This window comes from Mycobacterium persicum, assembly GCF_002086915.1.
Classification (GTDB): domain Bacteria; phylum Actinomycetota; class Actinomycetes; order Mycobacteriales; family Mycobacteriaceae; genus Mycobacterium; species Mycobacterium persicum.
This window is the reverse complement of record NZ_MWQA01000001.1, coordinates 5,926,328-6,041,670: the sequence shown is the minus strand read 5'-3', so window position 1 is coordinate 6,041,670 and position 115,343 is coordinate 5,926,328. Positions and strand designations below refer to the sequence as shown.

At 66.9% G+C, this 115,343-nt stretch carries 98 protein-coding genes, 1 tRNA gene and 2 pseudogenes (2 of these 101 running past the window's edge); 44 read left to right on the top strand and 57 right to left on the bottom strand.

The window, feature by feature from the left end:
- From lysX to B4U45_RS27385, 5 genes are all read left to right on the top strand, one after another.
- Positions 1-354: the 3' end of a bifunctional lysylphosphatidylglycerol synthetase/lysine--tRNA ligase LysX gene (lysX, locus tag B4U45_RS27405; RefSeq protein ID WP_183154996.1), read on the top strand. It extends 2,937 nt beyond the left edge of the window; 354 of the gene's 3,291 nt are visible here — the last part of the coding sequence; the start codon falls outside the window, past its left edge; its stop codon occupies positions 352-354.
- An 88-nt stretch (positions 355-442) separates the two neighbouring features.
- Positions 443-1,885 (top strand): alpha/beta hydrolase, encoded by a 1,443-nt coding sequence (locus tag B4U45_RS27400; protein WP_075547247.1) that lies wholly within the window; start codon positions 443-445, stop codon positions 1,883-1,885.
- Positions 1,886-1,891: 6 nt separating this feature from the next.
- Entirely contained in the window at positions 1,892-2,329 is a 438-nt protein-coding gene (locus tag B4U45_RS27395; protein ID WP_310887030.1) for a DUF6653 family protein, read from the top strand.
- Between the two features lie 9 nt (positions 2,330-2,338).
- On the top strand, positions 2,339-2,599 hold the full coding sequence (locus B4U45_RS27390) for a PspA/IM30 family protein (RefSeq protein WP_075510789.1): 261 nt from the start codon (positions 2,339-2,341) through the stop codon (positions 2,597-2,599).
- Positions 2,600-2,747: 148 nt separating this feature from the next.
- Positions 2,748-4,763 carry a PE family protein gene (locus tag B4U45_RS27385; protein WP_219859560.1) on the top strand — a complete coding sequence of 672 codons (2,016 nt, stop codon included), beginning with the start codon at positions 2,748-2,750 and terminating at the stop codon, positions 4,761-4,763.
- Between the two features lie 134 nt (positions 4,764-4,897).
- Here the strand turns inward: B4U45_RS27385 and uvrA are convergent, their stop codons facing one another.
- The gene (gene uvrA / locus B4U45_RS27380) at positions 4,898-7,807 is read right to left on the bottom strand and encodes an excinuclease ABC subunit UvrA (protein WP_075511379.1); all 2,910 of its coding nucleotides are present in this window, start codon (positions 7,805-7,807) and stop codon (positions 4,898-4,900) included.
- 153 nt (positions 7,808-7,960) lie between these two features.
- Between uvrA and B4U45_RS27375 the strand changes: the two genes are divergently transcribed.
- From B4U45_RS27375 to B4U45_RS27365, 3 genes are all read left to right on the top strand, one after another.
- Entirely contained in the window at positions 7,961-8,638 is a 678-nt protein-coding gene (locus B4U45_RS27375) for an MBL fold metallo-hydrolase (RefSeq protein ID WP_075546246.1), read from the top strand.
- Between the two features lie 163 nt (positions 8,639-8,801).
- Positions 8,802-9,710: a 2-oxo acid dehydrogenase subunit E2 gene (locus B4U45_RS27370; protein ID WP_075546214.1), complete on the top strand. Its 909-nt coding sequence runs from the start codon at positions 8,802-8,804 to the stop codon at positions 9,708-9,710.
- Positions 9,711-9,740: 30 nt separating this feature from the next.
- Positions 9,741-10,589 carry an SDR family NAD(P)-dependent oxidoreductase gene (locus tag B4U45_RS27365; protein WP_075546213.1) on the top strand — a complete coding sequence of 283 codons (849 nt, stop codon included), beginning with the start codon at positions 9,741-9,743 and terminating at the stop codon, positions 10,587-10,589.
- Here B4U45_RS27365 and B4U45_RS27360 read toward each other — a convergent pair.
- Positions 10,586-11,026, bottom strand: coding sequence for a universal stress protein (locus B4U45_RS27360; RefSeq protein WP_023373708.1), 441 nt, complete (start codon positions 11,024-11,026; stop codon positions 10,586-10,588). The genes B4U45_RS27365 and B4U45_RS27360 overlap by 4 nt on opposite strands.
- Before the next feature lie 231 nt (positions 11,027-11,257).
- Here B4U45_RS27360 and B4U45_RS27355 point away from each other — a divergent pair, with 231 nt between their 5' ends.
- A complete protein-coding gene (locus B4U45_RS27355) occupies positions 11,258-12,919 on the top strand; it encodes a mannosyltransferase (RefSeq protein WP_089024983.1) in 1,662 nt (553 codons plus the stop codon).
- Here the strand turns inward: B4U45_RS27355 and B4U45_RS27350 are convergent.
- The 3 genes from B4U45_RS27350 to B4U45_RS27340 are packed head-to-tail and all read right to left on the bottom strand — an operon-like array spanning position 12,908 to position 16,744.
- Positions 12,908-14,320 (bottom strand): MFS transporter, encoded by a 1,413-nt coding sequence (locus B4U45_RS27350; protein ID WP_075546211.1) that lies wholly within the window; start codon positions 14,318-14,320, stop codon positions 12,908-12,910. The genes B4U45_RS27355 and B4U45_RS27350 overlap by 12 nt on opposite strands.
- Before the next feature lie 34 nt (positions 14,321-14,354).
- Positions 14,355-16,535: an excinuclease ABC subunit UvrB gene (uvrB, locus tag B4U45_RS27345; protein WP_075546210.1), complete on the bottom strand. Its 2,181-nt coding sequence runs from the start codon at positions 16,533-16,535 to the stop codon at positions 14,355-14,357.
- A 32-nt stretch (positions 16,536-16,567) separates the two neighbouring features.
- Complete coding sequence (locus B4U45_RS27340) at positions 16,568-16,744, bottom strand: hypothetical protein (RefSeq protein WP_158006320.1); 177 nt, start codon at positions 16,742-16,744, stop codon at positions 16,568-16,570.
- A gap of 64 nt (positions 16,745-16,808) precedes the next feature.
- Between B4U45_RS27340 and B4U45_RS27335 the strand changes: the two genes are divergently transcribed.
- From B4U45_RS27335 to B4U45_RS27325, 3 genes are all read left to right on the top strand, one after another.
- Entirely contained in the window at positions 16,809-17,249 is a 441-nt protein-coding gene (locus tag B4U45_RS27335) for a ribonuclease FAU-1 family protein (RefSeq protein WP_075546208.1), read from the top strand.
- A 49-nt stretch (positions 17,250-17,298) separates the two neighbouring features.
- Entirely contained in the window at positions 17,299-17,865 is a 567-nt protein-coding gene (locus B4U45_RS27330) for a DNA polymerase ligase N-terminal domain-containing protein (protein WP_244899402.1), read from the top strand.
- Between the two features lie 61 nt (positions 17,866-17,926).
- Entirely contained in the window at positions 17,927-18,346 is a 420-nt protein-coding gene (locus B4U45_RS27325; RefSeq protein ID WP_075546207.1) for a hypothetical protein, read from the top strand.
- A gap of 26 nt (positions 18,347-18,372) precedes the next feature.
- Here the strand turns inward: B4U45_RS27325 and coaE are convergent, their stop codons facing one another.
- Together coaE and rpsA are read right to left on the bottom strand one after the other, a co-directional pair.
- Positions 18,373-19,596: a dephospho-CoA kinase gene (gene coaE, locus B4U45_RS27320; protein ID WP_075546206.1), complete on the bottom strand. Its 1,224-nt coding sequence runs from the start codon at positions 19,594-19,596 to the stop codon at positions 18,373-18,375.
- Between the two features lie 6 nt (positions 19,597-19,602).
- The gene (rpsA, locus tag B4U45_RS27315; RefSeq protein WP_075546205.1) at positions 19,603-21,048 is read right to left on the bottom strand and encodes a 30S ribosomal protein S1; all 1,446 of its coding nucleotides are present in this window, start codon (positions 21,046-21,048) and stop codon (positions 19,603-19,605) included.
- A 178-nt stretch (positions 21,049-21,226) separates the two neighbouring features.
- Between rpsA and B4U45_RS27310 the strand changes: the two genes are divergently transcribed.
- A complete protein-coding gene (locus B4U45_RS27310) occupies positions 21,227-21,859 on the top strand; it encodes a LysE family translocator (RefSeq protein WP_075546204.1) in 633 nt (210 codons plus the stop codon).
- Here B4U45_RS27310 and polA read toward each other — a convergent pair.
- Entirely contained in the window at positions 21,856-24,519 is a 2,664-nt protein-coding gene (polA, locus tag B4U45_RS27305; RefSeq protein ID WP_116671225.1) for a DNA polymerase I, read from the bottom strand. The genes B4U45_RS27310 and polA overlap by 4 nt on opposite strands.
- A 132-nt stretch (positions 24,520-24,651) precedes the next feature.
- On the opposite strand from polA, the gene B4U45_RS27300 reads away from it, so the two are divergent.
- Together B4U45_RS27300 and B4U45_RS27295 are read left to right on the top strand one after the other, a co-directional pair.
- Positions 24,652-25,098, top strand: a complete 447-nt coding sequence (locus B4U45_RS27300) for a Zn-ribbon domain-containing OB-fold protein (protein ID WP_075546202.1) — start codon at positions 24,652-24,654, stop codon at positions 25,096-25,098.
- The gene (locus B4U45_RS27295) at positions 25,095-26,297 is read left to right on the top strand and encodes a lipid-transfer protein (RefSeq protein ID WP_075546201.1); all 1,203 of its coding nucleotides are present in this window, start codon (positions 25,095-25,097) and stop codon (positions 26,295-26,297) included. The genes B4U45_RS27300 and B4U45_RS27295 overlap by 4 nt, the downstream gene beginning before the upstream one ends.
- Before the next feature lie 70 nt (positions 26,298-26,367).
- Here the strand turns inward: B4U45_RS27295 and B4U45_RS27290 are convergent, their stop codons facing one another.
- Complete coding sequence (locus tag B4U45_RS27290) at positions 26,368-26,979, bottom strand: ANTAR domain-containing response regulator (RefSeq protein WP_063468602.1); 612 nt, start codon at positions 26,977-26,979, stop codon at positions 26,368-26,370.
- Positions 26,980-27,104: 125 nt separating this feature from the next.
- Between B4U45_RS27290 and B4U45_RS27285 the strand changes: the two genes are divergently transcribed.
- The 8 genes from B4U45_RS27285 to cydC all read left to right on the top strand — a co-directional run bounded on the left by B4U45_RS27285 (position 27,105) and on the right by cydC (position 35,675).
- A tRNA-Leu gene (locus B4U45_RS27285) sits at positions 27,105-27,178 on the top strand.
- A gap of 10 nt (positions 27,179-27,188) precedes the next feature.
- A complete protein-coding gene (locus B4U45_RS27280) occupies positions 27,189-27,695 on the top strand; it encodes a DUF488 domain-containing protein (protein ID WP_075546200.1) in 507 nt (168 codons plus the stop codon).
- A 50-nt stretch (positions 27,696-27,745) separates the two neighbouring features.
- Positions 27,746-29,074: an adenylate/guanylate cyclase domain-containing protein gene (locus B4U45_RS27275; RefSeq protein WP_075546199.1), complete on the top strand. Its 1,329-nt coding sequence runs from the start codon at positions 27,746-27,748 to the stop codon at positions 29,072-29,074.
- A gap of 57 nt (positions 29,075-29,131) precedes the next feature.
- Positions 29,132-29,722 (top strand): HdeD family acid-resistance protein, encoded by a 591-nt coding sequence (locus tag B4U45_RS27270; RefSeq protein WP_099222459.1) that lies wholly within the window; start codon positions 29,132-29,134, stop codon positions 29,720-29,722.
- Between the two features lie 98 nt (positions 29,723-29,820).
- On the top strand, positions 29,821-31,278 hold the full coding sequence (locus B4U45_RS27265) for a cytochrome ubiquinol oxidase subunit I (RefSeq protein WP_075546198.1): 1,458 nt from the start codon (positions 29,821-29,823) through the stop codon (positions 31,276-31,278).
- A 29-nt stretch (positions 31,279-31,307) separates the two neighbouring features.
- The gene (gene cydB, locus B4U45_RS27260; RefSeq protein ID WP_075546197.1) at positions 31,308-32,348 is read left to right on the top strand and encodes a cytochrome d ubiquinol oxidase subunit II; all 1,041 of its coding nucleotides are present in this window, start codon (positions 31,308-31,310) and stop codon (positions 32,346-32,348) included.
- Positions 32,349-32,410: 62 nt separating this feature from the next.
- Complete coding sequence (cydD, locus tag B4U45_RS27255) at positions 32,411-34,024, top strand: thiol reductant ABC exporter subunit CydD (RefSeq protein WP_075546196.1); 1,614 nt, start codon at positions 32,411-32,413, stop codon at positions 34,022-34,024.
- Positions 34,011-35,675 (top strand): thiol reductant ABC exporter subunit CydC, encoded by a 1,665-nt coding sequence (gene cydC, locus B4U45_RS27250; RefSeq protein ID WP_075546195.1) that lies wholly within the window; start codon positions 34,011-34,013, stop codon positions 35,673-35,675. Before cydD ends, cydC begins: the two co-directional genes overlap by 14 nt.
- On the opposite strand, the gene B4U45_RS27245 is transcribed toward cydC, so the two are convergent.
- From B4U45_RS27245 to pyk, 3 genes are all read right to left on the bottom strand, one after another.
- Positions 35,652-37,067: a bifunctional lysylphosphatidylglycerol flippase/synthetase MprF gene (locus tag B4U45_RS27245; protein ID WP_075546194.1), complete on the bottom strand. Its 1,416-nt coding sequence runs from the start codon at positions 37,065-37,067 to the stop codon at positions 35,652-35,654. The genes cydC and B4U45_RS27245 overlap by 24 nt on opposite strands.
- A 122-nt stretch (positions 37,068-37,189) precedes the next feature.
- Entirely contained in the window at positions 37,190-38,056 is an 867-nt protein-coding gene (locus B4U45_RS27240; RefSeq protein WP_075546193.1) for an acyl-CoA thioesterase II, read from the bottom strand.
- The gene (gene pyk, locus B4U45_RS27235) at positions 38,057-39,475 is read right to left on the bottom strand and encodes a pyruvate kinase (protein ID WP_075546192.1); all 1,419 of its coding nucleotides are present in this window, start codon (positions 39,473-39,475) and stop codon (positions 38,057-38,059) included.
- A gap of 227 nt (positions 39,476-39,702) precedes the next feature.
- On the opposite strand from pyk, the gene B4U45_RS27230 reads away from it, so the two are divergent.
- Positions 39,703-40,452: a cutinase family protein gene (locus B4U45_RS27230; protein ID WP_075546191.1), complete on the top strand. Its 750-nt coding sequence runs from the start codon at positions 39,703-39,705 to the stop codon at positions 40,450-40,452.
- A gap of 25 nt (positions 40,453-40,477) precedes the next feature.
- On the opposite strand, the gene B4U45_RS27225 is transcribed toward B4U45_RS27230, so the two are convergent.
- The 9 genes and pseudogenes from B4U45_RS27225 to B4U45_RS27185 all read right to left on the bottom strand — a co-directional run bounded on the left by B4U45_RS27225 (position 40,478) and on the right by B4U45_RS27185 (position 49,936).
- Positions 40,478-40,930 (bottom strand): DUF2752 domain-containing protein, encoded by a 453-nt coding sequence (locus B4U45_RS27225; protein ID WP_075546190.1) that lies wholly within the window; start codon positions 40,928-40,930, stop codon positions 40,478-40,480.
- Positions 40,920-41,335, bottom strand: a pseudogene (locus B4U45_RS27220) (TM2 domain-containing protein). Before B4U45_RS27220 ends, B4U45_RS27225 begins: the two are co-directional and overlap by 11 nt.
- A gap of 54 nt (positions 41,336-41,389) precedes the next feature.
- Positions 41,390-43,060 carry a prolipoprotein diacylglyceryl transferase gene (locus B4U45_RS27215; RefSeq protein WP_082275313.1) on the bottom strand — a complete coding sequence of 557 codons (1,671 nt, stop codon included), beginning with the start codon at positions 43,058-43,060 and terminating at the stop codon, positions 41,390-41,392.
- Positions 43,057-43,866, bottom strand: a complete 810-nt coding sequence (trpA, locus tag B4U45_RS27210) for a tryptophan synthase subunit alpha (RefSeq protein ID WP_075546188.1) — start codon at positions 43,864-43,866, stop codon at positions 43,057-43,059. Before trpA ends, B4U45_RS27215 begins: the two co-directional genes overlap by 4 nt.
- 2 nt (positions 43,867-43,868) lie before the next feature.
- Positions 43,869-45,155, bottom strand: coding sequence for a tryptophan synthase subunit beta (gene trpB / locus B4U45_RS27205; RefSeq protein WP_075546187.1), 1,287 nt, complete (start codon positions 45,153-45,155; stop codon positions 43,869-43,871).
- Positions 45,156-45,190: 35 nt separating this feature from the next.
- Positions 45,191-46,009: an indole-3-glycerol phosphate synthase TrpC gene (trpC, locus tag B4U45_RS27200; protein WP_023373644.1), complete on the bottom strand. Its 819-nt coding sequence runs from the start codon at positions 46,007-46,009 to the stop codon at positions 45,191-45,193.
- A gap of 130 nt (positions 46,010-46,139) precedes the next feature.
- On the bottom strand, positions 46,140-46,751 hold the full coding sequence (locus tag B4U45_RS27195) for a TIGR02234 family membrane protein (protein WP_075546242.1): 612 nt from the start codon (positions 46,749-46,751) through the stop codon (positions 46,140-46,142).
- Positions 46,752-46,794: 43 nt separating this feature from the next.
- A complete protein-coding gene (locus tag B4U45_RS27190; protein WP_219859559.1) occupies positions 46,795-48,345 on the bottom strand; it encodes an anthranilate synthase component I in 1,551 nt (516 codons plus the stop codon).
- Between the two features lie 181 nt (positions 48,346-48,526).
- The gene (locus tag B4U45_RS27185) at positions 48,527-49,936 is read right to left on the bottom strand and encodes a PPE family protein (RefSeq protein WP_075546185.1); all 1,410 of its coding nucleotides are present in this window, start codon (positions 49,934-49,936) and stop codon (positions 48,527-48,529) included.
- Positions 49,937-50,266: 330 nt separating this feature from the next.
- Between B4U45_RS27185 and B4U45_RS27180 the strand changes: the two genes are divergently transcribed.
- Positions 50,267-50,725 carry a peroxiredoxin gene (locus B4U45_RS27180; protein WP_075546184.1) on the top strand — a complete coding sequence of 153 codons (459 nt, stop codon included), beginning with the start codon at positions 50,267-50,269 and terminating at the stop codon, positions 50,723-50,725.
- Between the two features lie 7 nt (positions 50,726-50,732).
- Here the strand turns inward: B4U45_RS27180 and B4U45_RS27175 are convergent, their stop codons facing one another.
- Entirely contained in the window at positions 50,733-51,815 is a 1,083-nt protein-coding gene (locus tag B4U45_RS27175) for a calcium:cation antiporter (protein WP_219859558.1), read from the bottom strand.
- 241 nt (positions 51,816-52,056) lie between these two features.
- Here B4U45_RS27175 and B4U45_RS27170 point away from each other — a divergent pair.
- Positions 52,057-52,411, top strand: a pseudogene (locus B4U45_RS27170) (protein kinase domain-containing protein); the annotation flags it as partial.
- 176 nt (positions 52,412-52,587) lie between these two features.
- Here the strand turns inward: B4U45_RS27170 and hisI are convergent.
- The 8 genes from hisI to hisD are packed head-to-tail and all read right to left on the bottom strand — an operon-like array spanning position 52,588 to position 58,986.
- Positions 52,588-52,944 (bottom strand): phosphoribosyl-AMP cyclohydrolase, encoded by a 357-nt coding sequence (hisI, locus tag B4U45_RS27165; RefSeq protein ID WP_075546181.1) that lies wholly within the window; start codon positions 52,942-52,944, stop codon positions 52,588-52,590.
- Entirely contained in the window at positions 52,941-53,726 is a 786-nt protein-coding gene (gene hisF, locus B4U45_RS27160; protein WP_075546180.1) for an imidazole glycerol phosphate synthase subunit HisF, read from the bottom strand. Before hisF ends, hisI begins: the two co-directional genes overlap by 4 nt.
- A 1-nt stretch (position 53,727) precedes the next feature.
- A complete protein-coding gene (locus tag B4U45_RS27155) occupies positions 53,728-54,540 on the bottom strand; it encodes an inositol monophosphatase family protein (protein WP_075546179.1) in 813 nt (270 codons plus the stop codon).
- Between the two features lie 7 nt (positions 54,541-54,547).
- Complete coding sequence (gene priA, locus B4U45_RS27150; RefSeq protein WP_075546178.1) at positions 54,548-55,282, bottom strand: bifunctional 1-(5-phosphoribosyl)-5-((5-phosphoribosylamino)methylideneamino)imidazole-4-carboxamide isomerase/phosphoribosylanthranilate isomerase PriA; 735 nt, start codon at positions 55,280-55,282, stop codon at positions 54,548-54,550.
- A 2-nt stretch (positions 55,283-55,284) separates the two neighbouring features.
- A complete protein-coding gene (hisH, locus tag B4U45_RS27145; RefSeq protein ID WP_083135104.1) occupies positions 55,285-55,905 on the bottom strand; it encodes an imidazole glycerol phosphate synthase subunit HisH in 621 nt (206 codons plus the stop codon).
- Positions 55,902-56,534, bottom strand: a complete 633-nt coding sequence (hisB, locus tag B4U45_RS27140; RefSeq protein WP_075546176.1) for an imidazoleglycerol-phosphate dehydratase HisB — start codon at positions 56,532-56,534, stop codon at positions 55,902-55,904. The genes hisH and hisB overlap by 4 nt, the downstream gene beginning before the upstream one ends.
- Complete coding sequence (locus B4U45_RS27135; protein ID WP_075546175.1) at positions 56,531-57,673, bottom strand: histidinol-phosphate transaminase; 1,143 nt, start codon at positions 57,671-57,673, stop codon at positions 56,531-56,533. The genes hisB and B4U45_RS27135 overlap by 4 nt, the downstream gene beginning before the upstream one ends.
- Complete coding sequence (gene hisD / locus B4U45_RS27130; RefSeq protein WP_089024981.1) at positions 57,670-58,986, bottom strand: histidinol dehydrogenase; 1,317 nt, start codon at positions 58,984-58,986, stop codon at positions 57,670-57,672. The genes B4U45_RS27135 and hisD overlap by 4 nt, the downstream gene beginning before the upstream one ends.
- A 113-nt stretch (positions 58,987-59,099) precedes the next feature.
- On the opposite strand from hisD, the gene B4U45_RS27125 reads away from it, so the two are divergent.
- Positions 59,100-59,510, top strand: a complete 411-nt coding sequence (locus B4U45_RS27125) for a nitroreductase family deazaflavin-dependent oxidoreductase (protein WP_075546173.1) — start codon at positions 59,100-59,102, stop codon at positions 59,508-59,510.
- A 42-nt stretch (positions 59,511-59,552) separates the two neighbouring features.
- Here B4U45_RS27125 and B4U45_RS27120 read toward each other — a convergent pair whose 3' ends face one another.
- On the bottom strand, positions 59,553-60,590 hold the full coding sequence (locus B4U45_RS27120; protein WP_075546172.1) for an alcohol dehydrogenase catalytic domain-containing protein: 1,038 nt from the start codon (positions 60,588-60,590) through the stop codon (positions 59,553-59,555).
- A gap of 49 nt (positions 60,591-60,639) precedes the next feature.
- Here B4U45_RS27120 and B4U45_RS27115 point away from each other — a divergent pair, with 49 nt between their 5' ends.
- Entirely contained in the window at positions 60,640-61,206 is a 567-nt protein-coding gene (locus B4U45_RS27115) for a TetR/AcrR family transcriptional regulator (RefSeq protein ID WP_075546171.1), read from the top strand.
- Between the two features lie 11 nt (positions 61,207-61,217).
- Here B4U45_RS27115 and nadC read toward each other — a convergent pair whose 3' ends face one another.
- The 3 genes from nadC to nadA are packed head-to-tail and all read right to left on the bottom strand — an operon-like array spanning position 61,218 to position 64,704.
- A complete protein-coding gene (gene nadC / locus B4U45_RS27110) occupies positions 61,218-62,075 on the bottom strand; it encodes a carboxylating nicotinate-nucleotide diphosphorylase (protein ID WP_075546170.1) in 858 nt (285 codons plus the stop codon).
- Positions 62,075-63,649 (bottom strand): L-aspartate oxidase, encoded by a 1,575-nt coding sequence (locus B4U45_RS27105; protein WP_075546169.1) that lies wholly within the window; start codon positions 63,647-63,649, stop codon positions 62,075-62,077. Before B4U45_RS27105 ends, nadC begins: the two co-directional genes overlap by 1 nt.
- Positions 63,646-64,704: a quinolinate synthase NadA gene (nadA, locus tag B4U45_RS27100; protein WP_083153280.1), complete on the bottom strand. Its 1,059-nt coding sequence runs from the start codon at positions 64,702-64,704 to the stop codon at positions 63,646-63,648. The genes B4U45_RS27105 and nadA overlap by 4 nt, the downstream gene beginning before the upstream one ends.
- A 46-nt stretch (positions 64,705-64,750) precedes the next feature.
- Between nadA and B4U45_RS27095 the strand changes: the two genes are divergently transcribed.
- The gene (locus B4U45_RS27095) at positions 64,751-65,473 is read left to right on the top strand and encodes an NUDIX hydrolase (RefSeq protein WP_075546167.1); all 723 of its coding nucleotides are present in this window, start codon (positions 64,751-64,753) and stop codon (positions 65,471-65,473) included.
- A gap of 307 nt (positions 65,474-65,780) precedes the next feature.
- Positions 65,781-67,121, top strand: a complete 1,341-nt coding sequence (locus B4U45_RS27090) for a lipase family protein (RefSeq protein WP_075546166.1) — start codon at positions 65,781-65,783, stop codon at positions 67,119-67,121.
- Between the two features lie 6 nt (positions 67,122-67,127).
- Here B4U45_RS27090 and B4U45_RS27085 read toward each other — a convergent pair whose 3' ends face one another.
- From B4U45_RS27085 to B4U45_RS27055, 7 genes are all read right to left on the bottom strand, one after another.
- On the bottom strand, positions 67,128-67,715 hold the full coding sequence (locus B4U45_RS27085; RefSeq protein WP_240316762.1) for a DUF2567 domain-containing protein: 588 nt from the start codon (positions 67,713-67,715) through the stop codon (positions 67,128-67,130).
- A gap of 110 nt (positions 67,716-67,825) precedes the next feature.
- On the bottom strand, positions 67,826-68,053 hold the full coding sequence (gene bsaP, locus B4U45_RS27080; protein ID WP_082275312.1) for a biotin synthase auxiliary protein BsaP: 228 nt from the start codon (positions 68,051-68,053) through the stop codon (positions 67,826-67,828).
- Between the two features lie 13 nt (positions 68,054-68,066).
- Entirely contained in the window at positions 68,067-69,128 is a 1,062-nt protein-coding gene (bioB, locus tag B4U45_RS27075; protein WP_089024979.1) for a biotin synthase BioB, read from the bottom strand.
- 295 nt (positions 69,129-69,423) lie between these two features.
- Positions 69,424-69,933 carry a 2'-5' RNA ligase family protein gene (locus B4U45_RS27070; protein WP_075546164.1) on the bottom strand — a complete coding sequence of 170 codons (510 nt, stop codon included), beginning with the start codon at positions 69,931-69,933 and terminating at the stop codon, positions 69,424-69,426.
- A complete protein-coding gene (gene bioD, locus B4U45_RS27065; RefSeq protein WP_075546163.1) occupies positions 69,933-70,607 on the bottom strand; it encodes a dethiobiotin synthase in 675 nt (224 codons plus the stop codon). Before bioD ends, B4U45_RS27070 begins: the two co-directional genes overlap by 1 nt.
- Positions 70,604-71,764 carry an 8-amino-7-oxononanoate synthase gene (locus tag B4U45_RS27060; RefSeq protein WP_083135100.1) on the bottom strand — a complete coding sequence of 387 codons (1,161 nt, stop codon included), beginning with the start codon at positions 71,762-71,764 and terminating at the stop codon, positions 70,604-70,606. Before B4U45_RS27060 ends, bioD begins: the two co-directional genes overlap by 4 nt.
- A 6-nt stretch (positions 71,765-71,770) precedes the next feature.
- Positions 71,771-73,078, bottom strand: coding sequence for an adenosylmethionine--8-amino-7-oxononanoate transaminase (locus tag B4U45_RS27055; protein WP_075546240.1), 1,308 nt, complete (start codon positions 73,076-73,078; stop codon positions 71,771-71,773).
- A gap of 84 nt (positions 73,079-73,162) precedes the next feature.
- On the opposite strand from B4U45_RS27055, the gene B4U45_RS27050 reads away from it, so the two are divergent.
- The 6 genes from B4U45_RS27050 (at position 73,163) to treZ (ending at position 83,252) form a co-directional block, all read left to right on the top strand.
- On the top strand, positions 73,163-73,582 hold the full coding sequence (locus B4U45_RS27050) for a hypothetical protein (protein ID WP_075546161.1): 420 nt from the start codon (positions 73,163-73,165) through the stop codon (positions 73,580-73,582).
- Positions 73,583-73,916: 334 nt separating this feature from the next.
- Positions 73,917-74,711 carry an NlpC/P60 family peptidoglycan-binding protein RipD gene (gene ripD / locus B4U45_RS27045; RefSeq protein WP_083135099.1) on the top strand — a complete coding sequence of 265 codons (795 nt, stop codon included), beginning with the start codon at positions 73,917-73,919 and terminating at the stop codon, positions 74,709-74,711.
- 85 nt (positions 74,712-74,796) lie between these two features.
- Positions 74,797-76,950 carry an acyltransferase family protein gene (locus tag B4U45_RS27040; RefSeq protein ID WP_219859557.1) on the top strand — a complete coding sequence of 718 codons (2,154 nt, stop codon included), beginning with the start codon at positions 74,797-74,799 and terminating at the stop codon, positions 76,948-76,950.
- 88 nt (positions 76,951-77,038) lie between these two features.
- Complete coding sequence (glgX, locus tag B4U45_RS27035) at positions 77,039-79,222, top strand: glycogen debranching protein GlgX (RefSeq protein ID WP_075546158.1); 2,184 nt, start codon at positions 77,039-77,041, stop codon at positions 79,220-79,222.
- A gap of 3 nt (positions 79,223-79,225) precedes the next feature.
- Positions 79,226-81,535: a malto-oligosyltrehalose synthase gene (treY, locus tag B4U45_RS27030; RefSeq protein WP_075546157.1), complete on the top strand. Its 2,310-nt coding sequence runs from the start codon at positions 79,226-79,228 to the stop codon at positions 81,533-81,535.
- Complete coding sequence (gene treZ, locus B4U45_RS27025; protein ID WP_075546156.1) at positions 81,528-83,252, top strand: malto-oligosyltrehalose trehalohydrolase; 1,725 nt, start codon at positions 81,528-81,530, stop codon at positions 83,250-83,252. Before treY ends, treZ begins: the two co-directional genes overlap by 8 nt.
- Positions 83,253-83,327: 75 nt before the next feature.
- Here the strand turns inward: treZ and B4U45_RS27020 are convergent, their stop codons facing one another.
- Positions 83,328-84,653: an aminotransferase class I/II-fold pyridoxal phosphate-dependent enzyme gene (locus tag B4U45_RS27020; RefSeq protein ID WP_075546239.1), complete on the bottom strand. Its 1,326-nt coding sequence runs from the start codon at positions 84,651-84,653 to the stop codon at positions 83,328-83,330.
- A 40-nt stretch (positions 84,654-84,693) separates the two neighbouring features.
- On the opposite strand from B4U45_RS27020, the gene B4U45_RS27015 reads away from it, so the two are divergent.
- The gene (locus B4U45_RS27015; protein ID WP_075546155.1) at positions 84,694-85,353 is read left to right on the top strand and encodes a pyridoxamine 5'-phosphate oxidase family protein; all 660 of its coding nucleotides are present in this window, start codon (positions 84,694-84,696) and stop codon (positions 85,351-85,353) included.
- A 13-nt stretch (positions 85,354-85,366) separates the two neighbouring features.
- Here B4U45_RS27015 and B4U45_RS27010 read toward each other — a convergent pair whose 3' ends face one another.
- From B4U45_RS27010 to B4U45_RS27000, 3 genes are read right to left on the bottom strand one after another with little or no spacing between them, the layout of a single operon-like run.
- A complete protein-coding gene (locus B4U45_RS27010) occupies positions 85,367-86,287 on the bottom strand; it encodes a phosphatase PAP2 family protein (RefSeq protein ID WP_075546238.1) in 921 nt (306 codons plus the stop codon).
- A 51-nt stretch (positions 86,288-86,338) separates the two neighbouring features.
- Positions 86,339-87,631 (bottom strand): threonine ammonia-lyase, encoded by a 1,293-nt coding sequence (ilvA, locus tag B4U45_RS27005; protein ID WP_099222488.1) that lies wholly within the window; start codon positions 87,629-87,631, stop codon positions 86,339-86,341.
- Positions 87,632-87,664: 33 nt separating this feature from the next.
- Positions 87,665-88,102, bottom strand: coding sequence for a nitroreductase family deazaflavin-dependent oxidoreductase (locus B4U45_RS27000; RefSeq protein ID WP_075546153.1), 438 nt, complete (start codon positions 88,100-88,102; stop codon positions 87,665-87,667).
- A 112-nt stretch (positions 88,103-88,214) separates the two neighbouring features.
- Between B4U45_RS27000 and B4U45_RS26995 the strand changes: the two genes are divergently transcribed.
- Entirely contained in the window at positions 88,215-88,445 is a 231-nt protein-coding gene (locus tag B4U45_RS26995; RefSeq protein ID WP_075546152.1) for a hypothetical protein, read from the top strand.
- Between the two features lie 7 nt (positions 88,446-88,452).
- Here the strand turns inward: B4U45_RS26995 and B4U45_RS26990 are convergent, their stop codons facing one another.
- Both B4U45_RS26990 and fadD11 read right to left on the bottom strand, forming a co-directional pair.
- Positions 88,453-90,336: a lysophospholipid acyltransferase gene (locus B4U45_RS26990; protein ID WP_116671223.1), complete on the bottom strand. Its 1,884-nt coding sequence runs from the start codon at positions 90,334-90,336 to the stop codon at positions 88,453-88,455.
- Entirely contained in the window at positions 90,333-92,177 is a 1,845-nt protein-coding gene (gene fadD11 / locus B4U45_RS26985; RefSeq protein ID WP_075546150.1) for a fatty acid--CoA ligase FadD11, read from the bottom strand. Before fadD11 ends, B4U45_RS26990 begins: the two co-directional genes overlap by 4 nt.
- A 297-nt stretch (positions 92,178-92,474) precedes the next feature.
- On the opposite strand from fadD11, the gene B4U45_RS26980 reads away from it, so the two are divergent.
- On the top strand, positions 92,475-94,889 hold the full coding sequence (locus B4U45_RS26980) for a glycosyltransferase (protein WP_122526437.1): 2,415 nt from the start codon (positions 92,475-92,477) through the stop codon (positions 94,887-94,889).
- A gap of 7 nt (positions 94,890-94,896) precedes the next feature.
- On the opposite strand, the gene dnaE is transcribed toward B4U45_RS26980, so the two are convergent.
- The 4 genes from dnaE to B4U45_RS26960 form a co-directional block, all read right to left on the bottom strand.
- Positions 94,897-98,448, bottom strand: coding sequence for a DNA polymerase III subunit alpha (gene dnaE, locus B4U45_RS26975; RefSeq protein ID WP_075546148.1), 3,552 nt, complete (start codon positions 98,446-98,448; stop codon positions 94,897-94,899).
- A 67-nt stretch (positions 98,449-98,515) separates the two neighbouring features.
- Positions 98,516-98,947 carry a type II toxin-antitoxin system Rv0910 family toxin gene (locus B4U45_RS26970; protein ID WP_075546147.1) on the bottom strand — a complete coding sequence of 144 codons (432 nt, stop codon included), beginning with the start codon at positions 98,945-98,947 and terminating at the stop codon, positions 98,516-98,518.
- Positions 98,948-99,494: 547 nt separating this feature from the next.
- A complete protein-coding gene (locus B4U45_RS26965) occupies positions 99,495-100,298 on the bottom strand; it encodes an SDR family NAD(P)-dependent oxidoreductase (RefSeq protein ID WP_075546146.1) in 804 nt (267 codons plus the stop codon).
- A 4-nt stretch (positions 100,299-100,302) separates the two neighbouring features.
- Entirely contained in the window at positions 100,303-101,319 is a 1,017-nt protein-coding gene (locus tag B4U45_RS26960) for an SDR family NAD(P)-dependent oxidoreductase (protein WP_075546145.1), read from the bottom strand.
- 227 nt (positions 101,320-101,546) lie between these two features.
- Here B4U45_RS26960 and B4U45_RS26955 point away from each other — a divergent pair, with 227 nt between their 5' ends.
- A complete protein-coding gene (locus B4U45_RS26955) occupies positions 101,547-101,957 on the top strand; it encodes a group I truncated hemoglobin (RefSeq protein WP_075546144.1) in 411 nt (136 codons plus the stop codon).
- A gap of 35 nt (positions 101,958-101,992) precedes the next feature.
- Here the strand turns inward: B4U45_RS26955 and B4U45_RS26950 are convergent, their stop codons facing one another.
- The 4 genes from B4U45_RS26950 to lspA form a co-directional block, all read right to left on the bottom strand.
- Entirely contained in the window at positions 101,993-103,210 is a 1,218-nt protein-coding gene (locus tag B4U45_RS26950; protein WP_241780194.1) for an RNA polymerase sigma factor, read from the bottom strand.
- A 1-nt stretch (position 103,211) separates the two neighbouring features.
- On the bottom strand, positions 103,212-103,592 hold the full coding sequence (locus B4U45_RS26945; protein ID WP_075546143.1) for a YciI family protein: 381 nt from the start codon (positions 103,590-103,592) through the stop codon (positions 103,212-103,214).
- A gap of 83 nt (positions 103,593-103,675) precedes the next feature.
- Positions 103,676-104,602, bottom strand: a complete 927-nt coding sequence (locus tag B4U45_RS26940) for an RluA family pseudouridine synthase (RefSeq protein ID WP_075546142.1) — start codon at positions 104,600-104,602, stop codon at positions 103,676-103,678.
- The gene (gene lspA / locus B4U45_RS26935; RefSeq protein ID WP_089024977.1) at positions 104,602-105,234 is read right to left on the bottom strand and encodes a signal peptidase II; all 633 of its coding nucleotides are present in this window, start codon (positions 105,232-105,234) and stop codon (positions 104,602-104,604) included. Before lspA ends, B4U45_RS26940 begins: the two co-directional genes overlap by 1 nt.
- Before the next feature lie 31 nt (positions 105,235-105,265).
- On the opposite strand from lspA, the gene B4U45_RS26930 reads away from it, so the two are divergent.
- A complete protein-coding gene (locus B4U45_RS26930) occupies positions 105,266-106,237 on the top strand; it encodes an asparaginase (RefSeq protein ID WP_183154995.1) in 972 nt (323 codons plus the stop codon).
- On the opposite strand, the gene B4U45_RS26925 is transcribed toward B4U45_RS26930, so the two are convergent.
- Positions 106,202-107,614, bottom strand: coding sequence for a DNA polymerase IV (locus B4U45_RS26925; protein ID WP_442789566.1), 1,413 nt, complete (start codon positions 107,612-107,614; stop codon positions 106,202-106,204). The two genes, B4U45_RS26930 and B4U45_RS26925, sit on opposite strands and share 36 nt — an antisense overlap.
- A 65-nt stretch (positions 107,615-107,679) precedes the next feature.
- Here B4U45_RS26925 and B4U45_RS26920 point away from each other — a divergent pair, with 65 nt between their 5' ends.
- Complete coding sequence (locus B4U45_RS26920; protein WP_075546140.1) at positions 107,680-108,252, top strand: class I SAM-dependent methyltransferase; 573 nt, start codon at positions 107,680-107,682, stop codon at positions 108,250-108,252.
- A 190-nt stretch (positions 108,253-108,442) separates the two neighbouring features.
- Positions 108,443-110,632, top strand: coding sequence for an arylsulfatase (locus tag B4U45_RS26915; RefSeq protein ID WP_241780193.1), 2,190 nt, complete (start codon positions 108,443-108,445; stop codon positions 110,630-110,632).
- 42 nt (positions 110,633-110,674) lie between these two features.
- Here the strand turns inward: B4U45_RS26915 and ileS are convergent, their stop codons facing one another.
- Positions 110,675-113,857, bottom strand: a complete 3,183-nt coding sequence (gene ileS / locus B4U45_RS26910) for an isoleucine--tRNA ligase (RefSeq protein WP_219859556.1) — start codon at positions 113,855-113,857, stop codon at positions 110,675-110,677.
- A 706-nt stretch (positions 113,858-114,563) separates the two neighbouring features.
- Here ileS and B4U45_RS26905 point away from each other — a divergent pair.
- Positions 114,564-115,343, top strand: the 5' portion of a protein-coding gene (locus tag B4U45_RS26905) for a condensation domain-containing protein (protein WP_082275310.1). Its footprint extends 729 nt past the window's final position; the window shows 780 of its 1,509 coding nt (coding positions 1-780); it begins with the start codon at positions 114,564-114,566; its stop codon lies beyond the right edge, outside the window.

Here is a 115,343-nt window from a genome sequence, read left to right as displayed (position 1 = left end):
CCGACGTTTTACATCGACTTCCCCACCTCGGTATCGCCGCTGACCCGGCCGCATCGCAGCAAGCTCGGAGTCGCGGAACGCTGGGACCTGGTGGCCTGGGGCATCGAGCTCGGTACCGCCTACAGCGAACTCACCGACCCGGTGGAGCAACGACGTCGTCTGCACGAACAATCCCTGCTGGCGGCCGGTGGCGATCCCGAGGCGATGCAGCTCGACGAGGACTTTCTACAGGCCTTGGAGTATGCGATGCCGCCCACCGGGGGCCTCGGAATGGGCGTCGACCGGGTGGTCATGCTGATCACCGGACGCAGTATTCGCGAGACGCTGCCGTTTCCGTTGGCGAAGCCGCATTAAGCCAGCATTAAGCCGGTCCGACAGCTCCCAGCGAATACACAGCGAACATTCAATGAACACGTTCCAGGACGGTTAACAAGCGATCACAATGGTTCTTGTGACAGCGTCGACGGCGTATCTTGCGCAACCGCTGGCCAGCGCCCATACCTCGCTGATGTACGGCTGGCTGCCCATCACGGTCCAGCTGGTGACCGCGACGGTGGTGCTGCTGGCGATCGGGTCGCGCTATCGCCGGTGGCGTCGGCTACCGGCCGCGGTGGCCGTCGGCGCTGCGACGGCCTGCGGGACCGGGTGGTATCTCGGCGGGCTCGCCAATGATTCTGCCCCGGCCGCGCTCTGGGTCTGGGCCGGTTTGACGGGCGTAGCCGCGACGGTGCTGGTCCTGGACTGGCGCAGCGCGCGCTGGTGGGGTCGCGGCGCATCGCTGATGGCGGTGCCGCTGTGTGTGCTCAGCGCGGCGTTGGCGCTCAACCTGTGGGTCGGCTATTTTCCGACCGTTCAGGCCGCATGGAACCAGCTCACCTCCGGTCCGCTGCCCGATCAGGCGGATCCGGCCAGCGTTGCCGCGATGGCCGGCAAGGGGACACGGCCGCCGCACGGCAGCGTCGTGCCGGTCACCATCCCGGCCACGGCATCGCACTTCAAACATCGCGGGGAACTGGTGTACCTGCCGCCCGCCTGGTTCTCAAGTGATCCGCCCCCGCGATTGCCTGTCGTGATGATGATCGGCGGCCAGTTCAACACCCCCGCCGACTGGGCGCGAGCCGGCAACGCCGTACAGACGGTCGACGAATTTGCCACCGCCCATGATGGTAATGCGCCGGTGCTGGTCTTCGTCGACTCCGGCGGAGCCTTCAACAACGACACCGAATGCGTCAATGGACGACGCGGCAACGCGGCCGATCATCTAACCAAAGACGTTGTGCCATATATGGTCTCGAAATTCGGCGTCAGCTCGCAGCAGCGCAACTGGGGCATTGTCGGCTGGTCGATGGGCGGGACTTGCGCCGTGGATTTGACGGTCATGCACCCCGATCTGTTCAGCGCATTTGTTGATGTCGCCGGGGACTTCTACCCCAACGCGGGAAACAAGGCGGAAACCATCGCCAGGCTGTTCGGCGGCAACGCCGACGCCTGGGCCGCATTCGATCCGACGACGGTGATCACCCGGCACGGCCCGTATACCGGGGTTTCGGGTTGGTTCGCCATCTCTGTCCCTGGTCAACCGGCGGGGCGTCGGGATTCCCCGATTGTCGACACCGCCGCCATGCGGGCGGCCGGGCGCGATGCCGCCGCAAATCCGAGCAACCAGACGGCGGCCGCCAATGCGCTGTGCGCGCTGGGCCGGACCAACGGCATCGACTGCGCGGTGGTCCCCCAACCGGGCAAGCACGATTGGCCCTTCGCCAACCAGGCGTTCGTGCTGGCGCTGCCGTGGCTGGCCGGGCAGTTGGACACTCCGGAGGCGCCGCGGATTTCGTTACCGGATACCGGCGGGGCGGCAGCGCAGGTCGTCACCGCCGGACGGTAGTTGCCGGTGCGGTCGGTCGCGCGGATTCGCCGGGCGGTATTCGCCCGACACTGCAATCCCTGGAGCGCCTGGACGCGCTGGGCAAGCACACCACTGGCGCTGGTGCCGATATGGACCCGGCGCTGGGGTCACGCCGCGGTGATCGCACTGTGGCTGGCGGTCAATCCGGTTGTCTTCGGCAAGCCGAAACACCATCGAGCATGGGCGACGCGGGCGATGTTGGGCGAGGAACTGTGGATCACCGAGCGTCCGCCCGACACGGCGATGCTGGTCAGCGCGCTGACATCGGCCGTTTCGCTGAGCGCGGTGATCGCCACCCGCCGCCGCCGACTCAAGCCGGCGGTTGTCGCGACCGCGCTGCAAATGACGCTGACCATGGTGTATTGGGAGCTGATGGTGCGTTACCTCCATCGGCGGGGCGGCGGTGATACACAGCAGCAGTAACGTGGCGGCATGCCCGACGAACCAGACGCCCCGGACGCGAAGGCCCCCGATCCCGGATACGACGACGCCGGTGTGCCGACCTTCGAATCGGTCCGCGACAAGATCGAATCCCGTTACGCGACGGCGATGGGTGCGGCCGAACTGGATGCCGAGACGACAGCGGGCCGGGCTATCGAGGACGAGTACGACGAGCGCCAACGCGCGGCTGCCGAGCGCTTGGCCCAGATTCGTGAGTCGATGGGCACCGACGGCTCCTTGCGTAAGTCTTAAAGCGCGGCATGCTTTGTCGGCGGGGTCGACCAAAAGCTGTTCAGCCAAAACCCGGCTCGCCGCTGTTAACGGCGATACACTGTGCGCCTGCCGATTCCGCATGATCCCAGCACGCCGCGGGTTGCCGTGCGGTCGTGGGAGGTGCGCGATGTCGTTTGTTTTTGTGACACCGCCGATGCTGGCGGACGCCGCGAGCAGCTTGGCGACAATCGGCTCGGCAATCACCTCAGCCAATGCGCTGGCGGCGGCCCCAACGACAAGTATGTTGGCGGCCGGCGCAGACGAAGTGTCCGCAGCGATCGCGGGATTATTCGGCGCACACGCTCAGGCATACCAGGTCCTCAGCGCGCAGACGGCAGCCTTCCACGAGCAGTTCGTGCAGACACTGAGGTCGGCGACGGGTGCCTACGCCAGCGCCGAGGCCGCCAATGTCGAGCAGAATCTGCTCAATGCAATTAACGCGCCTGCCCAGGCGTTCTTGGGGCGCCCGCTGATCGGCAACGGGGTCAACGGCGGGCCTGGCCAAGACGGCGGACCGGGTGGTTTGTTGTTCGGCAACGGCGGCAGCGGCGGCGCCAGCACCACCGCTGGGGTGGCCGGCGGAAACGGCGGCGATGCGGGGTGGTTGGGCCACGGTGGGGCGGGTGGAGCCGGTGGAGCCGGCGCATCAGGCGGGCGCGGCGGCACCGGTGGGCTGCTGTTCGGCAACGGCGGGACGGGCGGCATGGGCGGGGCCGGCGGTCACGGCGGCGCCGGCGGTAACGCCGTGCTGTTCGGCAATGGCGGGGCGGGCGGAGTCGGAGGGGCCGGCGCGAACGGCGCGCCGGGCGTCAACCCCGGATTGCTCCCCCCCACCATGCCGGCTGCCGACGGGGCAGACGGCAGCCTCTTGCCTAATGGCGTCGGCGGCGGCGGCCAGCCCGGCGTCAATGGCACCGCCCCCGGGCAGGCCGGCGGCAACGGCGGAGACGGAACGGTCGGGGACTTCGGCGGAAGCGGCGGTGGTGGCGCCGGAGGGGCAGGCGGCCCCGGGGCACGCGGTGGGGACGGCGGGACGGGCGGCATTAGCAGCTTCGGCGCGGGGGGCGGCGGAGGCGGCACCGGTGGCGCTGGCGGTGACGGCGGCATCTTCGGAGGGCCTGGCGGCAACGGTGGCGGCATCGATGGCGGCGCCGGTGGTGCGTCCGAGAACGCCAGCGGAAGCGGCGGGGGGGCCGGTGGCGGCGCAGGTTTGCCTGACGGTCGTGGTGGCGGGGGCGGTGCCGGCGGCCCAGGTGGAGCCGGCGCCCCCGGCGGGAACGGCGGCGACGGAGGCAAAAGCGGGGGTGGTGGCGGCGCCGGTGGCACCGGCGGTACAGGCGCTTTCGGTGGCAACGGCGGCAACGGGGGTGACAGCTTCGGTGGCGGTGGCGGTGTCGGCGGCAAGGGCGGTACCGGGGGCTTTGGCGCTGCTGGTGGTGCTGGCTTCCACGGTGGGGACGGTGGTGCCGGTGGCCGCGCCGGTCTGCTGGTCGGTGACGGTGGAGCCGGTGGTGTCGGCGGTATCGGCGGAGACGGCGGCAACGGTGCATCCGGCGGCAACGGTGGGCGCGGCGGGCTTGGTGGGTTCGCCAACGCCAGTGCCATCGGTGATGCCGGCGGCAATGGCGGCGGCGGCGGCACCGGCGGAGTCGGCGGCGTGGCCGGCTTCGGCGGGAACGGCGGCGCCGGCGGCGCCGGCGGTCAAGGCGGGCTGCTGATCGGCAACGGCGGCGCCGGTGGTGTGGGTGGTATCGGCGGCCTAGGCGGTGTAGGCGGTACCGGCGGCATCGGCGGCGGCGGCGGCTCCGGTACCTCCGGCAGCCCCCCGACACCGCCAAACAATCCGGCAGGTCCGGGAGGCAACGGCGGAGCGGGAGGCGACGGCGGCGTGGGCGGTATCGGCGGAGATGGCGGAAACGGCGGAAACGGCGGAGTAGGTGGCGGCGGCGGACTCATCGGCCGACCCGGCGTGTCCGGCGCCGGCGGCACCGGCGGCCTTCCCGGCGGTGGCGGCACAGGAGGTGTCGGCAATGGCGGCGGGGCGCCTGGCGGCGGCGCACCAGATGGCTCACCGGGCGCAACTGGTAGCCCAGGGGCGCAGGGCGCCACCGGGAAAGCCGGCGCGCCCGGGGCGCCCGGCTGATCAAGGTCACGTCCTCGGCTTCAAACGGGTTGTCGAGTTGACCGGTCTTCGCCGCTGCTACAGACACAAAACGACGCGTCCACCCCTGGACATGATCGCGCCTGGACCGCGGCATGCGCCGCCGCTATTTCGGCTCAGGCGCTGACTTTGCGCCGGCGGTTCGACCGGGGTGGGCCCGCCGGCTTCCCGGTGCCGACGACTTCCGCCAGGAACTTGCCCGTGTAGCTTTCCGGCACGGCGGCGACGTCCTCCGGCGTGCCCTGGGCGACAACTGTTCCACCCCCCGCGCCACCCTCCGGTCCCATATCGACGATCCAGTCCGAGGTCTTGATCACGTCCAGGTTGTGTTCGATGACGATGACCGTATTGCCCTTGTCGACCAGACCGTTGATCACCTTGAGCAGCTTGCGGATGTCCTCGAAATGCAGGCCGGTGGTGGGTTCGTCGAGGATGTAAATGGTGCGCCCGGTCGAGCGTTTCTGTAACTCCGAGGCCAGCTTGACCCGCTGCGCCTCACCGCCGGACAGCGTCGGTGCGGGCTGGCCGAGCCTGACGTAGCCCAGGCCGACGTCGACGAGAGTCTGCAGGTAGCGGTGAATGCCGGTGATCGGCTCGAAGAACTGCGCCGCCTCCTCGATCGACATGTCCAGCACCTCGGAGATGGTCTTGCCCTTGTAATGCACCTCGAGGGTTTCCCGGTTGTAACGGGCGCCCTGGCACACCTCGCAGGGCACGTACACGTCGGGCAGGAAGTTCATCTCGATCTTGATGGTGCCGTCGCCGGTACAGGCCTCGCAGCGGCCGCCCTTGACGTTGAACGAGAACCGGCCCGGTTGGTAGCCGCGGACCTTGGCCTCGGTGGTGGCGGCGAACAGGGTGCGGATCTTGTCGAACACCCCGGTATAGGTGGCCGGGTTGGATCGCGGCGTGCGACCGATCGGCGATTGGTCCACCCGCACCAGCTTGTCCAGATGGTCCAGTCCGGCGACCCGGGTATGGCGGCCGGGAACCTGCCGGGCGCCGTTGAGCCGGTTAGCCAATACCGCCGCCAGGATGTCGTTGACCAGTGTCGACTTGCCCGACCCGGACACCCCGGTCACCGACGTCAGCACACCGAGCGGGAAGGACACGTCGATGCCGCGCAGGTTGTGTTCGCGGGCGCCGACCACGGTGAGCTGTCGCCGCGGGTCGGCAGGTCGACGGATCGCGGGAATATCGATGCTTTCCCGCCCGGACAGATAGGCTCCGGTGATCGAGTTCTTGTCGGCCAGCAGTTCGTCGTACGGTCCGCTGTGCACGATGCGGCCGCCGTGCTCGCCGGCGCCCGGCCCGATGTCGACGATCCAGTCGGCGTGGGCGATGGTGTCCTGGTCATGCTCGACGACGATCAGGGTGTTGCCCAAATCCCTTAGCCGGGTGAGGGTTTCGATGAGACGACGGTTGTCGCGCTGATGTAGGCCGATGGACGGCTCGTCGAGCACATACAGCACCCCCACCAGCCCGGAACCGATCTGGGTGGCCAGCCGGATGCGTTGCGCCTCACCACCGGACAGGGTGGCCGCCGCCCGCGACAGCGACAGGTACTCGAGCCCGACGTCGAGCAGAAACCCGAGCCGCGACTGGATTTCCTTGAGCACCTGCCCCGCGATCGCCTGCTCGCGCGGACCCAGGGCGAGGCGCTGAAGAAAGTCCGCGCACTCGGCGATCGACAGCTCGCAGACCTCGGCGATCGACTTGGGGCCGAGCTCGCGTCCGGCCAGCGTCACCGCCAGAATTTCCGGCTTGAGCCGGGTGCCTTCGCATACCGGGCACGGCACGTCGCGCATGAAGCCTTCGTAGCGTTCCTTCATCTGCTCCGACTCGGTCTGCGACATCTTGCGTTCCAAGAACGCCAGCACGCCCTCGAAATCGGCGTAGTACGACCGGGTGCGTCCATACCGGTTGCGGTAGCGCACGTGCACCTGCTCGTCGCAGCCTTCCAGAATCGCCTTGCGCGCCTTGGCCGGCAGCTTGCGCCAGGGAGTGTCGACATCGAAGCCCATCGCCTCGCCCAGCCCGGCCAGCATCCGGGTGAAGTACTCCGCGGTGTGGCCCGTCGACCATGGGGCGACCGCACCCTCGGCCAGGGTGCGGTCCGGGTCGGGCACCACCAGCTCCGGGTCGACCTCCTTGCGGATGCCCAGACCGCTGCATTCGGGGCAGGCGCCGTAGGGCGAGTTGAACGAGAACGACCGCGGTTCCAGGTCGTCGACGGCCAGGGCATGCCCGTTGGGGCAGGCGAGTTTCTCGGAGAACCGCTGCTCACGGTGCGGCGCGCCGGGTTCGTGGTCGGGGAACTCCAGCACCACGATGCCGTCAGCCAAGTTCAGCGCGGTCTCCACCGAATCGGTGAGCCGCTGCTTGGCGGTGGCTTTGACGGTGAGGCGATCCACCACGACCTCGATGTCATGCTTTTCCTGTTTCTTCAGCTTCGGCGGATCGGTCAAGGAATGCACGACACCGTCGACCCGGACGCGGCTGTAGCCCTGGGCGTTCAGCTTGTCGAACAGGTCGGCGAACTCGCCTTTACGGGTGCGTACCACCGGCGCCAGCACCAGAAAGCGGGTGCCCTCCGCCATGGCCAGCACCTGGTCGACGATTTGCTGGGGCGTCTGGCGCGCGATCCGCTCCCCGCAGACCGGGCAGTGCGGCGTGCCGGCACGGGCATAGAGCAGCCGCAGATAGTCGTACACCTCGGTGATCGTGCCGACCGTCGACCGTGGGTTGCGATTGGTGGACTTCTGGTCGATGGACACCGCCGGAGACAGCCCTTCGATGAAGTCGACGTCGGGCTTGTCCATCTGCCCGAGGAACTGACGTGCATAGGCCGAAAGGGATTCCACGTAGCGCCGCTGACCCTCGGCGAAGATGGTGTCGAAGGCCAGCGACGATTTACCGGATCCGGACAATCCGGTGAAGACGATCATCGCGTCGCGGGGCAGGTCGAGGTCGACACTGCGCAGGTTGTGTTCGCGCGCACCCTTGACGATCAGGCGCTCAGCCACCCAGGCCCTTTCACTGACGGGTTCCTTCTCGAGTCGGAGTTCGTTCCCATGCTATGTGCCCGTACCGACAAGCATTCGGGGACCAGTAAGGTGACGCCTATGACCTGCGCCGATCGTCGCGGGTACCACCGCTTGCTGGGGAGAGTGGCGCACATGACCACCGTCGCTGACGACTACACCGGACACGTCGACCCGGGGACCGCGGCCCGGCGCACGCTACCCGGCGCCACCATCCTCAAGGCGTCGGTGGGGCCCATGGACAACAATGCCTACCTGGTGACGTGTGCTGCGACCGGCGAAACGTTACTGATCGACGCCGCCAATGACGCCGACGTGCTCATCGACCTGATCCAGCGGTACGCGCCTAAAGTGTCGTTGATCGTCACCAGTCATCAGCACTTCGACCACTGGCAGGCGCTGCAGGCGGTGGCCGAAGCCACCGGCGCCCCCACCGCCGCCCACCAAATCGACGCCGAACCGCTGCCGGTCAAGCCTGATCGTTTCCTGGCCAACGGCGACACCGTCCGGATCGGCGAGCTGACATTCGACGTCATCCACTTGCGCGGGCACACACCGGGATCGGTCGCGCTGGCACTCGATGGGCCCGCGACCGGCGGGGTCACGCAGTTGTTCACCGGCGACTGCCTGTTTCCCGGCGGGGTCGGCAAGACCTGGCAGCCCGGCGATTTCACCCAGCTGCTCACCGACGTCACCACCCGGGTATTCGACGTGTACGCCGACTCCACCGTCATCTACCCCGGCCACGGTGACGACACCGTGCTGGGCATCGAACGCCCTCACCTTCAGGAGTGGCGCGACCGTGGTTGGTGAACGACGCATCGCGGTGACGTAGGGCGGAACAAGGCCGGAAGACAGCGGCGGTAAGGACCTTGTTCCCTCGTCGGCGACCCGGCGGCGGCGCACAATCGCACACGAAGCCCGGCGCGAAGTGAGGTAGGCGCCGGTCGTGGCGCGAAGGAATGGAGTTCCGACGATGTGGGCACCGTCATCTATCCCGTTCTCCGTTTGGCGCAAGATCGCCATGGCCACCTGGCGTCCCCGAAAGGACCCGATCATCTGGGCGACGGCCGAAGTCGATGCTTCGCGGCTGCTGGACTACATCGCCCGGGTCCGCGAGGCCACCGGCCAGCATGTCACCCCCGTGGATCTGGTAGGCCGGGCGGCGGGAAAAGTCGTCGAAGCGCTGCCCGGCCTCAACGGCCGGGTGGTGTTCGGCAGCTTCCTGCCATCTCCGACGATCGACTGCTTTTTCGTCGTATCGCTGCGAACAGACGTGGTGACGGGAGTCGAAGCGGCCAGGACCGATCTTTCCGGCGCCGTCGTGCGTCGCATCAATGAGAAGCCGCCCTGGGTCATCGCCAAAGAACTGGCTGACCGTGCCGCACGGATCCGCCACAACGAAGATCCACAGTTCAAGCAAGCCAAGGCCATGGTCAAAGGCCTTCCCCCGTTGCTGCTGCGCCCGGTGATGGATGCGATCGCGTTCGTCACCGAAAGTCTGCAGCTGCCGCTGCCCTTCCTCGGGCTTGAGGCCCGCCCCTACGGTTCGATCCTCGTCAGCAATGTGGGCACCTACGGCCTGGACACGGCCGCCGCTCCCTGGCCGACGTTTTGCCACGTGCCATTCGGGATCCTGATCGGGGCGGTGACCGACAAGGTGCTCGCCGAAGACGGTCAACCGGTGGTCCGCCCGGTGCTGCCGTTGACGATCGGTCTGGACCACCGCTTCGTCGACGGGTACCAGGCGGCGACGATGGCCCACGTATTTCGCCAGTATCTGGACGATCCCGCCGCGTTCGACCCGGTCCCCCGTCCCGCGCCGCCGCGCAAGACGCGCCGGGCGCCCGTCGGGTCGAATGGGAAGCGGCCGGCGATGGCGTAGGCGCACTGTTCGCCGACAGCAGGAAATGCCATGGAGCTAGCGCAAAAACGGGTTCTGATCACCGGGGCTTCGCGAGGCATCGGGGCGGCTCTGGCACGTGCGTTCGCCGGTGCCGGGGCAAGCGTGGCGCTCGTCGCGCGGACCGACGGGCCCCTTCGCACGCTGGCGGGCGAGCTCGGAGGCTCTGCCCACGTTGCCGACCTGTCCGAGCCGGGCCAGGTACGCACACTGATCGCGCGCATCGAGGACGAGGCCGGGCCGATCGACGTCCTGGTCAACAATGCCGGCATCGACAACCAGACGGGTAGCTTCACCGACGCACCCGAGGCCGACTTGCGACGAGTCACCGAGGTCAACTACCTCGCGCCCGCCGAATTGTGCCGCTGCGCGATCCCTCGAATGCTGCACCGCGGCGGCGGGCATATCGTCAATGTCTCCTCGATGGCGGGCTGTGTAGCCCTTCCCGGATTAGTGACCTATTCGGCTTCCAAAGCGGCCCTTTCTCATTTCACCGCGGGCCTGCGAGCCGACCTTCGCGGCTTGCCGATCCGCACCACCCTCGTCGAACTCGGGCCGATTCCCACCGACCTGCTGGCCCATACCGAGGATTACCCGCCGACCGCCGATTCCTTCCGCCGCCTCTACCGGATGCACCTCATGGTCGACGTCACCCGCGAGATGGTTGCCGATCACGTCGTGTCCGCTGTACAGCAGGGCCGCAAACACGTCCGGCTGCCCAGGCGGGCAGCCGCCTTCTCGATGCTTGCCGAGGCTCCCAGGCGTACTGCCGAATTCGTTCTCACCGGCATTCCGCATCAAGCCAAGCGCCCAGCCTGGTCGCCGCAGCCCCCGGCCGGGGACGTCCGCGAGGGAGGCTAGGTGGTGTGCACGATGAGCACGTCGACTTTGGCCCGACGCGAGACGTTGGCCGGCACCGAACCCAGCAACCGCCCGGCGATCGTGCTCAGCCCGACATTGCCGACCACCAGGAGGTCGGCCTTCGCTTCTTCGGCGAGGCTGACCAGCGCGTCGACCGGAGCGCCCACGATGGCGCGTTCCTCGACGTTCTTCGCGCCGGCGTTGTGCGCTCGTTCCTTGGCGTCGTGCAGGATCTCGTAGATCGGGGCGGTGCCCGTCACCTTGTAGCTTTCGTCCTTCAGGACGTCGGCGGCTCGGGCGTCCTCGTGTTGAGGCAGGTACGCCGACGCGATGATCAACGTGGCATCGGCCCCGGCGATCTGCGCGGCCCGGTCCACTGCCCGCATCGACGAGTCCGAGCCGTCGGTTCCTACCACCACGGTCCGATAGGCGCCCATTTACCCTCCCAGTGTCGGTTGCTACGCCAACCCCAGACAGTATCGCTTTGCCTGATCCAGATGGGTCAGATTACCCACACCGCAGCGGCGTGGCGCAATCCGCATTTTGCCGGGCGGGCCAGCCGTAGCACACCGGCGGGTGACGGCCACGGCATCGAGGGGCCCGATTCGCTGTGAAAATAGCTGTGGTTCAACGATTTTCGCCAAATGTGGCGATCATGCGGGGTAGCCCTGGCGGCGGTGCGCCCCGACGCCCGGCCGGGTGGCGAGACGACGGCTGGTGACCGGAATCATCGCCGGCGACCTACAGTGACAGGCATCATGTCTGCACCGACACTCGATCAGGACGCGGCGCCGCTGGGGGGTGAGGCGGCGCGCCCGCAGGCCCGTGGCCGGCGCCTCGACCCCTGGGCTATCGCTTTGCTGGCGACGGTTGTGAGCGGAGCCTGGGCCAGTCGGCCGTCGCTGTGGTTCGACGAGGGGGCGACGATCTCGGCTTCGGCGCGGCGCACCCTGCCGGAGTTGTGGAATCTGCTGGGCCATATCGATGCCGTACACGGCCTGTACTACCTGCTGATGCACGGCTGGTTCGCGATCTTCCCGCCGACCGAGTTCTGGTCGCGGGTTCCCAGCAGCCTGGCCATCGGGGCCGCCGCCGCCGGCGTCGTCGTGTTCGCCAAGCAGTTTTCCGGCCGCGGCATCGCAGTGTGTGCGGGAGCGGTCTTTGCCATCCTGCCGCGGGTGACCTGGGCGGGCATCGAGGCGCGCTCCTCTGCGCTGTCGGTGACGGCCGCGGTCTGGCTGACGGTGCTGCTGGTCACCGCGGTGCGGCGCAACAAGCCATGGCTGTGGCTGCTGTATGCGCTGGGGTTGATGCTGTCGATATTGGTCAGCATCAACTTGGGACTGCTGGTGCCGGTGTACGCCGCGCTGCTGCCACTGCTGGCCCCGGCCCGATCGCGGAAAGCTCCCGCCATCTGGTGGGCGGTCGCCTCGCTGGCCGCGGTCGGCGCCATGACGCCCTTCGTCCTGTTCGCCCACGGACAGGTGTGGCAGGTCGGGTGGATCTCGGGGCTGAACCGAAACCTCTTCCTCGATGTGGTGCATCGCCAGTACTTCGACCACAGTGTTCCGTTTGCGATCCTGTCCGGCGTGGTCGTCGTCGCCGCCGTCGTGCTGCGGTTAACCGGCGCGCCGGGGCCCGGCCAGGGCGCCCGACCGCTGCTGCTTGCCGGCGTGGCCTGGGTCGTCATTCCCGCCGCCGTCGTTCTGATCTACTCGGCGACCGTCGAACCCATCTACTACCCGCGCTACCTGATCCTGACCGCCCCCGGGGCGGCGGTCATCCTGGCCATCTGCATCGTCACCGTCGCCCGCAAGCTCTGGCTCATAGCCGGCGCGGTGGTCGTCTTCGCCGTCGCCGCGTTCCCGAACTACTACTTCACCCAACGCGGGCCCTACGCCAAGGAGGGCTGGGATTACAGCCAGGTGGCCGACGTCATCAGTGCCCATGCCGCGCCCGGTGATTGCCTGCTGGTGGACAACACCGTGCCGTGGCGACCCGGGCCGATCCGGGCGCTGCTGGCCACCCGACCGGCAGCGTTCCGGTCGTTGGTCGACGTGGAACGCGGCGCCTACGGGCCCAAGGTCGGCACGCTGTGGGACGGCCACGTCGCGGTGTGGCTGACGACCGCCAAGATCAACAAATGCACGACGCTGTGGACCATCACCAACCGTGACAAATCATTGCCGGATCATCAAGTGGGACAAGGTTTGTCGCCGGGAACGGCGTTCGGGCGCACGCCGGTGTATCAGTTTCCCGGCTACCTGGGTTTCCACATCGTCGAGCGGTGGCAGTTCCACTACTCGCAGGTCGTCAAATCAACCCGGTGACCGGCGTGCGCGCCGGGTCGCCCGGTAGGAGGCGACGAATCCGACGGCGGCCAGCACGGTGAACACCGCGAACAACCAGCGAGCGGCCGTCACTTCGCCCCCCTCGGCTCTGTTGACCACGACACCGGCCAGGCCGGCGCCGAAGGCCGCCGAGATCAGCTGCACGATGTTGATGGCCGCCGCCGCGGCGCCGCTCTCGGCCGGATCGTCGACGGAATCCATCGCCCACGCCGACAGATGCGGCCAGGCGATCCCGATCCCGGTCCCGGTGATCAGCAGCGCCAGCGCCCACAGCGCGACCACCCTCAGAGGCGCATCGGCACGCTGGGTGACGGCACCCAGCGCCAAGCCCGACGCCATCACCAACGGCGCTGCCGCCACTACATGCCCGATCACCCGGGTGTTGTTCACCGATGCGCTGACGATCTCGCTGACCGTCCAGCCCAGCGCCAGTGACGCACCCAGGAATCCGGCCGCCACCGGTGTCAGATTGCCCAACCGCTGACCGAACAGCGGCACATAGGTGGTCACCATCGCGGCGACCATCTGCACGGACATGGTCAGGTAGATCCATTTCAACGGTCCGGGCCCAAACACGCTGTGCGGCAACACTGCTACGTGCATCCGCCAGTCGACGACCACAAAGATCCCGATCAGCAACACGCTGGCGGCGAGCAGGCCCGCGGTCTGCACCAGGTAGCGCGGGAGTTCGGCGACGCTGACGGCCAGGGCGGCCGCGCCCATCAACAACAACGACCACACCGGCACCTTGTGCGCGGGGGTCACCGGCTGCTCACCGCTTACGCCGGCCCGGCTGCTCAGCACGGCCAGCACCAACAGTGCCATCAGCCCGGACATTACCGCCATCGCGGCGAACGCCCACCGCCACAGCCCGAACTGTGCGAAAAGTCCGCCCATGGCCGGCCCCACCAGCGTCGCCACCCCCCACATCGCCGACACCAGCGCCGAGCCGCGCGTCCACAGCCGATGCGGCAGCGCGGCGTTGATCAGCGCGTAGCCGAGTCCGGCCAGCAGGCCACCGGCCACCCCTTGCAGGGTGCGTCCGGCGACCAGGGTCTCCATATTCGACGCGGCCGCGCACAACAGGCTCGCGACACCGAAGACGGTCAGTCCCATCAGATACGAGGTGCGGGCACCGACCCGCAACAGCATCGGGTTGACCGAGGTCGCCGCCACCACCGAACCGACCAGATACAGGGTCGTCACCCAGGCATACAGCCGGCTGCCACCGATTTCGGCGATGGTGCTCGGAAGGAGGCTGACGGTAAGGAACTCGTTGGTGGCATACAGCGCAACGCCGCCGGACAGCATGGTGGCCGTCCCCAAGTGCCTGCTCAGCAGTTCGCGCCAGCTGCCGGTCTCGCTCGCCGTATCGGTCACAGCTACACCGTAGGCACCGCGTGGTCAGCCCGAGTCACTTGAGCCCGGCAGCGTCCATTCCACGCAATTCCTTTTTCAGGTCGGCAATTTCGTCGCGGAACCGGGCGGCCAGTTCGAACTGCAGGTCGCGCGCGGCGGCCATCATCTGCTCGGTGAGGTCCTTGATCAGGTCGGCCAGCTCAGCGCGGGGCATGTTCGAGGTGTCTCGGCCCTCGACGACGCCGGCGCTGACCGCGCGGCCGGGGGCACCCTGGGCACGTCGGCCGCGGGACGCGTTGCGGCCCGACCCACCGACCGCAACTGCCTCGGTGGCGTCAGTATCCGCGGCCTCGCGGTAGACCTGGTCGAGGATGTCGGCGATCTTCTTGCGCAGCGGCTGCGGATCGATCCCATTGGCCTCGTTGTAGGCGGTCTGCTTTGCCCGACGCCGCTCGGTTTCGTCGATGGCCTCTTTCATCGAGTCGGTGATCTTGTCGGCGTACATGTGCACTTCGCCGGAGACATTGCGCGCGGCGCGGCCGATCGTCTGGATCAGGCTGCGCGACGACCGCAAGAAGCCCTCCTTGTCGGCGTCGAGGATCGACACCAGCGACACCTCGGGGAGGTCCAAGCCCTCACGCAACAGATTGATGCCGACCAGCACGTCGTAGTCGCCCAGGCGCAACTGGCGTAACAGCTCCACCCGCCGCAACGTGTCGACCTCGGAATGCAGGTAGCGCACCCGGATACCCATCTCCAGCAGGTAGTCGGTGAGATCTTCGGCCATCTTCTTGGTCAGCGTGGTCACCAGCACCCGCTGGTCGGCATCGGCGCGTTTGCGGATCTCCCCGATGAGATCGTCGATCTGCCCCTTGGTCGGTTTCACCACCACCTTCGGGTCCACCAAGCCGGTCGGCCGGATCACCTGCTCGACGAACTCGCCGCCGGACTGGCTGAGCTCGTACGGTCCCGGCGTGGCCGACAGATATACCGTCTGCCCGATTCGGGTGGCGAACTCCTCCCAGGTCAGCGGGCGGTTGTCGCACGCCGACGGCAGCCGGAACCCGTATTCGACCAGATTGCGCTTGCGCGACATATCACCCTCGTACATGCCGCCGATCTGCGGCACGGTGACGTGCGACTCGTCGATGACGAGCAGGAAGTCCTCCGGAAAGTAGTCCAGCAACGTCGCGGGTGCGGAGCCGGGCGGCCTCCCGTCTATATGTCGCGAGTAATTTTCGATGCCCGAGCAGAACCCGACCTGCCGCATCATCTCGATGTCGTAGTTGGTGCGCATTCGTAGCCGCTGGGCTTCCAGCAGCTTGCCCTGCCCCTCCAAGTCGGCGAGCCGCTCGGCCAGCTCCTCCTCGATGGTGGAGATCGCGTGCGCCATCCGCTCCGGGCCGGCCACGTAGTGAGTGGCCGGGAAGATCCGCAACGAGTCGACCTGGCGGATCACCTCGCCGGTCAGCGGGTGCAGGTAATACAACGCCTCGATCTCGTCGCCGAAGAACTCGATGCGAACCGCCAGCTCCTCGTAGGAGGGGATGATCTCCACGGTGTCGCCGCGCACCCGGAACGAACCGCGGGTGAAGGACAGGTCGTTGCGGGTGTACTGCACGTCGACCAGCAGCCGCAACAGCCCGTCGCGCGGCACCTCGCCGCCGACCCGCAACTCGACCGAGCGGTCCAGGTAGGACTGCGGGGTGCCCAGACCGTAGATGCAGGACACCGAGGCCACCACCACCACATCACGGCGCGACAGCAGCGCCGACGTGGCGGAATGGCGCAACCGCTCCACGTCGTCGTTGATCGAGCTGTCCTTCTCGATGTAGGTGTCGGTCTGGGCGATGTACGCCTCGGGCTGGTAGTAGTCGTAGTACGACACGAAGTACTCAACGGCGTTGTGCGGCAACATCTCTCGCAGCTCATTCGCCATCTGGGCGGCCAGCGTCTTGTTGGGTTCCATGACCAGGGTGGGGCGCTGCAGGCGCTCGATGAGCCACGCGGTGGTGGCCGACTTTCCGGTGCCGGTGGCGCCCAGGAGCACCACATCACGCTCCCCCGCGTTGATCCGGCGCTCCAGCTCGTCGATGGCGGCCGGCTGGTCGCCGGCGGGCGCGTGCGGGCTGACCACCTCGAAGCGGGCGCCGGAGCGCACCAACCCTTCCACGTCCTCTGCGGCTGGGCGGTATTCGGAATGGGCAACTACTGGGTGTTCGGTGGCAAAAGCCATGTCATCAGAGTAGAACGAGGCACCGACACGTCTTAGCCGTGACGGACCCACATGCGCCTGGTCGGGTCCGATTCGAGCAGGTAGCCGTCGTTGGGGGCGGATACGGCAGACGCGGGGATGACGCGGCGCTGCGACGCCGGATTTGTCTCCCGTAGCACCATCCGGCTGCGCCGATAACGGGCCGTCCCGGCCGGGTAGGGTGGCCTCATCCACCCACCCAAGCACGAGACGTTCGACCTGGCGGCCCGCACCAACACCGACCCCAAAGGCATTGTGCGGGCCGTCGATGAGTACACCGTGCGTCCATGGGGGCTCTATCTGGCCCGGCCCACCCCGGGCCGTGCCCAGTTCCACTACCTCGAGTCCTGGCTGCTGCCATCATTTGGGTTGCGCGCCACCGTCTTTCACTTCAACCCTGGCCATGAACGCGACTACGACCACTACCTCGACGTGGGTGAATACACGCCCGGGGACGCGGTGTGGCGCTCCGAAGATCATTACCTCGACATCGAGGTCCGCACCGGACGCGGGGCCAGATTGGCCGACGTCGATGAGCTGCTGGATGCGGTCCGCCACGGATTGTTGCCCGCCGAGGTCGCCGAGAAGGCACTGCAGCGGGCGGTGACCGCCGTCGACGGCCTGGCCCGCCATGACTACGACTTGGTGCGCTGGTTGGCCGCCTACGGCATGGCCCTCACCTGGCACTCCGGTTGATCGCCGACCGCCGCGGGTCATTTGCGGCCATCGCGGGTATCCGTGTCGTATGCACTTCACCGGATACCGGCGCATGGGGCTGCCCGGCGCCATCACCGTGCGCCGCGGCGCACCAGCAGGACGGCACCGCCCGAAGAAGCTGACGACCGAGCAGGGCCCACGTTTCGTCATCCGCCATCACGTGACACACAGCGACCACTATGACCTGTCCCTCGAGATCGACGGCATGCTCGTCTGCTGGGTGATACCCCGAAGCCCGTCGACCGATCCGAAGGACAAGCGGATGGCCCTGCGCACCGAGGACCGCCCGGTGCAATACGCCACATTCGAGGCGGCGCGTGGCGTCATCGTCTGGGACCACGGCAGCTACGCCAACATGACGGGGCACGCCATGATCAAGGGTCTTGAGCGCGGCCATCTTTGGTTCCACTTGCACGGCCGGACACTGCGCGGCTGCTACGCGCTCACCCGGATCCGCGAGGGCGAGGACGAGACCTGGCTCCTGACCAAACGCAACGACGCCGTTCACCACGGTGACGCCGACGCACGGCCCAAACTTGGGCTGAGCCAACCCGAATCGGTGCTATCCGGTGGCAAATTTGACAACTCGTCGTGACGGATTTCGCCAAACGTGCGATCCGCTGGGTGACCCGCGCACGGCGCGTATCGTCATCGATATGAGCTCCACCACGCAGAAATGGTCTACGATCGCCGCCATCACGGCCGTCGCGGTCGGCTCACAACTAGACCCCGCACTCGCGCTGGCCGATCTCCACAACGTCACCTACATCGCCAGGATCGACGGTGTCGCACCCGGTAGTCAGGCCACCTTCGTGCTCAACGGCGGCCAGACATCCACCGCCCCGCTGAGCCCGATGCCCGGCAGCGTGTTCGAGGCCAACGAGGTACTGGCCGATCCGCAACAGGCAGGGATGCAGGTGTCGCTGCACTGGCCCTACTCGGCGAATGTCCACTGCGAAATCGACGTCGACGACAACGTCGCCACCCAAGTCGACCAGTTCGTCAGACCGAAGCAAGGCAACAGCGATCCCGTGAGCGGGGTACTGCGCTGCGGCGCCCCGCTACCCGGCGCCTGACCGTCACCTCCGGAACGCACCGGGCCTTACGGACGCCAGCCGACGGAATCGGCCCAGTCCCAAGCCCGCCGGTAGGCGTCGAGAAGCCACGGCTCTTTGGCTGCCGCGTAGTGCACGATGTCGCCGGCGGCTGATGCCGCGCTCTCCTCGGCGGCCCGCTTGAGCGACAGGTAGTCGTCGCGTACGCCGGGATTGGCCCGTAGCCAGTCCACGAACAGCAGCGCGAACTGCTGATTGGGCCAACCGTCCACCCGGATATGTACATTCGTCGGCCGTCCGGGATCGGCCGATGCGTGAAAGCGCTTGTGCCACAATGTGGCATCCGAACTGTGGTCAAAGTGGTCCACGGTGCTGCGCGCATCGGCTTTGGCGACGTCCTGGGTGATGTGCTCCAGCCGCGGATAACCGGCGGATAGCAGCGCGTCGGCGAGTTCGTCTGCCATCGCCAGTGATTCGACGGTGATCTGGATGTCGATGACGTCCTTGGCGTCATAGCCCGGAACCGCCGTTGACCCGATATGGTCCACTCGCAGCCCCCGATGGCCGGCTGCCATCTTGAGCCGGTTGACGATGCGGCGGGCCTGGTCCGGCCAACTCGGATCGGCCGGCACCAATCGTGCCGCTGCGTGGGCACGCCGACGCTCACTGAGGTTGTGGGCGAACGGCAGTATCCGGTTGTACCAGACGTCGCGGGCCCGCTCGACCAAAGCGTCCACGCTGCCCGAGTTGTCCAGCCAGACATCGGCGACTTCACGGCGCTGCTCGTCGGTGGCCTGCGCGGCGATCCGGGCGCGGGCGTCGGCTTCGGACATCCCGCGTTGCTCGACCAACCGTCGCACCCGGTGTTCGGCGTCGGCGTGCACGATCACCACCAGCGGGAACAGCGGCGCCATCCCCGATTCGACCAGCAGCGGAATGTCTTCGACGACAACCGCATCCTGCGCTACCGCCGCAATGATCTCGGCGCGGCGGCGGGCCACCAACGGGTGGACGATCCCGTTGAGTTTCGTCCGCGCCTCGTCATCCCGAAAGGCCTTGGCGGCCAACGCCGGTCGATCCAGCGCCCCGCTGGGCAGCAGGATGTCGTCGCCGAACGCGTCGACCAGTGCCGCCAACCCCTCGGTGCCCGGCTCGACCACCTCGCGAGCCAGGACATCCCCGTCGACGATGATTCCACCGCACTGCGCGAACGTGGTGGACAGCACCGACTTGCCGGCGCCGATGCCGCCGGTGAGTCCGATGCGCAGCATCGGCGACTAAGCGTTGCCGGCGAGTTTTTCCCGCAGCGCCGCCAGCTGGGCATCGCTGGCCAGTGACCCACCCGCGGCCTTCTCCGCCGAGGCCGGACTGCCCGAGGGCTGCTCGCCACCGCTGTGTCCGGCCGCCTCGGCCGCGGCAAACTTCTCCATCTGCGCGGTGTGCATCTTGTGGCGCCGCTCGGCCTCGGCGTAGCGGGCTTCCCATTCGGTGCGCTGCGCGTCGAATCCTTCCATCCACTCGTTGGTGTCGGGATCGAAGCCCTCGGGGAAGATGTAGTTGCCCTGCTCGTCGTAGCTGTCGGCCATGCCGTACTTGGCCGGATCGAATTCCTCGGTGTAGTCCTCGTTGGCTTGCTTCAGCGACAACGAGATCCGGCGGCGCTCCAGGTCGATGTCGATAACCTTGACCAACGCATCGTCGCCGACAGCAACCACCTGGTCAGGCACCTCAACGTGGCGCTCGGCCAGCTCGGAGATGTGCACCAGCCCTTCGATGCCCTCCTCGACACGGACGAACGCGCCGAACGGCACCAGCTTGGTGACCTTGCCCGGCACGATCTGCCCGATGGCATGGGTACGGGCGAAGTGGCGCCATGGGTCTTCCTGAGTTGCCTTGAGCGACAATGAAACCCGCTCGCGGTCCATGTCGACGTCCAGCACCTCGACGGTGACCTCGTCGCCAACTTGGACCACCTCGGATGGATGGTCGATGTGCTTCCACGACAGCTCGGAAACGTGCACCAAACCGTCCACCCCGCCCAGGTCGACGAAGGCGCCGAAGTTGACGATGGAGGAGACCACACCCTTGCGGATGGTGCCCTTCTGCAAGTTGTTGAGGAATTCGCTGCGCACCTCAGACTGCGTCTGCTCCAGCCAGGCCCGCCGCGATAGCACGACGTTGTTGCGGTTCTTGTCCAGCTCAATGATCTTGGCTTCGATTTCCTTGCCGATATACGGCTGCAGATCACGAACGCGCCGCATCTCCACCAGCGAGGCGGGCAGGAAGCCGCGCAGCCCGATGTCAAGGATCAGACCGCCCTTGACCACTTCGATGACGGTGCCCTTCACAGCCTCGTCCTTATCCTTGAGCGCCTCGATGGTGCCCCAGGCACGCTCGTACTGTGCGCGCTTCTTGGACAGGATCAGCCGGCCTTCTTTGTCCTCCTTCGTGAGGACCAACGCCTCCACCTCATCGCCGACGGAAACGACCTCATTGGGGTCGACGTCGTGTTTGATGGAGAGTTCGCGGGCGGGGATAACGCCTTCGGTCTTGTAGCCGATATCGAGGAGCACCTCGTCCCGGTCCACTTTGACGATGGTTCCCTCGACGATGTCGCCATCGTTGAAGTACTTGATCGTTTTGTCTATTGCGGCGAGAAAGTCCTCGCTGGTGCCTATGTCGTTGACGGCTACTTGCGGCGAGGTGACGGTGGGACTCGGCATATTGTTGGGTTGCTCCGGACAGGGTTCATCGTAGGGACAATTGGGTTTACCTGATGAGGCTACTCGACGCGGCGCAAGCTGGACAAACTCGCGCCTGCCTCAGCCGAGAATCCGCGCGTGCGGCGGCGTGGTGCACGGCACTGGGTAAACGGCTTGACTCGTCGACGATACTCCGGTCATGCAGCATTTGATCCACGTCCTACCGTCATTCCTGCTGGCATGCGTCGTTCTCGCCGTTCTGCCCGGTCCCGCCACCGCGTTATTCCTGCACCGCTCGGTCCGCGACGGTCGTCCGTCGGGACTGGCGGCCGTTGTCGGCAACGAAATCGGGTTGTTGGGCTGGACCCTGGCCGGCGGCGCCGGGCTGTCGGTATTGCTGATGGCCAACCACGCGCTGTCGGTGGCGCTGCATGTCATCGGGGCGGTGATCCTGATCTGGCTCGGCATCAACGCCTGGCGTCACGCGCAGCACCGAACCGACGTCGAGGTACCCATCGCACCCCGCGGCAGGACACCAGGCGCGGCATTCCGTGCATCGTTGGTGTCGATCGCCGCCAATCCGAAAGCGGCCACGTTCGGGATCGTGGTGTTGCCGCAGTTCCTGCCGTCCAGCGGTTCGGTACTTCCCACACTTTTCGTGCTGGCGGCCATTCAGCTTGCGGTCGACACCGCGTGGTGTGTCGGCGTCGTGCTCGCCGCCGACCGGGCCCGCGAAATCCTTGCCAGAGTGCACGTGCGCCGGCGCATCGAACGGACGCTCGGCGCCGTCCTGCTGGCGTTGGGTGTCGGCGTGGCCGCCGACACCCGCTAGTGCGCAGCGGCGTCCCAGCTGCGGCCGTAGCCGACCGAAACCTCCAGCGGGACGTCGAGCGGGTAGGCGCCACCCATCTTGTCGCGAACCAGCGCCTCGAGTTGTTCGTGCTCGCCGGGCGCGATCTCAAACAGCAATTCGTCGTGCACCTGCAACAACATGCGTGATGCCAGTCCGGCCGCTTTGATTGCGTTGTCCACCTCGATCATCGCTACCTTGATGATGTCAGCAGCGCTGCCCTGGATCGGCGCGTTGAGCGCCGCCCGCTCTGCGGCCTCTCGCACCTGGCGGTTGCTGCTATCAAGCTCCGGAAGGTAGCGCCGGCGCCCCAGCACGGTGGAGGTGTAGCCGTCCCTGCGGGCCTGCTCGACGACGGCCTGCAGGTAGTCGCGGACCCCGCCGAACCGGGCGAAGTACTGGTCCATCTGGACCTTCGCCTCTTCGGTGGAGATCTTCAGCTGGGTGGACAGCCCATAGGCGCTCAACCCGTAGGCCAGGCCGTACGACATCGCCTTGACCCGGCGCCGCAGGTCGGCGGTCACTTCGTCGATAGGCACGCCGAACGCCCGGGACGCCACGAACGAGTGCAGATCCTCCCCGGTATTGAAGGCTTCGATGAGGCCTTCGTCCCGGGACAAATGCGCCATGATCCGCATCTCGATCTGGCTGTAGTCGGCGGTCATCAGCTCGCTGTATCCGGCTCCGACCACGAAAGCATCCCGGATTTGGCGGCCGGCGTCGGTGCGGATCGGGATGTTCTGCAGGTTGGGCTCGGTTGACGACAACCGGCCGGTAGCCGCGATGGTCTGGTTGAACGTGGTGTGAATGCGGCCGTCGGCGGCCACCGCTTGGAGCAGCCCGTCGACGGTCACCTTCAGGCGGGTGACGTCGCGATGCGCCAGCAGATGCTGTAGGAACGGGTGCCCGGTCTTTTCCAAAAGTCCCTGCAGCGCGTCGGCATCGGTGGTGTAGCCGGTCTTGGTCCGCTTGGTCTTCGGCATACCGAGTTCGTCGAACAGCACCACCTGCAGCTGCTTGGGCGAACCGAGGTTGATCTGCTTGCCGATGACGGCGTATGCGGCCTCGGCGGCGTCGCGGATCTGGTCGGCGAATTGGCTTTGCAGTTCGGCCAGCATCGACATGTCGACGGCGATCCCGGCGCGCTCCATATCGGCCAGCACCCGCTGCACCGGCAGCTCCATCTCGGCCAGCAAGGCCGTGGAGTCGATGCGGGCCAGCTCGGCGTCCAGTGCTTCGGCCAAGTCCACCACGGCCCGGGCGCGCAAGATCGTGGTCTGGACGGCCTGGTCGTCCACTCCCTCGATGTCGTCGAGTAGTGAAAGCTGTTGCTGCTCAGGTGTTTCCGCCCGCAATTCGCGGCGCAGGTAGCGCAGCGAGAGATCGTCGAGGGTGAAGCTGCGCTGCCCCGGCCGCACCAGGTAGGCCGCCAGCGCGGTGTCGGAGGTGACACCGTTCAGAGTCCAGCCGCGGCCGGCGAGGTCGTGAATGGCCATCTTGGCTTCATGCAGCGCTTTGGGTTTGGCGGGGTCGGCCAGCCAGGCCGCCAGCGCGGCGTCGTCGTCGGTCGTCACGGTCGCGGTGTCGAGGTAGCCGCCCTCCCCGTCGGCGGCGGCGATCCCCAGTGCGGTGGCGTCCCCGCCGTGGGGCAGATGTGTGCCCACGACCGCCAGGCCGGAGCGGCGCCCGTCGCTGGCGTGCTCGGCCAACCACTTGGCCACCGTGCCGGGCTCCAGCGCGCCGCCGCGGACGTCGAACCCCTCCTCGACCTCGGGTTCGGCGGCGACCAGGGTGTCGAACAGCCGGTCGCGCAGCACCCGGAATTCGAGGTCGTCGAAGAGCCGGTGAATGTGGTCGCGGTCCCAGGCCTGCAGCCGTAACGTGTCCGGGGTTTGTGCCAGCGGCACGTCGCGGACCAGGTCGGTGAGCTCGCGGTTGCGCACCACGCTGGCCAGGTTGGCGCGCAGCGCGTCGCCGACCTTGCCACGCACCGAGTCCACGTTGTCGACCAGCCCTTGCAGGGAGCCGTATTCGGCGATCCACTTGGTCGCGGTCTTTTCCCCCACCCCGGGAATGCCGGGCAGGTTGTCGCTGGGGTCGCCGCGCAGCGCGGCGAAGTCCGGATATTGCGCCGGGGTGAGCCCGTATTTTTCGACGACGGCCTCGGGGGTGAAGCGAGTCAGTTCGCTGACGCCTTTGCGCGGGTAGAGCACCGTCACGTCGTCGCTGACCAGCTGCAAGGAGTCGCGGTCGCCGGTGACGACCAGCACCCGATACCCCTCCTTCTCGGCCTGGGAAGCCAACGTCGCGATGATGTCGTCGGCTTCGAAACCCGGTTCGGCGAGCACCGTGATGCCCAGCGCGCCCAGAACCTCCTTGGTGATGTCGATCTGGCCGTGAAATTCGTCGGGCGTCGATGACCGGTTGGCCTTGTACTCCGGGTAACGCTCGGAGCGGAAGGTCTGCCGGGACACGTCGAAGGCCGCGGCGATGTGCGTCGGGGCTTCGTCGCGAAGAAGGTTGATCAGCATGGCGGTGAAGCCGTAGACCGCATTGGTGGTCAGCCCGCCGCGGGTCTTGAAGTTCTCCGCGGGCAGTGCGTAGAACGCCCTAAAGGCCAGCGAGTTGCCATCCAGCAACATCAACGTCGGCTTGGCCTGATCCTCACTGGCGGTGCTCACGGATCACACTCTATGCACCTGGTCCGACGCATATGCGGACGCCGGAACTGCAACACGTTTCAGTTTTGTGTGTCTGCTCGGTAGGCTGGGCCAGTGCCCGAGGTCACCAGCCAAGCACCGGCCATTGACGGGTGGTTTTCCACCGACGACGCCGGTGTCCCGCATCTAATCGGCAGTAAATGCCCGCACTGCGGCACGTACGTCTTCCCGCCGCGCGAGAACAACTGCCCGAACCCGGCCTGCGACGGCGACTCGCTGGAATCGGTCGCGCTATCGACGCGGGGAAAGTTGTGGAGCTACACCGAGAACCGCTATGCCCCGCCGCCGCCCTATCCCTCCCCCGACCCCTTCGAGCCGTTCGCCGTCGCCGCGGTGGAGCTGGCCGACGAAGGGCTGATCGTGCTGGGCAAGGTGGTCGAGGGCACGCTGGCGGCCGACTTGAAAGTGGGCATGGAGATGGAGCTGACCACCATGCCGCTGTTCACCGACGACGACGGTGTGCAACGCATCGTCTATGCGTGGAGGATTGCCCAGACATGAGCACGCCCGAACCGCTGTACATCCTCGGTGCGGGCATGCACCCGTGGGGCAAGTGGGGCACTGACTTCACCGAGTACGGGGTGGTAGCCGCGCGGGCCGCGCTGCGCGAGGCCGGCCTGGACTGGCGTCAGATCCAATTGGTGGCCGGGGCGGACACCATCCGCAACGGCTACCCGGGATTCGTCGCCGGCGCCACGTTCGCCCAGAAGCTGGGCTGGAACGGCGTGCTGGTCAGCTCCAGCTACGCCGCGTGCGCCAGCGGTTCGCAGGCCCTGCAAAGCGCCCGCGCGCAGATCCTTGCCGGTTTCTGCGATGTGGCGCTGGTGATCGGCGCCGACACCACGCCGAAGGGCTTTTTCGCCCCGGTAGGCGGCGAGCGCAAGAACGACCCCGACTGGCAGCGCTTCCATCTCATCGGCGCGACGAACACGGTGTACTTCGCGCTATTGGCGCGGCGGCGGATGGACCTCTACGGCGCCACGCTCGAAGACTTCGCTCAAGTGAAGGTCAAGAACTCCAAGCACGGGCTGAACAACCCGAATGCCCGCTACCGCAAGGAGAACTCGATCGACGACGTGCTAGCCAGCCCGGTGGTCTCGGATCCGCTGCGGCTGCTGGACATCTGCGCCACCTCCGACGGCGCCGCGGCGCTGATCGTAGCCAGCGCGAAGTTCGCCCGCGAGCATCTCGGCTCGCTGGAGGGGGTGCCGTCGGTGCGCGCGGTCAGCACGGTGACCCCGCGCTACCCTCAGCATTTGCCCGAATTGCCCGATATCGCAACGGATTCCACCGCGGCGGTACCCGCACCGGACCGGGTGTTCAAGGATCAGATCCTGGACGCGGCCTACGCGGAGGCCGGCATCGGGCCCGAGGACCTGAGCCTGGCCGAGGTTTATGACCTGTCTACCGCGCTGGAGCTCGACTGGTACGAGCATCTGGGGCTGTGCGCCAAGGGTGAAGCCGAGGCGCTGCTGCGCAGCGGCGCGACCACCATCGGCGGCAGGGTCCCGGTCAACCCCTCGGGCGGCCTGGCGTGCTTCGGCGAGGCGATCCCCGCGCAGGCCATCGCCCAGGTGTGTGAGCTGACTTGGCAATTGCGCGGTCAGGCCACCGGCCGGCAGGTGGAGAACGCAAAGGTCGGCATTACCGCGAACCAGGGCCTGTTCGGCCACGGCTCGTCGGTGATCGTGGCGCGTTAGACCCTGCCGGGCAGACACAGAATCGCACTCCGCTGCGCGGATCCGTGCGATTCCGCGTCTGCTCGCGCCGTTAGGTGGGCGTGTCCAGGGTCTCCAGGACGACTTCGGCCACCCGCTTCATGGTGGTCCGCCGATCCATGGCGGCGCGCTGGATCCACTTGAACGCCTCCGGCTCGGTCATGCCCTGCTTGGCCTGCAGCAGGCCTTTGGCACGTTCGACGAGCTTGCGCGTTTCCAGACGGTCGGACAGCGCCGCCACTTCTTGTTCCAGCGCGGTGATCTCACTGAACCGGCTGACGGCCAACTCAATGGCCGGGATCAGGTCGCTGGCGGTGAAGGGCTTCACCAGATAGGCCATGGCGCCGGCGTCGCGGGCGCGTTCCACGAGGTCGCGCTGGCTGAACGCGGTCAGCACCACGATCGGCGCGATGCGCTTACTGGCGATCTCCGACGCCGCGTCGATTCCGTCGCGGCGCGGCATCTTCACGTCCATGATCACCAGATCGGGCTTGTGCCGCTCGGCCAGTTCGACGGCTTCTTGGCCGTCGCCGGCCTCTCCGACGATGTCGTACCCCTCCTCTCGCAGCATCTCGGCGAGGTCCATTCGGATGAGCGCTTCGTCTTCCGCGATCAGGACACGGTGTGGCTTCGCGGCATCGGCGTCGTTGGTGGGGCCGGTCATGACGGACATTGTGGCGTGAGCGGCTGCGATGGGAAACCTTGGGGGGCGGCGAGTCGGGATCGGGGTATGAATCCGCTATGGTTGGAGGCTGCTCTGAGGTGGAAAGCCGTAGCGGAACAACCTCAGCCCTCGTATCCCAACTGGCAGAGGAAACGGACTCAAAACCCGTCCAGTGTGGGTTCGAATCCCACCGAGGGCACTCCGGAATCATGCTGTACACCATTGGCCACGGCGCCAAGACGGCCGCGCAACTCACCGATGCGCTGCGACAGCACCACATCAAGCTGCTGGTCGATGTCCGCAGTTTCCCCGGCTCGCGCCGCAACCCCGACGTGTCCAAACAAGTGATGCCCGACTGGCTGGGCGCCGCCGGGATCGGCTACCGGCACGAACCTGATCTCGGTGGGCGCCGCAAACCGCCCGCAAGCCCGGTACCGCGTGACCTCTGGTGGGAAAACCCGGCGTTCGCGAATTACGCGGCGCACACCCGTACACCCGGATTTCAAGCGACATACCAGCGGCTGCTACAGGATGCCGAAACCAGCGACGTGGCGGTGATGTGCGGGGAACCGACATGGTGGCGCTGTCACCGGCGCATGATCGCCGACCTGGCCGTCCGCGACGGACGCCGGGTGCAACACATCATGCCCAACGGCGACCTGTCGCCACATCGCCTCTCGGATTGGCTCACCCATGACGTCGCCGGCCAGTCCTGAGTCTTGGCAGCTGGCCGACAATATCGAGCTCGACGGCTACGCTTTTGATCGTGGCGGCTAAGAAACGCGGCGCCCCACGGAAACTATCCGAGGGCTCATCCCGCCACGACTGCGTCACGGTGGTGCGCGAGCAAACCCGCGAGTTCGACCAGCACTACGCCCGCAGCGCGGCACGCCGGGCCCGGCTGCTCAGTATCGCGGCCTGGCTGGCCGTAGTGGTCAGCGCGAGCTTTGTGCTCGTGCAGGTCCTGACCAATGGCTGGGTCTGGCCGCTGAGTTGGATCAACATCGCCGCGGCCGTGGTCTTCGCGATCGTCCCGATGCTGCACCGCTTCGGTGAGTTGGTGGCACCGCTGACGTTCATCGGAGCCGCGTATGTTGCGGTCTTCGCCAGTTGCTGGATCATCGGCACCGGTTCCGGCGCCCAGTTTTTCTTTCTCGTGGGCGCCTGCCTGGTGGTGCTGGTGCTGGGTATTGAACACATCGTGCTGGCCAGCGTGCTGGCGGCCCTTGCCACCGCGTTGATCATCGCGGTGGAGTTCCTGGTCCCGCGCAACACCGGAATCGAGCCCGCCTGGGCACAGTCGGCGGGTTTCGTCGTCACCACGGTCTCGGCCTGCGTAGTGGTGGTCGTGTCGGTTTGGTTTGCCCTGCGGGACACCGCCCGCGCCGAATCGATCATGGAAGCCCAATACGACCGCTCCGAGGCCCTGCTGGCCAACATGTTGCCGGCCAGCATCGCCGAACGGCTCAAGCATCCCGAACGAGACGTCATCGCCGACAAGTACGACGAGGCCTCGGTGCTGTTCGCCGACATCGTCGGCTTCACCGAGCGGGCCAGCAGCGCCGCGCCGGCCGACCTCGTCCGATTCCTGGACCGGTTGTACAGCGCTTTCGACGCGTTGGTGGACAAGCACGGGCTGGAAAAGATCAAGGTGAGTGGCGACTGCTACATGGTGGTCAGCGGTGTGCCACGGCCGCGGCCCGACCACGTGCAGGCGCTCGCCGACTTTGCACTCGACATGGTCGGCGTCGCAGCCGGATTGACGGACCCACAAGGCGGCCCGGTACCGCTGCGGGTGGGCCTCGCCACCGGTCCGGTGGTCGCCGGCGTGGTGGGTTCGCGCCGCTTTTTCTACGACGTATGGGGCGACGCGGTCAATGTCGCGTCGCGGATGGAGTCCACCGACTCGGTGGGCAAGATCCAGGTGCCGGATGAGGTCTACCAGCGCTTGAAGGACGACTTCGTGCTGCAGGAGCGCGGACACATCAACGTCAAGGGCAAAGGCGTCATGCGCACCTGGTACCTGCTCGGCCGCAGGCCGGCGGAGCAGCAGGCCGATGCGCCTGCCGAGGAGCCAAGCACCGCCGGCGTCTGACGCCTCAACCCACCGGGCGGGCACCGCCGGTTTCACCACTATGCCAAAACCCGTCACATGCGTCACACTGGTGCCATGCAAATCGCACCCGTCTCGGGCCCCGTCCCCCGCTTGTTACCGCATCTGTGGATTTCAACGCTGTTATCGGGACTTCTGTCGCTGATCCTCGGCGTCCTGATCCTGGTCTGGCCCGGAATATCGGTCCTGGTGGCCGCCGTCGCGTTCGGCATCTACCTCGTCGTGACCGGCATCGCGCAGGTCGTCCTCGCGTTCAGCCTGCACGTTTCGGCCGGCAGCCGGATCCTGGCGTTCATCAGCGGCGCGGCCTCGCTGATCCTGGCCGTACTGGCATTCCGCCATTTCGGCAACGCGGTCCTGTTGCTGGCCATCTGGATCGGCATCGGGTTCATCTTCCGCGGCGTCGCCACAACCGTGTCCGCGATCAACGACCCGACCTTGCCGGGACGGGGATGGCAGATCTTCGTCGGGGTTATCAGCCTAATCGCCGGCGTCGTGGTGTTGGCCGCGCCGTTCGAGTCGATCATCACGTTGGCCATCGTCGTGGGTGTGTGGCTGGTCATCATCGGGTTATGTGAGATCGTCTCGGCCGTCGGCATCCGTCAGGCGGCCAAAAAACTGGGGCTATGAGTCCTCCGACAAGCGTCACTCGACTCGCGTCAACTCCGACTGTCTACTACACTTCGTCGTAGCCCGCTTGTAAGGCCCGCGATCCCGGGAGATGACAGATGAATGTCGTCGATATTTCGCGCTGGCAGTTCGGTATCACCACCGTCTACCACTTCATCTTCGTGCCACTCACCATCGGCCTGGCCCCGCTGCTGGCCGTGATGCAAACGGTGTGGGTGGTCACCGGTAACACGGCCTGGTATCGGCTGACCAAGTTCTTCGGGAAGTTGTTCTTGATCAACTTCGCCATCGGCGTGGCGACCGGGATCGTGCAGGAATTCCAATTCGGAATGAATTGGTCCGAATACTCCCGATTCGTCGGCGACATCTTCGGCGCGCCGTTGGCAATGGAAGGTCTGATGGCCTTCTTCTTCGAATCGACGTTCCTTGGGCTGTGGATCTTCGGTTGGAGCAGGCTGCCCCGGCTGGTGCACCTGACCTGCATCTGGATCGTCGCGATCGCGGTCAACGTCTCCGCGTTCTTCATCATTTCGGCGAATTCGTTCATGCAGCATCCCGTCGGGGCGCACTACAACCCGGCCACCAAACGCGCGGAGCTGAACAGCATTTCCGCGCTGCTCACCAATAACACTGCGATAGCAGCGTTTTCACACACTGTCGCGGGTTCGCTGCTTACCGCGGGAACTTTTGTCGCCGCGGTCAGCGCATGGTGGCTGGTGCGTTCGCACAACGCCCCGGTGGGGCCCGGCACCCGCGCCATGTATCGCCCGGCGACCATCCTGGGCTGCTGGGTTGCGCTGATCGCCACCGTCGGGCTGTTCTTCACCGGTGACCACCAGGGCAAGCTGATGTTTGTGCAGCAACCGATGAAGATGGCGTCCGCGGAATCGCTGTGCGACACCCAGACCGATCCGGACTTTTCCATCCTGACGGTCGGCCGGCAGAACAATTGCGACAGCCTCACGCGGGTCCTCGAGGTGCCCTACGTGTTGCCGTACCTTGCCCAAGGCCGCACCACCGGTGTCACCTTGCAAGGCGTCCGCGATCTGCAGCAGGACTACAACCAGCGATTCGGCCCGAATGATTATCGGCCCAATCTATTCGTCACCTACTGGTCATTTCGCGCGATGATCGGGTTCCTCGCGATTCCGGTGCTGTTCGCATTGCTGGCCCTGTGGCTGACCCGCGGCGGACGGATCCCGGGACGGCGGTGGTTCGCCTGGATTGCGCTGTTGACGATTCCCGCACCGTTCCTGGCAAACATGTTCGGATGGGTGTTCACCGAGATGGGCCGTCAGCCCTGGATCGTGGCTCCCAACCCGACCGGTGACCAGCAGGTTCGACTCACCGTCGGAACTGCTGTCTCGGACCACGCGTTCGGCATGGTCGTCACCTCATTGGTGACGTTTACGCTGGTCTACGCGGTGCTCGCGGTCATCTGGTGCTGGCTGCTCAAACGCTATGTCGTCGAAGGCCCGCAGGAGCACGACGCCGAGCCGGCGGCGCCTGTGGCGCCCAGCCGCGACGAGGTGGCACCGCTGTCGTTCGCTTACTGAGAGCCACTGACCCAGAAGGGAGATGACCGGTGGGACTCCAACAACTGTGGTTCGCTGTCATCGGTGTGCTGTTCCTCGGTTTCTTGGTTCTCGAGGGATTCGACTTCGGTGTTGGCATGCTGATGGAGCCGCTGGCTCGGGTGGCCCCGGGCGATCCTGAAATCCAACGGCGAGCCGTACTGAATACCATCGGCCCGGTCTGGGACGGTAACGAGGTCTGGTTGCTCACGGCCGGCGCGGGAATGTTCGCCGCGTTTCCCGGCTGGTACGCCACCGTGTTTTCGGCATTGTATTTGCCGCTGCTGGCGATCTTGTTCGGCATGATCCTGCGTGCGGTGGCCATCGAATGGCGCGGGAAGGTCGACGACACCAAATGGCGGGCCTGGGCCGATTTCGGGATTGCCGCGGGGTCTTGGCTGCCCGCGGTGCTGTGGGGCGTCGCGTTCGCGATCCTGGTGCGCGGACTCCCGGTCGATGGCAACGGCCACGTACATCTGGCCATCGGCGATGTGCTCAGCGCCTACACACTGTTGGGGGGCCTCGCCACGGCGGGGTTGTTCCTGCAGTACGGCGCGGTGTTCATCGCCTTGAAAACCGCCGGGCCGATCCGCGACAGCGCCTACCGGATCGCGCTGTGGCTAGCGCTCGCGGCGACGGCGCTGGTTGGGGGGTTCGGAGTTTGGACCCAGCTGGCGTATGGCAAGCAATGGACCTGGGCGGCGCTGGGCGTAGCGGTGATCGCCCAGGTGGCGGCCGTACTGCTGGTATGGCGGCGCGCATCCGACGGGTTTGCGTTCCTGAGCACGCTGGTGGTCGTCGCGGCCGTTGTGGTCTTGCTGTTCGGCGTGCTGTATCCGAACCTGGTGCCGTCGACGCTGAACGAGCAGTGGAACGTCACGATCTACAACGCCTCGTCGACGCCTTACACCCTGAAGATCATGACCTGGGTGACGGCCATCTTCGCGCCGCTGACGGTGGTGTATCAGGCCTGGACGTATTGGGTGTTCCGGCAACGCATTTCGGCTGAGCGGATACCTCCGTCCATCGGTCTGGCGAGGCACCCGTCCTGAGCGCGACGGACAGGTCCGCCCGGGCGCCGCTGGATCCGCGGCTGTGGCGGGCATCGTCGGCCTTGCGCCGCTACCTGATCGCCGCGGTGGCGTGTGGAGTGGTGATATCCGGCTGCGCGATCGGCTCGGCGGTGGTCCTGGCGAGCATCGTCGCGCGGATCGTGGCCGATCCCTCGACGCGACATCTGGACCGCTGGCTGGAACCGCTGGCAATATTGTTGGTGCTGTGGACAATTCGCGCCCTGACGCACTGGTTGCAGGCACGTCTTGGGCAGCGGGGAGCCAGCGCGGTGATCGCGGATCTCAGCGGTCAGGTGCTGACGGCGGTAACGGGGCGCCAACCCAGGCAGGTGGCGGCACAGCGTGATGCCGCCGCGGTGCTGGTCACTCGCGGACTGGACGGTTTGCGTCCCTACTTCACCGGTTATCTGCCCACCTTGCTGCTTGCGGTGCTTCTGACACCGGCTACCGTCGCGGTCATTGCGGCTTATGACGCGAAATCGACGGCGATCGTCGTGATCACACTGCCCCTGATTCCGATCTTCATGGTGTTGATCGGGATGGCGACGGCCGACCGGTCGGCAGCCGCGCTGGCCGCGATGGGCGCGCTGCAGGCCCGGCTGTTGGACCTGATCGCCGGCATCCCCACCCTGCGGGCGCTGGGCCGCGCAGTGGGACCGGAGCGGCGCATCGCAGAACTCGCTGCCGCGCACCGCCGTTCGGCGATGGCCACGCTGCGGGTCGCCTTCCTGTCGGCGTTGGTGCTCGAATTGCTGGCCACCCTGGGTGTGGCCGTGGTCGCGGTCAGCATCGGTCTTCGCCTGGTGTTCGGTCAGATGAGCCTGGCCACCGGGTTGACGGTTCTGCTGCTGGCACCCGACGTGTACTGGCCGCTGCGGCGCATCGGTGTGGAATTCCATGCCGCCCAAGACGGCAGAGCCGCGGCCGCCCAGGCTTTCGCGCTCATCGGCGAACCGGCGTCCGCGACCGCGGGCACCCGTACGGTGGCGGCTCGCAGATCCTTGATCCGCATCGAAAACCTCAGCGTCGCAAGCAGAGACGGCCGCTCACCGGATCACCTGACCGCGGTGCTCGAACCCGGCCGGGTGACGGTGCTGACCGGGCGAAACGGCGCGGGCAAGAGCACCATCCTGCAGGTGATCGCCGGCCTCACCGTGCCGTCGTCGGGACGGGTCACCGTCGCCGGAATCGACGTCGGCGAATTGGAGCCCGCCTCCTGGTGGCGGCAGCTGTCCTGGCTGCCACAACGCCCGGTCCTGATTCCGGGAACGGTCCGCGACAACCTGGTGCTGTTCGGTGATCTGGATGACATTGAGAGTGCTTGCACCGCAGCAGGATTCGACACCGTGCTGGCGACGCTGCCGGACGGATTGGACACCGTGCTCGGCCGCGGCGGCGTCGGCTTGTCGCTGGGGCAGCGGCAACGCCTCGGGCTGGCCCGGGCACTCGGATCAACCGCCCCGGTACTGCTGCTCGACGAACCCACCGCGCACCTGGACGCCGCCACCGAGGGCCGGGTGTTGCGGGCCGTCGTCGACCGGGCCCGCCAGGGTGCGACGGTGGTGGTCGTCGGCCACCGGGCCCCCGTCGTGGCCATCGGTGACCGGGTCGTCGAGGTCACCGCCGGCAGCGAGGTCGGCTATGCCCCGGTCTGATCCGCTGCCGGCCGGCTATGACCTGCTGCGTCCGCGATTGGGGCGCATCCTGGCCGCGATTGTTCTGGCGGCGTTGTCACTGGGCAGCGGCCTCGCCTTGGCCGGCGTTTCGGCATGGTTGATCACCCGCGCCTGGCAGATGCCGCCCGTGCTGGACTTGTCCGTCGCGGTCGTCGCGGTGCGAACGTTCGCGATTTCGCGCGGGATTCTGCACTATTGCGGGCGACTTGCCACCCACGACACCGCGCTGCGCGCGGCCGGCGCAGCGCGCGCCCGGATCTACCACCGGCTGGCCGTGGGACCGCCGGCGGCGGCGGTCCGGCTGCACAGCGGCGAGGTGGTGGCCCGAGTCGGTGCCGACGTCGACACCTTGGCCGACATGCTGGTCCGTGCGGTGGTACCGATCGGCGTCGCCGCATTACTGGCGCTGGCCGCGACCACGGCCGTTGCGATCATCTCGGCGCCGGCCGCAGCGGTCCTGGCGATCTGCCTGTTGGTGGCCGGGGTCGTCGCGCCTTGGCTTGCCGGCAGAGCCGCCGTGCAACACGAGACGCTGGCCCGGCGGCATCATGGCGGCCGCGACACGTCGGCCATGGTCGCACTCGAGCACGCACCCGAGCTTCGGGTCGCCGGAGTCCTCACCGACACCATTGCCGAATCCCAACGGCAACAACGTGCTTGGGGTAGGGCTCGCGACGCCGCGGCCAGGCCGGCGGCGATCGCCGAGGCGATACCGACCGCGGCGATCGGGATCAGCGTGTTGGGTGCGGTGGCGGCGGCAATCGGCATGGCTCCCACGGTGGCGCCGACGACGCTGGCCGTGCTGATGTTGTTGCCATTGTCGGCCTTCGAGGCGACGACCGCACTTCCGGTGGCCGCGGTCCAGCTGACCCGGTCACGTATCGCGGCACGGCGGCTGCTTGACCTGACTCCGCCCGAGGACAGTCGCCCGGCCCGGGCCGCGCCAACACCAGCGGGGCCCCCGAGCACCGGCCGGCTATCCGCCGACGTCTGGTGCGGTCACTTGGCGGTACGGTCGTGCCAGGCGGTGCTCGACCTGCCACCGGGTGGTCGGCTCGCCGTCACCGGCCCCAGCGGCTCCGGCAAGACGACGCTGCTGATGACGCTGGCCGGGCTGTTGCCGCCACTAGACGGCCGGGTGCTCGTGGACGGAACCGACGTGAGCCCCTTCGATGAAGCCGAACTGCGAAGAGCTGTCACCTTTTTCGCCGAAGACGCACATGTCTTCGCCACCACCGTACGAGATAACCTGTTGGTTGTCCGCGGCGATTGCGGCGATGACGAATTGACGGCCGCACTGGCGAAAGCCGGCCTCGGCGACTGGCTGGCCGGCCTTCCAGAGGGCTTGTCGACGGTGTTGATCGGTGGCGTGCAAGGACTTTCAGCAGGACAACGCCGACGGCTGCTGCTCGCGCGGGCGGTGCTGTCCCCCGCCCGAATTGTGCTGCTGGACGAGCCAACCGAACACCTTGACGCGACCGACGCCGAGGCCGTCCTGCGCGACTTGCTGATGCCAGGCCCGGGGCCGATTCTGGGCGACCGGACGGTTGTGGTGGCCACCCACCACCTGCCCGACGACATTGCCTGCGCCCGACTCAGCGTCGGCTCACCGGCGTGCCCCTTCGGGTAGCCCGCGGCGCCGCGGCATGAACTCCAGGGAGAGCAACACCAGCAGCAGCGGAACGATCTGGGTCAACGAGACCAGCGCATAGCGCCGTTCGTCCAATGCGTGAAATTTACCCAGGTACCGGTACAAGGACTCCAGGGAGATGAACGGGTCGAGCAGATGGATCAGCAGATAGAACACGCGTTGCGGCCGGCTCCGGTGTGCCGCGTCGAAGATCTCCGGGAACGCCGCGAAGGCTAGCGACAGCCGCTGCGCGCCAGCCTCTTTGGCGGCGGTGATCATGTCGACGCTGAGCCGCTCGTCGATCCCGTTCGGGGCACCGCGGCGCCGCCAGGGCACGTCGAGGGAGAAATCACTGCCGCCACCCGCGGTCGTGAATCGGTCGAAGCCCTGCACCCGCCCCGAAGCGTCCCTGGCGATGATCAGCTGAACGCCTGGGTATTTGCCTTCCAGTACGCCGTCCAGGCTCATGCAGAAGCCGCGATCGGTACGCGCCCCTTTGGGGGACGCCAGCAGCATCTCGGTCAGCTCTGCGCGCTGCTTGTCGTCGAGTTCCTGTTCGGCCACGATTTCGGTGGTGATGCCGGCGTTATGGGTCCGTTTGACGGCCTGACGCAGGTTGCGGAACTTGCGGCCCACCATCGCGAAGTTGGGGACATCGATGACGACGTCCCGCCCGATGGGTACCGCCCGCAGCGACCGTCCCGGCACGTCGGGGTCGGTCCACAGGCTCAGCCGTCGCTCACTGCAGGCCAGCACCGCAATCCGCCAGCCGCGGGCATGACAGGTGGCGACGAAGTCGGCAATCAGCTCGGGAAACTGCGATTCGTCACCAATCGGGTCCCCGGCGACCACCGCAAAGCCCAGCCGCGTCCGGTATGCCAGCGCCGCGGTGCCGACCGCGCTGAAGTGGTAGCACTTGCCCGCCTGCATGGCGAACGGTGCCAACGGATCCTCGCTGGTGGCGTTGATCAATGCCCACACCCGGGGCAAGTCACCAGGTCGTGGATGCGACGACGTCGGCCACATCAACACCAACCCCGATCCGGCGATCAGCATCTCACCGGCCAGGTCGAAGGACAGCACATGCAGGCCCAGCCCCGCGACCAGGAATAGCGCGGCCGCAGCCGCATGCATGGCCGTGACCGGACGCCCGAGGAAGATACCCCGGGCTATCAACGCCACCGCCGCCAGGATCGTCAGCGACCAACTCAGCCGCCCGGCCGCCTGCCAATCCTCGTGCCGGTAGTTATGCGCGAGCAGCGCAATGAGCCAGCACGCCGCGCAGAACACCGCAAGGGCGCCGACAAGGCGAGCCCTGAATGTATCGACGTGCACGACGACGCGTTCGCGGGCACGGACCCTCGGCGCGACATCGACCGACGGTTCGTTCACACTCACCTCCCGCTGACCTGCCTCTCAGCTGCCGGACGGGTACCCGCTACCTGGAACGGTACGCCTGAGCGTGGCCGGGTTGAGCCGAAACCAGGCGGTTGTCCTGCGGTTACCCCACCTGTCTATCGGCGAGCCGCGGGAAAGTATTTCACGACGCCCTCCTGCACCACGGTTGCGATGAGTCGCCCGCCGCGGTCGAAGAAATGCCCGATACCCAGCCCGCGCGAATCCGCGGCCACCGGTGACGATGTCGAATAAAGGACCCAGTCGTCGAAGTCGACCTGCCGGTGAAACCACACCGAGTGGTTGGCGGAGGCGGCAAAGATGCGGTCGAAGCCCCAGGACAGCCCGTGGGTGGTGATCACCGAGTCCAGCACCGTGGTGTCCGAGGAGTACAACATCGTCGCAGTGTGCAGCACCGGGTCGTCGGGCATCGTGCCCAGCGCCTTGACCCAGACGCGGTTATAGGGCAGCCGATCACCCTTCTCCCGCATCACCCACGAGGGGTCGTTGGTATAGCGCCACTCGATCGGTTGCAACGCGTTGACGAAGTGCGGAACGGTTTCCTCATAGCCACGCAATAGCTCACTAATTGGCGGCCGGATGTGCGGCTCGTCCACCTCCGGTGGCTCGACACCGTGCTCGAGCCCGGGACCGCCGGACATGTAGGAGATCATCGCCGACGACAGCAACGTGCCGTCCTGTACCGCGTCGACACGCCGGTTGGCGAACCGCCGCTCGTCGCGCAACCGCACCACATGGAATTCGATGTCCTTGGTGGTGTCGCCCCCGTTGATGAAATGCACCGAGAGCGCGCTGGGCGGTAGCTCTTCGCGGGTCAGCGTGCGGGTGCTGGCGACGAACGACTGCGCCACCAGCAACCCACCGAAAGTGCGCATCGGGTTCTTGCTGGGATGAGATCCGATGAACCGGTCGTCGGCGACCCGGTGGAGATCCAGCACCGCCAGCAGCTCATCAAAATCGGACAACTAAACGTCGTCCTCACCGATCCGGTGCACGTGGATCAGGTTGGTTGAACCGACCGTGCCCGGAGGCGCACCCGCGACGATCACCACCAGGTCGCCCCGCTTGTAACGGCCGAGTTCCAGCAGCGACTTGTCGACCTGGCGGATCATGCCGTCGGTGGACTCCATCTTCGGAACGATGAATGTCTCGGTGCCCCAGGTCATCGCAAGCTGGCTGCGCACCTCGGGCCACGCGGTGAAGGCCAGCAGCGGCAGCGGGGTGTGCAGGCGGGCCAGCCGTCGCACCGTGTCGCCGGATTGGGTGAAAGCGACCAGGGCCTTGGCGTCCAGTCGCTCACCGATGTCGCGGGCGGCATAGGAGATCACGCCCCGCTTGGTGCGCGGCACATGCGTCAACGGCGGAGCCGCCGTCGAATTCTCTTCGACCGCACAGATGATCCGCGACATGGTCCGCACCGCCAACAGCGGATACTTACCGACCGACGTTTCACCGGACAGCATCAGCGCGTCGGCGCCGTCGAGCACCGCGTTGGCGACGTCGGAGGCCTCGGCGCGGGTCGGCCGCGAATTCTCGATCATCGAGTCCAGCATCTGGGTCGCCACGATCACCGGCTTGGCGTTCTCCCGCGCCATCTGGATGGCCCGCTTCTGCACCAGCGGAACCTCTTCCAGGGGCAGCTCGACCCCGAGATCACCGCGCGCCACCATAACGGCGTCGAAGGCCAGCACGATGGCCTCGAGGTTGTCGATGGCTTCGGGTTTTTCCAGCTTGGCGATCACCGGGACTCGCCGGCCGATCCGGTCCATCACCTCGTGGACTAGTTCGACATCAGAGGGCGAGCGCACGAAGGAGAGCGCCACCATGTCGATGCCCAAGTTCAGTGCGAATGTCAGGTCCTCGATGTCCTTGTCCGACAGCGCGGGCGCGGAAACACTCATGCCGGGCAGCGAGATTCCCTTGTTATTGCTGACCGGGCCGCCCTCGACGACAGTGCAGACCACGTCGTCGCCGTCGACGTGATCGACCACCAGCCCGACTTTGCCGTCGTCGACCAGCACGCGGTCACCGGCCGTCGCGTCCTGAGCCAACCTCTTGTAGGTGGTGGACACCCGGTCATGGCAGCCGTCGCAGTCTTCGACGGTGATCCGGACCGTTTCACCGTCAGCCCAATAGGTCGGCCCGCCGGCGAAGCGCCCCAACCTGATCTTGGGACCTTGAAGGTCGGCGAGCAGGCCGACGGCGCGTCCGGTGGCATCCGAGGCTGCCCGCACTCGTTTGTAGGCCGCCTCGTGATCCGCATAGTCGCCGTGGCTGAAGTTCATTCGGGCGACGTCCATTCCGGCTTCGACCAGCGCTCTGACCATGTCGTCCGATTGGGTGGCCGGCCCGAGAGTGCAGACGATCTTCCCGCGTCTTGTCACGACGACAAAGCATAGTCGCGGTCATGTGCCTTCGGTGCGCCTCGCCGATACCCGCGCATCGGGACCACGGCAGACCGTGGGCGTCGCAACACCGGTGCGCGCTCCCACTCTCCGCGCGATGCAAACGCGGACCGGCCGCGGCGGCGTCAGCCCGTCGATTGCCGTACGCGGGCAACTTTCCGCGTGCAAAAGGTGACGAAAATTTGCCAATTTGAGAAACTCCTCGTATGGACACCTTCCCCGCCGTGATTGCTTCTCCCGTCGTCCGAATCCTTGGTCCCGCAGTCGTCACCGCGTGGGGTATCAGCGCCTCCGTCCTTTCCGGCTTTGTGGTCCCGACGGCGTCCGCGGAGCCCTGCCCCGACGTCGAGGTGGTGTTCGCCCGGGGTACCGGTGAGGCTCCGGGTGTCGGACCCACGGGGCAGGCATTTGTCGACTCCCTGCGCTCCCGAGCCGGCGGCAAGACGTTCGGGGTATATCCGGTCAACTACCCGGCCAGTGACCAGTGGGACACCGGGATCGACGGCATCCGAGACGCTAGTGCTCATGTCGTTTCCATGGCGGGCAGCTGTCCCCAGACCAAAATGGTCCTCGGCGGATATTCGCAGGGAGCGGCCGTGATGGGCTTTGTCACGTCGGCCGCGGTGCCGGATGGAGTCGATCCCGCCAGCGTGCCCAAGCCGTTGGCGCCCGAAGTGGCTGACCACGTCGCCGCGGTGGTGTTGTTCGGGTTGCCCAATCACCGGGCGATGGACTTCCTCGGCCAGCCCCCGGTCGCTATCGGTCCCGCGTATCAGGCCAAGACCATCAAGGTGTGCGAACCCGAAGACCCGGTGTGCTCCGACGGGCTGAACTTCGCCGCCCATGACGCGTACGCAGGCGACGGGCTGGTGGTGGAGCAGGGGGTGGCCTTTGCCGCCAGTCGGCTTAGCGCGGCTACTGGTGCGCCGGGCCCGTTGACGGGCTTCGGCAACTGAGCTACCGGGCCGGCGCCGGCTGAGGTCAAACGCCCAGAACGGTTGGCACCAACGGGAAGCCGGGCAGGTTACGCAGCACGGTCCACACCACCGTCGCCACCGCAAGGGTGGTGATCGCGGGCGCGGGCAGCCACGACTGCCCATTGCGGCGGCGCCGCAGCATCCAACCGGCAAGCATGGGGATGCCGGCCAACAAGAAAACCAAGAAAATGTTGTCATTGACGGCGGCCGCGACATCACCGTGCAGCAGGTCGTGCGTCATCCGCAGTCCACCGCACGCGGGACAATTCCAGCCGGTGAGCAACTTGAACGGACATTGCGGGTACAGCGAGTGGCTGCGGTGCGGATCGACCACGCCGACGTAGCCCAGTGCGCCCACCAACAGCACGGCCGAGCCCGCGGCGCCGCAGAGATGACGAAGCCGCCGAGCGTGCTTTCCCCGCGCCCCCGATGCCGGGGCGGGCCGATCAGGTTCCATCGCGCAATGGGCGACCCCACGGGTCGCTCACTTTGTCAGTCAGGATCAGCACCGCGTCGATGACGCCCCAGATGACCGCGCCGACCCCGCACGTCAGCCAACCGACGAGCAGCTGTGCGATGCCCATCCCGGTGTGCCCGAGGTAGATTCGGCCGATACCGGCGATGCCGAACAGCCCCAACAGCTGTAACAGCCCAGCGACCGTCTTCGATTTGTCCGAAAGTGGTTGCCCGGTAACAGGATGCCGACCGAAGGGAGCTGACGGGTCGGCTGCCGGACCGAAGTAGCCGCCGGGCCGCGAGTATTCCGGATAGTAGGGCGGCGGAAAAGGCGGCGGATATCCCGGTTGCTGCTCCGGTGAACCGGGCTGCGCAGCCCACGACTGGTCAGTCACCGCTTCAGCATGCCAGATTCAGTGGGTCTGCGCCCGAGGCCGCTGGTGCCGGACCACGCCGGCGGCTACCGTCCCGGCCGCTGTCGCCGATTTCGCAACCGAGCCCGCCAGCCCTGCCGTGTCGAGCCGGTGTTATCCGGTGTCGGCGAGTTGGGAACGGACGGTGCCTGGTCGCCATCCAGGTGATCATCCTGGTCGTCAGCACCGCCGGAAGCATTCTCCGCCGCCGCCTTCGGCGCGGTGGTGTCCTCCGCGTCAGGCTCTGAGGCTTCGGCCTCTTCGGCTTCGGTCTCTGCAGCTGGCGCAGCGAGTTCTGGCTCCCCGGCCGCTGATTCGGCTTCAGCCTCTGCAGCCTCAGCCTCATCCGTCACCGACTCGGCCTCGGCCTCGTCGACGACGAGCTCCGATTCTTCGGCTCGAGCTTCGTCGACCTCGGGCTCCTCGGGCACGGGCACCGGCTCAACCTCGGCCTGTTCGGCTTCTTCCGCCCCAGCCGGCTCAGCCTCGGCCTGTTCGGCTTCTTCCGCCTCAGCCGGCTCAGCCTCGGCCTGTTCGGCTTCTTCCGCCTCAGCCGGCTCAGCCTCGGCCTGGGGGACCACCTCGGCGGCTTCCTCACCGGTTTCCGGCTCCTCGGTCTGCGCTTCTTGAGCGTCGGTTGTGCCGTCCTCGGACGCCGAGGTCTTCAGGGTTTGCGGCTCGGCGGGTTCGCCGGCTCGCTGGGTTTCCGCCGACGCAGTCGGTTGGTCGTCTTCGGCATCGGCAGCCCCAGCGACTGCGGTGACAGCCGCCGAACCCGAACTCACAGCCGCGGGCTCTGCCTCAGGCGCGGCGACTTCCGCCGGCTCGGCCGCTTCCTCGCCGACCACGGCGGTGCCACGCACCGTGGCCGGATCCTCCCGGCCCTTCGGCGCCAAGATCACATACACCACGGCGCCGATGAACACGAAAGTTGACGTGAACAAATTGATCCGGATTCCGGCGATGTGTGTGGCGGTATCGTCACGCATCAGCTCGACACCGAATCGCCCGACGCAATAAAGCGCGACGTAAAGCCCGAACAGTCGCCCATGGCCGATCGTGAAACGCCGATCCAGATAGATGAGCACGCCGAATACCAGTACGTTCCACAGCAATTCGTAGAGGAACGTCGGGTGCACGACGACCGCGAGCTGCCCGGTCGAGACACCGTCAAGGGAATGGACGTCGACAAATCCGGCGGGATCGCGGCGGTAGAAGATCTCCAGTCCCCACGGCACTGTGGTTTCGCGGCCGTAGAGCTCTTGATTGAAGTAGTTTCCGAGCCGGCCGATCGCCTGCGCCAAAACGACTGCGGGGGCGGCCGCGTCCAAGAAAGCCGGCAGCGGAATTCCGCGGCGTCGACAGGCGATCCACGCCCCGACGGCGCCGAGTGCGATCGCTCCCCAGATGCCCAGGCCGCCATCCCAGATTCGCAGTGCCGCGGCAAACCCGGCGCCGCCATGGCCGAAATATGTCCGCCAGTCGGTGGCCAGGTGGTAGAGCCTGCCGCCGATCAAGCCGAAAGGCACCATCCACAGCGCGATGTCGTAGATCACGCCCCGCTCACCGCCGCGGGCCGCAAAGCGTCGATCGCCGATCAGTAAGGCCACGATGATGCCGGTGATGATGAACAGCGCGTAGGCGCGGATGGGCAGCGGCCCGAGGTGCCAGACGCCGCGCGGCGGGCTGGGAATGTACGCGAGCCACATCGTGGTCATGAGGCCGGCCTTTCACGGACCCCGGCGGCAAGTTCCTCCGTCAGTGCACGCAGCCTCGGCAAGCCCGCACCCAGGGCCGACACCAACGCCGAGCCGACAATGACACCGTCGGCGTAACCTGCGATCTGCGCGGCCTGTTCTCGTGACCGCACCCCCAACCCGACCCCGACCGGTATGTCCGACACTGCCTTCACCCTCCCCACCAGCTCGGGCGCGGCCTGTGAAACCACATCTCGCGCCCCGGTCACCCCCATGGTCGACGCCGCATACACGAACCCACGCGACGCCTTGACCGTGATTGCCAATCGTTCGGGCGTCGATGACGGCGCCACCAAAAAGATGCGGTCCAGTCGATGTTCGTCGGATGCGGCGAACCAGGGCTGCGCCTCGTCGGGAATCAGGTCGGGAGTGATGAGCCCCCGCCCGCCGGCCGCGGCCAGGTCTCGGGCGAACGCGTCGACTCCGTAGCGCAGCACCGGGTTCCAGTACGTCATCACCACGGCATTGCCACCTGCCCGGCTGATCGCCTCGACCGCCGCCAACGTGTCCCGGACCCGCACTCCCCCATGCAACGCCGCCTCGGTAGCCCGCTGAATGGTAGGTCCGTCCATACCCGGGTCCGAATACGGAACACCGACTTCGACTATGTCACAACCAGATTCGACCAGCGCAGTCATGGCTTCGACCGACGTGCGCACGTCGGGATAGCCGGTGGGCAGATAGCCGATCAACGCCGCACGACCAGCCGCCCGGCACGACTCGAAAAGTGGCCCCAGCTTGCTCGTTTCACACTGCTCGACGGTCATCGTCAACCAGACCTGTCCGCGTCGGCGCCGGGTGACAATAGGCCGAACCATCTGGCGGCTGTCTCGACGTCCTTGTCTCCGCGTCCTGACAGGTTCACCACAATGACTGCGCCCCTTCCCAACTCAGCCCCCAGCTGGAGCGCACCAGCCACCGCGTGCGCGGATTCGATGGCAGGGATGATCCCTTCCATCCGGCACAGCAGACCGAACGCCTCCATCGCTTCGGAGTCGGTGATCGGTTGGTAGCTGACGCGTCCGGTCTCCTTGAGCCATGCATGTTCGGGGCCGACTCCGGGATAATCCAGACCTGCTGAGATCGAATGCGATTCGATGGTCTGGCCGTCTTCGTCCTGCAACAGATAGGAGTACGAGCCCTGGAAGGCGCCGGGCGAACCTCCGGTGAATGTCGCCGCGTGCCGACCGGTCTCGACACCGTCGCCCGCCGCCTCGTATCCGACCAATCGCACCCCCGGATCGTCGAGGAATGCGTGAAAGATACCGATCGCATTGGATCCGCCGCCCACACATGCGACGACCGCGTCCGGCAACCTGCCCGTCTGGTCCTGGATCTGGACGCGCGCCTCCATGCCGATGATTCGCTGAAAGTCGCGCACCATGGTGGGGAAGGGATGCGGACCGGCGGCCGTGCCGAAGCAGTAGTACGTGTTGTCGGCGTTGCTGACCCAATCCCGGAACGCCTCGTTGATGGCGTCCTTGAGCGTTTGGGAGCCGGTCTGCACGGACACGACCTGCGCCCCGAGCAGCCGCATCCGTGCCACGTTGAGCGCCTGGCGCGCGGTGTCGACGGCACCCATGTAGATGACGCACTCCAGGCCCAGCAGCGCGCACGCGGTGGCGGTGGCCACCCCGTGCTGGCCGGCGCCCGTCTCGGCGATCACCCGGGTCTTACCCATCCGGCGAGCCAGCAACGCCTGGCCGAGGACGTTGTTGATCTTATGAGAACCCGTGTGGTTCAGGTCTTCTCGCTTCAAGAACAGTCGCGATGACCCGGCATGTTCGCTGAGTCGGGTTGCTTCGTACAGCGGCGACGGACGGCCGGCATAGTTGGCTTGCAACGTGTCCAGGGTGTCCAGGAAGTCCTGGTTGACGCGTTCCTTCTCGTAGGCGACGGTGACCTCCTCGATCACCGCCATCAACGCCTCGGGAACGTAGCGGCCACCATAACCACCGGGGCCTCCGAAATGTCCGCCGGCATCAGGATCGTGGCTGGTGCGTTCGGCGATGGCAGCGCTCGTGCGCGGAAGCTCCGGGCGAGATTGATCTGCCATCACCGACGCTCGAGGTGCACGCGGGTCATCAACGACTAACGAGCCGGCTTCGGGCAGGACGGGTGGGTGCCCGCAGTGACCAGATCGGCGACCGCCGCACGCGGGTCACCGCTTTTCACCAGACCTTCACCGACCAGCACCGCATCAGCGCCCGCGCCGGCGTACGCGAGCAGGTCACCGGTGCCGCGGACCCCCGATTCGGCGATCCTGATCACGTTGCTGGGCAGCCCGGGCGCGATTCGGGCGAAGCAGTCCCGGTCGACCTCCAGGGTCGTGAGATCGCGGGCGTTGACGCCGATGACCTTGGCACCGGCCTTCAACGCCCGGTCGGCTTCCTGCTCGGTGTGCACTTCGACGAGCGCGGTCATACCGAGTGATTCGGTGCGGTCCAGCATCGACACCAACGCCGACTGGTCGAGTGCGGCGACGATGAGCAACAGCATGTCGGCGCCGTGTGCACGCGCCTCGTGAATCTGATAGGGCTGCACCACAAAGTCTTTGCGCAACACCGGAATCGAGACAGCCGCACGTACCGCGTCGAGGTCATCGAGGGAACCGTGGAACCGCCGCTCCTCGGTCAACACGCTGATGATGCGAGCACCGCCGTCTTCGTATGCCCGCGCCAGCTTCGCCGGATCGGCGATGGTCGCCAGCGAGCCCGCTGACGGGCTGGCGCGCTTGACCTCGGCGATCACCCCGATACCGGGCGCGCGTAGCGCCGCCATCACGTCAAGCGGCGGCGGCGCCGCGGCCGCGGCAGCCTTGATCTCCGGCAGGCTGATACGTGCTTCGCGCGCGGCTACGTCGGCCCGGACTCCCTCGAGGATGGAGTCAAGCACGGTTGCCGGACTCATGCCTGCTGCTTCCTTTCCCAACGGTCTCCAACGGTCTCCAACGGTCTCCAACCGTCACCACCGTGACCCACGCCCCGCAGCCGATTGCGATGACGTTCATGAAGGGTAGCGGCCCGCGGCGCGCGCTTCGTCACCGACCCTCGGTGTCAGACCCGTGCGGTCGATCGGTCGGGTCGACACCGCGGTCTAGGGCATCCCAAATCATTCGTTCCGACATGGGTCCGTCGTGGTCGCGACGCGCCGTAGCCTGGCGCGCCGCAGGTCCGGCGTACTTTGTAGGGCCCGGATGAGCCGACCCGGCAATCGACGCGGCGCGCAGCAGCACCGCGGCAGCCATCAGGATGCACACCGCAGCGCCGACCGCCACCGCAGCACCCCAGTAGTAACGTCCGCTGCCAACCAGGGCCGTCAGCGGGACATCGGCGAGTTCGGCGCCACGGGCCGCGACGTCGGGAATCACCCACAGGCTGATGCCGAGGTAGCCGACCGCAAAGCTCGTTGCCGCCAGCAGCGCGGCCAGCACCCGCAGCGGCCAGCCGCGCACCGCGAGTGCCGCTACCGCCGCGGCCAACAGCAACATCGCTACCGGCAGCAACGCAGTCGACCAGGTGGCACCGGTCAACGTCACCTGCCGCGGCGGCCCCAGCCCGTCGAACGAGCGAATGACGACCCACGGCAGCCGCGACGCCGCCCACAGCGCCGCGGCAGCAATCACCAGCAATAACTGGGCCATTCCCACCATCAGCCGACTGGGCAGCCGGCGGGACCGACCGGGCCGGGGGTCGTCAGCCACCACGCCCCGTGTCCGGGCTAGCTAGCGTCTCGGCGGCGGCAATCGCATTGAGCACCGCCCGCGCTTTGCTGCCGGCCTCGTTGTATTCGTAAGGCCCGTTGGAGTCGGCCACCACGCCGCCACCGGCCTGGACGTAGGCGGTGCCGTTCCGCATCAGCGCGGTACGGATGGCGATCGCGAAGTCAGCGTTGCCGGCGAAGTCGAGGTAGCCCACCACGCCGCCGTACAGCCCGCGGCGGGTCTTCTCCACCTCTTCGATCAACTCCATGGCCCCCACCTTCGGTGCGCCCGACAGCGTGCCCGCCGGGAAGCAGGCGGTCACCGCGTCCAGAGCGGTGTGATCGTCGTCGAGCAGACCGGTCACCGTCGACACCAGGTGCATGACGTGGCTATAGCGTTCGATGTGGCTGTAATCCTCGACCCGAACGGTGCCCGGCGTACAGACTCGGCCCAGGTCGTTGCGGCCCAAGTCGACCAGCATCAGGTGCTCGGCCCGTTCTTTGTCGTCGGCCAGCAACTCCTTTTCCAGCAGCTGATCCTCTTCCTCGGTGTTTCCGCGCCACCTCGTCCCGGCGATGGGGTGAGTTGTCGCTCGGCCCTCATGGACGGTAACCAGCGCCTCGGGACTGGATCCGACGATCGAAAAGTCGATTGCGCCAGCACTATTCGGTATCTGAAGCAGGTACATGTAGGGGCTCGGGTTGGTCACCCGCAGGATTCGGTAGACATCGATCGGATCGACGTCGGTGTCCATCTCGAAGCGCTGCGAGGGCACCACCTGGAAGGCCTCGCCGGCAGCGATTTGTCCGACCAGGTATTCGACGATCGCGCCGTACTCTTCGACGGTGCGCTGGGCACGGTATCGCGGCTCGGGCATGCTGAAGGTGGCGACCGTCGACGGTAGCGGTTGGCCCAGTGCCGCCGTCATCACGTCCAGGCGCGCGACCGCGTCGTCGTAGGCGCAGTCGACCCGCTCGTCGGTGCCGTTCCAATTCACCGCGTTGGCGATCAGCGTGATAGTGCCCTCGTGGTGGTCGACCGCCGCCACATCGGTGGCCAGCATCAGCAGCATGTCCGGCAGCTGCAGGTCGTCGACGGCGAGTTCGGGCAACCGCTCGAGGCGCCGCACCATGTCGTAGGCGAAAAAGCCGACCATGCCGCCCGACAGTGGCGGAAACCCGGGCTCGGACTGATTCGGGGCCGCTGTGGCAAGAAGGTCCAGGGTCGCCTGCAGCGCGGCCAGCGGGTCGCCGCCGGTTGGGGCATCCTTCGGGACGGTGCCCAACCACACCGCTTCGCCGTCGCGCACCGTCAATGCCGTCGGTGCCCCGGCACCGATGAAGGACCACCGCGACCACGACCGCCCGTTCTCGGCCGACTCGAGCAGGAACGTCCCGGGCCGGTTGGCGGCGAGTTTGCGGTACGCCGACAGCGGAGTTTCGCTGTCGGCCAAGACCTTGCGAGTCACCGGGACCACCCGGTGCTCTGCCGCCAGCACGCGGAAATCCTCCCGCGTGGTCGTGGTTGCAAGGTTGGCGTGCACCGACCTATCCAACCAGATTCGCAGATCAGCACCGGCCTGACCTCGTGGTCAGGAAGGCCGGACCGCTGCCGGCGCGGAACTCTGGATCGGACCGCAGCGCTCGGCGCGCCGCCTGTCCGCCGTCGTATCGCGGGTGAGCAAGGGGTGGCTTCTTGCCGGGCCCGCGCGGCCTGACCGAACCTTACGGCCCGAAGAAGTCCAATGCCGGCGGCAAGAACTTGAAGGTGGTCTTCAAGCTTCCCAGGGCATTCGCCGTGAGGTTGTTGGTGCCGGGGAGCAGGCCCGAGACCCCGGCCGCGTTGAAGTTGCCAAAGCCGGCCAGGGCCGAACAGCCGGTGCCGGCGTAGACGCCGGCGATGTTGGCGTTGCCAGAGCCCGCCTGGGCGTGGCCGTTGGTGGCGGAGACGGCGGCCGCGACGTTGGCGTTGCCGTCGATCGCATTGGCAAGGCTGTGGTTGCCGAGGAACACGCCGGCGACGTTGGCGTTGCTGGAGTTATTGGTCAGGGTCCCGGCCATGACGTTGCTGTTGTTCCCCTGCGCGAAGCCAAGATTGAGGTTGCTGGTGGCGCCGCCGGCGATAGCCGGGTTGCCGCCGGCCCTCACCGTGTTGTCGTTACCGAAGGTCACGGCCGCGTTGCCGCTGCCGGACCCGGCGAGAGCCGAGCTGTAGTTACCGGAGACGGCGGCGAGGTTGCCGATGTCGCGGTTGCTGAACCCGGCAGAAGCTCCAGAGTGGTCGCCGGTGACGAAGGCGGTGCTGCCGAGCCCGCCGAAGCCCCCGGTGGCATTGCTGTAATTGCCCAACACGGTTGCCGTGCACAGCGTGCCGTTGGCCACGGCCGTGTTGTTGTTGCCAATGGCAGTGGCAAAGGAACCTAAGCCCGGGGTGAGCATGGTGGTGTTGGCGGTGGCATTGCTGTTGGCGCCGACGGCAAGCGCAACACCCCCGAAACCGGAGGTGGCGTGCGCCGTGCCCGACTGGAACAGCGTCGTCCCGAACATCGACAAGGCGATGTCCGGACCCGCCGGGGCGGCCGCCGGGGCAGACGCACTGACCTGGCCGGGCAGGCTTTGCAGCATCCGCTGGAACGGGGTCAGCCGCGCGGCCACCGCCGAGGCGCAGCCGTGATAGCCGGCCATCGCGGCCACGTCCTGGGCCCACATCTGCTCATACTCGGCCTCGGCGCCTGCGATCGCCGGGCAGTTCTGCCCGAACCAATTCGTCAGCACCATCCGCACGAACGCATTGCGGTTGAGCGCCACCATGATCGGTTGCACTGTGGCGGCCTGGGCGGCCTCGAACGCGCTCACCATGGCCCGGGCCTGTCCGGCAGCCCCTCCCGCCTGCGCCGCCGCCGCGGTCAGCCACCCCATGTAGGGCGCGGCCGCGGCTGCCATCGCCGCCGACGCCGGCCCCTGCCAGGCGGCGCCCGCCAGCTCCGAGGTCACCGACGAAAACGAGGTTGCCGCGGCCTGCAGCTCGCCGGCCAGCCCGTCCCAGGCCGCCGCCGCCGACAGCATCGGACCCGGGCCTGCACCGACAAACATCCGCGCCGAATTGATCTCCGGCGGCAATACCGAAAAATTCATCACAGCCGTCCCTTCTTAGGTGGCCTGCCCGGGCTGCCCCCCAATCCACGGTGACGGCCGTGGCGATCCCAGTTAACGCGAGCAGTTCGGTACCAGAACTTTATGACAATCGCGGCCCGATATCCCGGTAGTCAGCAAACTGGCGCAGGTTTTTTCGGAAACGTCTTTCGGCCGCACCTCGTCGACCCGCAAACCACGAGCCGATCCAGCGCCGACCACCCCGATCCCCGCGACCCCCGGCTATCGCCGGCCCGTCGACACATCTGCGCGACCACCCCCGGTCGAGATCCTCGCCGAGCGGGGTCGGCCGGTCGGCGTAGCCTGACGGCCATGAAAACTGGTGACACCGTGGCCGACTTCGAGCTTCCCGACCAGACCGGCTCGCCTCGCAAGCTCAGTACGCTGCTATCCGACGGACCGGTGGTTCTGTTCTTCTACCCGGCGGCCATGACGCCGGGCTGCACCAAGGAAGCCTGCCACTTCCGCGACCTGGCGGCAGAATTCGCCGCCGTTGGCGCCACCAGGGTCGGCATCAGCGCCGATCCCGTCCACAAGCAGGCCAAGTTCGCCGACATGCAGCACTTCGACTACCCACTGCTGTCCGATACCGAGGGCACCGTCGCCACCCAATTCGGCGTCAAACGGGGCCTGCTGGGCAAGTTGCTTCCGGTCAAGCGGACCACCTTCGTCATCGACACCGACCGCCGGGTGCTCGAGGTGATCTCCAGCGAATTCAGCATGGACACTCACGCCGACAAGGCACTGCAGACGCTGCGCGCGCGTTCTTGACGCCGTTTCACGGGACGATCGAAAGAAATAGATACGCGGCCAGCAACACCAAATGCACCTCGCCTTCCAGCCTGGTGGCCCGGCCCGGCACCACCGTCAGCATGCTGACCGCGACGGTAAGTATCAGCAGCACCAACTGGGTCGGACCGAGACCGAGTAGCAGCGGGCCGCTCAACCAGAGCGAGGCCAGGGCGATTGTCGGGATGGTCAGCCCGATGCTGGCCATCGCGGAGCCGTACGCCAGGTTCAAGCTGATCTGCAGGCGACCCTGCCTGGCCGCGCGCGCTGCCGCCAGCGTCTCGGGGAGCAGCACCAACATGGCGATCACCACGCCGACGAACGACGGCGGAAACCCGACCGCCGCGACGCCGCGCTCGATGATCGGCGATTCCACCTTGGCCAGGCCCACCACCGTCACCAGCGCGACCAGCAGCAGCCCGAGGCTGCGCAGCGCCAGGCAGGCGCTCGGAGGGCCCGCATGGCGATCGTCATCGACGGCGCCCTTTTGGGCCACCGGCAGAAAGAAATCTCGATGCCGGACCGTTTGAGTGAACACGAAAAGTAGGTACAAGCCCAACGAGGCGACCGCGGCGAACGCGAGCTGGCTGGGGGAAAATTGCGGCCCCGGTTTGCTGGTGGTGAACGTTGGCAGTACCAGGCTCAACGTTGCCAACGTGGTGACCATGGCCAGGGCGGAGCCGCTGCCCTGGTCGTTGAACAGCGTCACGCCGTAGCGGCGGGGACCCAGCAGCAGCGCCAACCCGGCGATCCCATTGGTCGTGATCATGACCGCGGCGAATACGGTGTCGCGGGCGAGCGTGGCCGTCTCGTGTCCCCCACCAGCCATCAGCGTGACAATCAAGGCCACCTCGATCACGGTCACCGCGACGGCCAACACCAGTGACCCGAACGGCTCGCCGACACGGTGCGCTACCACCTCGGCGTGATGAACCGCAGCCAGGACCGCACCGGCAAGCAGCACCGCCACGAAGAGACCCATCAGGGTCCCGATTTTCTGGCCCCACGTCAATGCCAGCGCGATGAACGCAAGCACCGGCGCCATCACGCTCCAGGGCACCCGTTTGATCATCGACCGCCATTGTTGCCGACGCCATCGGCCGGCCGATCATCCCCTACGCCGGTTGGCGGGACTCGAAGTAGGCGCCTGTCATTTCGGAGACGGTATTCGCGGCGCACCGAATGGGCTCGCCGCGTGCCGAATTGCGGGCCCGACGCAATCAGCAAGCGCTCGGTATCGCCATGGCGCCGTCTCAGTAGCATGCTCACATGCCGACCAGCGCCGGCCAGAGCGAAGGCCTAGTGAAGGCGAGTTGTTCGCCGGGTACACCATCGTGTGCCGGCTCGGCGCGGGCGGGATGGGCGAGGTGTATCTGGCGCAGCACCCCCGGGCTGCCGCGGCGCGATGCCCTCAAGATCCTGCCCCGCGAATTGACCGGCGACCTCGAGTTTCGTCAGCGCTTCAACCGCGAGGCCGATCTGGCCGCGAGCTTGTACAACGAGCACATCGTCGGCATTCATGACCGCGGCGAATTTCAGGGCCACCTGTGGATCTCGATGGACTACGTCGAGGGAACCGAAGCCGCCCACCTGCTGCGCAGCCGGTACCCCGCCGGGATGCCGCACCCGGACGTCGTCGAGATCATCTCGGCCGACACCGACGCCATGCTCGCGGTTGCCACCGGCGGCCCGGCCTTCTCCTTCCCGGTGCCGGCTGCCGTCACCGCCGGGCGCGTCATCGACATCGAGGTCATCCGCCGCGACCGTATCGAGCCGGCGGTGTTCCGGCGCGAATGGACGCGTGCGGCGCTGGCCGCCGCCAATCGCCTGGACGTGGCTGCCCGCTAGCTCTCCGGCTCCTCGGGGGTCAGCAGCACCGCTGCGTCAAAGCAACTGTGGTCACCGGTGTGGCAGGCTGCGCCGACCTGGTCCACCGTCAACAGCACGGCATCCCCGTCACAGTCCAGGCGTACCGAATGGACGCGCTGGGTGTGCCCCGAGGTAGCGCCCTTGACCCATTGTTCGCCGCGGGACCGCGAATAGTAGGTGGCCTCACGGGTTTCCAGGGTGCGCGCCAATGCGTCGTCGTCCATCCAGGCGACCATCAGCACGTCGCCGCTGCCACGCTCCTGCACGACCGCGGTGAACAAACCGTCGGCGTTGCGCTTGAGGCGCGCGGCGATCGCGGGGTCGAGGCTCATCGCACGGTGATCCCTGCTGTTGCCATGGCGGCCTTCACCTGCCCGATCGTCAATTCCCGGAAATGAAAGACGCTGGCGGCCAATACCGCATCGGCCCCGGCGGCGACCGCGGGGGCGAAGTGTTCCGCTGCGCCGGCGCCGCCGCTGGCGATGACCGGCACGGTGACCGCGGCCCGAACCGCGCGCAGCATCGCGAGGTCGAAGCCGGCCTTGGTGCCGTCGGCGTCCATCGAGTTCAGCAGGATCTCCCCCACGCCCAGGTCGGCGCCGCGGGCCGCCCACTCCACGGCGTCGATGCCGGTGCCGCGGCGGCCGCCGTGGGTGGTGACCTCCCAGCCCGACGGAGTCGGGGGTGAGCCGACGGGCACGGTGCGCGCGTCTACCGACAAGACGATGCACTGGGAACCGAATTGCCTTGCCATATCACCCAGCAGATCGGGGCGGGCGATCGCGGCGGTGTTGACCGAGACCTTGTCGGCACCCGCGCGCAGCAACGCATCCACGTCGGCCACGGTACGCACCCCGCCGCCGACAGTGAGCGGAATGAACACCTGCTCGGCGGTGTGGCGGACCACCTCCAACATGGTGGCCCGACCCGACGACGACGCGGTCACGTCAAGAAACGTCAGCTCGTCGGCGCCTTCGGCGTCATAGGCGGCGGCGAGTTCCACCGGATCGCCCGCATCCCGCAGGTTCTCGAAGTTGACTCCTTTGACGACGCGCCCGCCGTCGACGTCCAGGCACGGGATCACCCGCACCGCAAGGCCGGTATCGGCGTACATGTCAGTAGTCCTCCGGTTCCCCGGTGCCGCGCAGCATTTCGAGGATCTCGTCGTGCACGCCGGGCGCCGCGGCCAGCACCGAACGCGCCGCCGGAGTCCACGGTTCGCCGGCCAGGTTGGTGACGATGCCGCCGGCGGCGCGCACCTGAGCCACGCCCGCCGCATGATCCCATACGTGGCCACCGAAACTTATTGCACCACCGAGGATTCCGTCAGCAACGTAGACCAGGTCGATACCGGTCGACCCGTGCATGCGCAACCGCGACGAGACCCGGCTGAGGTTCTCCAGCACCGCCAGCCGATAGCGTCCGGGGAATCGGCCCCGAGAATCCGCGCTAAACGTGCCGACGCCGATAAGGCTGTCGGCCAGCTTGGCGGGCGCCAACCGCGGACGTGCCACACCGTTTTTCATCAGGGGGCCGCCGGTGACTGCGGTGTAGCGCTCATCGATGAACGGCAACCAGGTCAAGCCGGCCACCGGATCGCCGTGGTGCAGCAGACCCAACAAGATCGCGGCCATCGGCGAACCCGCGGCGTAGTTGAACGTGCCGTCCACCGGATCCAATACCCACACCCAGGGCGAGTCGACGGGCGTCCCACCGAATTCCTCACCGTGCACACCGATTCCGGTGGCCGCCAGCAACGCGTCAACCACTTGGCGCTCGATCGCCAGGTCGACCTCGGTGGCGAAGTCATTGCCCTTCTTGCGGACCGCGGAATCGGCACGATGACCGTCCAGAAACCGCGGCACCGCGGCATCCAGAATCGCCGATGCCTGCTCGACCAACGGTGTCAGCTGCGCAGCGAAATCCATGGCAGGGCTACTCCCGTACCGCGGCCAACGCCTGCGGCAAGGTGAACCGCCCGGCGTAGAGGGCCTTACCGACGATGGCGCCCTCGACCCCGCGGCCGGCAAGGGTTGCGATGGCCCGCAAATCGTCCAGGCTGGATACCCCGCCCGAGGCGATCACCGGCGCCTCGGTGCGGTCGGCAACCTGCCGCAGTAGGTCGAGGTTCGGACCGCGCAGGGTGCCGTCCTTGCTGACATCGGTGACGACGAACCGCGAACACCCTTGCCTATCAAGGCGTTCCAGTACTTCCCACAGGTCGCCGCCGTCGGTCTCCCAGCCGCGTCCACGCAACCGGTGCCGCCCGTCGACGATGTGGACATCCAAGCCGACGGCGACCTTGTCGCCATGCTCGGCGATCACCCGCGCGCACCATTGCGGGTTTTCCAGCGCGGCCGTGCCCAAGTTGACCCGGGCGCACCCGGTGGCCAACGCCGCGGCCAGCGAAGCGTCGTCGCGGATCCCCCCGGACAACTCGACCCGCACGTCGAGCTTGCCGACCACGTCGGCGAGCAGTTCGCGGTTGGAGCCGCGCCCGAATGCGGCGTCGAGGTCGACCAGGTGAATCCACTCGGCGCCGTCGCGCTGCCAACCCAACGCGGCATCCACGGCCGATCCGTACTCGGTTTCACTGCCGGCCTTGCCCTGTACCAGGCGCACGGCACGACCGTCGACCACGTCGACGGCGGGCAACAGAATCAGTGGCATTTTCACAGTTCCCCAACCCAATTGCTCAGTACGACCGCACCGGCGTCCCCGCTTTTTTCCGGGTGAAACTGGGTGGCGGCCAACGGTCCATCCTCCACGGCGGCCAGGAACGGTACCTGATGGGTAGCCCAGGTCAGCAGCGCACCCGGGTGCCCCTCCCAGCGCTGCGCGGCATAGGAATGCACGAAATAAAACCGGGCGTCGGCGTCCAGCCCGCGGAACAACGTGCTGCCCGCGGCGGCGTTCACCACGTTCCACCCCATGTGCGGAATCACCGGGGCGTCCAGCCGCGTGACCGCGCCGGGCCACTGCCCGCAGCCTCGCGTCTCGACACCGAACTCGACCCCGCGCGCGAACATGATCTGCATGCCGACACAGACGCCGAGCACCGGGTGCCCGGCCGCCACCCGTTCGGCGATGATCCGCTCTCCCCCGATCTTGCGCAGGCCAGTCATGCACGCTTCAAAAGCTCCGACGCCGGGCACCAGCAGCCCGTCGGCAGCCGCGGCCGCCTTGGCGTCCGCGGTCACCTCCACCGCCGCACCGACCCGCTGCAGCGCACGTTGGGCCGACCGCAGGTTGCCGGAGCCGTAGTCCAGGACAACAACTGATTTCGTTGTCACAGAACGCCTTTGGTGGACGGCACACCGGAAGTCCGGGGGTCGGGTTCGACGGCTTGCCGCAGCGCGCGAGCGACGGCCTTGTACTGGGCTTCGGTGATGTGGTGCGGATCGCGTCCGTACAGGACGCGCACATGCAGGGCGATGCGCGCGTTCATCGCCAGCGACTCGAACACGTGCCGGTTGATGACGGTGTGGTAGGGCACCGAGCTGCCGGCGATCGTGGTGTGCTGCAAATGATCCGGCTCCCCGCTGTGCACGCAGTAGGGCCGGCCGGACACATCGACCGCGGCATGAGCCAGCGCCTCGTCCATCGGGATGAAGGCATCTCCGAAGCGACGGATACCCTTCTTGTCGCCCAGGGCCTGCCCGAGTGCCCGGCCCAGCGCGATCGCGGTGTCCTCGACACTGTGATGCGCTTCGATGTGGACGTCGCCGGTGGTACGCACCATCAGGTCGAAGCTGGCGTGACTGCCCAGCGCCGTCAGCATGTGGTCGTAGAACGGCACTCCGGTGTCGACGTCGACTTGCCCGGTGCCATCGAGATCCAGTTCGACGACGATGTCGGATTCGCGCGTGCGGCGTTCGACGCGGGCACGACGAGTTCCGTTGCCTGTCGGGGGGGCGGTCATGGCGCTCCTACGGGGCTGGTGGCGGGAACCAATTCGGTGGCAGCGATTTGCGCGCTCGCCCGCAGGAATGCGTCGTTCTCGTCGGCCAGGCCGGTGGTGGCGCGCAGATAACCGGGAATACCGACATCGCGAATCAGGACCCCGGCATCCAGGTAACGCTGCCAGGCGGCCGACGCGTCGGCGAATTTTCCGAACAGCACGAAGTTGGCATCACTGGGGACAACCCGGAAACCCATGCCGGACAAGGAGGTTGACACCCGCTCGCGTTCGGCGATCAGCGCGGCGACGCTGGCCAAGGTGTCGTCGGCGTGCCGCAACGCGGCGCGGGCCGCCGCCTGGGTGACCGCGGACAGGTGATAGGGCAGCCGCACCAGCAGCATCGCCTCTACCAACGCCGGCGTGGCGATCAAGTACCCGAGCCGGCCGCCGGCGAAGGCGAACGCCTTGCTCATGGTGCGGCTGACGACCAGCTTGGTCGGATACCCGGCCACCAACCGCACCGCGCTGGGCTGCGACGAAAATTCACCGTAGGCCTCGTCGACGATCAAGATCCCGGGCACCACGTCGAGCAGCCTGCACAGGTCACCCAGCGAAACACTTTGTCCGGTGGGATTATTGGGGCTGGCAATGAAGACAACATCCGGCCGTCGCCGGGCGACGGCGGCCACGGCGGCGTCGATGTCCAGGCTGAAGTCGTCGGCCCGCACCGTTTCCATCCACTCGGTGTGGGTGCCACCGGCGATGATCGGGTGCATCGAATAGGACGGGACGAAACCGATCGCGCTACGCCCCGGCCCACCGAACGCCTGCAGCAGCTGCTGCAGGATCTCGTTGGATCCGTTGGCGGCCCAGACGTTTTCGACGCCGAGCTGGACACCGGTTTGCGCAGTCAGGTACGCGGCCAGATCACGTCGCAATGCGACCGCATCCCGGTCGGGGTAGCGGTGCAAGTCGACTGCGGCCGCCCGCACCGACCGGACCACGTCGTCGACCAGCGCCTCGGTGGGCGGATGCGGGTTCTCGTTGGTGTTCAGCCGCACCGGAACCGCCAATTGTGGTGCGCCGTAAGGTGATTTACCGCGCAGGTCATCGCGCAGCGGCAACTCGTCAAGGGTGGGCCCTTGCGATGCGCCCGTCACCGCTCGAACCTCCGCCGTACCGCCTCACCGTGGGCGGGCAGGTCTTCGGCCTTAGCCAGGGTGATCACGTGCCCGGAGACGTCTTTGAGCGCCGCTTCGGTGTAGTCCACGACATGGATGCCGCGCAGGAAGGTCTGCACCGACAGGCCGCTGGAATGCCGGGCGCAGCCGGCCGTCGGCAACACGTGGTTGGAGCCGGCGCAGTAGTCACCCAGACTGACCGGCGCCCAGGGTCCGACGAAAACGGCCCCGGCCGAACGTATCCGACCGGCAACCTGCGGCGCATCGGCGGTTTGGATCTCCAGATGCTCGGCGGCGTACGCGTTGACGACCTTGATGCCCGCCTCCACATCGTCGACCAGGATGATCGCCGATTGCGAGCCGCTCAGCGCGGCCGTCACTCGCTCGCGGTGCACGGTGGTCTGCACTTGGGCCGCTACTTCGCTGTCGGTCGCGTCGGCCAGATCCGCACTCGGGGTGACGAGCACGCTGGCGGCCATCTCGTCGTGTTCGGCCTGGCTGATCAGATCGGCGGCGACGTGCGCCGGATCGGCCGTGTGGTCGGCGAGGATGGCGATCTCGGTCGGCCCCGCTTCGGCGTCGATGCCGACCTGAGAGCGACACAACCGCTTTGCGGCCGTGACATAGATATTGCCGGGGCCGGTGATCATGTCGACCGGCGCCAGCTCGGCGCCGTCGGTGTCGGCGCCGCCGTAGGCCAATAATGCCACCGCCTGGGCTCCGCCCACGGCCCAGACCTCGTCGACGTCCAACAGCCGGGCCGCGGCGAGGATCGTCGGGTGCGGCCAGCCGTCAAACTCGGCCTGCGGCGGACTGGCCACCACCAGCGAGTCGACACCCGCGACCTGCGCGGGCACCACGTTCATCACCACACTCGACGGGTACACCGCGTTGCCCCCGGGGACATACAGGCCGACCCGCTGAACCGGAACCCACCGCTCGGTGACCGTCGCACCGGGCCCCAGCGTCGTGGTGACGACGCTGCGCCGCTGGTCGGCGTGCACCGCGCGGGTCCGTTCGATCATCACCTGCAGTGCTTCCCGTACCTCGGGTGCAAGCTCAGCCAGCGCTGAGTCCAACGCGTAATCCGGCACCCGCACCGCCGCGGGGCGCACTCCGTCGAACGACTCGCCGAAGTCCAACGCGGCCTCGGCACCGCGCTCGGCCACTGCTTGCACTATCGGCCGGACGGTGGGCAGCACGGTCTCCACGTCGGCCCCGCCGCGCGGCAACGCCGCCCGCAGCCGCGCCGCCGTCAACTCCGCTCCCCGCAGATCGATACGGGCCAGCAGCGCGGGCGTTGTAGTCACGTGGACCATTGTCCCAGAGCAGCTCAAGTCGATATCCGGCCGGTACAGTGCCGGTAGAGCGGCTCCACCGACCGCGTTCGCGAAAGGCAGCCAACATGTCGGCAAAGGACCACCCGAACAACGCGCCGGGCGTCCCCATGGTGTTCCCGCCCTGGTTTGAGAATTTCCAGATCAAATACATCAATCCCGCGCTCAAACCGGTCGCCCGCTACCTGCCCGGCGCAGCGACCATCACCCACCGCGGCCGCAAATCCGGCAAGCCGTACCGGACCATCGTGACCGCCTACCGCAAGGGCAACGTGCTGGCGATCGCGCTGGGCCACGGTAAGACCGACTGGGTCAAGAACGTGCTGGCCGCCGGCGAGGCCGACGTGCTGTTCACCCGCCGTCATGTGCACATCACCAACCCGCGGATCCTGCCCGCCGGTTCGGACGGCGCGGGGTTGCCGTTCATGGCACGCATGCAGGCGGGTCGGATGGGGATCTTCGTCGCCGACATCGCCTGAGCTCAGCTGCGCGTGCGCCCCTGGGGTCGGGGCAAGCCGCGATCAGGGCCTGGCGAAGACGGTCTTTCCGGCCATCGCCGGCCAAGCCGACGGCGCGTCGTCCCAGGCCACGACGTGATCGACGGCGGGCGACAGGTCGCAGCCGCCGGCGATCACGTCCAGGATTTCCGGGATGACCGCACGCGCATTGACGCGTCCGGTCACAAACCTCACGCCGCGGGTATACATCGACAGCAACGGCATCTCTACCGTGCGTTCGTAGTAGATCCCGGTGTCGGTGCATACCCCGTCCGGCCAGGTGGCACGCAGCGTAGCGGCCAGCACAGACGCGTCGGCCGAGGTGTGCACCGTGACGGGATACGGGTCCCACTCTTTGGCCGGCTTCGGCCGGTCATGCGCGGTTGCCCCGAGCTTTTCGGCGACCGCGAGACGCTGCGCGTCGGTGTCGACGTAGTCGACGTGGGCTCCCAGCGCCGCCGCAAAGGCCGCGGCATACAGCCCGATCGACAACCGCCCGACCACTAAGACCCGGCGGTCGGCAGGCTCGAGCCCGGACAAGTCGTTCGTGAAGGGCCCCACGGTGCGCCAAGCGTCGGGAATGTTGTCCGACAGCGATGCAATGGCGATCAGGTCGCGGGGGTCGATGCTGGCAGGCGTCGCGACCAGCATCGCGTCGGCGTAGGGCACCAACACCAGGTCGGCCATGAATCCGCCGCCATCCAGACCGGCGATCGGACCCATGCCGTACATCGCCATCAGCGGCACCGAGTTGCACGAGCCCGTCATGCCGCGACGACATTCACGGCACCTGCCGCAGCTGATCTGGAAGGGCACAACCACCCGGTCGCCCACGCGGATGGTGCTGACGCCGTCGCCGACCGCCACGACTTCGGCCACCCCCTCGTGACCGACCGAATAGCCGGATGGCAGCGGTAACCGGCCAGTCACCACCGCGACATCGAGGTCACAACAGGCCACGACCAGTGGCCTCACCAGTGCTTGGTCCGGAGTGGTGAGCACCGGGTCCGGCGCCTCGCGCCATGCGTATCGCCCCGTCTCCTCGAAAACCAATTGTCTCATTCCGCTATTATTGAGTGATCACTCAAGAATTGTCAAGTATTTTTTACCCATGCCCAGACCAGACCACAGCCGTGCAGCGTTGATCGGTACGGCCGCAACGCTGTTCCGTCGTCAGGGGTACGCAGCGACCGGGCTGAAGCAGATCCTCGACGACGCGGGCGTCAGACCAGGGTCGCTTTACCACCACTTCCCCGACGGCAAGCAACAATTGGCCGCCGCGGTCGTCGGCACGGCGGGGGCCGCCATCGAGCAACTTCTGCGCAGCTTCCTGGCCTCCGACCGCCCGGTGGCTGACGTCGTCGACCAATGGGTCGACCTGTTGGTGGCGGGACTGGCCGGCGACCATCGCGACGGCTGCCCGATCGAGCCGATCGCCACCGAGGCCGTGCACGCCAGCCCATTGGTGCGCGAGGCCTCCGCACACGCATTCAAAGGATGGTCTGCCGCGATCGCGGAACGGCTTAACGCCGAAGGTTGGGCGGCCACCGACGCGGAATCGGTTGCGCTCGCGGTGGTTTCGTTGATCGAGGGAGCCTTGATCCTGTCCCGCGTCGCCGGTGATGCGACCGCGCTGCAAGCCGTCAAGCCGGCAGCACGCACCCTGCTGTCCGGCTAGCTTGGCTAGACCTACATGTCCAAACCGATATCGAGGACGCGCACCGAGTGCGTCAGCGCCCCCACCGCCAGGTAGTCCACTCCGGTTCGGGCGTAGGTCGCCGCCGTCTCCAGGCTGAGCCCGCCGGACGACTCGAGCAGCACGGTGGGTGCACGTGCATCGCGTCGCTGCACCGCCGTCTGGGTCTGCCACACCGGGAAATTGTCCAGCAGGATCAATTCGGGCTTTTCGGGCAACACCGCGTCGAGTTGCTCGAGCGAGTCGACCTCCACCTCGCAGGGCAGCTCGGGCGCGGCAGTGCGCACCGCCCGCAACGCCTCCACCACCGATCCCGCGGCAGCGACGTGGTTGTCCTTAATCAACGCCGCATCCCCCAGGCCCATCCGGTGATTGACGCCACCGCCGACGCGCACCGCGTATTTCTGCAATGCACGCAGACCCGGCAAAGTCTTGCGGGTGTCGCGGATCTTGGCCTTGGTGCCGTGCACCGCGTCGACCCAAGCCGCGGTCACCGTGGCGATTCCCGACATGTGGCAGACCAGATTGAGCATGGTGCGCTCGGCGGTCAGCAGTCCGCGTACGTCGGCCCGGAGGGTTAGCATCGGCTCGCCCGGCCGCAGCCGCACGCCGTCATCGACGCGGTGCAGCACCCGGTATCCGCCCTTGCCGATCACCTCGTCCAGCACCATCAGGGCCACGTCCACCCCGGCGATCACCCCAACTTCCCGGGGAACCATCGACGCTGTGGCCACCGCGCCGGCGGGCACCGTCGCGATCGTGGTGACGTCCGGCCCGAAGCTCAAGTCCTCATCGAGTCCGCGCCGGATGGTCTCCCGAGCGGCATCCCGCTCCCGATCAGACAGCGTCATCAGCTCACCGCAGCCAACGCCGGCACACCCACCGCGTGGTGGTCATCGGCCAACCGAACCACGATGCTGCGCGCCTGCTCCGGGGTGGCATCCGGGTACTCGGCGCGATGGTGACAGCCGCGGCTTTCGGTGCGCGCCAATGCGGCGGCAGCCACCACGCGCGCGGCAACCGCCAACGACACGTCTTCGAAATCCCGACGGCCCGCGACCCTGCGCACCGGTCCGGCCAGCAATCCGGACAGCCGCCGCAGCCCGTCGGCGGTGCGCACCACCGATGCTTCCCGACTCATCGCCCGTTGCAGCTCGGCACGCTCCGGGGCAGTGTGCAGGATCGACTCAGGCAAGCTCGCGCGGCGGCGCCCGACTACCGTCGCATGCGCGGCCGCCGCCCTTCCGGCCCGGCCGCCGACCACAAGGCCCTCGAGCAGGCTGTTGGAGGCCAGCCGGTTGGCGCCGTGCATCCCGGTGCGGGCAACCTCACCGGCGGCGAACAACCCCGGCATTTCGGTCTGGCCGAATACGTCGGTGATGACGCCGCCGCAGCTGTAATGCGCACCCGGGACCACCGGGATAGGTCGGCGGACCGGGTCGACGCCGACGGCGCGGCACGAGGCGGTGACGGTCGGGAACCGCGATTCGAAACCGTCGATGCCACGCGCGTCGAGGTAGACGCACGGGTCGCCGGTGGCCCTCATCCGTGCGTCGATAGCCGCCGCGACGACATCGCGTGGCGCCAGGTCGCCCATCGGATGAACGCCTGCTGTAATCGAACGGCCTTGGCGGTCAAGCAATTTCGCGCCTTCGCCGCGCAGTGCCTCGCTGACCAGGGGGCACCGACCGCCGCTGCCCACCGCGTAAAGCATCGTCGGATGGAATTGGATGAACTCGAGGTCGCTGACCGCCACACCGGCCCACAAGGCCAGCGCGATGCCGTCGGCGGTGGAGCCGTCGGGGTTGGTGGTCGCGCTGTACAACTGCCCGAGCCCGCCGGTGGCCAGGATCACCGACGGAGCACTGATGATGCCGACACCGTGCGGGCTGAGCACCAACACGCCGGTCACCGCGGCGTCGTCGTGGAGCACCCGCATGACCACATGGCCGCCGCGGATGTCCAGCGCCCCGGCCGCGTGATCGAGCGCCCGCTGAACTTCGGCGCCGGTGGCATCGCCACCGGCATGCACGATGCGTCGCTGCGAGTGCCCGCCTTCACGCGTGAGCGCCCAACGGCCAGCCGAAGTTTCGTCGAACCGCGCTCCGTCGCCGACGAGTTCGGTAACCGCGCGGTAGCCGTCGGCGACGATCGAGTACACCGCGCCGTCGTCGCACAAGCCGGCCCCCGCGGCCAGCGTGTCGGCGACGTGAGCGTCGACAGAATCGTCGGTGTCCGGCAACACCACCGCTATCCCGCCCTGCGCGTAATGTGTCGCGGTCACTCCGACCAGCTGGGCCGCCTTATTGAGCACCACAACGCTGCGGCCCGCGCGATGGGCCGCCAGCGCGGCGGCCAGGCCAGCCACGCCGGTACCGACCACAACGACGTCGACGGCATCGCGCCAGGCTGGCGCGGTCCTCATTCGCCACCGCCAGGTTGTCCGATTTCGATCATCCGCTGAACACTGCGCCGGCCCGCGGCCGCGACGTCGGGATCGACATGGACTTCGTCGGCCCCCTCCACCAGACAACGCAACAAAGCCGCGGGCGTGATCATCTTCATGAACTTGCACGACGCACGGTCGTTGACCGCCTGAAAGTCGACTTCCGGCGCCGCCCGCCGCAGTTGATGCAGCATTCCGACCTCGGTGGCGACCAGCACCTTGCGGGCACTGGTTTGGCGGGCCGCGTCCAGCATTCCACCGGTGGACAGAATCTTGACCCGCTCCTGGGGGAAGGCGCCTTCTCCGGCAAGGTAGAGCGCCGAGGTGGCGCAGCCACATTCCGGATGCACGAACAATTCGGCATCGGGATTGGCACGCGCCTGGCCGGTGAGCTCTTCACCGTTGATCCCGGCGTGCACGTGGCATTCGCCGGCCCATACGTGCAGATTCTGGCGACCGGTCACGCGGCGCACGTGGGCACCGAGGAATTGGTCCGGGCAGAACAGCACCTCACGACCGGGGTCGATGGAGGCGACCACATCGACTGCGTTCGACGAGGTGCAGCAGATATCGGTGAGCGCCTTGACCTCGGCCGTGGTGTTGACGTAGGAGACGACGACCGCGCCGGGGTGTTCAGCCTTCCAGGCACGCAATTCGTCAGCAGTGATCGAGTCGGCCAGTGAGCAGCCGGCCCGTTGGTCGGGAATCAGCACTGTCTTTTGCGGGCTGAGGATTTTGGCGGTCTCGGCCATGAAGTGCACCCCGCAGAAAACGATGGTGTCTTCGGGCGCATCGGCGGCGATGCGCGACAGTGCCAGCGAATCCCCGATGTGGTCGGCGACGTCTTGAATGGCGGGCAGCTGGTAGTTGTGGGCCAGTATCGTGGCGCCGCGCAATCGCGCCAGCCGACGCACTTCCGCGGCCCACTGCGCGTCACCGTCGACCCCGGTGTAGCCGGTTGGTGTATTGGTGACCCGAGCGGTCATGTCGGTGATGCCCGTGCCGAGCGTGTCCATGCGACTCAAGACCGTCACGGCGGCTCCTTTCGCGCCAGCAGGTTTTCGACTTACAATCGAAAACATGCCCCATGGTAACACCGCCCATGAAGTGCTGGCCGTCGTATTCCAGGTTCGCCTGGTCACCGTCGGCCCGGAACAACGGTCAAAGGCCGAAAAACCACAGCTCAACGTGCTGTTGTGGCAACGCGCCCAGGACCCGCAAAAGGGCGCGTGGTCGCTTCCGGGGGGACGGATGCGCAACGACGAGGATTTGACGACCTCGGTTCGCCGCCAACTGGCCGAGAAAGTCGATCTCCAAGAGCTATCCCACCTCGAACAGCTTGCCGTGTTCTCCGATCCGCATCGGGTGCCGGGCACTCGGGTGATCGCGTCGACCTTCCTGGGGCTGGTTCCCTCCCCCGCCACCCCCGAGTTGCCCGAAGACACCCGCTGGCATCCGGTGAATTCCCTGCCACCGATGGCTTTCGATCACGGGCCGATGGTGGCCCATGCTCGCGCCAGGCTTGTCGCCAAAATGTCGTACACCAATATCGGGTTCGCGTTGGCTCCCAAAGAATTCGCGCTGTCCACGTTGCGCGGCATCTACGGTGCCGCGTTGGGCTATCAAGTCGATGCCACGAATCTGCAGCGGGTCCTGGCGCGTCGCAAGGTGATCACCCAGACCGGTACGGTGGCCCAATCCGGGCGCAGCGGCGGCCGCCCGGCGGCGCTGTACCGGTTCACCGATTCGCAGCTGAGGGTCACCGACGAATTCGCCGCACTACGGCCCCCCGGCCAGGCCTGAAAGTTCCGGCAGGACGGGTTCGGCTTCCGCAGCTTTTCTGGGCCCCCGTGTCGACAAGGATCGCGGTCGCACCGCAGCTGATTGCCCAGCTCACTGATTGTGACAAGCGGCACGCCGCCTCCTTGTCGCTCCAGCGACCGACGATGCCGTAAGTTGCATAAGAACTGAGTAAGGCTATATAAGAGGTAGCTAAGAGGCGCTGGCCGCCATTGAGGTGCCGGCGCCTGACTATGACTGGGCTCATTGCGCTGTCTCCTGGTCCGGGACGCATTGATGCGCGAGACGCCAAGGCCGAGAAGGGAGCCTGATGGTTAGCATCGGCAATCTGGCAGATGCGCGCGCCGCGGAATGGATCGGCCGACCGTCGCATGAGGAGTTGCAGCGCAGGGTGCGCCCACTGCTGCCGTGCGACGATCCCTTTTATCAGCCGCCGGCGGGCTACCAGCATGCCGAACCCGGAACGGTACTGCGATCCCGTGACGTCGAGCTGGCGTTTCTGGGTCTGATACCGCAATCCATCACCGCGACTCAGCTGCTGTACCGGACGACCGATATGAATGGCAATCCCGAGGCGACGGTGACCACGGTCATCCTGCCCGCCGAAGTTGCACCGGGGCAGACCTGCCCGCTGTTGTCGTACCAGTGTGCGATCGACGCCATATCCTCCCGATGCTTTCCGTCCTATGCGCTGCGGCGCCGGGCCAAGGGCCTCGGATCATTGACTCAGCTGGAGCTGTTGTTGATCACCGCCGCCGTCGCCGAGGGCTGGGCGGTATCGGTACCCGACCACGAAGGCGTTCGAGGACTGTGGGGGGCTCCGTACGAGCCCGGCTACCGCGTGCTCGACGGCATCCGGGCGGCCCTGAATTCGGAACGTCTCGAGTTGTCCCCGTCGGCGCCCATCGGGCTGTGGGGCTACTCGGGCGGCGGCCTGGCGAGCGCCTGGGCCGCTGAAATGTCTGGGGACTACGCGCCGGAACTGGACATCGTCGGGGCTGTGCTGGGATCACCGGTCGGCGACCTAGGTAACACTTTCCGCCGGCTCAACGGCACCCTGCTCGCTGGACTGCCCGCGCTGGTGGTGGCTGCGCTCGCACACACCTATCCCGGGCTGGACCGGGTGATCAAGCAACACGCCAACGACGCCGGGGTCGACCTGCTCAAGCGGCTGGAGAGGATGACAACCATCGAGGCGGTCATCCGCACCGCGAACAAGGACTTGGGCGACTATTTGGACGAGCCGCTCGAGGACGTCCTGTCCACCCCCGAGATCGTGCATGTGTTCCAGGACATCAAACTGGGTGCCGCGGTACCGGCACCGCCGGTCCTGATCGTGCAGGCGGTCCACGACTATCTCATCGACGTTGACGACATCGACGCGCTGGCCGAGGCGTATTCGGCCGGCGGCGCCAGAGTCACCTACCATCGGGATGCCTTCAACGAGCACATGGTGCTGCACCCGCTGTCGGCTCCGATGACGCTGCGCTGGCTGACCGATCGATTCGCCGGGCGGCCGCTGAGCGAACATGTCATCCGGACTACCTGGCCGACCATGTTCAACCCGATGACCTACGCCGGGATGGCCCGACTGGCCGTCATTGCCGCCAAGGTCATCACCGGGCGTAAAGTCCACCGCCGGCCGCTCTGACGGCGGTCAAACCACCCCCGCTTCTGACACCGGCTCGGTCGACGCGTTTGCCGCCTGCTCACCGACCGGACAGCGCCCCAAGTCGTCACGTGCGGTCCCGGCCGCAATCAACGCGTACACCAGTGACGCGATGGCCGCCGGCGACAGCAGCGTGGCCGCCACCAGCGCCGGCCGCCAGGCAAAGAACACCGGCGGCGCCTGCGTGACGTACGTCAATGAATGATCGCCGCTTGCCAGCGGCACGGTGTCGAAATCCAGCGCGCCGTAACGCAACCGAACCAGCAGCGCCCCCACCGCCGCCGCTGCCGCGGCGGCGGCGATCAAGCCGAGCGAAAGCGCGACGACCATCCCCGGTCCCCGGCGTTCGCGCCACTGCCACACCAGCACTGCCGCCACCACCGCCACCACACCCGACAGTCCGAGCATCAAAAACGGGGCGATGAAGAAGTTCTGCGATTCTTCGCCCAAATAGTCATGCACCCGCTCGCCCGCCCGGGTGAGCGCCACAACCGCATGGATCGGTGGCGCCACCCATGCCCACAACGCACCGATCACCACACCGGTCAGCGACAAACCGAGCACCACGGTGAGCACCGCACTTTTCCGGGAATTGCGATCGGCGCCGGACTGCTCTGGACCGGCCGGCGCGCTGGCCGTCTGCGGCTCTAGCGGCGTCGGCGGACTCTGCGGCACAGATTCTTCGGTCACCGCTGCGCCTCCAGATCGGATGAATCCGCCTGTCCGTGGCGGGAGCATCGTGCCCGCCAACCATCGGGACGAACCTGCACGGTCATTCGCCGCCCGCACACTGCACAGAACCGTGGTGGCTCGAGACCCAATTGAGCGGCTGTCGGCGTGGCCGTACCCGCCGGTTGCCCGGTGTAGACGTTGTAGGCACCGCCACCGACCGGATCGCCCCAATTTTCGACCACGTCTGCCGCCTTCTCACAAGGTGGCGTTGAGCGCCTTGATCGGCATCTGTAGGTCGTCGAGCAGTTGCAGGTCGGCCTCGGCGGGGCGGCCAAGGGTGGTCAGGTAGTTGCCGACGATCACCGCGTTGATGCCGCCCAGAATCCCCCGCTTGGCACCAAGGTCGCCCAGAGTGATCTCGCGGCCGCCGGCGAAGCGCAGCATCGTACGCGGCAGCGCCAGCCGGAAAGCCCCCACAGCCTTGAGCGCTTCGCCGACCGGCAGCACCTCCAAGTCGCCGAACGGGGTTCCCGGGCGCGGGTTGAGAAAGTTCAGCGGCACCTCGTCGGGGTTCAGCTCGGCGAGGTTGGCAGCGAATTCGGCGCGCTGCTCCAACGTCTCGCCCATGCCGAGGATGCCGCCGCAGCACACCTCCATGCCGGCGTCACGCACCATCGTCAACGTCTGCCAGCGCTCCTCCCAGGTGTGTGTGGTGACGACCTTGGTGAAGTACGAGCGGGCCGTCTCCAGGTTGTGGTTGTAGCGGTGCACACCCATCGCCGACAGCTGCTCCACCTGCTGGGCGCTCAACATGCCCAGTGAGCAGGCGATGTTGATCTCGACTTCGTTGCGAATCGCCTCGATGCCGGCCGCGACCTGGGCCAGTAGCCGGTCGTCGGGCCCGCGTACCGCGGCCACGATGCAGAACTCGGTGGCGCCGGTCTTAGCGGTCTGCTTGGCCGCCTCGACCAGGCTGGGAATATCCAGCCAGGCACTGCGCACCGGGGAGCTGAACAGGCCCGACTGAGAGCAGAAATGACAATCCTCGGGGCAGCCGCCGGTCTTCAGGCTGATGATGCCCTCCACCTCGACCTCGGGACCGCACCACCGCATCCGCACCTCGTGCGCCAGCCCCAGCAGTTCCTCGAGCCGCTCGTCGGGCAGCTGCAGCACCCGAAGCACCTGGTCCTGGCTCAACCCCTCACCGCGCTCCAGCACCTGCTGGCGGGCCTCGGCCAAAATGTCGGCCATATTGTCGGCGTCGGGCACGCCATGTTGGCCGCCGTCGGTCGTCGGTCGAATCGGCGCTTGAGTCACCAGGTACTCCCCTACATCTTTGTCCTGTCCGAGCGGAACGCAGTTATGGTGCGGGGCCGCTTGCGAATACGCGGCCCCAACCAAACGGCATTCAGGCTAGGGTAACGGTCCGCGCGGGCCCAACAGCTTGTGGGCATGCCGCCGCGGCACCCGGAGCTGGGTATCGCACCTGCTTAGGCAGCGTTGGCGTGGGTACGGTGATCCTATTGGGCCATTTCGAATGGCCTCCGTGGCCGGCCAGCTGGCCATGGTCGGCTACACGTTCACCGGCTGGTCTCTGCTGTTCGGCGGATAGTCAGCAGATCGGGTGCTCGAGCCGTTTGTTGCCCTCCCAGCGGCGCAGGCCGGCGAAACTGCCGTTGAGCTGCGCCGGGCGTCCCGCGATGCGCAGCGCCCGTCCCAGCTGGCCGCCACCCACTCGGCGGGCCAGCGTGACGTGGGCGGTCCAGTGACCGGGCAGGCTATTGGACATCGGCGCCGGCGCCGTATGCGGCAGGCAGACCCGGTGCACCTCGGCATGCAGTGCCAGCAGCTCGCTCGTCGGCACCACCAGGCGGGTGAACACCACGTTGGCGCGGCCGAAGAGCACCGGAGCGCCGATCGCACAGTTCAGTGGCAGTTTGCCGGCTACCGGGCGCAGCAACGCGTCGACATCGGAGTCGATGTGGTCGGCAACGGCCAGCGTCACGTGCGGCCGGCTGGCGGGCGCCTGGCTGGGGATGCCGGCGGCCGCCAGCTCGGCCCAGATGCGGCGAACCGCCGCCTCGGTATCGGGGTCGAAGACCAGCTCGATCGAATGAACCATCAGACAACCAGCGTTCTCACCCAGTCGGGGTCAAACGCGGCCGCGCTGATGGCCGCGAAGTCTTCGGCCACGCCGGCGCCTGCTGGAAGTACTGCCCGCACCGGAGCCATCCGGGCCAGCGCTGACCGATTGGAGGTCTCGACCAGACCGGGATGGGCCGGCCAGCTGCCGATCACTAGCCCGGCACAGGAAACACCTTGGGCGGCTAGCGCTTCCAGGGTAAGCGCAGTGTGGTTGAGGGTACCCAGTCCGGCGCCGACCACCACCAGCACCGCAGCCGGCAGGGCGACGGCGAGTTCACGCAGTGTGACGCCGCCGTCGGCGAGGTCGACCAGCAACCCCCCGGCGCCCTCGACCAGAGTCAGCCGGCCGGGGCGATCCAGACCCCCGATGAGCTGCAAGACCTGATCGCGCTCAGGCAACGCCATCCCGGCCTGCTCGGCCGCCGCCGCCGGCGCCATGGGTAGCGGGTAGCGCGCCAACCCGGCCAGCTCGGTCACCCCGGACAACCGGCCCACCTCGGCCAGGTCGTCGTCGCCGGCGCCGGTGCCGGTCTGCACCGGCTTGCACACCGCGACGTCGATGCCGGCCTGGCGCGCATGTGACGCCAGCGCCGCACTGGCGATGGTCTTACCGACGCCGGTGCCGGTCCCGGTGACAAGCAGTACGGTCAACCGCGCGCCACAGCCAGAGCGTCGGTCAAGACCCGGCGAGCCAACTCCAGCTCGTCGGCACTCAGCGAGGCGCGCGCCGTCAGCCGCAACCGCGACGTCCCGGCGGGCACGGTCGGAGGCCGGAAACAGCCGACCTTGACGCCGGCGTCCAGGCAGGCCGCCGCGGTGGCCACCGCTACCTCCGGGTCACCCAGCACCACGGACACCACGGCCGATTCCGGCGGTGAGGGCACACCGCAGATCCCGGCCAGGCGGCGGGCGTGTGTGAGGACGGCGTCGGGCCGCCACGGCTCGGCCTTGAGCACCCGCAGGGCGGCGCCCGCCGCGCCTACCGCCGCCGGTGCCAGACCGGTGTCGAAGATGAACGGCCGGGCCGCGTCGATCAGATGGGCACGCACCGCCGCCGGCCCCAGAACTACACCGCCCTGGCTGCCCAGCGCCTTGGACAACGTCGTCGTCATCACCACATCAGGCGCGCCCGCCAGCCCGACTTCGTGCAACAGCCCGCGGCCGCCGCCGCGTACCCCCAGACCATGCGCCTCGTCGACCACGAGCAGTGCCCGGTGCCGACGGCACACCTCGTGTAGCTCGCGGATGGGCGCCAGGGTGCCGTCGGCGCTGAACACCGAGTCGGTGACGACGACGGCGCGCCGCTCGGCGCGCGACCCCAGTGCCGCGTCCACGGCAGCGAGGTCTCGGTGCGGGGTGACGACCACACGAGCCCGCGACAGCCGACAGGCATCCACCAGGGACGCGTGCGAGTAGGCGTCGGACACCAACAGCGAACCGGGACCGGTCAAGCCGACAACAGCTCCCAGGTTGGCGGTGTAGCCGGAGGAGAACAACAACCCTGACGAGGCGCCGACGTATTCGGCAAGCTCGGCTTCGAACTCCTGGTGCAGCTCGGTGTCGCCGGTGACCAGGCGGGAACCGGTGGCGCCGGCGCCCCACACACGCAGCGCCTGGACGCCGCCGTCGATGACATCAGGATGCTGGGACAGGCCGAGGTAGTCGTTGGACGCCAGGTCCAGTTCGGTGGCGACGGCAGGGCGTGGCCGAAGCGAGCGCCGCAACCCGGCCGCGCGGCGCTGCCGCTCGACCTCGTCGAGCCACGCCAGCGGTGACGTCTCGATCGGTGCCCGCGGGGAGGCGTTCATAGGCGTTCAGACTACGAGTCGCGCGACCTCGACCATCGCAGAGGTGATCTGCGCAATCTCAGCGGGCGGACAAATGTAGGGCGGCATCGCATAGATCAGGTTGCGGAACGGTCGCAGCCAGACACCATGGTCCAGGGCCACCGGGGTGGCGACGGTCAGATCGACCGGCCGGTCGCATTCAATGACGCCGATGGCGCCGCAAACCCGGACATCGGTGACCGCGGGCAACGCTCGGGCGGGCTCCAGTCCGGCGGTCAGTCCGGCCGCTATCTCGACGATCCGGGAGCGCCAGTCCTGTGCCAGCAGCACCTCGATGCTGGCCACCGACACCGCGCAGGCCAGCGCGTTGGCCATGAAGGTGGGCCCGTGCATCAGCGCACCGGCGGCACCGGTGCTGATGGTGTGGGCGATGCCGGTGGTACACAGGGTGGCGGCCAGGCTGAGATATCCGCCGGTGAGCGCCTTGCCCACACACATGATGTCCGGGCTCACCCCGGCATGGTCGGCGGCGAACAGTTCGCCGGTACGGCCGAATCCGGTGGCGATCTCGTCGAAGATCAACAGCACGTCGTGGCGACGGCAGATGTCGCGCAGGTCGCACAAGTAACGCGGGTCGTGGAAGCGCATGCCGCCCGCCCCCTGCACAACCGGCTCCACGACCACGGCGGCCAACTCGGCGGCATGCTCGGCCAGCTGCGCCTCGAACGCCGCGCTGTAGCCGGGGTCGTAGTCCCGCGGCACCTGCGGAGCGAACACCTGCTGGGCCAGGATGTCGGTCCACAGCGAATGCATGCCGCCGTCGGGGTCGCAAATGCTCATCGGCGTGAAGGTGTCGCCGTGATAACCGCCCCGCCAGGTCATCAGCCGGTGCTTGGCGGGCCGGCCGCGGCTGCGCCAGTATTGCAGCGCCATCTTCACCGCGACCTCCACCGACACCGAGCCGGAGTCGCTGAAGAATACCGTGTCCAGGCCCGACGGGGTGAGCTCGACCAGCAGCCGCGCCAGCCGGGCCGCCGGCTCGTGGGTCAGGCCGCCGAACATCACGTGGTTCATTGTGATCAGCTGAGTGGTCAAGGCGGCATCCAGAGCGGGATGGCCGTGACCGTGGATGGAGGTCCACCACGAGCTCATCGCGTCGAGGGCCCGGATCGGGTGGCCGTCGCGGATCAATGTGAGCCAGGCGCCATGGGCGGCGACCGCCACTACGGGCGGCAGCGCCTCGGCGCCGATGGCGCTGTAGGGGTGCCAGAGGTGGGCGGCGTCGATCGCGCTGATCTGCTCGGGCGTCAACCCGGGCGTTACCGCGGCAGCCATGGAGACCGAGAGTAATGCAGACGCCCCGCCGCCCATCGCGGTCGCGGGTCGCGGAAACCGCGGCCATCCGGGAGCATGCATGGCATGGCTGCGCCGCATCGTCCCGAAGACCGTCCCGGCTCCGGTACCGCCGACCCTCAGGTTCCGCGGGTGCTCAAGCTGCGGATCGTCCCGTGGGACGTGATCAGCACGGTTGTCGCATCGGGGTTGCTGCTTTATCTGGTGACGGCAACCAGTTGGCCGTCGCGGCTCTTCGCCTTCACCGACAACGTGTGCCTTTCCGAAGATTGTCCGCCAGTGCCCTACGGCGCCAACTATTACATCTATCCGCTGATGTGGGGCGGCATCGGCGCCGCCATAGCCGCGGCGGTCATCGGCCCGTTCGTGTCCATGGTGAAGGGCTGGTACATGTCCTTCTGGCCGATCATCGCCGTCGGTGTCATGACCGTCACGTCCGTGCTCGGGTATGCGCTGGCCGGCTTCAGCGAACGATATTGGCACTGATCGCCGCGTCTGGTTGATCACACGGCGGCAACGTCGGTGAGTGCGAAATCACAACTGCCCGCACAAGATTGGGCCAGCCCAGTCACCGTCCGGTCACGTTAAGACAAAAAATCCCGACTGGGCCTGGCGATCGTCCGCTTCTGTTGTCAAAGTGACTGTAGTGACTGGTGTGAATTAGGTGGCTTCGCCCGACTGATTCACGCGTCCGAGTTCATGCAGCGCCGGTAGGTCTCGATGTAGCGGCCGCCGCGTGAGTCATGCAACGGCGGCTGAGGCGCGAAGTCACCGCGCCGACGCAAGAAGGGCCCGTAAGGGTCCAGGAGGTTGGATCCCCATGAAACGCATCTGCGCCTTCGCCATCGGTCTGGCGATGATGGTCAGCCCGATGGCGGCCGTCCCGGGCCTCTCGGCCGCCGACCCCGGCCTGAGGTCGACCGATTATCAACAGGCCACCGACGTTGTCATCGCCCGCGGTCTCTCGCAACGCGGGGTGCCGTTCTCGTGGGCCGGCGGCGGTGTCACCGGTCCCACTCGCGGCAAGGGTTCGGGCATCTACACGGTCGGGTTCGACGCGTCGGGGCTGATCCAATACGCCTACGCCGGCGCCGGGATCAAGCTCCCGCGTTCCTCCGGCGAGATGTACAAAGTGGGCCAGAAAGTCCTGCCGCAGCAGGCACGCAAGGGCGACCTGATCTTCTACGGTCCCGAAGGCACCCAAAGTGTCGCGATGTATCTCGGCAACGGCCAGATGCTGGAGGTCGGCGATGTCGTTCAGGTGTCGCCGGTGCGAAGCAGCGGCATGACCCCCTACCTGGTCCGGATCCTCGGTATCCAGACCGCGCCCGGGCAGCAGCTGCCGGCGCAGCCACCATTGCCGCAGGCGCCGGTACAGCAGACACCGCTGCCGCAGACACCGCTGCAGCAGGCGCCCGCCACCCAGGCACCACTGCAGCAGTTGCCCGCCCAGCAGGCACCACTGCAACAGTTGCCGGCCCAACAGGCACCACCACAGCAGGCGCCGTTGCAGCAGTTGCCGGCACAGCAGGCACCACTACAGCACCTGCCGGCGCAGCAAGCGCCCGCGCAGCAAGCGCCGGCGCAGCCCACGCCCGCCGGCACCCCCCGGTAACCAACTCGACCCACCGCAACCCGCCACCGGTCCCCGCTGCTCAGCGCGGGGGCGGTGGCGGGTTTCGGTAAATTAGCGGTCGATCATGCAGACCCTGGCACCCCCTCATACACCGACCGCGATGGGGTCGCGGGCGGCGGGCTTTTATCGTCATGATCTCGACGGCGTGCGGGGTATCGCGATTGCGCTGGTCGCCGCGTTCCACGTGTGGTTCGGCCGGGTTTCCGGCGGCGTGGACGTGTTCCTGGCGTTGTCCGGCTTCTTCTTCGGCGGCAAAGTACTGCGGGCGGCCCTTGATCCAGCGGTGAAGCTCTCGCCGATCACCGAGGTGGTCAGGCTGGTCCGCCGCCTGGTTCCGGCGCTGGTCGTCGTCCTCGCCGGCTGCGCGTTGCTCACCGTGCTGGTGCAACCGCAAACCCGCTGGGAGACGTTCGCCAATCAGAGCCTGGCCAGCCTGGGCTATTACCAGAACTGGGAACTGGCCAATTCGCAGTCGGATTACCTGCGCGCCGGCGAAGCCGTCAGCCCGCTGCAGCACATCTGGTCCATGTCGGTGCAGGGCCAGTTCTATCTGGCATTCCTGTTGCTGGTTGCCGGGTGTGCATATGTATTCAGGCGTCCTCTGGGCCCCCGGCTGCGAACGCTGTTCGTCGTGCTGCTCAGCGGGCTCACGATCGCGTCGTTCGGCTACGCGATCGCCGCCCACCAGGCCAACCAGGCCAACGCGTATTACGACAGCTTCGCGCGGGCGTGGGAGCTGCTCCTGGGGGTGCTCGTCGGCGCGTCGGTGCCCTACATCCGCTGGCCAATGTGGCTGCGCACCGTCGCCGCCACCGCGGCGCTGGCGGCGATCTTGTCCTGCGGCGCGCTGATCGACGGCGTCAAGGAGTTCCCCGGCCCCTGGGCGCTGGTGCCCGTCGGGGCAACGATGCTGATGATCATGGCCGGAGCCAACCGGCAAGCCCATCCCGGTACCAGCCACCGACTGCCCCTGCCGAATCGGGTGCTGGCCATCGGGCCGCTGGTGACGTTGGGGGCGATGGCTTACTCGCTGTATCTATGGCATTGGCCGCTGCTCATCTTCTGGCTCTCCTACACCGGCCATCGGCACGCGAACTTCCTCGAGGGCACCGCGGTGCTTCTGGTCTCGGGTTTACTCGCCTACCTGACGCTTCGCCACGTCGAGGACCCGCTGCGGTACCGGGCATCCCCCACCGCCGCCGCCACCGCGCAAGCAACTCCCGCCGCGATGCGCTGGCAGTTGCAATTGCGCCGGCCGACCCTCGCGCTGGGATCAATGGTCGTGCTGCTGGGCGTCACGTTGACGGCGACGTCGTTCAGCTGGCGTGAACATGTCATCGTCGCCCGCGCCTCCGGCAAGGAGCTCAGCGGACTCAGCGCCAACGACTATCCCGGCGCCCGAGCCCTGACCAACCATGCCCGGGTGCCCACCCTGCGGATGCGTCCCACCGTCTTGGAAGTCAAAGAGGACCTCCCGGCGTCCACCCGGGACGGGTGCATCAGCGACTTCGTCAATCCGGCGCTGGTCAACTGCACCTACGGCGACGGGGACGCGCCCCGGACCATAGCGCTGGCCGGCGGGTCGCATGCCGAACACTGGTTGCCGGCGTTGGACCTGCTCGGAAGGCTGCACCACTTCAAAGTGGTGACCTACCTCAAGATGGGCTGCCCGCTGTCCACCGAGGAAGTCCCGTTGATCATGGGCAACAACGCCGCGTACCCACAGTGTCGCGAGTGGGTGCAGGCGACCATGGAAAAGCTCGTCGCGGATCGTCCCGATTACGTGTTCACCACGTCTACCCGGCCGTGGAACATCAAGCCCGGCGACGTAATGCCGGCCACCTACATCGGTATCTGGCAAACGTTGTCGGACAACAACATTCCCATCCTGGCGGTTCGGGACACTCCGTGGATGGTCAAGGACGGCCAACCATTCAAACCGGCGGACTGCCTGGCCAAGGGGGGCAATGGGCAATCCTGTGGGATCAAGCGGTCCGACGTGCTCTCCGACTACAACTCCACCCTGGATTTCGTGGCGCAGTTTCCGCTGCTGAAGCCCATCGACATGTCGGATGCGATATGCCGGCAGGATTTCTGCCGCGCGGTGGAGGGCAATGTGCTGATCTACCGCGACTCTCACCACCTGACCCCGACGTATATGCGAACCATGGCACCCGAACTGGGGCGACAGATCGCGACGATCACCGGCTGGTGGTGACCGGCGCCGCCCCGATGCGGCGTGAAATCGCCGGACACAAGCACGAATCACCGAACGGCGCCACACCGGACGCGGATAAGGTCATGCCATGTCGCCGAACAACACCGAACGCACAGGCGGGGCCGGGCCCACACTGCGTACCGTGTGGCCGGGCACCCCTTATCCGCTGGGAGCAACCTATGACGGTGCCGGCACCAACTTTTCGGTGTTCTCCGAAATCGCCGAACAAGTCGAACTGTGCCTGATCGCCGACGACGGGAGCGAAACCCGTATCTCCCTGGACGAGGTCGACGGATACGTCTGGCACGCCTATCTGCCGAACATCACCCCGGGCCAGCGCTACGGGTTTCGGGTCCACGGGCCTTTCGATCCCTCGGCCGGCCATCGCTGTGATCCCAGCAAATTGCTGCTCGACCCGTACGGTAAAGCCTTCGACGGCGATTTCACCTTTGGGCAGGCGCTGTTCTCCTACGACATGAGTGCACTGGATCCGGATGGCGATTCGGCCGACCCCGGCGTCCCGCCCATGGTTGATTCCCTGGGCTCCACCATGACCAGCGTGGTGATCAACCCGTTTTTCGACTGGGGGTACGACCGGGCACCGGTCACCCCGTATAACGAAACGGTCATCTACGAGGCTCATGTCAAGGGGATGACGCAAACTCATCCCGGCATCCCCGAGCAACTACGGGGCAGCTACGCCGGCCTGGCGCACCCGGTGATCATCGACCACCTCAAGTCGCTGAACGTCACCGCGCTCGAACTGATGCCGGTACACCAGTTCCTGCACGACTCCCGGCTACTCGACTTGGGCTTGCGAAACTACTGGGGCTACAACACTTTTGGCTTTTTCGCCCCCCACAACCAATATGCGTCGAACCGGCAACCGGGCGGCGCGGTGGCCGAGTTCAAATCGATGGTGCGCAGCCTTCACGAAGCCGACATCGAAGTGATCCTGGACGTGGTGTACAACCACACCGCCGAAGGCAACCACCTGGGTCCCACGATCAACTTCCGCGGCATCGACAACGCCGCGTACTACCGGCTCGTCGACACGGACCTGCGGCTGTACAAGGACTACACCGGCACCGGTAACAGCCTCAACGCCCGCCACCCACACGTGCTGCAACTGATCATGGACTCGCTGCGCTACTGGGTGCTCGAGATGCATGTCGACGGATTCCGTTTCGACCTGGCCGCGACCCTGGCCCGAGAGCTGCACGACGTGGACCGGTTGAGCGCATTCTTCGATCTGGTACAGCAGGATCCGGTGGTCAGCCAGGTCAAGTTGATCGCCGAGCCCTGGGACGTCGGTGAGGGCGGCTATCAGGTCGGCAATTTTCCCGGTTTGTGGACGGAGTGGAACGGGAAGTATCGGGATACTGTGCGCGACTATTGGCGGGGCGAACCCGCAACCCTGGGCGAGTTCGCCTCCCGGCTGACCGGGTCGTCGGACCTCTACGAGGCGACCGGCCGCCGCCCGAGCGCGAGCATCAACTTCGTCACCGCCCACGACGGCTTCACCCTCAACGACCTGGTGTCTTACAACGAAAAGCACAACGAGGCCAACGGCGAGGCCAACCGCGACGGAGAAAGCCACAACCGGTCGTGGAACTGCGGCGTCGAAGGACCCACCGACGAACCCGACATCACGGCGCTGCGCCGCCGCCAGATGCGCAACTTCTGGGCCACCCTGATGCTCAGCCAGGGCACACCGATGATCCTGCACGGCGACGAGATCGGGCGCACCCAGGACGGTAACAACAATGTCTACTGCCAGGACTCCGAATTGTCGTGGATGGACTGGACTTTGGTGGACAAAAACTCGGACCTGCTGACCTTCGCGCGCAAGGTGACCACGTTGCGCAAGAACCACCCGGTGTTTCGCCGGCGCCGGTTCTTCGAAGGCGAACCGATCCGAAGCGGCGACGAAGTGCGCGATATCGCCTGGCTGACGCCGGACGGCCGGGAAATGACCCACGAGGACTGGGGCAAGAGCTTTCACCAGTGCGTGGCGGTGTTCCTCAACGGCGACGCGATCACCGCACCCAACGCGCGAGGTGAGCGAGTCGTCGACGATTCATTCCTGTTGTGCTTCAACGCTCACGGCGAACCGGTGGATTTCGTGATGCCCCATGGCAGCTACGCGCAGGAGTGGACCGTGGAGCTCGACACCGACGACCCGTCCGGCGACTCCAACCGGGTCGTCAACGCCGGAGAGCAGATCTCGCTGCCCGCCCGTTCACTGCTCGTGCTTCGTAAGACGTTGTGACGCATGGCTTTACCCATCCTGTCCAGCTACCGGCTGCAGCTACGCGGTGCTTCGAGCGGGTTCGCGTTCACCTTCGCAGACGCCGAAAACCTGCTGGACTACTTCGACGACCTCGGGGTGTCGCATCTGTACCTGTCCCCGATCATGACCGCGGCCGCCGGGTCGAGCCACGGCTATGACGTCACCGACCCGACCGCGGTGTCCCCCGAGCTTGGCGGCGCCGAAGGGCTGGCCAGGTTGTCCGCGGCGGCCCGGGCCCGCGGCATCGGTCTGGTCGTCGACATCGTGCCCAACCATGTGGGCATCGACAAGCCCGAGCAGAACGCCTGGTGGTGGGACGTCTTGCGGCACGGCCGTTCGTCGGCCTACGCCAGCTACTTCGACATCGACTGGGATCTCGACGAGGACGGCCGGATCGTGCTGCCGGTTCTGGGCTCCGACGGCGACGTCGCCGACCTGAAAGTCGACGGGGACCTGCTGCGCTTGGGCGATCTGACGCTGCCCGTCGCGCCCGGCACCGCGACGGGCACCGGCCCACAGGTGCATGACCGCCAGCACTACCGGCTGGTGGGCTGGCGGAACGGGGTCTGCGGCTATCGCCGGTTCTTCTCGATCACCTCGCTGGCCGGGCTGCGGCAGGAAGACCGGGCGGTGTTCGACGCCTCGCACGCCGAGGTCGCCCGGTGGTTTGCCGAGGGCCTCGTCGACGGCGTGCGCATCGACCACCCAGACGGTCTGTCGGATCCGTGCGGATACCTCGCGTGGTTGCGCGAACTGCTCGGTCCGGCCGCATGGATCGTGATCGAAAAGATCCTGGCCGCCGACGAGGCGCTGGAGCCCACGCTGCCGGTGGCCGGCACCACCGGCTACGACGTATTGCGGGACATCGGTGGACTCTTCGTCGATCCCAGCGGAGCCGCCGAGCTCACCGCCCTGGTCGAATCCGCGGGAGTGAATTATCAAGCGATGCCGGAAATGTTGGCCCAGCTCAAGACCCGTTCGGCCACCGACACCCTGGCAAGCGAGTTGCGCAGGCTGCGCCGCGCCATCGTGGCCGCCGCCGGCGCCGATGATCCGTTGCTGCCCGGGGCGGTGGCCGCGCTGCTCACCCATATCGGCGTCTACCGCTGCGACTACCCGGGCCTGGCCGCGGTAATGCCCACCGCTTTGGCCGAAACCCAGGCGGCGGCACCGGAATTGGGGCCCGCGCTGCAGATCGTCGCCGCGGCACTGGCCGGTGGCGGCGAACCGGCCACCCGGCTGCAGCAGCTCTGCGGCGCGGTGACCGCTAAGTCGGTCGAGGACTGCTACTTCTACCGCGACTCCCGGCTGGTTTCACTCAACGAGGTGGGCGGCGAACCACACCGTTTCGGAGTGGGGGCAGCGGAGTTTCATCACCGCGCCGCCACCCGGGCCCGGATGTGGCCGCACACGATGACGACGTTGACCACCCACGACACCAAACGCGGTGAGGACGTGCGCGCCCGGATCGGGGTGCTCTCGCAGGTTCCGTCGCTGTGGGCCGAGTTCGTCGCTCGCTGGGAGATCCAGGCCCCCTCCCCCGACCCGGCGACGGGACAGTTCTTGTGGCAGAACATCTTCGGGGTGTGGCCCGTCAACGGCGAGGTGACCGGCGAGCTTCGCGACCGGCTGCACCACTACGCCGAGAAGGCCATTCGGGAAGCGGCCTGGCATACCTCGTGGAACGATCCGAACACCGATTTCGAGGATGCGATCCACCGCTGGCTCGATACCGTGCTCGACGGTCCGGTGGCAGAGCAGCTAACCAGGCTGGTGGCTCAGCTGCACCCGCACGCGGCAAGCGACGCGCTGGGTCAGAAACTGCTCTCGCTGACCGTTCCCGGGATACCCGACGTCTACCAGGGCACCGAGCTGTGGGACGACAGCCTGGTCGACCCGGACAACCGTCGACCCGTCGATTACGCCGCGCGCCGCGCCGAACTGAAGGCGTTGGCACACCCCAAGATTCGCGTCGTCACCACCGCACTTCGGCTACGGCGCTCCCGTCCGGACAGCTTCCTGTATGGCGGCTACGTTCCGGTGCTGGCCGATGGCGATGCCAGTGACCATGTGGTGGCGTTTCGTCGCGGCTGGGAAGGCCAGGACATCGTTGTCGCGGTGACCCGCTGGACGGTGCGGCTGGAGGAAACCGGCTGGGGTAACACCATGGTGCCGCTACCGGATGGGTCCTGGACCGATCGGCTTTCCGGCGCCATGGCAAGCGGGCCGACCTTGGCCGCCGAACTGTTCGCGGACCTGCCCGTCGTCCTGCTGGAGCGCAACCGTGACTGAATTTCGGGTCTGGGCACCCAAACCCGAGCTGGTGCGCCTTGACGTCGACGGCCGGGTGCACGCGATGACTCGTTCGGACGACGGGTGGTGGCACGCGGACGTGGATGCGCCCCCGCGCGCCCGCTACGGATATCTGCTCGACCAGGACCCCACCGTGCTGCCCGATCCCCGATCACCGCGGCAACCCGACGGGGTGCATGCGCGCTCGCAATTATGGGGTCCTGCCACTGCGACCTGGACCGACGGCGATTGGCCGGGCCGTTCGATCGAAGGCGCGGTGATCTACGAACTGCACCTGGGCACCTTCACCGGCGCCGGCACCTTCGATGCCGCCATCGAAAAGCTGGACTATCTGGTCGATCTCGGGATCGATTTCGTCGAGCTGATGCCGGTCAACTCTTTTGCCGGCACCCATGGGTGGGGATACGACGGGGTGCTGTGGTACAGCGTGCACGAACCCTACGGCGGACCCGACGGGCTGATCCGGTTCGTCGACGCCTGTCACGCACGCGGTCTGGGGGTCTTGATCGACGCGGTGTTCAACCACCTCGGCCCGTCGGGGAATTACCTGCCGCGGTTCGGGCCCTACCTCTCGTCGGCGAGCAACCCCTGGGGCGAAGGCATCAACATCGCCGACGCCGACTCCGACGAGGTGCGCCGCTACATCATCGGGTGTGCGCTGCGCTGGATGCGCGACTTTCACGCCGACGGGCTGCGGCTGGACGCCGTGCACGCGCTGGTGGACACTACCGCCATCGATATCCTCGAAGAACTCGCCGGCGAAACCGCTTGGCTGTCAGAGCAGCTGGGGCGGCCGCTGTCACTGATCGCCGAAAGCGATCGCAATGATCCGCGGCTGATCACACCGCGTGATCGCGGCGGTTACGGGCTGACCGCGCAATGGTCCGACGACATTCATCACGCCATCCACACCGCGGTGTCCGGCGAGCGCCAGGGGTACTATGTGGATTTCGGCTCGCTGGCCACACTGGCACACACCTTGCGGCACGGTTACTTTCACGCGGCCACCTATTCGTCGTTCCGGCACCGCCGCCACGGGCGGCCGCTGGATACCGCGACCATCCCGGCCACCAGGTTGCTCGCCTATACCTGCACCCATGATCAGGTCGGCAACCGCGCCCTCGGCGACCGCCCGTCGCAAAACCTGACTGGTGGCCAGCTGGCGATCAAGGCCGCGCTGGCTCTCGGATCACCCTATACGGCAATGCTTTTCATGGGCGAGGAGTGGGCGGCTTCGACGCCGTTCCAATTTTTCAGCTCGCATCCCGAACCGGAGCTGGCCCGGGCCACCGCCGAGGGACGCAAGGCCGAATTCGCCGAGCACGGCTGGGATGCCGACGACATCCCCGACCCCCAGGACCCGCAGACGTTTGCGCGCTCCAAGCTGAAGTGGGATGAGCCCCTTGCCGGCGAACATGCCCGCCTGCACCGCTTTTATCGCGATCTGATCGCGTTGCGGCGCAACGACCCCGATATGGCCGATCCCTGGCTGGAGCACCTGATCGTCGACTACGACGAAGACGGGCGGTGGATCATCGTGTGTCGCGGCCGGTTGCGCATCGCGTGCAACCTGGGCGCCGAGCCGGTGCCGGTGCCCGTCACCGGTGAGGTGGTGCTGGCGTGGGGTGAGCCGGCAGTCGATGCCGATCACACTGCGCTGGAAGGCCATTCGGTTGCCATTCTCCGCTGCGGATAAGGGCGCGAGCAGACGCAGAATCGCACTGTTGTGGCCACAACAGTGCGATTCTGCGTCTGCTGGCCCACCGTTAGCTCACACGCTGCGACGGCCGATGACGTGCATCGCCTCGGCAATCGAGTCGGCAAGGGGGTCGATCTCGCCCGCGGTCAGATCGGCGATGGTGATGCGGATTCCGGGCGGGGTCATAATCCGAAACCGCGACCCGGGCGCCGCGGCCCAGCCGGCGTTGAGCAGCCGGGTGATCGCCACCGTCTCGTCGGGCACCGGAATCCACACGTTCAGCCCGGATCGGCCATATGCAACGACACCGCGGTCGGCCAGGGCAGCGCGCAACCGTACGCGGGTATCGGCGTAGCGCCGTTCGGCCTTGCGGACCAGGCGCGTTGCGGCCTCGTCCGACCACAGCGTGACGGCCAGATCCTGCAGCAGGTGGCTCACCCAGCCGGGCCCGAGCCGCAGCCGACCCTGCACCCGCTCGACCGTCCGCTGGTCTCCGGCAAGGATGGCCAGGCGCAGGTCGGGACCATAGGCCTTCGACGCAGAACGCACGAAAGCCCAGTGGCCGGTCGAGCCCGCCAGGGTGTGCAGCGGCACGCCAGCGATGCCGGCGCAGTGGTCGTCCTCGACGATTAGCACGTCGTCGGATCGGCCCGCCAATAGTTTGCCCAGGGCGGCCGCACGATCCGCGGACAACGCCCCCCCGGTCGGATTCTGCGCACGGGTGGTGACCACCAGGGCCCGCACGCCGCGGGCCAGCGCCCGGGCAAGGTCGGCAACCAGCGGCCCGTCGTCGTCGACTCTTACCGGCTCCGCGTTAAGCCTCAGTGCCGCAAGCAGATCGAGCAGATTGGCCCAGCCCGGGTCCTCGACGGCGACCCGGTCACCGGGTCGCAGGTGTGCGGTCAGCGTCCGCTCAATCCCGTCGAGGGCGCCGCTGGTCACCGCGAGGTGATGGGCCGGGACGCCATCGGCGGTCAGCGCGGCGCGAGCATGGTGGACCAACTCGTCCGACATCGGCGGCCGTCCGTAGAGCACGGGCGGTCCGGGACGGGTCCGCAGTCGTGCAGCGGCGATCGGCAACAAAGCGGGGTCCGGGTTGCCGGTAGACAAGTCTCGGGCGCCTTCGGGGACATCGAGGCCGAATGCGGACCGCGGGGTGGTCGCAGGGCGGTTCCGCACCCGGGTACCGCGACGCCCGGCGGTCTCGACGGCACCGCGATCACGAAGGATGCGGTAGGCGGCGGCCACCGTATTGGGATTCACGCCGAGTTGGCCCGCGACGTCGCGGATCGGCGGCAGGGTGTCGCCCGGGGTGAGACTGCCTTGGGAGATGGCTTGTTCGACGCTGGTGGCTATGGATTCGGCACCCGTCCCCGTTATCCTATATTGTGCTGGCACAGTCATAATTATGTACTAGTACGGAATCGGGGGCAAACATATGTCCGTTGCATACCAACCAACGCCGCGCACCACCCCCTCTCGTTACCGCGAGCGTGCACGTTATGACAGCGAGACCGTCCACCGGATCCTGGATGAGGCGTTGTTCTGTCATCTCGGCTACGTCCGCGGCGGCAGGCCGGTGGTCTTGCCGACCATGCATGTCCGCTGCGGCGAGACGCTGTACATTCACGGCTCCACCGGCAGCGGACCAATGCTTGCCGCCAAGCCAGCCGGCCTGCCCGTCTGCGTCTCCGCCACCGTCGTCGACGGGCTGGTGCTGGCTCGCTCGGCGATGCACCATTCCCTGAACTATCGCTCGGTGGTCGTGATGGGCACCGCCCGTGTGGTGGACGACGATGCCGAGAAGTTGCCTGCCTTGCACGCGCTGCTCGATCACATTCGGCCGGGCCGCGCCGCCGACTGCCGGGCCCCCAACACCCGTGAACTGGCCGCCACCGCGGTGCTAGCACTCGAACTCGTCGAGGTTTCGGCCAAGGTGCGCCAAGACGGGCCGGTCGACGACCCGGAAGATCGAACGCTGCCACATTGGGCCGGGGTCATCCCACTGACCGTGACGGCGGGGACACCGCAACCGGCCGACGATCTCAACCCTGCTACCCCGCTGCCGGACTACCTGACCGCCGCGCGCAGACCCTGAGATGCCGGGGCGCTCACCGTTTGCGGCTACCCGAACCCGGCTCGGCGGCGCTCGCACGCCAAATGCTGTCCCACCATGTCCCGACCAGCACGACGACACCGCCCCAGGCCATGCCCAAGAGCCAGCCGGCCAGCACATCGCTGAGGTAGTGCACTCCCAGATAAATCCGTGAGAACCCGACCACGGCGGACCAGCCCATCGCCAAAGTCCACACGATGATTCGCCCGGTCCACGACATGATCGACCAGCGGGCCAGTAGCCAGCCTGAGAGCAACGTGACCGCGGCAGTGCCCGCCGCGTGCCCGGAGGGAAAGGAGTATCCGCCTTCGGCGATCGTTGCGAAAGGCAGGGCGGGCCGATCCCGGACCACCAGCGCCTTCGCAGCGAGAACCACCAGTGCAATACCACCACCACCGACCAGAGCAAGCACCACCGGCAGCCACGACCTGCACCGAAAAAGGACAGCAGCGCAGGTCAGCACGGTGAGCGCCGCCATCCCAACCGGACCGCCCGCAGCGGTCACCACCCGCAGCGTCGTGGTCAACCACGGGTCGCGGTGGGCCGCAAGCCATTCGGCAACCGGTTGGTCGATTCCCGCTATGCCGTCACCCTCGAGGACGTCGTCGAGCACTTCGGTGAAGCAGACCGCCAATGCCGTGACCACCGCGGCGCCGATGAGCAGCGCGACACCGGCGACCTCGGACACCGCCAGTCGTCGAGTCAGCACCCCTCCCCTGGCGCCGGCCCGCGCGCCTAGCCATGCCACCACGCGGCCGATCACGGCGACGTTGCACGCCCGCGCCCACAGTCCGCGAATCGGCGTCTCGTTCCGGGCGATCCACGCCGCCGCGGCCACCAGCAGCACCAGACACGCCACGGTCGCTGCGCTCACCAGACCGAAACCGGGCGTACCGGGTCCAGATGGCTGGCTCATGTTCTCACCCAACGTGCAAGGGAACGCGGCGGTCCGGGCGTCGACCAGCGGTTACAGCAAGTAGCGGTAGGCCGGCGAACCCGGCTCGAGGGCTTCGATGTGAAGGTCGGTCGCCCGCATTCGGGCCAACAGTCCGTCCAAGTCCGCGGCCGACCCGAGCTCGATACCTACCAGGGCTTCGCCGGTCTCGCGGTTGTTGCGCTTGACGTATTCGAACAACGTGATGTCGTCGGTGGGACCGAGCACCCCGTCAAGAAACCGGCGCAGCGCACCGGGCTCCTGCGGGAAGTCCACCAGGAAGTAGTGCTTGAGGCCCAGGTGAACCAACGAACGCTCGAGCACCTCGCCATACCGCGACACGTCGTTGTTGCCACCCGAGATCAGGCAGACCACGGTGGACCCGGGCTCGATGTCGGCTTCCAGCAAGCCGGCCACCGACAGGGCGCCCGCCGGTTCGGCGATGATGCCCTCGTTCTGATAGAGATCGAGCATCGCGGTACACACCGCGCCCTCGTCGACGGTGGTGATCGACACCATGTCCCCGGCGGCTGCCAGCGCCGTATACGTCAGCGTCCCGGCCCGGCTGACCGCGGCGCCGTCCACGAACTGGTCCACGTGGTCCAGCGTCACCGGCTCGCCCGCGGCCAGCGCGGCCATCATCGCGGCGGCCCCGGCCGGCTCGATACCCAACACCGCAGTGGTTGTCGTTCGCTCCGCCAGGTAAGTGGTAATACCGGCGATGCAGCCGCCGCCGCCGACCGGCACCACCACCAGGTCGGGCTCGTGGACGATCGGGCCGAGCGAGGCCAGGATTTCGACGGCGATGGTGCCCTGGCCGGCAATGGTCCGCAGGTCGTCGTAGGGATGTACCAGCGTGGCGCCGGTGCGGCGAACGTCTTCCAGCGCCGCCGCGGCGGCCAGGTCATAGGTCGCCCCGCCCACGATCAATTCGATGAACTCCCCGCCGTGGTAGCGGATTCGGTCTCGCTTCTGTTTGGGTGTTTTGGCCGGGACATAAACGCGGCCGTGCACCCCCAGTGCCCGGCAGGCGAAAGCGAAGCCCTGCGCGTGGTTACCCGCAGAGCAGCACACCACGCCGGCGGCCAGCTCCTCATCGGTCAGTTGCACCAGCAGGTTGTAGGCTCCCCGCAGCTTGTAGGAGCGCACCACCTGCAGGTCTTCGCGTTTCAGATAGACCGTCGCGCCGGTGATCGCCGACAACCGGTCACTGCGCTGCAACGGCGTCGGTGTGATGACCGGGGCAATCCGCTTCGCCGCACTGTCGATGTCGGCCGCCGACAGCAGCGGCAGGCTGCTCGGGCCCTGGCTCGGTTCAGCGGACACCGATCAATGGTGCCATGCCAGCCGCCGGGCGACTCAGCTCACCGGCGTCAGCACGAACACCGGGATCTGGCGGTCGGTCTTTTTCTGGTATTCGGCGTAGTCCGGCCAGGCCTGCACGGCCCGGCCCCACCACGTGGCCTTCTCGTCGCCGAATACCTCGCGGGCCTCGTAGTCACGTGTGACGGTGCCGTCCCGAAGCTCGACCCGCGGATTCTTCTTGACGTTGTGGTACCACACCGGGTTCTGCGGGGCCCCGCCCAGCGAGGCGACGATGGCGTACTCGCCGTTATGCTCCACGCGCATCAGCGGCGTCTTGCGGAGTTTGCCGGTTTTGGCCCCGACGGTGGTCAGCAGCACCACGGGTTTGCCCTGCATTTCGGTGCCTTCGGTCCCACCGGATTCCGTGTACTTGTCGGCCTGTTCACGCGACCAGTCGAGGGGGCTGGGCGCGTATTCACCATTCAACGGCATAAGCACACTGTAGAGAGGTATGCCCGTCTGGTCGCCGGTGACACCGCCGACATCGCGCCACCCGCCGCCAACTTCGGTGATCCGAAACCAAAGTCACCGGTATGCTGAATTTATGACCACAGCCGAGCGATTGCGCTCGTTCGCCGCCCCGAATAATGCGGACGTGCTGATCGCGGGTGTGCCCTGGCCGCGGCACAAGCTGTTCGCCGTGGTCGCCGGGGTCGTCGCCCTGGTAGTGCTCGGGGTGCTGACAACCAGCGCAGCCGCGTCGGTCCTGGGAGCCACCGCCGCCGGAATCGTGGTCGGACTGGTTTTGAAGGTGTCGATGCCGGCCCAGCGCTAACTGCGGTTCACCGCGTTCTGGCCAACTCGGCGATCGTGTTCACCCTTTTTATTGCGGTCGCAATCTCGTCAGCGAATTCACGCCGCCGTTGGGCGATGTCCTGGGCGTCGGAATAGCCGGCCTCATCCACCAGCTCACGATGGCGAGCCAGCCGAAGTGCGGTCTTGAAAAGCTCCATCGACCGCGACTCGGCGTTGGCGATTCTGCGCTGCAATTCCCACTGCTTTCCCACCTGCAGACACTCGGCAAGAAACGCCTGCTCGTCGAATATGACGTCTTCGCAGGCAGCCAGCCGATCGGCGACGATGTGGTAGGCGTCCAGGAACGGCCGCAACACCAGATGCGCCAGCAGCAGATCGGCCGACTCCAGCAGCCGCCGCACCTGCTCCGCGGTGGCCGCCTTGGTGGTGTCTTCCACCGGCCCGATCAGCCGTACTTCGTCGGCGAGGTCCTTCTCGAATTGCGCACGCGCCGAGAACAGGAACTCGAACTTCAGCAGCTCGCGAAGGCGCAGCGCCTCGTCGCGCACGGTCGCCGGCAACACCGAACCTTCAGCGGAACCTTCGGCGATCTCTGCGGCCGCCAGCAATGCCATCTCCGCGATGGCACGGTCGACAAAGATATGGATTGCGGTGTTGCGATAGAACGCGGCGACGAGGTGCTGGTCCTCACCGATGCCCCAGACCGCTTCGGTGCCGGCCTCGTAGACGCGAACCACCCCCGACGCCACCATTTGGTGCAGGGTCCAGCGGATCGTCGAGCGGTTCGTCAGGTCCGCCGCGCCGGCCACCGACCAGTGGCGCGCCGAGATGTAGCTGGCCAGCGGTTGCACCGTGGCCAGCACCTCGCTGATGGATAGCGAGCGGTCGGCGCCCAGCAGCGCCAGACTGACCACCGCCGTGGGGGTCACCGGCGTGGCACGATTGATGCGGTGCTCCACGTCGAGGGCGATGCGTTCGATCTCGGTCCCGGTCCCCGATTCGTCGGCCCGCAACTCCTCGAGGCGTTTGCGCAACGGCAGCGGCTCGCCGAAGTCCAGGTAGGCGCGGCCGAGCCGTTCACCCTGCTGGCGCGCGAGCCGGATCAGGAAGCGCAAGTCTTCCGGTGGTTTCACCGCACCGTAGGCCTCGGTGGTCATGGCCTCAACCTCGTGCAGCTGGTCGTACACGATGGATGTCGGCACCAAATACACTTCCGGACCGTCGATTTCGTCGACGGCGTCGGCGATGTAGCGCAAGATCCCGAACACCGGAGGGCGTAGTTTGCCAGTCCGGGTCCGGCCGCCCTCGATCGACCAGGTGAGGTTGGCATGGTTTTGCACCAGCTGTGCGGCGTAGGCGCGCAGCACGAACCGATAAACGGGAATGTCTTTGGTCTGGCGCCGGATGAAGATGGCCCCGGTGCGTTTGGCCCACGCACCCATCGGGAAGAAGTTCAGGTTTGCGCCGCCGAAGGTCAGCGCCGCTGACAGCCGATTGGCCAGGATCACCTCGGGCAGCAGTAAGCCGTCCAAGTACGAGCGATGCGAGAAGGCGAACGCCAGGGTCGCCCTGCGATCCAGCTTGCGCAGTGAGGCGATCTGGTCCTCGTCGACGAGCACGTCGTAGGCCCGCATAAGCCAGCGACTGAAACCCCGCCACGCCTCCACGGCCCGCTCGTCGAGCGAGGCCGCCATCTCCCGCAGGTAGCCCGCGGCTTCGGCGCGCACGCTGTCCGGATCACGCCCGAGTTCGTTGGCCAGCCTGGCCAGCCGGTCGTCGTACCACGGCGTACCCAGCAACTGGACGACCTCCGCCGGGTCGGTCGACAGCGGTGTGATCGATTCGTCGATAATTCCGGTGCGCTGCAGCAGCTTTCGCACCGCAACCCGACCCGCTTCGCGCGCCGTCACCGCCGCACCCCCAGCGATGCCGGTCGTGCGGACTCCGAGCCGGCCGGTTCGTGGACGTCCGGCCCCGGCTCGGCCGCGTAGAGTTCCTCGATCTCGGCGGCGTACTTGGCAAGGATCGGGCGCCGCTTGAGCTTCATGGTCAGCGTGATCTCGTCACCGCCGGGCTCCCACACGGTGGGCAGTACCCGGAAGCGCTTGATCTGCTCTACCCGGGAGAGTTTGGCGTTGCCCTCGGCCACGCCGGCCGCGATCCGGGCGATCACCTCGGGGTCGGCGGCCAGGGTAGCGGGCGAGGCGTCGGCCAGCCCGTGCTGGGCGGCGTACGGACCGACCGAGTCGGCATCGAAAACCAGCAGCGCGGTGTTGTAAGGGCGCCCGTCACCGATCGCCATCATCACGCCGATCATCGGGCAGGCTGCCAGGATGGTGTTCTCAATGTTGGCCGGCGACATGTTCTTTCCGGCCGCATTGATGATCAACTCCTTCTTGCGGTCGACCACCCGCAGGTAGCCGTGCTCGTCGACGTCGAAAATGTCGCCGGTGTGCAGCCAACCGTCGGCATCAATGGCCGCCGCGGTCTTCTCCGGCTCCTTGCGGTAACCCTTCATCACCAGCGGGCCGCGGACCAGATATTCGCCGTCGTCGGCGATCCTGCCCTCCAGCCCGGGCAGCAGCTTGCCGACGCTGCCCAGCCGCGCGTCGCGGGGGTGACACGCGGTGGCCGCGCAGCTCAGCTCGGACATCCCCCAAATCTCGGCGATCGGGATGCCGATGCCGGCGAAGAAACCCAGGGTCTCCTTCGGGATGGGCGCGGCGCCCGAGATCGCCCACCGAAGCTCCCCGAAACCGAGCCGCTCGCGAAGCTTCGACAAGACCAGCTCGTCGGCCCTGGCCCATTCGGTCGCGACCTCATCGGGGATCGGCATGCCGGCGAGCACCGCTTCGGCGCGTCTGGCGGCCACCGACATCGCCCACTGCAGTGCCTGTCGCTTCATCTCGTCGGTCTCGTGGCTGACCGTGAATTCGATTCCGGCTTTGAGCTTTTCCCATACCCGGGGTACCGCACCCCACACGGTGGGCCGCACGTCGGGCAACGCCGCCGCGATGGCGCGACCGTCGGAAACCACCGTGACCTGGGTGCCGAACATCTCCTGGAGGTACAGCGCGGTCATCCGGTCGGCGATATGCGCCGACGGCAGAAACGACGTGACCCGGTCACCGAACTCGATGCCGAGCACCTCATCGATGGCGTAGCCCTCGAACAGCAGATTGGTGTGCGTCATCTCTACACCCTTGGGGTTTCCGGTGGTTCCGGATGTGTAGATGAGGGTGACGACGTCGTCGGGCCGGACCGCGCGCCAGGCCGCCTCGAAGTCGAAGTCGCCGAGCGCGGCCGCGTACAGGTCATCCACCGAGAGCGTGTCTTCCGGTGAACCATCGATACAGACGATGTGCTCGATCGGCGCGCCGCTGGCCCGGATGCGGTCGACGTATCGCTCCTCGCAGAGCACCACCTTGGTGCCGGCGTTGTCGAACACGTAGGTCAGCTGCTCGGCGGGCAGCGTGTTGTAGACCGAAAACGACGTGGCGCCAACGTGTTGGGCGCCCACTTCCAGCGGATAGAACTCGATGCGGTTGGCCATCATCAGCGAAACCGTGTCGCCGCGCCCGACCCCCAGACCCGCAAGGCCGGCGGCAACGCGGCGCACCTGGTCCGCGTACTCGCGCCAGGTCAGCGTCTGAGCGCCACCGGGGGTCCGCAGTCCCACCGCATCCGGGTCGACGGCCGCGGTTTGCTGAAAAGCCTGGCACATGGTGGCCGGGCGCTCGGTCGTGGTCATCCGTCCCTCTCCTTCGCGGCTTCATCGTGTGCGAATCAGCGCTGCCCGCTCACATCGGTGAGCGTACGTCGGTGATCGCCGGGCATGGAAGCCCGCGCCTGGCGCCCGCACCCCAGGTTGAGCTGTGGGCGGGACGGATTCTGTTGGCCATCAAGGTATCTGGGAGATAGAAGCCGGGTGTGACTGACCATCCCCGGATCGAGCGCCCCAGTCGCCGCGGCCGGAGTGGCTGGTCGAGGTCTGTCCCGGCCGCACATATCGGCAATCCGACGCGCGATCGCTGGGTACGATTTTGCGGTGTCCGACCCAGGGGCAGAGCACTCGGAGCGGCCGGCGATCTGCCTCAACATGATCGTGCGAAACGAGGCACACATCGTCGCCGAGGCGCTCGACTCCGTGGCGCCCTACATCGGCTCATGGGTGATCGTGGACACCGGCTCCGACGACGGGACTCAGGACCTCATTCGCGACCACATGGCCCGGCTCGGCATTCCCGGTGAGCTGTACGAACGCCCGTGGCGCAACTTCGGCGACAACCGCACCGAGGCGCTGGCTCTGGCCCAGGGCCATGGCGACTACGTCTGGGTGGTCGACGCCGACGACTTGCTGGTGGGCACACCCGATTTCGCGGGCCTGGGCGCCGACGTCTACTGGGTGCGCTACCTGTGCAATGCCCACGGCTACTATCGCTCGCAGTTGTTCCGCGACGGGGTGCGGGTGCGGTGGGTGGGCGTCACTCACGAGGCCCCGATGTGGGACTTCGACCACTGCGTGGAGGCGCGCCTGGAGGGCCAATACCACGTCGAAGATCGTCAACGCGGTGCCCGCAACTTGTCTGGGCAGAAGTATGGACGCGACCGTGATCTGTTGCTGGCCGAAGTTGAACGCAACCCCGCGGACGCGCGGTCGGTCTTCTATTTGGCCCAGAGCTACTACGACCTTGGCGATTTCGCCAACGCGCGCACGTGGTATGCGCGCCGAGCCGAGATGGGCGGCTGGGAGGAGGAGACCTACTACGCGTTGTGGCGGGTCGCGGTGTCGATGGGCGAGCTCAACGAACCGTGGCCTGACGTGCGCGACGCCTACCTGCGGGCGTGGGAGTTTCGGCCGACCCGAGCCGAGCCGTTGTTTGCGATCGCCGCCCGCTACCGCACCGATGGGTGCTACCAGCTCGGCTACGAGTTCGCCAAGCGTGCCGCCGAGATCCCGTTTCCCGACCAGGACATGTTGTTTGTCCGCGCCGACATCTACAACTGGCGGATAGCCGACGAACAAGCGGTGTGCGCGTCCTGGATCGGCAAGCACGCCGAGGCGTTCACGCTGTGGCGGCGTGTGCTGGCCCGATCCGACATCCCGGAGAACGAACGCCAACGGATCGCGCAAAATCGCGACATCTGCGCGCCGACGATGATCGAGGCAGCGTCCGCCTACCCCGATCCCCCGCTACTGGCGTCCCTGCCGCGCCCGGGCCAACCCCACGCCGGGGCGGTCGTCAGCCTGATCGCCGGGCCGGATCTGGCTGCCACCGAGCACACACTGAACTCATTTCTGCGCTGCTGCACCGACGTCTCGCGGATCGGACGCTTCCTGGTCATCGATGCCGGCCTGTCCGGCCCGGATCGCCAAACACTATGCCAGCGTTACGAATTCCTCGAAGTCGTTCGCAACGGCGCTCAGCTCGGGCAAATCCGCGCTCAGATCGACGCACGGTTGTGGCTACACCTGGGCCAGGGCTGGCGATTCTTCGCACCCGAAAACCTGATCACCCGCCTCACGGCGGTGCTCGAAGCCGAACCGCTGGTGTATCAGGTGGGCCTCAACCTCGCCGATGCGGTCAAGCTGACCAGCGCCAGCGCACCAGAGCAGGCGGTGCGCCGAACACCCGAGGCCGGGCGATACCTGCTCACCAAGGAGACCGCGCACGGCCCGGCGATGTTCGACACCGCACGACTGGACCGGGCTGGTGTTATCGACTCGATCGCCGAACTCGGGCAGCGGGCAAGGGCGGCAGGGATGCGCACCGCCAGCCTCGACGAGGTGCTCTGCATCGCCGGCGACGGTAGCGAAGCCACGCTGTACACACCGGCGTTCTACGACGGGCAGGCCGCGGGATCGTCCGCCTCCGCCATGGTGATGGTGCCAATGTTGGCCGCGCTGACCCGGCCCAGCTCGGTCCTCGACGTTGGCTGTGGGGTAGGCGGTTGGGTCGCGACCTGGCTGGACAACGGCGTCGACGCCATCGGAGTGGACGGCGATTATGTCCCGCGCGCTCAGCTGTGCATTCCCGCGGACCGCTTCATCGACCATGACCTGACCACCCCGCTGGACCTGGGTCGTCGATTCGACCTGGTCACCTGCCTGGAAGTGGCCGAGCACCTGCGGCCGGAGGCCGCCGAGACGCTCGTCGACAGCCTGTGTCGACACGGCGACGTGATCGTCTTCTCAGCAGCAGTCCCCGGCCAGGGTGGGACCGGACACATCAACGAGAGGTGGCCGAGCTTCTGGGCGGCGCTGTTCGCCACCCACGGCTATCGGCCCTACGATCTGCTCCGCGGCCGGTTGTGGTGGGACACCCGGTGCGAGTGGTGGTATCGGCAGAACGTGCTCGTCTACGCCACCGACGAGGTCGCCCAGGAGCACGGATGGCCCGCCATGACCGGGCCGTTGGACATGGTCCATCCGGAACTTTTCGCGCTGCGATCCGGCTGCTAACTAAGCCCTAACCGCCCAGGCACCCCGGACCGAGCAGCTCCTTGAGGTCCCCCATCAATGCCGGCGAGGGCGTCACCCGCAGCGACTGATCGAGCTCCAGCGTGGTGATCCGGTCCCCGCTGATGAGCCGCAAGTGCACCTGCGAGGTGCCGGGATGACGCGCCAGCACCTGCTTGAGCGCACTCACCTTGTCGAAGGTGCACTGCCGGGTAGGCAGGCTGACGGCCAGCGGCCGCTGCGCCTGCGCGTTGGAAAAGTCGGGCACCACAAGCTCATTGGCGATCAACGAAACCCGGTCGTCACGGATCGCGACCTTGGCGTTGACCAGCACCACGGCGTCGTCGGCGATGTCGGCGCCGTAGCTGGAATAGGTGTGCGGGAAGAACATCACCTCGATTCCACCGGTGAGGTCTTCCAATTGCGCTGAGGCCCAAGGCATTCCGTTCTTATTGACCCGTCGGTTGACCGACGCCAGAATGCCGCCCACCCGCACCTGGGCGTCGTTGGGCACATCACCGTCCAGGATCGCCGGAATGGCGGTATCGACCTGACCGGCCAGCAGGTGTGCCACCCCGTTGAGCGGATGCCCGGACACGTACAGGCCCAGCATCTCCCGTTCCAGGGCCAGCTTGTGCTTGTCCTCCCACTCGTCGTCGGGGACCTTGATGGTGAACACGGGGTCCGCGCTGCCGGTCCCGTCGTCGTTGCCGCCGAACAGGTCGAACTGCCCCATCGCCTCGGCCTTCTTGGTGCCCAGCACCGAGTCCACCGCATCGGTGTGGACCAGGAAAAGACCCTTGCGAGCATGGCCCAACGAGTCGAACGCCCCCGCTTTGATCAACGACTCGGTGACCTTCTTGTTGCACGCCGAGATGTCGATCTTGTTCAGATAGTCCGAGAAGTCGGTGAATTTGCCTTTGTCGTTACGGGTTTGGATCAGCGAACCTACGACGTTGGCGCCGACGTTGCGTACCGCGCCCAGGCCGTAGCGGATGTCCTCGCCCACCGACGCGAAGTTCAGCCCCGACTCGTTGACGTCCGGCGGCAAGACGGTGATGCCCAGCTTGCGGCAGTCGGCCAGATAGACGGCGGCCTTGTCTTTGTCGTCGCCCACCGAGGTCAGCAGGCCGGCCATGTATTCGGCCGGGTAGTTGGCCTTGAGGTAGGCCGTCCAGTAGGAGACCAGCCCGTAGCCCGCGGCGTGCGATTTGTTGAACGCGTAGTCGGCGAACGGCAGGATGGTGTCCCACAGCGCCTTGATGGCGCCGGAGGAGAATCCGTTGGCCTGCATGCCCTGTGAGAAGCCTTCATACTCCTTGTCGAGCACTTCGCGCTTCTTCTTGCCCATCGCCTTGCGCAGAATATCGGCTCGGGCCAGCGAATAACCGGCCACTTTCTGCGCGATGCGCATGATCTGCTCTTGGTAGACGATCAGGCCGTAGGTCTCGGCCAGGACCTCCTCGAGGGGTTCCGCAAGCTCCGGGTGGATCGGCTTGATCGCCTGCCGGCCGTTCTTGCGGTCGGCGTAGTCGTTGTGCGCGTTCTGCCCCATCGGGCCGGGCCGATACAAGGCGAGCACCGCGACGATGTCTTCGAAACCCGTGGGCTGCATGCGGCGCAGCAGGTCGCGCATCGGCCCGCCGTCGAGCTGGAACACACCCAGGGTGTCGCCGCGGCCCAGTAGCTCATAGGTGGGTTTGTCGTCCAACGACACCGATTCCAGGTCGAGATCAATTCCCTTGTTGGCCTTGATGTTGTCGATCGCGTCGCCGATGATCGTCAGGTTGCGCAGACCCAGGAAGTCCATCTTCAACAGGCCGATCGCCTCACACGACGGGTAGTCCCAGCCGGTGATGATGGCCCCGTCCTGCGGCCGCTTCCACAGCGGGATGGCCTCGGTCAGCGGCTCGCTGCTCATGATGACCGCACAAGCGTGCACGCCGGCGTTGCGGATCAGGCCTTCCAGGCCGAGCGCGGTCTGGTAGATGGTGCGGACGTCCGGGTCGGTTTCGATCAGGCCGCGGACCTCGGCGGCTTCCTTGTATCGCTCGTGGGCCGGATCGGTGATGCCCGACAGCGGAATGTCCTTGGCCATGATGGCCGGCGGCAGCGCCTTGGTGATCCGGTCGGCAATCGCGAAGCCGGGTTGGCCGTAGTGGATTCTGGCCGAGTCCTTCAGTGCCGCTTTGGTTTTGATGGTGCCGAAGGTGATCACTTGGGCTACCCGGTCGTGGCCCCACTTGTCGGCGGTGTAGCGCACCATCTCACCACGTCGGCGGTCGTCGAAGTCGATATCGATATCGGGCATCGACGTGCGCTCGGGGTTGAGGAACCGCTCGAACAGCAGACCGTGCGGTATCGGGTCGATGTCGGTGATACCCAGGGCGTAGGCGACCAGGGAGCCGGCGGCGGAGCCGCGGCCGGGTCCGACGCGGATGCCCACCGACTTCGCGTAGCCGATCAAGTCGGCGACGATCAAGAAGTAGGACGGAAAACCCTTGGCGCAAATCACATCGATCTCGTAGTCCGCGCGGGTGACGTAGCCCTCGGGCGGTCCGTCGGGGAACCGTCGGCGCAGCCCGGCGGCCACCTCCTGGCGCAGCCAGGACGCGGGGTCGTGGCCGTCGGGAACCGGGAAGACCGGCATCCGGTCACGCGGAGTCCACACGTCGGCGTAGGACTGCACGCGTTCGGCGATCAGCAGCGTGGAGTCGCAGGCGCCGGGGACCTCGTCGTCCCAGATCTGTCGCATTTCGGCGGCGGACTTGAGGTAGTAGCCGTCGCCGTCGAACTTGAAACGATTGGGGTCCGACAGGGTCTTGCCGGTTTGGACGCACAGCAGCGCTTCGTGGTTGTGGGCCGCGTCGCGGGTCACGTAGTGGCAGTCGTTGGTGGCCAGCGGTGGAATGTTGAGGGTGCGGCCGATGTGGAGCAGTCCCTCGCGGACCCGCCGTTCGATGGTCAGCCCGTGATCCATCAGCTCGAGGAAGTAGTTGTCCGGCCCGACGATCTCGCGCCATCTGGCCGCCGCCTCCAGCGCCTCACGCTCCTGGCCGAGGCGAAGGCGGGTCTGCACCTCACCCGAGGGACAGCCGGTGGTGATGATGATTCCTTCGGCGTGCTCGGCGATGAGCTCGGCATCCATGCGCGACCACTTGCTCAGCTGGCCCTCGAAGGATGCCAGCGATGACAGCTTGAACAGGTTGCGCAGGCCGGTGGCGTTCTCGGCCATCATCGTCAAGTGGGTGTAGGAGCCGCTTCCCGAGATGTCGTCGGCCTTCTGGCTCGGGTCGCCCCAGAAGATGCGCCTGGTATCAAAACGAGAAGCGGGCGCGATATACGCCTCGACGCCGATGATCGGTTTGATCCCGGCCTGTGTTGCCGAGTTGTAGAACTCGCTGGCGCCGAACATGTTTCCGTGGTCGGTCATCCCGATCGCCGGCATCTGCAGCCGCTCGACCTCGGCCAGCATGGGAGTGATCTTCGCGGCACCGTCCAGCATCGAGTACTCGGTGTGGTTATGCAGGTGCACGAAGGACCGCGAAGATGAACCGCTCATAGGGACGCCAGTCTATGACTGAGCACCGACGGCTTTCGGGCGTGTCGCAGAGTGTGTCTTGTGGTCGTTAGGCATACAGCTCGACGAACTGCTGCAGCGACTTTTCCACGTCGCCCTTGACGGCTCGGGCCGCCGCCGAACCCACCGGCCCGAACAACGCACGACCGCCCAGCTCGAGGCGCAAGCCGAGGCTGGACCCGTCCTTGGTCGGCGTGACCGTGAGGGTAACGCCGTATTTGGCGCCGCCCTTCCCGGAGCCGGACAGCGCGAGTTCGTGCGGCGGGTCCCATTTGGTCACCGTCCACGTGACCCGGTTGCGCATGCCCTTGGCCCGGGCCACCCCCACGATTTCGACGCCCTCGCTCAGTTCGTCCGGCAGCTCGCTGCGCCATCCCTCGTGGATCACCAGCCAATCGCCCAACTCCGACAGATTGGAGACGTGTTCCCAGGTGTCGTGGGGGGTGATCGGAACGTCGGCGGTCATCTCAACAGAAGCCATCGGATGAGCCTAACCGTGGCCACGATGCGGGCCGGGCCGCCGCCCGCGGGGTGGCGCACCTGGGCGGACACGTGGACCCGTCAAGCTGTCGGATCATGCCTTCCGGTCAAGGCGTGGTCACATCCGCCACAGAAGTCGCCGCCCGCAATGGATCCCCTTCTTGCCGTGTGGTGTCGAGTGTGCGTCTGTGGCGTCGAGTGTGCGTCGAGGGCGTAAGAATTGCCCGATCACCGCCCTGTAGGCAATGTCGAAGCCACAGACGCACACTCGACGCCACAGAAGCACACTCGACGCTGCCAGCACACGCTCGGCGCCGCCGACGCACACCCGAGAACCCCCCACGGCACACTCGACGCCGCCAGGCGCCGCCCCAACCCCCACCGGCACGCGATTTCCTTCTCCCCACATCGGGCGCAGCCCCATGACCGCTGTGAGCGACAACCCGGCAGCGCGCGCAACATCCACGGCTGCCAGTTGTCGCGCGGAGGTGGGCAAATCGCATGCCTACCCGTTCAGCGACAGATGCGACCGGTGAGACCGAGCCGGCCTAGCTACCGGGCCCCCCGCGCAGCCGGTTGCCGATCCTGATCGCGGGCAGCAACAGGGTACGCGGTGCGAATCTGCCGCCGGTGCTGACCAACTTGGGCACCGCGCCCGGCACCACGGTGCGCTTACCGGCCAGCATCCCGGCGATCGCGGCTTCGGCCACGTCACGCGGCGACACTTGCGCGATGGGAATGCTGAACCGCTCGGCGCTGGCGATCTCGGCCCACTCGGTAGGCACCGGCCCCGGACACAACGCCGTCACCGACACACCGGTGCCGTGCAGTTCCTCGTGGACTGCTTCGGAAAAGGTCAGCACAAAGGCCTTGGATGCCGAGTACACCGCCATGAACGGAATCGGCTGGAACCCGGCGATCGATGCGATGTTGAGCACCGCTCCGGCGCCGCGGTCCACCATGCCGGGCAGTGCTGCGCGGGTGAGTTCCATGAGGGCCAGCGCGTTGAGTGTGACCTGCTCGCTTTCGCGTTCCGGGGACAGCTCGTAGAAGCGGCCGCTGGTGCCGAAGCCCGCGCTGTTGCACAGACCGGCGATCTCGTCGGCGCCCAGGCGATCGGCCAGCTGCGCTCTGGCTTGCGCATCGGCCAGATCGAGCGGCAAAACCTCGACCTCGACCGAGAACTCCCCGCGCAATTGATCGGCGAGTTCCTCGAGGCGCTCGCGGCGCCGCGCGACCAGCATCAGCGGAAAGCCGCGGCGGGCCAGACCGCGAGCCAGTTCGACTCCGATGCCGGAAGAAGCGCCGGTGATGACGACGGTGGCCTGCTTGTTCGGTTTGGGAAGACTCATGTTGTCACCAATGTATCCCTCGGGTCGCCTGGACGAACGTTTCGCTTCTCTTATCGAGTTCTGATGTGTCCGTTGGAGTTTCGCCGCCCTTGGCCGCTGCGGAATCCCGGAACATGCTGAACGCCCGGTTGCGTACCCGGTCCATGACAGCCGGGTTGACGGCGTCGGCCACAGCCGCGAACTGGCCGAATGGCGAGCTTGCCCGTCGCGGCCGGTGCACGATCGCGTCGGTGATCACACCGGCCGCCTGATCCGGGGTCAACGTGGGGAATTTGTCGTAGATCGTGGTCGGGCTGATCATCGGCGTTCGCACCAGTGCCATATGCACGGTGGTGAACCGCACGTTGTCGCTGACCGTCTCGGCTTGCAGCGCATCGCACAGGCTGTCCAAAGCGGCCTTGCTGGCGATGTAGGCGCCGAAGCGCGGTGCCCGAGTCTGCACCCCGACCGACGACACGTTGATGATCTGCCCGAACTTGCGCTCCCGCATGCCGGGAATGAACTTGAGGATGAGCTGGACCGCACCCAGATAGTTCAGCTGCATGGTCCGCTGGTAGTCGTGAATCCGGTCATAGGACAGCTCCAGCGAGCGCCGAATCGACCTCCCCGCGTTGTTGATCAGGATGTCGACCCGTCCCAGATCGGCGAGCACCTGGTCGGCCATCGTGGCGATGGCGTCCATGTCGGACAGATCGCACGGGTACACGTGCGCCGCCCCGCCATTGCCACGGATATCTTCGGCGACCTTTTCCAGGTTCTCCCGCGTGCGCGCCACCAGTACCACCGCGCCCCCGGCTTCGGCGATCTTCTTCGCGGCCGCCTCGCCGATGCCCGACGACCCGCCGGTGATGAGGACGATCTTGCCCTCAACCGCGTCGCGCAGTGTCCGGCCCTGCACGGCGTCGAGCAGATTCCTCAGATAGAAGGGCCGATATCGCCCGGCGGAGTTCGGCGTGTTGACGATGTTGGACACCGTCGCGAACGGCTTCTCAACGAGGTTCGCTAAGTCACCAAGATTCATCGGTCGTCGCTCCTGATGGCGGTGTGGTGGATGTGGCACTGGTCATGAAGCAAACCTAGGGCATCGGTCAATGACCGGGACCAACCCGTCGGCATGCGAGTCCGCCAGGCGCCTGGCCGAACCGCGGGACGCGTCGGCGTTCGACAGCAATCGACTTGTTACAGCTGATAATCCGGGCGTGATCGGTCCCTAACGGCCAGGCAACGCCGACGTGTTCCCCTGACGGGATGGGACTACTGTCACGTTTCCGCAAACGCGCGCCGATCACCATCTACGACCAGATCGGCGGATACCAGGCGATCGAGGTCGTCGTCGAGGATTTCTACGCCCGGGTGCTCGCCGACGTCCAACTCGCCGGCTTCTTCACCGGAACGAATATGAGCCGTCTCAAGGGCAAACAGACGGAATTCTTTGCCGCGGCTCTGGGCGGGCCGGAGCCCTATACCGGTGCGCCGATGAAGCAGGTGCATCAGGGCCGTGGCATCAGCATGCACCACTTCACGCTGGTGGCCGGGCATTTGGGCGACGCGTTGGCCGCGGCCGGCGTCCCCGGTGAGACGATCACCGAAATCCTGAAAACGATCTCGCCGCTGGCCGCCGACGTCGCGACGGGCGACAGCACCACTGTCAGCGTCTGAGCCGGCCCGAAACGTGGCAACCCAGCGATGAAAGGTCAGCGCCGAGCCACCGCCGCGAGTCGCCGCTGCAGGTATGCGACGACGCCGGCGTCGGTGCTCAGGTCGATGGCCGCGCGGTAGGCCGTGGCCGCCGCTGCGCGACGACCGGTTGTGACCAGCAGATGGGCGCGCGCCGCCCAGGCCGGCTGAAACCGCTCGACCGCCGGGTCGGCAATCGCATCGAGCGCGCTGAGCCCTGCGTCCGGGCCGTCGAGCTCAGCGTCCACCACCGCCAGCGCCACCGAGGCCCCCAACGACGGTGCGATCCGCAGCAGCGCGCGATGCAGCGTGCGCAGCGACTCCCAATCGACCTGACCGCCGTGTGCGCGGGCACAGTGAGCCGACTGGATTGCCGCCTCGTACTGGTAGCGCCCGGGACGGCCGATGCGGTGAGCTCGATGCAGCAACGCCTCGCCGCGTGCGATCATCGCCTGATCCCACAGCCGGTTGTCTTGTTCGTCGAGCGGCACGAATTCGCCCCGGCTCGTGCGCCGCGCGGCGCGACGCGACTCCGACAGGCACAGCAGCGCGGCCAGGCCCAGCACCTCGGGCTCGTCGGGCAATAGGTCGGCCAGCAGCAATGCCAGATGCAGCCCCTCGGCGGACAGGCATTTAATCGGTTCACCGAATGGTTGCACCTGCCAGTCGATGGCAACCGCGCCGTATACCGCCTCCAGAACCGCGGGCAGCCGCTCGTCGAGGCCGGCGCGGGCCGGTACCACGAAGGGAATGCGCGCGTCGCGAATCCGGCGCTTGGCGCGAACCAGTCGCTGCGCCATGGTTGCGGCCGGAAGCGAGAACGCCCGGGCGATTGCGGCCGCGTCGATGCCGAGGACGGTCTGCAGCATCAGTGGTGTGCGGCAGTTGGCTGCGATCGCCGGATGCGCGCACACCAGCATCAGCTCCAGGCGGCGATCCGGGATCGCCTCCGGGTCATCGAAGGGTTCGCCTGCGGCACAACCAGTTTCGTCGAGCGTACCGGTCAAGCGGTAACCGTGCGATTTCCACCGGTCGCGCAGCCGGTTGCGGGCCACGGTGAGCACCCAACCGTCCGGGTTGGCCGGTATGCCCTCGGCCGGCCATCGGATGAGTGCGCGCTCCAAGGCGTCGGCCAGGGCGTCCTCGGCCCCGGCGATATCGCCGGTTGGCGCGGCCAGCAGCGCCAACAACCGGCCGTAGGACTCGCGAACCAGCCCGGTGAGCCGAGCCTGCACCTCACTCAGGCTGGTACCAGCCCTTACCGCGAGCGTAAGTGACTGCGACAGACCGGATTTCGACCGATCCCCACTCGGCTGCGGGGCATCGCCGCGCCCACACCAAGGCCGCATCGAGGTCGGGCACCTTGATGACGAACACCCCACCGAGCCGTTCTTTGGTGTCGGCGAACGGCCCGTCCTGAATCTGCGGGACACCGTTGCGCGCGGTGAAGGTGGTGGACGCGTCGGCGGGCTGCAGCACCTGGGTTGCGATCAGCACGCCCGCGGCGTCGAGGTCGTCGGCATACTTCGCGAACGCCGCCCGCGCGGGGGCCATGTCTTGCTCACTCAGCCCGATCTCGCCGCCCTCCTGATAGTGCATGAGTAGGCAGTACTGCATGACGGTGTTCCTTTCCGACTCGATGGTGCCACCGGTATGACGATCGACGCGCCATCAAATCGACACCCGCACTAAGCCCGCGGTCACCCCTCGGCGCGTAACACATCCAACGCGTGCTGAAGATCCGGCGGGTAGGGGCTGACGATTTCGATCCGGCGGCCATCGGCCGGATGAGCGAAGGCCAGCGACCGGGCGTGCAGCCATTGCCGTTCCAGGCCAAGTCTTTTCGCCAGCTTGGGGTCGGCTCCGTACACCAGGTCGCCGCAGCACGGATGGCGCAGCGCGGCGAAATGCACCCGTATCTGGTGAGTGCGTCCGGTCTCCAGCTCGACGTCGAGCAGGCTGGCGGCGACAAAAGCCTCGATGGTGTCGTAGTGGGTCACGCTGTGGCGGCCGTTCGTGGTGACCGCGAACTTCCATTCGGGGCCGGGGTGGCGGCCGATCGGCGCGTCGATTGTCCCGCTGGACGGATCGGGGTGTCCCTGCACCAGAGCGTGATACCGCTTCTCGACGGTGCGGTGCTTGAATGCCCGCTTCAGCACGGTGTACGCCCGTTCCGACAGCGCCACCACCATCACACCGGAGGTGCCGACGTCGAGGCGATGCACAATGCCCTGCCGCTCGTGCACACCGGATGTGGTGATGCGGTAGCCCGCCGCGGCAAGTCCGCCGAGCACCGTGGGACCGGTCCAGCCCGCCGATGCGTGTGCGGCGACAGCCGCCGGTTTGTCGACGGCGACGATGTCGTCGTCGGAATACAGAATCGTCATGCCTTCGATGTCGACGGGTGTGTTTTCCAGCGGTGACGGCGCCTCGGGCAGCCGAACCTGCAGCCATGCTCCCGGCGCCAGCCGGTCGGACTTGCCGGCCGGTACGCCGTCCAGGTGCACGCCGCCGCCCTCGGCGATGGCCGCCACGGCGCTGCGGGAAAGTCCGAGCAGACGGGCCAGCCCGGCATCGACGCGCAGGCCCGCCAATCCCTCCGGGACGGGCATCGAGCGGTCCGCCATCAGTGCTGATCGGCCTTGCGCCGGCCGGTTTCCCCGTCGGCCTTGCCCCGACTGGGTGTGGCACGGTCGGGTCGGCGCCGGCCTACCGAGTCGAAATCGAAGCCCAGGATCGACAGGACCACCAGCAGGATCGCGCCACCGACCACCGACGGGTCGGCGACATTGAACACCGGCCACCAGCCGACCGACAAGAAGTCGACGACATGTCCCCGAAGCGGCCCGGGTGCCCGGAAGAAGCGATCTACCAGATTTCCCATCGCGCCGCCCAGAATCATTCCCAGCCCCAGCGCCCACCAGGGTGACACCAGCCGCCGTCCCATCCAGAAGATGCCCACGACGACGCCCGTCGCGATCAGCGTCAGTACCCAGGTGTAGCCGGTCGCCATGGAGAACGCGGCACCGGAATTGCGCACCAACGTCCACGTCACGGTGTCGCCGATAATCGAAACCGGCTGGCCGGGAGGCAACAGCTTGACGGCCAGCACCTTGGTGACGATGTCCAGGGCCAGCACGATCGCCGCGACCGATAGCAGCAGGCGCAGCCGCCTCGGAGCCGGCTGCGCGGAAACCTCGGGCTCCCCGGTATCTCCCGCCGTAGTAGGCGGATCGGCGTCAGGCACGAACACCATCATCCCCTAGTCCAGTGACTGCGCCCACATGCGGATGGCGGTGCCCGGCATCCGGGATGATCTCAGCATGAGCCGCCTCAGCGTGATCACTACCGGAGGGACCATCGCCACCAGCACCGGCGCCGACGGAGTGCGCCGTCCGTCGCGCGGCGGGGCAGAACTGACCGCGGCCGCCGGCGCAGACCTCGACATCGATGTCGTGGACCTGATGGCACTCGACAGTTCGCTGTTGACGCCGGCCGATTGGGATCGCATCCGCGCCGCGGTCCAAGCGGCCGTTGATGGCGGTGCGGCCGGTGTCGTCATCACGCACGGCACCGACACCCTGGAAGAAACCGCGCTCTGGCTGGACCTCACCTACTCCGGCGACATCCCGGTGGTCATCACCGGGGCCATGCGCAGCGCCGACGCCGCCGACGCGGACGGTCCGGTCAATCTGCGCGACGCGCTGACGCTGGCGGCCGACGCGACAGCCCGCGACCAGGGCGTGCTGGTGTGTTTCGCGGGCCGGGTGCTGCAACCGCTGGGCCTGCGCAAGGTGGCCGCCGACGACCTGAGCGGGTTCGCCGGCGAACTGCTCGGAACCGTCACCGAAACGGTGACGATCATCCGGGCCAAAACACGCCCGTACCTCGGTGAACTGCGCGCCGCCGAGGCGCCGCGGGTCGATATCGTCGCGGTCTATCCGGGAAGTGATGCCGTTGCGTTGGACGCGTGTGTGGCCGCCGGCGCCCGGGCCATCGTGCTGGAGGCATTGGGTTCGGGAAATGCCGGGTCGGCGGTGATCGACGCAGTGCGCCGCCATCGCGGCGAAGGGGTGGTGGTCGCGGTCTCGACCCGGGTTGCCGGCGCGCGGGTGGGCGCCGGCTACGGCCCCGGACATGACCTGGTGGACGCCGGTGCGGTGATGGTGCCACGACTGCCACCGTCGCAGGCCCGGGTGTTGTTGATGGCCGCGCTGGCGGCCGGGCTACCGGTCGCCGAGCTCGTTGACCGCTGGGGCTGAGAGGCCGGTCGGCTCGTCGACCCGTAGCCGGCCGACGTAGTCCAGCCAGTCCAGGCTGTCGACCGGGTTGGCGACGGCGAGCTCGCCGGTATCGATGGGAAAGGTCCGCGCCGGGCCCGGACCTGAACGGCGAGTCTCGAACCGGACGGTGACCACGCCGTGGCCGGCCCCCTGCACCCAGCCGTGCCCGAGTTCCGGGTGGGCTACGTCGTCGCCGATGCGCCATCCGGCGCTGTCCGGTCCGCCGAATTGCGCGGCCCGTATTGTCGGGAAGTCGTGCTGGGCTTCCTCGGCCGTATCCGGTGACAGGTCCAAGTCGGGAAACAGCGACTCCTGCTGCACCTCGCTGAGCCCCGAAAAACCAACGCCGAGAAGGCGAATCGGCCCGATCTCAACGGGGTCAAGCAGCAGCCGCCGGGCCACCGCGATCAGCGCTCCCGCTTCGGTGGTCGCGTAGGGCATTGTCGCCGAACGGGTCAGCGTGCTCATGTCGGCCTTCTTCAGCTTCACGGTGACGGTGCGAGCTCCGCGGCCGTCGCGCAGCAGGCGTTGATACGCGTGTTCGGCGATCGGGTCGATAGCCTCACGCAGCTGGTCGAGGGTGGTCAGGTCGGCGGCGAAAGTGGATTCGGCGCTGAGCTGCTTGGCTTCGGCTCGCTCGGCAACGGGCCGGTCGTCGATACCGCGGGCCAGCCGGTGCAGTGCGGGCCCGACGGTCGCGCCGAGGATGTTGGCCACCTCGACGTCGGTCAATGCGGCCAGCTGGCCCACGGTCTCGATGCCGAGTCGATGCAGCTTCTCCTCGGCAACCGGGCCGATTCCCCACAACCGCCGCACCGGCAAGCCATGGAGCAGCCGCTGTTCTTCCTCCCGGCGGACCACTCGAATGCCGTCGGGCTTGGCCAGACCGGAAGCGATCTTGGCGATCTGCTTGCCCGAGCCCGCCCCGACCGAGGCAACCAGTCCGGTCTCCTCACGCACCCGTCGCCGCAAGACTTCACAGAACGTCTCGACGTCCTCGGCCGCGGCCGCGCCCAATTGGGGCGGTTCCCCGAAGGCCTCGTCGAAAGACAGCTGCTCGACGACGGGAACCAGGTTGCGCACGGTCTCGAATACCCGGCGGCTGGCCACCCCGTACACCACACCGCGCGGCGGCAACACCACCGCCGTGACGCCGATCAGCCGGCGGGCCTGGTGCATCGGCATGGCCGAGCGGGCGCCGAAAACCCGCGCCTCGTAGCTGGCGCCGGCGACGACACCGCGCCCGCCGAGGCCACCCACCAATACGGGCCGGCCCCGGAGGGTAGGACGGGTGAGTTGTTCGACCGAGGCAAAGAACGCGTCCATGTCCAGGTGCAGCACCCAACGGGACTCCACAACGGGCAATGCTATTCACGGCTGCCGGAACCGTCGGTAGCGTCGGTCGTCTAACGTCAGTCGGTATGGCGATGAATCTGGTTCACCGGTTGTGCTGCAACTCCGACCGCTGGGCCAGGGAAGTTGAAAGCCAGGTCTTGCCATGGGTGCTCGCCGAGGTGGACCTGGGCGACAACACCCTCGAGATAGGACCCGGATACGGCGCATTTCTTCGGGTCCTGGTCGACAAGACGCCGAACCTGACCGCTGTCGAGATCGACGCCCCGCTGGCGCAGCGGCTGCAGGAACTGTACGGAGACCGGGCACGCATCATCATCGGCGACGGCACCGCCACCAGACTGCCCGCGGACGAGTTCAGCTCCGTGGTGTCGTTCACCATGCTGCACCACGTGCCGACCGTCAACCTGCAAAACCGGCTGTTCGCTGAAGCCTTCCGGGTACTGCGCCCGGGCGGCGTATTCGCCGGCAGCGACGGCGTGCCGTCGCTGGCGTTCAGCTTGTTGCACCTGCGCGACACCTGCAACCCAATCCCGCCAACGACCTTGCCGGATCGCTTGCGCACAGCGGGTTTTCGCGATGTCGATGTTGAGGTTCGCGCCCGCAGGCAACGCTGGCGGGCGATCAAACCCGCGGCGTGACGTCAGTAACAAGCGCTCGAGATCGTTCGGCGGCCCTTGTCGCTACCGGACCCACAGCACCGGCCAATCCCAACCCGAGTGGAGGAAACCCGTGACACACGACCCGACCAGCACCGTCGATCGGACCCGGCTTCCGTTGCCGGACACACCGACGGGGGGAAAGGCCGGTCGAACGGTTTCCGAGTCGACAATGCCTACTATCACTCCCATCCGCCCACCACAGAACGCGCCGAATGTGGTGATCGTCCTTCTCGACGACGTCGGATTCGGCGCCACGGCGACCTTCGGCGGCCCGGTGCCGACGCCAACCGGCGACGCGCTGGCACGGGAAGGGCTGCGGTACAACCGGTTTCACACGACCGCCTTGTGCTCCCCCACTCGCGCCGCACTGTTGACCGGCCGGAATCATCACGCGGTCAACACGGGCAACATCACCGAATGGGCCACCGGGTACGACGGCTACAACAGCATAATCCCGAAGTCTGCCGCCACCATCGCCGAGACCCTGCGCCAAAACGGCTACAGCACAGCAGCATTCGGCAAATGGCACAACACCCCGGTATGGGAGGTAAGTCCGGCCGGACCCTTCGACAGGTGGCCAACCGGTATGGGTTTCGAAGAGTTCTATGGCTTCATGGGCGGCGAAGCCCACCAATACAATCCCGGCCTGTATCACGGCACGACGCCGATCGAACGTCCCGAAGACGTTGAGAACTACCACCTTACGACCGACCTCGCGGATCGGATGATCGAATGGGTACATCGGCAACAGGCCATGTCGCCCGACCGACCGTTCTTCGTCTACTGGGCGCCCGGCGCCACCCACGCACCGCACCACGTGGCGCCGGAATGGAGCGAACCTTTTCGCGGCCGATTCGCCGCGGGCTGGGACCAGCTGCGTGAGGAAATCTATTCCCGGCAGCAGGAACTGGGCGTGATCCCCGCAGACGCCGCGTTGACTCCACGCCACGAATCGATACCCGCCTGGGACACGATGTCAGAAGAGCAGCAGCGCATCGCATCACGGCTTATGGAGGTGTACGCCGGATTCCTTGCCCATACCGATCACGAGATCGGCCGGATCGTCACCGCGCTCAAGGACATGAGCGTCTGGGACAACACGATGTTCGTCTACATCATCGGTGACAACGGCGCAGCTGCCGCCGGCGGGATCACCGGTGTCTTCAATGAGATGGTGACGTTGAACGGCCTCCAAGAAGACCCCGAGATCGTCCTGTCGAGGATCGACGATTTCGGCGGGCCCAAGGCCAGCAACGAATATCCGGTCGGCTTCGCCTGGGCGATGTGCACCCCGTTCCAGTTCACCAAGCAGTTCGCCAGTCATTTCGGTGGCACCCGCAATCCGATGATTGTGACCTGGCCGCAACGCATCAACGACCGCGGCGGGCTGCGCTCGCAGTTCCACCATGTCATCGACATCGCCCCGACGATCCTGGAAGCCGCCGGAATTCCAGCGCCCACAACGGTCAACGGCGTGCCACAGCAGCCCTACGACGGCATCAGCCTGGCCTATACCTTCGACGACGCGGCCGCCCCCGACCGGCGCCGCACCCAGTACTTCGAGATCAAGGGCATCCGTGGGATCTATCACGACGACTGGATGGCCTGCACCTATCACGGCAAGATCCAGTGGCAACCGGGTTCAGCGATGCCCGCCTTCTCCGACGACCGCTGGGAACTCTACGACCTGTCGCGGGACTACAGTCAAGCCGTTGATCTGTCCGCCCAGCACCCGCATCGGCTTGCCGAGTTGAAGGCACTATTCGACGCTGAAGCCGAAAAAAACCATGTCTTTCCCCTCGACGACCGCGGCCCCGCACGGGCGATCGGTGCGCGGCCGACCGTTCTGGGCCAGCGAACCTCGATTTCGTTGGGGCAAGGATCAATCCGAATGCCTGAGGACATCATTCGGTGCGCCTTCAACCGGTCCTACTCGATTACCGCCGAACTGGACACTCCCGGTGGCGACACCGTCGACGGTGTTGTCCTGGCGGCCGGCGGTTACTTCGCCGGCCTAGCCCTCTACGTACAGAATGGACTGGCCAAGTTCACCTACAACTATTTCGGGTCCAAGTACACGACCATCGCCGCGGCAACGCCCCTGCCCGCGGGAAACTCGACCGTCGCAGTCGAATTCGACTATGACGGTGGAGGTTTAGGCAAAGGCGGCGTCGCGCGACTCCTGGTAAACGGGTGCCAGGCAGCTGAATCTCGCATCGAGCGGACGGTTCCACTGGGGTTCAGCGCCGACGAAGGACTCGATATCGGGCTCGACGGCGGCACCCCGGCCGCCGACACCTACGAGGGCACCTTCCCGTTCAACGCCACCATCAAGGAGGTGACGATCCAGCTTCGGTGACACGCCGGCGGCCGGCTGTCCCCCGCCGTTGGGCACCCGCCGTTAGCCGGCCTTGGCGATCGCGACTCGTACCCCGTCGCCGATATCGACGCCGCCGGCCGGGTCGCCGAATTCGAAACTGGTGGCCAGGATTTCGCCGGCAATGAGATCGCGGTGGGTCTGCGCCCAGGCCTGACGCTCGGCAGGCACCGATATCACCACGCTGATCCGGTCGGACACGTCCAGCCCGGTCGACTTGCGCAGCTCTTGCAGTTCCCGGATGCGGTCTTTGGCCCAGCCCTCGGCCTCCAATTCCGGGGTCACCGTGCCGTCGAGCACCACCAGCCCGGCACCGCCGGGCAGTGCCGCGGTGGACTCCGGATCGGCGGCCACCAGCCGTGAGCTGTATTCCTCCGGTTGCAGCACCGCCGGTCCTGCCGTCAAGGTGCCGTCGGAATTGACGACGCCGTCGCCGGCCTTGACCGCCTTGATCGCCGCTTGCACGTCCTTGCCCAGTCGCGGCCCGGCCACCCTGGCGTTGACGGTCAGCTCGAACCGCCCGTAGGTGTCGATGTCGTCGGTGAGCTCGACCTGTTTGACGTTGAGCTCATCGGCGATCAGCTCGATGAACGGCTGTAGTCGTTGCGGATCATCGACTGCCACAGTCAGTTTCGGCAGCGGCAGGCGCACCCGCAGCTTTTTGGCCTTGCGCAGCGACGACGCGGCCGAGCACACTTCGCGGACCTGATCCATCGCCGCCACCAGGCCGGCGTCGGCGGGCACCGCATCGGCTCGCGGCCAGTCCGTCAGGGGAACCGAGCGCTCACCCGTCACCGCGCGCCAGATCACCTCGGTCATCAACGGCAGCAACGGCGCAGCCAGTCTGGCGGTGACCTCCAACACGGTGTGCAGGGTGTCGATGGCGTCGGCATCTTCTTCCCAGAATCGCAACCGTGACCGCCGCACATACCAATTCGTCAGCGCCTCGGTGAACAGCCGAAGCTGCTCGCAGGCTCCGGAGAGGTCGCACACCTCCATCGACCCGGTGAGGTCGTCGCGCAGCACCGCCAGCTTGGCCAGGATGTAGCGATCCAGTACATGGCGTGAATCGGTACGCCAGATACCCACTTTCGGCGCATACAGGGCCAAGAAGCTGTAGGCATTCCACAACGGCCGTAATACCTGCCGCACCCCGTCACGGATCCCCTGTTCGGTGACAATCAGGTTGCCGCCGCGCAGGATCGGCGAGGCCATCAAGAACCAGCGCATCGCGTCGGAGCCGTCCCGGTGAAACACCTCGTTGACGTCGGGGTAGTTGCGCAGCGACTTGCTCATTTTCTGGCCGTCGGAACCCAGTACGATCCCGTGCGCCACACACGTTTTGAACGCGGGCCGGTCGAACAGCGCAGTCGCCAGCACGTGCAGCGTGTAAAACCAGCCACGGGTCTGTCCGATGTACTCGACGATGAAGTCCCCGGGGTAATGGGCATCGACCCTCTTGCCGGAGTCGGCGCAATCGACTCCGTCGAACCAGTCACGGTTTTCGAACGGGTAGTGCACCTGGGCGTAGGGCATGGAGCCCGAGTCGAACCACACGTCGAGCACGTCCGGGATGCGCCGCATCGTGCTTTTGCCGGTGGGATCGTCGGGATTGGGCCGGGTGAGCTCGTCGATATAGGGCCGGTGCAAATTGTCCGGCCGCACCCCGAAGTCGCGCTGCAGCTCGTCCAGGCTGCCGTAGACGTCGATTCTCGGGTACGCCGGGTCGTCGGACTTCCACACCGGAATCGGGGTGCCCCAGTAGCGGTTTCGCGAGATAGACCAATCGCGGGCACCCTGCAGCCACTTCCCGAACTGGCCGTCTTTGACGTGTTCGGGATACCAGCTGATCTGCTGGTTGAGTTCGACCATGCGGTCCCGGAATTCCGTCACTGTGACGAACCAGGACGACACCGCGCGGTAGATCAACGGATTACGACAGCGCCAGCAATGTGGGTAAGGGTGTTCGTAGGATTCGTGGCGGATCAACACGGCGCCGCTCGCCGCCGCCGGACCACTTTGTTTCTTCAAGTCATGGATGATCTGGGCGTTGGCGTCGAACACATGCTGCCCCTGGTAGTCGGCAATGGTGTCGTCGAAGCGGCCCTTGGCATCGACCGGGGTTACCGGCGCGATGCCGGCCACCTCCGCGACCGCCATGTCGTCTTCCCCATATGCCGGGGCCATATGGACGATGCCGGTGCCCTCTTCAGTGGTCACAAATTCGCCCGAAAGTACGCGAAAGGCATTGGCAGAGTCCATAAAGTATGTAAACGGCGGCAAGTAGTGCAGGTCCAGTAGGTCGGCTCCGCGATAGATGCCCACAACCTCGGGCTCTTCGCCGAGCTCTCGAGCGTAGGCAGGCAGCCGTGCCTCGGCCAGCACGAAGCGCCGATCACCGGCCCTGACCTGGACATACGTCACGTCAGGATGGACGGCGACGGCCAGGTTCGACGGGAGCGTCCATGGTGTCGTGGTCCATACCAACAGGAATGCGCCGGCCAGCTCTGTAAGTGCTTGGCCACCCGGCACTTTGAATCCCAGCGTGATCGCGGGGTCCTGACGGCTTTGGTACACGTCGTCATCCATCCGCAGTTCGTGATTGGATAACGGGGTTTCGTCGCGCCAGCAGTAGGGCAGCACCCGGTAGCCCTCGTATGCCAGGCCCTTGTCCCAGAGCTGTTTGAACGCCCAGATCACCGATTCCATATACGACAGATCAAGCGTCTTGTAGTCGTTGTCGAAATCGACCCAGCGAGCCTGCCGGGTCACATATGCCTGCCACTCGTCGGTGTAGCGCAACACCGAAGCCCGGCAGGCATCGTTGAACGCGGCGATCCCCATTGCGTCGATCTGCGATTTGTCGGTGATGCCCAGCTGGCGCTCGACCTCGAGTTCGGCGGGCAACCCGTGGGTGTCCCAACCGAAGCGGCGCTCCACCTTATAACCGCGCATGGTTCGGTACCGCGGCACGATGTCCTTGACATAGCCGGTCAGTAAATGCCCGTAGTGCGGCAGGCCGTTGGCGAAGGGGGGCCCGTCGTAGAACACGTATTCCGGGGCACCGTCGCGGCGGGCGATACTGGCGCGGAAGGTGTCGTCGCCGGCCCAATACCCGAGGACCTGGTCTTCCATCGCGGGAAAGTCCGGAGAGCCACCACGGTGGTCGGCGCCCAGGTCGCTGCGCGGGTAGGCGCTGTCGGTCATGCCGTCTCCTGTGTCGCTTGTCACAAGACACGGGGACGACGACGCGCCGGAAGCGCGAGCACCGCGGTACCACCCCGCTTGCCGCACCTACGCACGGCCGCTCGTTGCAGGCTGTGACGGGCCCACCCGTTCGGTTCTACTGGGCTTTTGGGCTGTTCTTCCGAAGGCTCACCGGTGATAGCCGGATCAACGCCGTTGCGGCCGATCCTACCCGGCAGCGGGAGTGCGAACCCCACCCAGCCAACAAACTGCGACCCCTCAACCACGGGTTTAAACCCAATGCAGCGAAAACCGAAATTTAAGCACCAACCATCAACTAGGCTCAGCTCACCACCGCTAGAAACCTAAATACCCGGATGAACGGTCGTCACAACGTCGGGCATGGGGCAACCCGTACCGACGGCAATATGGTCGTGCCTTCGGGGAGGCACGACAAGTTAATGAGGGGGCATGTGAACACCACGATACCCGGCCTACCCAGTGCCGTCACGACCGCAGTCCGTTGGCCGGCCAGGGGCACCGACCCGTCCAACGTGTCCCGTGACGTGCGGTGGACCGGCACCGGTGGCGCAACCCGAAATCGTTACGGCCAAGACCTCGAACCCGGTTCACCGGGTTCCCTACACATGTCATCACCGTGCCGGGTTCTGTGGACCACCCTTGGCTCTCCGGTGCATCGCAACCTGCTGGGCGACTGGGAGGAAGAATGGTCAGAGTAGGGAAAGTAGAGGCCGGGACCATCCGCGATTGGGCTCCCGAGCCGGGCCTGCTGGTGTCGTGGCAACCGTCGCCGCCGTCGCTCGCCAAGGCGAAGCAAGCACCGATCAGCCCGGTACCGCCCAGCTATATGCAAGCCCATCACCTGCGTAACTTCCGGTCCTACGCCAGCCGCGGCCTGGAGATGTCGCGATTGCTGATCTCCGCCTGGGACATTCCCGGTCGATGCGACATCCGCACCATGACGCACGTCATCAATGCACATCTGCGTCGCCACGACACCTACCGAAGCTGGTTCGAGCACACCGAGGGCGATCGCTTCGTGCGGCGAACCATCAACAAAGCCAACGACATTCAGTTCGTCGCGACTCAGCACGGTGAGCTGACAACGCAAAGCCAGTGGCGGGACCACCTGCTGGCCACCCCGACCCCGCTGGAGTGGGACTGCTTCCGCTTCTCGATCATTCAGCGCGCAGACCATTTCACCTTCTGTGTGGCCATTGACCATCTTCACTGCGACGCCATGTTCGTCGGCGTCGCGTTCGCCGAGATCCACCTGATGTACGTAGCACTGGTCGGGGGCGGAGCGCCGTTGCGCCTGGCCGAGACGGGCAGCTATCACGACTACTGCACCCGGCAGCAGGAGCACCTGGCCGGGCTCACCTTGGACTCCCCGGTTATCCGCGCATGGGCCGAATTCTTCGAGACCAACGACGGTTGCCTTCCCAAATTCCCACTGCCGCTGGGGGACACATCTGCGCCGTGCGAG

Bases quoted from the DNA above. Each gene is read 5' to 3' on its own strand.
- B4U45_RS27400 (WP_075547247.1), top strand. From the start codon at position 443: ATGGTTCTTGTGACAGCGTCGACGGCGTATCTTGCGCAACCGCTGGCC.
- B4U45_RS27390 (WP_075510789.1), top strand. From the start codon at position 2,339: ATGCCCGACGAACCAGACGCCCCGGACGCGAAGGCCCCCGATCCCGGA.
- B4U45_RS27385 (WP_219859560.1), top strand. From the start codon at position 2,748: ATGTCGTTTGTTTTTGTGACACCGCCGATGCTGGCGGACGCCGCGAGC.
- B4U45_RS27375 (WP_075546246.1), top strand. From the start codon at position 7,961: ATGACCACCGTCGCTGACGACTACACCGGACACGTCGACCCGGGGACC.
- B4U45_RS27370 (WP_075546214.1), top strand. From the start codon at position 8,802: ATGTGGGCACCGTCATCTATCCCGTTCTCCGTTTGGCGCAAGATCGCC.
- B4U45_RS27365 (WP_075546213.1), top strand. From the start codon at position 9,741: ATGGAGCTAGCGCAAAAACGGGTTCTGATCACCGGGGCTTCGCGAGGC.
- B4U45_RS27360 (WP_023373708.1), bottom strand. From the start codon at position 11,026: ATGGGCGCCTATCGGACCGTGGTGGTAGGAACCGACGGCTCGGACTCG.
- uvrB (WP_075546210.1), bottom strand. From the start codon at position 16,535: ATGGCTTTTGCCACCGAACACCCAGTAGTTGCCCATTCCGAATACCGC.
- B4U45_RS27340 (WP_158006320.1), bottom strand. From the start codon at position 16,744: ATGAGGCCACCCTACCCGGCCGGGACGGCCCGTTATCGGCGCAGCCGG.
- B4U45_RS27330 (WP_244899402.1), top strand. From the start codon at position 17,299: ATGCACTTCACCGGATACCGGCGCATGGGGCTGCCCGGCGCCATCACC.
- B4U45_RS27325 (WP_075546207.1), top strand. From the start codon at position 17,927: ATGAGCTCCACCACGCAGAAATGGTCTACGATCGCCGCCATCACGGCC.
- coaE (WP_075546206.1), bottom strand. From the start codon at position 19,596: ATGCTGCGCATCGGACTCACCGGCGGCATCGGCGCCGGCAAGTCGGTG.
- rpsA (WP_075546205.1), bottom strand. From the start codon at position 21,048: ATGCCGAGTCCCACCGTCACCTCGCCGCAAGTAGCCGTCAACGACATA.
- B4U45_RS27310 (WP_075546204.1), top strand. From the start codon at position 21,227: ATGCAGCATTTGATCCACGTCCTACCGTCATTCCTGCTGGCATGCGTC.
- polA (WP_116671225.1), bottom strand. From the start codon at position 24,519: ATGTTGCTGGATGGCAACTCGCTGGCCTTTAGGGCGTTCTACGCACTG.
- B4U45_RS27295 (WP_075546201.1), top strand. From the start codon at position 25,095: ATGAGCACGCCCGAACCGCTGTACATCCTCGGTGCGGGCATGCACCCG.
- B4U45_RS27290 (WP_063468602.1), bottom strand. From the start codon at position 26,979: ATGACCGGCCCCACCAACGACGCCGATGCCGCGAAGCCACACCGTGTC.
- B4U45_RS27280 (WP_075546200.1), top strand. From the start codon at position 27,189: ATGCTGTACACCATTGGCCACGGCGCCAAGACGGCCGCGCAACTCACC.
- B4U45_RS27270 (WP_099222459.1), top strand. From the start codon at position 29,132: ATGCGTCACACTGGTGCCATGCAAATCGCACCCGTCTCGGGCCCCGTC.
- B4U45_RS27265 (WP_075546198.1), top strand. From the start codon at position 29,821: ATGAATGTCGTCGATATTTCGCGCTGGCAGTTCGGTATCACCACCGTC.
- cydC (WP_075546195.1), top strand. From the start codon at position 34,011: ATGCCCCGGTCTGATCCGCTGCCGGCCGGCTATGACCTGCTGCGTCCG.
- B4U45_RS27230 (WP_075546191.1), top strand. From the start codon at position 39,703: ATGGACACCTTCCCCGCCGTGATTGCTTCTCCCGTCGTCCGAATCCTT.
- B4U45_RS27225 (WP_075546190.1), bottom strand. From the start codon at position 40,930: ATGGAACCTGATCGGCCCGCCCCGGCATCGGGGGCGCGGGGAAAGCAC.
- B4U45_RS27215 (WP_082275313.1), bottom strand. From the start codon at position 43,060: ATGACCACGATGTGGCTCGCGTACATTCCCAGCCCGCCGCGCGGCGTC.
- trpA (WP_075546188.1), bottom strand. From the start codon at position 43,866: ATGACCGTCGAGCAGTGTGAAACGAGCAAGCTGGGGCCACTTTTCGAG.
- trpB (WP_075546187.1), bottom strand. From the start codon at position 45,155: ATGGCAGATCAATCTCGCCCGGAGCTTCCGCGCACGAGCGCTGCCATC.
- trpC (WP_023373644.1), bottom strand. From the start codon at position 46,009: ATGAGTCCGGCAACCGTGCTTGACTCCATCCTCGAGGGAGTCCGGGCC.
- B4U45_RS27195 (WP_075546242.1), bottom strand. From the start codon at position 46,751: ATGGTGGGAATGGCCCAGTTATTGCTGGTGATTGCTGCCGCGGCGCTG.
- B4U45_RS27185 (WP_075546185.1), bottom strand. From the start codon at position 49,936: ATGAATTTTTCGGTATTGCCGCCGGAGATCAATTCGGCGCGGATGTTT.
- B4U45_RS27180 (WP_075546184.1), top strand. From the start codon at position 50,267: ATGAAAACTGGTGACACCGTGGCCGACTTCGAGCTTCCCGACCAGACC.
- B4U45_RS27175 (WP_219859558.1), bottom strand. From the start codon at position 51,815: ATGATCAAACGGGTGCCCTGGAGCGTGATGGCGCCGGTGCTTGCGTTC.
- hisI (WP_075546181.1), bottom strand. From the start codon at position 52,944: ATGAGCCTCGACCCCGCGATCGCCGCGCGCCTCAAGCGCAACGCCGAC.
- hisF (WP_075546180.1), bottom strand. From the start codon at position 53,726: ATGTACGCCGATACCGGCCTTGCGGTGCGGGTGATCCCGTGCCTGGAC.
- B4U45_RS27155 (WP_075546179.1), bottom strand. From the start codon at position 54,540: ATGGATTTCGCTGCGCAGCTGACACCGTTGGTCGAGCAGGCATCGGCG.
- priA (WP_075546178.1), bottom strand. From the start codon at position 55,282: ATGCCACTGATTCTGTTGCCCGCCGTCGACGTGGTCGACGGTCGTGCC.
- hisB (WP_075546176.1), bottom strand. From the start codon at position 56,534: ATGACCGCCCCCCCGACAGGCAACGGAACTCGTCGTGCCCGCGTCGAA.
- B4U45_RS27125 (WP_075546173.1), top strand. From the start codon at position 59,100: ATGTCGGCAAAGGACCACCCGAACAACGCGCCGGGCGTCCCCATGGTG.
- B4U45_RS27120 (WP_075546172.1), bottom strand. From the start codon at position 60,590: ATGAGACAATTGGTTTTCGAGGAGACGGGGCGATACGCATGGCGCGAG.
- B4U45_RS27115 (WP_075546171.1), top strand. From the start codon at position 60,640: ATGCCCAGACCAGACCACAGCCGTGCAGCGTTGATCGGTACGGCCGCA.
- nadC (WP_075546170.1), bottom strand. From the start codon at position 62,075: ATGACGCTGTCTGATCGGGAGCGGGATGCCGCTCGGGAGACCATCCGG.
- B4U45_RS27105 (WP_075546169.1), bottom strand. From the start codon at position 63,649: ATGAGGACCGCGCCAGCCTGGCGCGATGCCGTCGACGTCGTTGTGGTC.
- B4U45_RS27095 (WP_075546167.1), top strand. From the start codon at position 64,751: ATGCCCCATGGTAACACCGCCCATGAAGTGCTGGCCGTCGTATTCCAG.
- B4U45_RS27090 (WP_075546166.1), top strand. From the start codon at position 65,781: ATGGTTAGCATCGGCAATCTGGCAGATGCGCGCGCCGCGGAATGGATC.
- B4U45_RS27070 (WP_075546164.1), bottom strand. From the start codon at position 69,933: ATGGTTCATTCGATCGAGCTGGTCTTCGACCCCGATACCGAGGCGGCG.
- B4U45_RS27060 (WP_083135100.1), bottom strand. From the start codon at position 71,764: ATGAACGCCTCCCCGCGGGCACCGATCGAGACGTCACCGCTGGCGTGG.
- B4U45_RS27055 (WP_075546240.1), bottom strand. From the start codon at position 73,078: ATGGCTGCCGCGGTAACGCCCGGGTTGACGCCCGAGCAGATCAGCGCG.
- B4U45_RS27050 (WP_075546161.1), top strand. From the start codon at position 73,163: ATGGCTGCGCCGCATCGTCCCGAAGACCGTCCCGGCTCCGGTACCGCC.
- ripD (WP_083135099.1), top strand. From the start codon at position 73,917: ATGAAACGCATCTGCGCCTTCGCCATCGGTCTGGCGATGATGGTCAGC.
- B4U45_RS27040 (WP_219859557.1), top strand. From the start codon at position 74,797: ATGCAGACCCTGGCACCCCCTCATACACCGACCGCGATGGGGTCGCGG.
- glgX (WP_075546158.1), top strand. From the start codon at position 77,039: ATGTCGCCGAACAACACCGAACGCACAGGCGGGGCCGGGCCCACACTG.
- treY (WP_075546157.1), top strand. From the start codon at position 79,226: ATGGCTTTACCCATCCTGTCCAGCTACCGGCTGCAGCTACGCGGTGCT.
- B4U45_RS27015 (WP_075546155.1), top strand. From the start codon at position 84,694: ATGTCCGTTGCATACCAACCAACGCCGCGCACCACCCCCTCTCGTTAC.
- B4U45_RS27010 (WP_075546238.1), bottom strand. From the start codon at position 86,287: ATGAGCCAGCCATCTGGACCCGGTACGCCCGGTTTCGGTCTGGTGAGC.
- B4U45_RS27000 (WP_075546153.1), bottom strand. From the start codon at position 88,102: ATGCCGTTGAATGGTGAATACGCGCCCAGCCCCCTCGACTGGTCGCGT.
- B4U45_RS26995 (WP_075546152.1), top strand. From the start codon at position 88,215: ATGACCACAGCCGAGCGATTGCGCTCGTTCGCCGCCCCGAATAATGCG.
- fadD11 (WP_075546150.1), bottom strand. From the start codon at position 92,177: ATGACCACGACCGAGCGCCCGGCCACCATGTGCCAGGCTTTTCAGCAA.
- dnaE (WP_075546148.1), bottom strand. From the start codon at position 98,448: ATGAGCGGTTCATCTTCGCGGTCCTTCGTGCACCTGCATAACCACACC.
- B4U45_RS26970 (WP_075546147.1), bottom strand. From the start codon at position 98,947: ATGGCTTCTGTTGAGATGACCGCCGACGTTCCGATCACCCCCCACGAC.
- B4U45_RS26965 (WP_075546146.1), bottom strand. From the start codon at position 100,298: ATGAGTCTTCCCAAACCGAACAAGCAGGCCACCGTCGTCATCACCGGC.
- B4U45_RS26960 (WP_075546145.1), bottom strand. From the start codon at position 101,319: ATGAATCTTGGTGACTTAGCGAACCTCGTTGAGAAGCCGTTCGCGACG.
- B4U45_RS26955 (WP_075546144.1), top strand. From the start codon at position 101,547: ATGGGACTACTGTCACGTTTCCGCAAACGCGCGCCGATCACCATCTAC.
- B4U45_RS26945 (WP_075546143.1), bottom strand. From the start codon at position 103,592: ATGCAGTACTGCCTACTCATGCACTATCAGGAGGGCGGCGAGATCGGG.
- B4U45_RS26940 (WP_075546142.1), bottom strand. From the start codon at position 104,602: ATGGCGGACCGCTCGATGCCCGTCCCGGAGGGATTGGCGGGCCTGCGC.
- lspA (WP_089024977.1), bottom strand. From the start codon at position 105,234: ATGATGGTGTTCGTGCCTGACGCCGATCCGCCTACTACGGCGGGAGAT.
- B4U45_RS26930 (WP_183154995.1), top strand. From the start codon at position 105,266: ATGGCGGTGCCCGGCATCCGGGATGATCTCAGCATGAGCCGCCTCAGC.
- B4U45_RS26920 (WP_075546140.1), top strand. From the start codon at position 107,680: ATGGCGATGAATCTGGTTCACCGGTTGTGCTGCAACTCCGACCGCTGG.
- B4U45_RS26915 (WP_241780193.1), top strand. From the start codon at position 108,443: ATGCCTACTATCACTCCCATCCGCCCACCACAGAACGCGCCGAATGTG.
- ileS (WP_219859556.1), bottom strand. From the start codon at position 113,857: ATGACCGACAGCGCCTACCCGCGCAGCGACCTGGGCGCCGACCACCGT.